The sequence below is a fragment of the Paenibacillus vandeheii genome (assembly GCF_030433635.1).
In the GTDB taxonomy this organism is placed as follows: Bacteria; Bacillota; Bacilli; order Paenibacillales; family Paenibacillaceae; genus Paenibacillus; species Paenibacillus vandeheii.
Window position 1 is genome coordinate 1 of record NZ_JAROCD010000019.1, and the last position, 115,343, is coordinate 115,343.

A 115,343-nucleotide genomic window follows, 5' to 3' on the forward strand; every position below is an offset into this window, starting at 1 on the left:
CCCTCGATCCCTCCACCCGCATAGCGGGTGGTTTTTTGTTTCGCGCGTTTCACGCACTCAACAGGCTAAAGCCATAAAAAAACCTCCTCCACGAAATGGAGAAGGCATTTTGCTCGTTATTTTAAAGAGCTTTATTCACTTTGCTGCTCTTTGGTTTACTGTGACTTGTACTATTGTGGTTTGGTTTACCGCTATTTGGATTACTACTGTTTGGTTTACTGTGATTGGCTTTGCCACTCTTTTTAAACCACTCGGACTTTGGCTTGCGAGCAGGATTCGCTTTTGCCTTCGCAGGTTTATCAGCTGCAGATTTATGGCCTGCAGACTTCGATGTTTGATTCGATTTTACAAAAGCAGGGACACTTGTCATCGGATAAGGATGATTTTTCACTTCAGGAATGGTTTTCTTAATTACCTTCTCGATATCCTTGAGGAACGGAAGTTCCTCCTTCTCACAAAAGGAAATCGCCATTCCGCTATGTCCAGCTCGGCCCGTACGACCAATTCGGTGGACATATGTTTCTGGAATATTAGGCAGGTTGAAGTTGATTACATGTGAAAGCTCTTCAACATCAATACCCCTTGCCGCTATATCTGTCGCTACCAGCACCCGCGTAACTCCACTCTTGAAATTATTCAGAGCTCTTTGACGCTCATTCTGCGATTTGTTGCCATGAATGGCCTGGGCCGTAATATTCACTTTGGACAAATCGCGAGTTACACGGTCTGCTCCGCGCTTCGTACGGGTGAACACCAGTGCCGAAACGATGGACTTATCCTGTAGGATATGATTCAACAGACTCTGTTTTTTGCCATTTTCCAATAGATATATGGACTGCTCAATTCGATCCACTGTGGAGGATACGGGTGTAATTTCTACTTTTACCGGATCCACCAACAGCGTTTTTACCATTTTTGTAATTTCCGGAGGCATGGTAGCTGAGAAGAACAGCGTCTGTTTCTTACTCGGCATCTTCGCGATAATTCGCTTCACATCGTGAATGAAGCCCATATCCAACATGCGGTCTGCTTCATCAAGAACCAGTATTTGCACATGTTTCAGATCAATACGCTTTTGATTGACCAAGTCAATCAATCTTCCGGGCGTTGCAATAATAATATCTGCACCTTGATTGAGTGCACGTTCCTGAACTTTTTGCGAAACACCACCTACGATAGCGGCACAACGAATATCCGTGTAACGGCTATAAGCCTTAATGTTATCCGAGATCTGAATCGCCAGTTCTCTTGTCGGTGTTAGAATCAATGAACGAATATGACGTGCGGCTTTGGGGCCGTTCGACTTTTCGCTTAGTAATTGAATGATGGGTACAGAAAATGCTGCCGTCTTTCCTGTCCCTGTTTGCGCACAGCCAAGCAAATCTCTGCCTGCTAATACGGCTGGAATTGCCTGTTCCTGTATAGGTGTCGGGGCAGTATAGTTTGCTTTGCTCAAGCCTTCCAAAATTGCGGGTATAATATTCAAGTCTTTAAATGTCATTAGGTCTCCTTAATTTACGCAACAAATATTCATTTGACGTATTTCTCATTTCAAAACGTAACACATAAGGATAACATTAAAAAACGCATCTGTATATTATCTTTTCAAGATATTCTAACAAATCTTTTTGACCATTAAGATTAACCCACTCCATTTTCAAATCATTAATGTTTTCTCTAGCTTCTAATATCTTATGTTTTCATCCGTTGGATCAAGCTTATTGCTATGAGATTTATCACTATTTTATAAATTATATATATACCATAATTCCAAATGACATAAATATTTCAAAGTTTTTCCATTACATAATATGGTATATTATACCTGTTCACTGGTACATATACAGAGAATAGTAAATAGAAAGGAGTTTTATATAAAGTTACAGTTATATTTAATAAAATCTCACTTTCACTTAAGTTAGAAGAAATTCCTTTTTGACCACAACTAGAGATTATTAATACTCAAAAAGCAAAGTATTCTAATCCTAATTAAAAAGGAGAATTTCAAATGTTGAAAAAATTCATTGCAGCTTCCCTATTGGCCACAACGTTACTTCCAGCTTCCGGAGCTTTTGCAGCTCAAGATGTAAGCAATACCGATATCATTCCATCATCTACACCAGCGGTTGTTCAGCAGTTACCTAATTCAGATGTTAGCATAATGGCTTTGTCATCCTACTATAAAGTAAATGATTATTCTAATTTCCGGAAAACTCCGTCACCTACTGGTGTGAATATTGGTTCACATGTTTATGGCGATATGGTCTACGGTGGGACTGAAAGCGTTCTTGTAGATGGGATGACTTATCTATATGTCTACAGTTATAAATATCAGGCATGGGGATGGATACAGAATTACTATCTTGATAAAATTGTACAACCTTAAACTAAAACTTTTAAATCTCAGAAAAGCGTTAAGTTCAGGAGTGAAATCTGAACTCAACGCTTTTCTTTTTTCGTTCATTCAATCCATTAACTCACCAATTTCAACCCAACTGCTGATCCGAGCACCATGGCAATAAACAGAAGCCTTAACGCATTTCGGGGTTCTCCATAAAATATCATGCCAAGAATGGCTCCCCCGGAAGCACCGATTCCGGTCCATACGGCGTATGCTGTTCCCATCGGAAGAGTCTTCATCGCCAAGGATAGGAACAGAAAGCTTAATCCAAATCCTGCAACCAAGAGCACGATAGAAATCAGGTTACGATCTTTGTGCAGTTTATTAATCATCAGAACCCCAATCATTTCAAAGACACCAGCTAAAACTAGAAATACCCAGTTCATGATTCATGGACCTCCTTTGTTTTTCCTTTGCTAAGCATTTTAAGACCGATTACACCCAGTAAAAGAACCCCGATGAGCACCATTTTCCCGGTTTGAACCGCTGCACCAAACAAAACAATCTCTGCCAGCACAGTCCCTGCCGTACCTAGGCCAACAAACACCGCATACACCGTTCCTACATCAAGTGAGCGGGAAGCCGCAATCATCAAGGTAAAGCTGACAATAATGGCGACCAGTGTAGCCCCCCATTCCAGAAAACCACTGGCATGTTTCAGTCCAATGACCCAACCGACTTCAAATAAAGCTGCAATAACGACGGACAACCAGGTTTTGTTCATCTCTGTCACACTCCTTTTCAAATATTGCTACGTGTATTATTAGTTACATGAAGCCAAAATAAAAAAGCCCGGGAAACAAACTGCATTAAGCAGTTCATCTCCCAGGCTTTTGTCCCTCCGTGACACAACCAACAGGCTGTGAGTTTTCTCTCGGACCAGACCGACACAATTGCCGCGGAACCCTAGAAAACATTCGAATATTCTGATGTGACTCCAATTATACACATTTCTATTCGATTGGCAACCCTTTATCGTTATTAGGGCTAGAAGGAACTTACATGCCGAATATTTTGTGTGGTACGTAGTATCCCTCCAGGCTTGCAATTTCCTGCGCATCCAGCTTCACGGACAACGCTGCTACAGCATCCTCCAAATGATGTTCCTTCGTTGCACCAACAATTGGTGAGGTGACTCCTTCTTTTTGCAATACCCATGCCAGCGCAACGGTTGCTCTGGAAACACCCCGTTTGTTTGCAATATCAGCGACAGTCTCCACTATTTTACGATCGGAATCAACCATTCCCGCAGCAAGTCGGTCTCCTGCTTCGTCGTTCGATGAACGGGCTGTTTGTTCATTCCAATCCCGTGTAAGTCTTCCTTTGGCAAGTGGACTCCAGGGAATGACGCCGATTCCTTCTTCTGCGCAAAAAGGTAACATCTCTCTTTCCTCTTCTCTATACAACAAATTAAGTAAATTTTGCATGGAGACAAATGGGGTCCAGCCATTGCGTTCGGCAGTATACTGAGCCTTCATAAACTGCCAGGCGTACATCGAAGAAGCACCAATGTATCGGACTTTACCCGCCTTAACCACATCATGAAGGGCCTCCATGGTTTCTTCAATTGGAGTACTACTGTCCCAACGATGGATCTGATACAGATCCACATAATCAGTCCCTAGTCGCTTTAAACTATTATCAATCTCATTCATAATAGCTTTTCTTGATAAACCTGCGCCGTTCGGCCCCGGCTTCATGCGGAAGTATACTTTTGTTGCAATAACAACCTCATCACGACGAGCAAAATCCCTCAACGCACGACCCACGATTTCTTCGCTTGTACCATCCGAATAGACGTTGGCAGTATCAAAGAAGTTAATACCCAAGTCCAGCGCTTTTTGGATAAAAGGACGACTTTCTTCCTCGTTCAACGACCATGGAGCAATTCCGCGTTCAGGGACTCCATAGCTCATGCAACCAAGACATAATCTTGAAACGTCCAGTCCGGTACGACCCAGTTTTACATATTCCATAATCAAACACTCCTTTAATTGGATTTAGATAAATCTAACGTTAATTTTATCCAATAACTGAGGTACATTTCTTTGAAAATCGGATTTTCTTCCCATTTGATCTGGGACTCCAATCTCTCGACTACGATTTGCTTCACTTGGTTCGATAACCGTTTACTCAATCTTTCCACCCAGCTTTCTGGCATACTAAAATGCATCAGAGACCTGTTCTTCTCTCCAGCTCCTCTGTATATCTCGAACCCATCAGGGTGATTTTTAAGGCTGCATCATTAATGCTCTGTACATCTTCGGGTGTAAGCTCAATGTCCGCTGCACCCATATTTTCTTTGAGACGACTCGACTTGCGCGTTCCCGGGATCGGCACGATCCATGGTTTTTGGGCCAGCAGCCAAGCAAGTGCGATTTGTGCAGGGGAAGCTTGAATCTTCTCCGCCTTCTCTTTCAACAGATCGACCAGCACCTGATTGGCCTCCAACGCCTCTGGTGTGAAGCGTGGCAGAATATTACGCAAATCACCCTGATCAAACGTTGTTTTCGCGTTAAAACTTCCCGTGAGATATCCTTTACCCAAAGGACTAAAAGGAACGAAACCAATACCAAGCTCCTCAAGCGCTGGAATAAGCTCTTCTTCTGGACGTCTCCACCATAAGGAATATTCACTCTGGACAGCTGCTACCGGCTGAACGGCATGCGCGCGCCGAATCGTGTTTACGCCGGCTTCCGACAGCCCCCAATGCTTCACTTTGCCTTCTCGAATCAGATCCTGCACGGCTCCGGCAACCTCTTCAATCGGCACATCCGGATCAACACGGTGCTGATAAAACAAATCAATCGCATCGATCTTTAGCCGCTTAAGAGACTCTTCGGCAACTTTCCGAATCTGCTCAGGACGGCTATTCATCCCGCTCTGTTTGCCATCCTGAATGTCAAATCCGAACTTCGTTGCTATGACAACCTGATCGTGTACAGGAGAAAGTGCTTCGCCGACGAGTTCTTCATTGATATATGGACCATAGACTTCGGCGGTATCAAAGAAAGTTACACCGCGTTCAACAGCTTCCCGCATGACCGCGATCATCTCCGTTTTGTCCGAAGCTGGACCATACCCGTAGCTCATTCCCATACAACCAAGCCCAATTGCCGAAACTTCCAAGCCACTATTTCCCAATGTTCGTTTTTGCATTATACAAACTTCCTTTCTCCGTTTGATTTCATAAGACCAAATTACTTGAATTGTTTTTCCCGATTAAGATCAAACTGGATTATTCAGCCTGCAAGCCTAATATTATTATGCCGAACTAACAGAACGAAACGGTATATCATTTGTCTTAATTGATTGCCTGATCCTATCACACCCACTTTTGTCTAAGGTCGTTAACGCTTATAATGAAGCAAGAACAACTCTCAAGGAGGATTTGTATGTCCGATAACGGAGGTCAGCAGCAACAGGAGCTCACCGAACTGATCAAGCGTCATTCCATTCATAATAGCTCCAAGGAAACGGCAATCCCTTCCCTGTATGTCTATCAGCATTCCAGCATTAGTGAACCGGCTTACCGGGTTTATAAGCCTTCATTTTGTGTAATCGTTCAAGGTTTGAAAGAAATCTTGCTGGCACAGGAAAGATTCGAATACGGATCCTCCAATTATCTGATTGCTTCCATGAACCTGCCGGTGATTGGTCAGATTATAAAAGCTTCCTCTGCTATGCCTTACCTGAGTCTCAAGCTTGAGTTTACACAGCATCAGATTCTTGAAGTGTTGAACGATTGTGATATTAAGGTCACGTCCAGAGAAAACGCCAGACGTGCCCTGTTCGTTGGACAGATGGAGCCCTCCATTCAAGATGCTGTACTGCGGCTGGTTCGGCTGTTGGATACACCGGGAGAAATCCCGTTCCTTGCCCCACTCTATACGCGAGAAATTCTGTACCGGCTTCTGCAGGGACCCTATGGAGCCGAACTTGCCCAGATTGCGGTGGAAGGCAGCAGCAGCTACCGGATTCGGGAAGCCATCGAGCATATTGTTCAGCATTGGGAGCAATCGTTTCGGATTGAAGATCTTGCGGAGACAGCCAACATGAGCGTGTCCTCGTTTCACCGGCATTTTAAAGAAATCACCGCCATGAGTCCTCTTCAGTTTCAGAAGCAACTTAGGCTCCAGGAGGCCCGTCGGATGCTTATGGCTGAATCGGCTGATGCTGCTGATGTAGCATTTCTGGTTGGTTACGAGAGTGCGTCGCAATTCAGTCGGGAATACTCCCGCATGTTCGGAGCACCGCCGCGAGCAGACATCAAACGTTTGAAGGAAAAATACGATCATGTCATGAGTGAATAAGCACATTGGCTCAAAAGTTGAGATGCCAGAGAAATGGATAGCCGCAAGGCTATCCATTTTTCAATTGACAGAGAATACCGAATTCTATCCCCCTTGTATTGACAGCTTGTGAGACATGGAACTATAATCCATACTAAACCAAGTTACATACCATGCTTTATAAAGGAGAGGTATCGGATGGCTAATGTTCAGACTTTCAAAGCTACCGCACATCTACAAGACGGGGTAAAAGTAATCACCAAAGTGAGACAATTCGAACTGATCATCGATGAGCCAACAAACCTCGGTGGTACTGACACGGGAATGAATCCTGTAGAAGCTTTACTTGCCTCCCTTGGCGCATGTCAATCCATTGTGGCCCGGGTTTATGCCTCCAAATTCGATATAGTGCTTGATGATTTCAGAGTGGAGGTTGAAGGTGATCTGGACCTTGACGGATTTTTCAACCGATCTGATGTACGCCCCGGTTATTCCGATATTCGATACACGTTCTATATTAAAACCAGTTCATCTGACGAAAAGGTTGAACCGTTTGTACAATTTCTGGAAAGCAAATGTCCTGTTGGTGATACGATCTCCAATTCGGTGAATACCAAGCTCAATCGCGTAATTATAGACAATGGTATATCGTTATAACCAAACGAATTAACTAGACTCCAAGATACACAAAGGCTGCTCCCCAACAAGTTAAACTTGCTAGAGGGCAGCCTTTCTGAAATCTTGATTTATTTTGTCAATTGAATAGCTCTTTGGATAAGTGTAGCAGCTTCGGCACGAGTCGTATTTCCTTGCGGTTTTAATGTACCGTCTGGATAACCGTTAACGAGACCATTTGCAATGGCTGCGGCAAGTGCTGAACGTGCCCAACCGGATATTTCAGCAACATCAGAGAAGCGGATATTGCTCTCTGTATCCGCAATTTGCGCTGCCCGAACGATCATCGTCGCAATTTGCTCGCGGGTCACCAATTCATCTGGACCAAAGGTATTATCACTATATCCATTAACAATACCTAGACCTGCAGCAGTGGAAATCGCGTCTTGCGCCCAATGGCTGGTGGTATCCGCAAACTCTTTATCAGAAGAGCCTTGTAAATTTAAAGCTTTAATAACAATAGTAACAAATTCGGCTCTGGTCATTTTTTTATCCGGTCTGAAGCTGTTGTCCGGATAACCTTGGATCACACCGAGTTCAACCAGATCCATAATACTGCCGGAAGCCCAATGTCCTTCGAGATCCGTGAAGTTTTTGGTTCCTTCCGGAATTGGTGTTACCGTCTTATCGGATACCAGAACAGCAAACTTGGTAAAATGATTAATGGTTCCAGATACCGTTCCATTCGTTTGATCCACTTGCAGATGTTCAAGTGCAATCCACTTTTGAGTTTGCTCGTTGAACCAATACAATCCCACAACCGAGTTCTCAAAGTTCACCTTGTTCTTGTCGAATGGCAAGGTAACGGTCACCGGCTTGGTGAAGTCCCCGCTCTTGCTCGCCGTAATCTCATAAACATCCCCAAGCAGTTTCAATGTGGAATCCGAGAACAGATTCGAGGTTTGGTTTACTTTATTAACAGAAATTACGACGCTGCTATCCATCGCTCCGGCTGGCACATTGATTTTAACCCCGCTCAGGCTCAACGATCCACCATTCACAGTAACAGTTCCACTATTGCCAGAAGTACCTGCTTGATTATCATTTGTTCCTCCAGTTGGCGTCGAAGGCGTTGAAGGCGTTGAAGGTGTCGATGGAACCGTGGTGGATTCTCCGGCTCTGACGACAGTTACACTGTAGGTCTTGCTTGAACCATTACGTGCTTTTACCGTAATTGGAATTACATTTTTCCCAATAGACAGCCCAAACGTTTGGCTTATTCCGTTCACATAAGGTTCACCTTTAGCAGTCAAAGTCGCCTGGCTATCGGTAGCCTTCGCCGTAATACGAATGGATTCTACGGCTTGTTCAACATTCATACTGTACGCCGTAATTGCAGGATCAAATGCTGGGCTCAAGGAACCTCGATCAAAGGATAATTCTTCCAATTCGGAAACGTCAATCAGCTTCCCGGTTCGCATATCCTCCTTCACAAGTGCAAAATCCACTGCGACCTGATGCGAGTAATCCTCAGCCGCATTAACAATAAAATTCTGCAAATCATCCCAGATCGGTACAATATTCGTTACAAAACGTTCCTCAAACTTGTAGTTCAACTCATCGGATACCTTGTCCAGGCGCGAGCTTGCATACGCGTAAGCTCTGGCCGCATCGACCAAATACTGCTCCAGCTCTTCCTTGTTCTTGAACGGCTTATCCGTATAATCACCTTTAAAAGGTGAGACTTCCCTAATCAGGTACGAGCGATTCATTGCTTCGAGCACACCCAGATAAGAATCGGGATCGACTGCCGTTTTAAGATATGCATCTTTCGAAAGATTGGCGTCCCGAGTCTGCTCTTTTACGTCGAGCAGAATATCGTCCGTATTGACCTCACTTGCTCCTTCGATTAGCACATTGTAGCGTTCAACCCCAATGCTGCCAATACCCTGATGAATACGGCGCACAATATCCTTTATCTTAAAATAGGCATTGAATTCATCGTCAGTCAGGTTTGGGAAATTGCTTCTGACTTGCAATTTGTATGCTTCCCAAGCGGCTTGCAGGGAAGCTTTCTCCGCCTCTGTCGCGGCCTCAAACTTGTCCGAATTGCCAGCGATGTTTAATTTCCCATCAAGCGTCCGCTTGCCCAGCAATTTTTGCAATGCTTCCTCGTAAGACACTTTGGAGACTTTGTCCATAACCTCTTTCGTATATGGCGTTACATTGCTTTTGGTCAGCTTGGTGTCTTTCGGGCTGATTTCGCTATTAATATCAACCAAAGTATCCTTATAGGTCTCTAGGAAAACACGAGATACTTCCCGGAAATCGGCATCCTGCAGATTGGCAATCGCGGCGCTGTCTTTTTCGTATTGGACTACATAAATACTTGTAACAAAACGAATCAGATCGTCATAAAAGCTGCCGATTCCGGAAGAATCCACATCGTTCAGACTGAACACCATTTGATGGGTACTGTCGTTAAAGGTCCCCACATTCTGAATATGGGCGTCGCCTTGCGTGTAAGTAAGGATGTCCTTCTGATTCCAGCCTGAAATTACTGAATCTGGAGAAGGAATAAGACCCGCAGCAAGATCAGCCTTGAATAAGGAATGTGTACCGCGCAGGAAGGTATATTCATTCGCTCCCATGGCCTCACTTCCATATTTATATTCTTTGGTCGCAGGGTCATTAAAACCTGTATTGTCCGCTATGATGCTTTCTTCAACTTTCATTTTTCGAGTCTCATTCGCAAGAACCGGTTGACTGTACCGAAGCAGAGGTACGTTAATCGCCTCCGAAGCCAGCCAGTCCCTATCTTGCACAGCGTCAGCCATTAACGTCACACGAACCACAGCCGTGTCCATGACAGCGGAAGCGGATGTACCCGAAATGGAAATCGTGATGGTATTGTCACTACTTCGACCCTCAGCCTGGATACTCCAGTCACCTTCGGGGAGCCCTATCAAACTGTAAGCTTCCGGGTCCAGAACCCCATCCACGGGAACGCCGGCGCTAAGATTGAGTTGGATCGTGGTGTTCAGGCCCTTTGCACTTTCCATACGAATGTTGGACGATGAGGCGTCCAGTGCTGCTACAATCTTATTGGATGGCGTGAATTGAGCCATTGTTACGGTATTGCTTCCTTGATACACCGTTAAGGATGAGGCTGGTTTGTGGACTTGATCCCACGCCCCAGGATGAATTTCAAATGTCAGAAGGCTATCTGAAACCACATTCCCGTTACCGTCTCCAGTGATGGTGACTTCGATCTGATCTCCACTCGCACTGGCTTCAGCAGAGAATCCTGCCGGGAGGCCAAGCACACTGAAATCATCGGATGTCCAGGGCCCCTGTTTAACCAAACCTCCAAATGCATTCAACGTAACCTTGTTATGTACAGGATCTACGCTCGAAGCTGATTGCATCTCTATCGTTTGATTAGTTTCCAGAATAACATAGGCGGAAGTTGTGCTTGAATTGCGAGCCTTTGCACCTTTGACCTTCTCAAAGTCAGTTCCGTTATTCCGTGTGTCCCAGTTGTTTCCGCGATTCGGGAACGCAGCTTCTGTAGTACTCTTCTCCGGGTTCAGCGGATCGAACACATATCGTTGCATCGTGTTTTGTTTGCCAGCTTGTGGAGCCGGACTTCCCCAATAAGCATCCGCATTATATCCAACAAAATCAACCACATGTTCCTGTAATGCGTCAGCCATCGGATCATTGACCGTCAACAGTTGTGTCGTATTCAATAAAACCAGCTTTCCGTTGTTGTTATCTAGTTTGAATGAAGCTTCAGTGGCATCTGGCTGTGGAAGCTGCTCCCCGACATTACCATTGCTGCCAAGCGCAATCAGATAATAACCATATGCCGGAATCTGGGCAGTCGTTGTACCTAGCTGGGCTAACTTCCAATTATTGTTTTTGGTATCCGCAAATTGTATGGACCAGCCGTTCAGAGAAACAGGTTCTGCTGTCGGATTATATAGTTCTACAAAGTCGTTGCCGTACACGTCGAGCACGTCGTCTTTCTTGCCTCCATAAAATTGGCTGATGACCACGTTTTTCGCCAAATTACTGGTGTTAAGGTTTTCTGATGCTGCGTATCCAACTCCTGCAAATGTCCAGAATGATTGGATAACCATTACTGCCACAAGGATCATCGCTACCCAGCGTTGATTGATGTCTTTCAAGTTGTCTAACCCCTCTCCCATATAAAAGCTCAGGCAAGTATATCAACCCAATGTAAGAGGACAGTTAAACTAAAAAATCATAATATCAAAATTGTAAAACCCTTGAATATGTAAAATTCACAACGAATGTATAGGATGGATGATCTTTAAAATAAAAGCAAATGAAAAGGGCCGCGAAATGCACGCGGCCCTAGTTTGCTGGATGTCGGAATCTGAATTCCTACTATCCCTTAATAAACATTTCCGTACCATTTATACGTCATAGCAGACTTGCCTGGAATAGTGACAACGAAGCTTTGGCTGCCCCATTGGATCTTCACATTTTTCGACGAACTGGAAGAGTTGTAGGCGACAACCACTTTGGAACCGTCCGGATTGCGGAAAGCTACATTTTTAACTTCAGATCCGGTGTTGCTATCAATGCGGTATGCATTTGGTACAACAAATTTACTAAAGTGACCCAGCAAATAATATTGTTTGTGATATGTGACATTATTTTCGGGAGCATCATTACGGTTGTCCGAGTTGCGGATCGTAATCATGCCTTTATTCGTATTGTTCGGTGAAAGCAAAGCTGGACCGTCTTTTTGATCCAGAGCAGCATTCCAGAGAATGATTGACTTGGACCAGTTTCTCGTAATATTAATGAACTCGTTCATCATATTATCGAAACCAGATGAGGTTCCATTCTGCGGATCATTCCAGTTACCAAAACCACCCTCTGTGAACCAAACGTCCTTGTCTGGATGATTGTTATGAATGGAGGTCATTGTCGAACCGTCACCGCTATCATAGTGGTGGAATGCGCTGCCTGACACGTAGCTGCCCTTGCCTGCGTTCTTCAGATTTGTAATGACCTGGTTCGGGAAGTTCCAATCCAGAAAGTTATGGTCGAATGCAATAATTTTGGTGTTGATTCCGGCGTTGCGGAGCGTTGGTCCAAGGTAATCACCGATAAAGCCAGTCTGATCCTGTACATCCATACCCATGGAAGGATAGTGGGATGGTTCGTACATTGGCTCGTTTTGCAACGTAACAGCATAGATGGGTACGCCTTCAGCCTGGTAGGCTTCGATGTATTTTTTAAAATAATTCGCATATGTGCCGTAGTGCTCGGCTTTCAGTTTGCCACCGTTCAGATTGTTGGAATATTTCATCCAGGCAGGCGCACTCCATGGGGAACCCATCACTTTAATACTGGGATTCTTAGCAATTGCCGCTTTGACCATGGGCAGGATGTATGCCTTGTCCCGGTCAATCGTAAATTGGTTGAGTGAAGTATCATTTGGCGTATCCGCATAGGTGTAGGCTGCCCAGGCAAAATCGGAGCTGCCTATCGGCTGTCTCAATAAACTGAGCCCGATTCCTGTGTTGCCAAACAGCTTCTCCATCACTTCCGCGCGCTTGCTGTTATCCAGCTTGTAGTTCATGAGCCATGCGGAAGCATCCGTTAATGATACGCCAAATCCATCCATTTGCTGATAAGTTTTGTTTTCGTTTACGGTTATGGTAACATCCGCATTACCTGAGCTGCTGCTGAAGTTTTTGGATGCAATCTTGGTGAGCCTGGCATCCGTTCTTAGCCCTACAGCCGGCTCGGAATTGGGGTCTGAAGTTGAAATCCATACCTCCACCTGTTCACCCGCTGCATGGGCGGTCTTAGGCACATACGAACCCGTAGTTACCAGAAAAGTGGACAGTAACACTAACACGCTCTTTTTCCATATCTTCATACACATATCTCCTTTGAATGATTTAATTTGAGCTCCCAAATATTGAATTCTGCAAAATGAAATCGATTTCATTTTTCAAAGCAAGTCGTCCATTTTTCAGCTGTTGCATGTTCGTAGTACTCACACCTCCTTTTTAAAGAGTCTCGGAGAAAGCAATAGATCAAATTCTTGTAAGCGTTAACAAAGATATTTATACACTTTATTGGAAGAAATTTCAACAGTAAAATTCATTTTTTTATTTTAAATTGTAAAAAACAAGAGTCGTCTGGATTTACGCTCATTTTCGTCGCCTCCTCATTTCCCCCTGTTTGTCATCATATAATATAAAAATGACGTACTTTGGAGGTATCCGTGAATGGGGCATGTACTGAGTAAAGTTGATGAGGAAATTAGGCGGATGACGACTTCCTTGCTTCAACAGCAGAAACAAGACGGTTCCTGGCATTTTTGTTTTGAGAACGGTACGGTAATTGATGCTTATGTCATCATTCTCTTTCGGATATTGGATGTTCAGAATGAAGCGCTGATCCGGCAGTTACATGATCGTATCCTTAACGAACAGCAACCGAATGGATGCTGGAGACTATACCCCGATGAAGAGGAAGGAAATTTATCTGCATCGGTTGAAGCCTACTACGCCCTGCTATACTCCGGATACAGCCGGAGTACGGACGAGCCAATCCAAAGGGCCAAACGTTATATTCAGTCCAAAGGAGGTATCGGGAAAGTGACGAGCATTTTGACCAAAGCAATACTCGCCGCTACCGGACAAATGAAATGGCCTTTATCCATCTCTATGATCCCCCTGGAGATATTAATGTTCCCTACCTATTTCCCCATCAACTATTTCGAATTTTCCGGTTATTCTAGAGTCCACCTCACCCCAATGCTCATTATGGCAGACCTGCGCTTCTCCCTCACCATACCAGATGCTCCCGATCTGTCTGATCTGACCGACTTGCGAATTGTTGCAGATGAATCAACTTCCCGAGAATATCAGGAAATGCAGGACGATATTCAAACCGCGAGAAGCAGACTCTTAGGCAATCCTCGTCACATTCACGACACTGCAAGAACCAAGGCGGAACAGTTTATGATAGAGCGGATTGAGTCTGATGGCACTTTATACAGTTATGCCAGCAGTACCATTCTGATGGTTTTTGCCTTTTTGGCCCTAAAATACGATAAGCAGCATCCCCTGATTACAAAAGCCGTAACCGGACTCACTGCCATGCAGTGCCGTTCTTCTGAAGGTAAAACGACGATTCAAAACTCCCCATCCACTGTATGGGATACGGCTCTGATCACCTATGCATTACAGGAGGCTTCCATTACCGAGGACCATAAGGCTATTCAACGCGCGGCTTCCTATTTGCTCTCCCGTCAGCAAGATAAAACAGCCGACTGGAGCATTCATAATCCGAATACAGTCCCTGGAGGATGGGGATTTTCGGAGTCGAATACGCTCAATCCAGATGTGGATGATACAACAGCAGCTTTACGGGCAATCCGAAGCTTGTCCACCACGCTTCCAACTTTTCAGGAATCCTGGAATCGCGGGCTGAATTGGGTTCTGTCCATGCAGAATAAAGACGGCGGCTGGCCGGCATTCGAAAAAAATACAAACAAGGAAGTGCTCACCTGGCTCGCCATCGACGGTGCCAAATCTGCGGCTACAGACCCATCGGAGGCTGATCTAACAGGACGTACTCTGGAGTATCTCGGAAACTTTGCCGGGCTTGATACCAGGCATGAATGGATCAACCGTGGAACGAAATGGCTCATTCGAAACCAGGAGAAGGATGGCTCATGGTACGGAAGATGGGGTGTATGTTATATCTACGGTACCTGGGCTGCAATAACCGGTCTTACGGCTGTTGGGCTACCTGCAAGACATGATACAGTACAAAAAGGAACCCAATGGCTCTTAAGCATCCAGAATTCCGACGGTGGATGGGGAGAATCCTGCCATAGTGACCGACTTCTACGCTATATACCCTTAGGGGAAAGCACTCCCTCCCAAACTGCTTGGGCGCTTGATGCCCTTATAGCTGTTCAACCCAAACCCACACCCGAGGTGAATCAAGGCATCTTAAGGCTTATTGCATCCATACGCGAAAACGATTGGAAAACCTCTTATCCAACTGGCGCCGGTCTCCCCGGCAACTTCTATTCCTACTATCACAGCTATACATATATTTGGCCTCTACTTACGCTAAGTCACTATAGAAAAAAATATGGGACATCTTAAATCTTCCTTTGGCAGTTACTGTCTTGCCGGATTTCAGAACCGAATCCATGTTCACCCTTTCCTCCTCTACTTAACCTAAACAAACAGGGAACTCTTAGAGCTCCCTGTTTTTGTTGAAAAAATTTATTGAATAATTAAATTAAACCCACTTTGAATCTGATTTACATTAGGATTGGCAATGTTGCTGGTTGTCAGATTATTGAATGTGGCAGAGCCATTTCCTGTATAGGTGTAAATGGCTGCACCTTTATGCGGAGTTGTGAACCTGGATGTCTCAATTCCGTCCAGACCGGTACCATTAATATTGATGTTGTTAAACACAATGTTCTGGAAACCGCCGCCGTATCCGAATTGAACGGCACTGCGCTGCGTATTGAGAATATCGATGTTGGTAAACGTAACGTTCTTGATGGAATCGTTGGAAGCTTCAAGATCAATGGCTCCGCGTTCCCCATTGTACAGATCTTTGCTTGTGCCGCTGTTAATGATTGTTGTATCAGAGAACACAATACCTGTGTTGTTTTGGAAATGGTATCCAGGGAACACAGTGTTCATCCGAATCGCCGAACCGCCAACCGTGTCAACAATCAGGTTGTTGGTTGCCTTATGTCCGCTTCCACCGAAAAATGCAATGCCTGCTGCGCGCCAGTTATTCTCAATCGTGTTGAACGAGAAGGTGTTGTTCACGCCTGCAGGCGCACCGTTCACGTTGCTGGTCCATACGGCCAGACCATCATCACCATTGTTGCGAACACTGCTGTTGCGAACAGTTGAATTGCTCGTGCCTTGGGCAAAGTTGACGCCGTCCGCCAGGTTATTCCGAATACGGCTGTTCTCGATCACCAGGCCATCGGCAATGATTGCAGGTGTATGGGCGTAATCCCCTACCCAGAAACCGCATTCAAAGTGTTCGACCCATACATTGCTGAACTTTGAATCTTTGCCGAAATTGTCCATAAAACCTTTGTAGACTGCATTTTCGTTATAGCGTGAACGCAGCATGGAATTCATATAAATATTGCTGAAATCCAGCTTGCCCTGCACACGGAACGAAATCCCACCAGAGGCTGCATTGGGGTTGGTAAACTGGATGTTGGTATGCCAGATCCCTGCACCTACAATGGTGAGGTTATTAATCATATTCGTCGGTGTGCCAATCTTCCACATATTGCTGAGATGGAAGGTGCCCTCCGGGATATATAACGTCTTGCCTGTGGAAACCGCGGATTGGACTGCCGCTTCGAATGCAGCAAGATCGTCTTTTCCATCGTTAGCAATCGCACCAAAATCACTTACAGAGACGGAGTTAGCCGGGCGCGGAATCACAGCCTGAACGGGTTCGATTTCGAGAAAATCCACACCGTACTCCAAGCTATCTCCATTGTTTTTCTGAATACGAATGGTGTCTCCAGCTTTTAAAGGCGTATCCATTTTCCAGTGCACTTCATCAAAACGGAACAATGGACGTCCCGCACTTGGCGTATCTCCCGGATGATCGCTGGAGAAGTACTGCCAGTTGTAATAAGAGGTCAGGGGAACCGTTTTGGCCTTGGAACCGTTAACATAGACGTCAAGGGCACCGTTAAGCCCCATGCCATCTGCGGAATCCGGCATCGTGAAGCGCATGGTTACACCTGCGCCTCCCTCCCCTTGTCTAACTGTCCATTGTGCATAAGAACCGTTGGAAGGAAGAGCGATATATTTCTGCCCAGATGCTTCCGAAGCCGTCAATGCCTGATCAAAAGTCGGTGCGGACTTCAGTGCGGCACTGCCACCACGCGTAGCATCTTCCGTATCATAACGGGTATAAGGCATGCTTGCACCACGGGCAGAATATACGTTCAAACTTGTTGTAACTACGTTATTCGTTTGTTTTACCGGAGCTTCATTAGTATCCACTGCTACGGTTGTTGTCACATTGTAATTACCGGTGGCAGCAGTCCACGTTCCAGCATTGACATTGACTGAAGCTCCTGGTGCCAATGTGCCGTTATAGGAACCGTTATACGTCTGAAGCGTGGCTCCGGCAGCATTCTTGAGAACAACCGTAACTCCGTGCACACCGCCTGCGGAGGCCATGTTGCCTTGATTTTTCAGATTAACCGTAAACGTTACTGCACTGTTTGCTGTAGGGTTGCTGGGACTCCAAGAGACCGTGCCTACAAGATCAGAACTTGTGATTGGCGCAACCACCAAAGCTGAGGAGTGTGTGTAATTGTTGTTTCCTTCATTCTCTTCGATGATCTGGTTATTCTCATCCACCTTGGCGCTGAGCGTATATGATGCAGCTCCTTTATTACCTGCATTAAGCGAGACCGTTGTTGAAGCCCCTGCTTGCAGAGTAGTTACCGGTGATGAACCAGCCAGTTCATTGTTTAAATAGAAGTTGACGCTAGAAGCTGGAGAAGCGGCAGAGCCAATGTTTTTGACGATGGCATTAAGCGTTATTGAGTTGTTCTCCACTGGAGAAGACGGAGACCAGGACATGCCTGTAATCGTCAGATCAGGATTGGGTGCAGGTGTGCCAAACACTTGAAATTCAGCAATTTGCCCAGCCGGAGCGCCTGAGTTCGCCGTAATGTTCAGTTGCAGACGTTTAACCGTTGCTGATACGGGAATGGTCACTGTGTTGCCGGAAGCTGGGTTGAATGTATACGATTGTGAGGATACCAGACTGCTGAACGTTGTTGTGTCCTGATTATGTCCGAGCACTTGAATGGTCTGTGTACGCGTGCTCCAGACGGAATCCGGGTTCAGCTTCAGCACGATGGATGAAATCTTATGATTCGAACCGAGATCCAGCGTCAATGCGCTTGGATTGCTGCCGCCTTCCCAGTACGTATTGATATTGTTATCGTTTGCATTCGCAGCTACGAAGTTTAAGGTGCTGGACGATGCAGTAATCGACTTACCAATGGCAATGTTGCTTCCCTCTGTAGGAAGTGGAGGATCCACAGGATCGGGGCCAGGTACAGTTGGTCCCTCACTGCTCGGGCCGTAGATTTCAAATGTGGACAGTTGAGCTGCAGGCCACTCGGAATTACCCGTTACGCTTAAGCGAACGTACCTTGTCTCGACAGCAGGAAAATCGACGGTAACCGAGTTATCCCCAACGGATGGATTAAATACATAATCCGCGGAACCCTTGATGTCCGTAAAGGTTGAACCGTTCGTGCTGCCTTGCACGGTTATGGTTTGGGTTCTCTTTTCCCATGCTGTCGGAATCTTCAATACGATTTGGTCAATGTTGGTGTTGCTTCCTAGATCCACTTGAATCCATTGGGGGAAAGCGCTGTTGGTACTTTCCCAATAGGTTGCTTGGTTGTTGTCAATCACATTGGTCGGGCTGTATGTTTGGTTGTATCCGCTCGCAGTAACATTTTTGCCCTGTGCCAAGTCTGGTCCTCCGGCTGCTGATACAGAAGCTGGGGATCCGACAGTCAGAAATAAATTCGAGACTAGTAGTGTCAATACGAGTGACCATGCAATATACTTGTTGCGCATTAAATTCCTCCTCAGGTTATTAGCAAAATTGTTATTCAATAAACGAACGGTAGAATTCCAGCCTATTTCTCTGCGCCGATCATCACCCCCTTATTAAAATACTCATCCTGCTATCTTACTTGGATCTTCCATCGCTGGATTAACTTCAGTATAAACCGCTTCCCATTCTCCTTATCGGACCCCTAGATACGGTATTCGGACTTCTAATGTTCCTTTTCGGATGTTTACGAACAACCTGAATACTTGCGAACATAAAGTACATCGTTATCCAGACTTTCCTGTGTGCATTTCGGACTTTTCAACCATAAAAGGAAAATATTTATATTTCCGGCATGATATTCGCATGATGTTCGTCACTTCATTGGTCGTGTTCTTCTGGATCTGATGATCATTATCTGTCGAACAACAAAAAGCACACCTTGATCCCCTAAGAGTCAATGCGTGCTTTTTGTTGTGTTTGGTTGAGTCATTTGGCTTGCAGAAGAGTGTTCGTGGTGGCTTGCCTGAGTTTAAACAAACGACCTAGTTCAGGCCAAAACCACAAACCAGCACGAAGCCGATTACCGACAAAACAATAGAGCCAAGCAGCCCTGCCAAGAAAGGCTTTTTGCCCAGACGGCGGAAGGTTGCAATATCCACACCTAACCCCAATCCAGCCATGGCCATCGCAAGCAGCATATAGGAAAGAACCAGAAGCCCCGCGATCACCTCTTGCGGAATAATATCCAGCGTATTTAATCCACTCATCGCCAGAAAACCGAAAATGAACCAGGGTACGGGCAATTCACGCCACCGGATTCCTTTAGCTGATTTTTGCTCTCCCCCACGCGCCTGTCGTCCACTCCACAAACCGATGATCAGCGCAATCGGCACCAGCATGGCGACCCGGGTTAGCTTCACGATAACTGCCATATCCAGTGCTGCTTGCCCTCCTGGTGCAGCCCCCGCGATGACATGGGCCACTTCATGCAGTGTAGCGCCTGTGAATACGCCATATCCATTCGCACTTAAACCCAATACCGGATACAGGAATGTATAAGCCAGAGTGAAAATGGTGCCCAATATAGCCACCGTGGCTGCACCTACTGCGGTTTCTTCATCCTTAGCCTTGATCTGTGGCGCAATCGCGACCACGGCTGCGGCACCGCAGATGGCTGTTCCACATGCGGTCAGCAGTCCTATTCGTTTATCGATCTTTAACCACTTGCTCAGTCCGTAGACGACAAAAATCGTAATCGTAACATTGATTGCCGCTAGCGCAACCACTTTGTAGCCTGCATGGACAATATCCAGCAGGTTCAGCTTCAGCCCCAGCAGAATGATGCCGAATCGCAGCAATCGTTTTCCCGAGAAGGAGATCCCGGATTGAGCGGTCTGCGGTACGCCTCGTATGGCCCGATACAGGATGCCAAGCAGAATGGCAATAACCAATTGACCCATGATATTCAGAAACGGCAGATAACCCAGCAGCTTGGCAATGAACGAAAGCAGTAAGGTCAGTCCAATCCCCTGCAAAAATCCCCGGTTTCTAACCACTTTTATATTTTTGACGAATCTCAACTGTGTCTGTAAGATCATAGCTCTGCACTTCCTTATTGGATAAAGTATATCCTCACTATAGAAGCAGAATGATAAGAAGTGAAATATGAATCTGCAATCCTAATCATTACAAAAACTTATGATTGATTGCCTATCTTATGCTAAAATGAGTTCAATGGGCTTATTTCCATGAAAATTCACTATTCAAATGAGGAATTATAATGATTACTGATGCATTAAAGGTCTTCGTAACCGTCGCGGAGCAAAGCCATTTCTCGAAGGCGGCAGAACTGTTGAACCTGTCCCAGCCGGGGGTGAGCCTCCATATCAAAAATCTGGAGAATGAGTTGGGAGCAAAGCTACTACATCGTTCGCCAAAGCAGGTGTCTCTCACTGAAGCGGGGGCGATCCTCTACAGACATGCCAAGGTCATTCAGGCTCGCTACGATGAAGCGAGGCAGGAGATTCAAATGCTGCGGGATGAGGTGACCGGAAGTATTCAGATCGGAGCCAGCTTCACCATTGGTGAATATATTTTGCCTAAGAAGCTGGCAGAATTCGCAGCTCAATATCCGCAGGTCAACCTTCAGGTTACTATTGGCAATACCCAGGAGATTCTGTCTGCGGTTAGGGGAAATCAGCTGGATATTGGATTTGTGGAGGGTGAAGTGCAAGCCTCGTCAGATCTTGACGTTATCCCTTACATGAAGGATGAAATGATTGTTGTAGCTCCTTCCGGCCATCCCCTCTCCGGTTCCATCGTGGTAGAGCAGAACATGCTTCAGGATCAGGTCTGGGTCCTTCGTGAGTTGGGTTCGGGAACACGTGCTTTCAGCGATCATTTTATGGAACAGACAGCGATCCGTCCTAAGCGGTCCTATGTCTTCACCAGCAGTCAAGGTGTGAAAGAATCTGTCGCTTCCGGGCTCGGAATTGCGATGGTATCCAGATGGATCGTTCATAAGGAGCTGGCAACCGGGGAAGTCGAAGAGCTGCGAATCAGACAGCCGCATCTGGAACGCAGCTTCTCCATCATTCGCAACAAAGAGCATTCCCAATCGATGGCACTGGATGTCTTCTTGCAGAAGCTTCTTTTCGTCAAAAGATAAGGGTTGAAGGCTATACGCCTTCAACCCTTATCTTTGCGCTACCCGAGCAGATACATCCTGGCTTCATACGGACGAAGTGCGTTTTCTGAAACAACGTCCGAATAGTTACTAATTAATAATGTTTTATCCCCTGCAAATTCGCTTGGAATCTGGAATGGAACAATTTTGCCATAGAAATTGCACAGTACTAGCAGTTGTGTTCCACCGAGTATTCGGGTGTAAGCGAAGAGGTTCGTGTCTTCAGGATACAGCAGTTCATAATCCCCATAGATGATTACTTCATGCTCTTTTCGCAGCTGAATCAGTGTTTTATAGTACTGGTAAATGGAATTCGGATAATTTATAGATTCTTCCGCATTAATCTCAGTATAATTCGGATTCACCAAAATCCATGGCTTGCCTTCCGTAAAGCCTGCATTTTCGGAAGCATCCCACTGCATCGGCGTGCGTGCGTTATCACGGCCTTTGGCATAAATGGATTCCATTACGTCTTCCTTCGAATATCCATTCCCAATCCGTTCCTTATACAGATTCAGCAGCTCAATATCACGGTATTCTTCAATGTTGTAACGTACATTCGTCATGCCTAATTCTTCACCCTGGTACACATATGGCGTACCCTGCATGCCATGAAGAAGAGTGGCCAGCATTTTGGCAGACTCCACACGATATTCCCCGTCATCTCCCCAACGGGACACGATTCGTGGAAGATCATGGTTGTTCCAGAACAAGCTGTTCCAGGCTTCGCCTTTCAACTCGGTTTGCCATTTGGACAACACCTTCTTTAATTGAAGCAGATCCAGCGGCTGGAGGTCCCACTTGCCTTTCCCCGCCTGCTCATCCAGACTAATATGTTCAAATTGGAAGACCATAGATAGTTCACTGCCGTCCGGGTTGCTATAAAGTTTGGCGCTCTCGGGCGTTGCTCCCCATGTTTCTCCGACAGTTAGCAGATCAGCCTTTTGGAAGGTTTCTTTACTGAGTTCACGCATGTATTTGCGCAGATTTGGCCCATTGCCTGTAATTTTGAGGTCAGGCTCCTTGCCTATCAGATCAATGACATCCAGACGGAAACCGCCTACACCTTTATCCATCCACCATTGAATCATATCGTATATCTCCTGCCGTACCTTGGGGTTCTCCCAGTTCAGATCCGGTTGCTTAACAGAGAAAAGATGCAAATAGTACTGCCCCAGCTCGGGCACCCATTCCCAGGCCGAACCACCGAAGGTTGAACCTAAATCGTTAGGTGGTGTTCCTTCCACACCATCTCTCCACACATAATAGTCGTGGTATGGATTGTCTTTACTTTTCCGCGCTTCCTTAAACCAGGGGTGTTCATCCGAGGAGTGGTTAAGCACCAGATCCATGATGATTCGGATATCCCGCTTGCCTGCTTCCTGAATCAGCAATTCCATATCCTCAAGTGAACCAAACATCGGATCAATATCCTGGTAATCCGAAATGTCATAGCCGTTGTCATCTTGCGGAGACTTGCACACCGGTGACAGCCAGATCGCACCGATGCCCAGATCCTTCAAATAATCGAGCCGGGATAATATACCTTTCAAATCCCCGATTCCATCACCATTACTGTCCTGAAAGCTGCGTGGATAAATTTGATATACGACAATTTCTTTCCACCATTTTTTAGTTCCCATTACGCACCACCTTTCTCTTGAACCAGATTCTGCTCATCCGAATTCCGTTCTATTCACTATTATTCTTTTACCGACCCCACAACAATTCCGGTCACAAAGTATTTTTGCAGCAGCGGATAAATTAGCAGCAGCGGAATGACAGCCACTACGATTTTGGCTGCATTCAGATTTTTGTTCGAAATCTCAGTCAGATTGCTGAGCTGAGCGGAGTTTGTGCCGGCTTGAAGAAGTTCGGCAATATTTACATTAAGCGACTGAATATAGGTCATCAGCGGATAATTGCTGACTTTGGTCATATAGATCAGTCCACTGAAGAAGTCATTCCACGTGCCCACGATACTGAACAGGGATACCGTCGCCAGTGCCGGAATAGACACGGGAACATACACTTTGAACAGAACCTGCAATGCGTTCGCCCCGTCAATGAAAGCCGCTTCTTCGAGCGCTTTCGGCACTGCGGCGAAAAAGTTCATCACAAGGATGACACTGAATATTGGAACAGCACCTGGCAGAACAAGCGACCAAATTGTATTGAGCATATCCAGGTTTTTGATCAGCAGATAGCTGGGAATCATCCCACCACTGAACAGCATGGCAAAAATCATGACATTCATATAAATATTTCTGCCCTTAAATTCCCTTTTCGACTTAGATAGCGGATAAGCCATCAAAACAATAAGAATCATGTTGAGCACAAGGGATAGAACCACACGTAGAACGGAAATGCCAAAGGAGCGCCAGAACTGCGCATCATCAATAATTCTCGAATAAGCTGCTGTTGTAAAATTGACGGGTAACAGACCTACGCTGTTGGCCGAGACAGCCTCGCTGCTGCTGAATGAAATCGCAACGATATTCCATAATGGAAGGAGGCAGATCAAAGCCAGCAATATGACGATGGCGTAGATGACAAACCGGCCCATTCGGTCTTTCAGGCTTGCGGAATAAGACACAAGTTTCGCCTCCTTAGAATATTTTTCTGTCGGTGTATTTTTTGGCCAATTGGTTGGCTGACAATAGTAGAACAATACCAATCACTGACTTGAACAGTCCAACAGCTGTACCAAAACTATACTGTCTGCCAACGAGACCAATCCGGTATACATAGGTATCCAGAATATCTCCCGACTCATAGACCACCGGGTTGTACAGATTGTAGATTTGGTCGAAGCCTGCACTCAAAATATTGGTCAGACTCATGACCCCCATGAGCAGGATAATTGGCAGCATACCCGGCAACGTAATATGCCATACTTTTCTCCACCAGCTTGCTCCATCAATCCCTGACGCTTCGTACAAACCGGGATCAATCGAGGTAATGGCAGCCAAATAAACGATGGAACTGTAACCAAATTCCTTCCATACGTCTGTTCCAATAATCAGCGGCTGGAACCAGGTGTTGCTTCCTAGAAAATTAATATTATCCAATCCGAAAAAGGCCAATATCTGATTCACACTTCCATCCAGGCTGAACATGTTTACAACCACGGAGGCCAGAACGACCCAAGACAAAAAGTGAGGCAGATATACAATCGTCTGCACGGATTTTTTAACAAATTTAAAGCGAATCTCGTTTAATAAAATGGAAAAAATGATGGCCATCAGTGTGCCGAGCAGAATCTTGGCGATGGCAATCACCAACGTATTGCTAATCACTTGGCCGATGTCCGGCAGTTTGAACATATAAATAAAATGCTTGAGCCCAACAAATTCGGAGCCAAACATGCCTTTGGCTGGTACATAATCCTGAAACGCTGTGATGACACCAACCATGGGAATGTAGCTGAATACCAGCAAAAATAAAATGCCCGGCAGCATCATCATATGATACATGGCACCTGTGCCCAATCGGTTTCTTGCTTTAACATTTTCCTGTTTCATGGATGAACCCCTTTCCTGAAGAAAGGCTGCTTATCGCAGCCTGTCAGCAGTGTTAGCCTTATTATTTTTGAGTTTTGGTTTCAGCTTCAATCTCCTGAATCACCTGATCGCCGCCTTGTTTCTTCCAGTTGCTGACGAACGTTTCGAAATAATCCAGCGGTTCCGCACCCGTTATGATTTTGATGAAAGATTCCTGTTCCATTTTGGTCAGGTTAGCCCACGTCTGTTTCATGCTTGGTGTAGTTCCGGAGAAGGCTGGCGTCATCCAGTTGAATTTGCCTTCCTGCGTCAGCTTGTCGATCAACCCCACTCCGTTCATACGGGAGTGATATTTCGACCAAGCCGTTATATCGTCTGTATCCTGGTCTTTCAAGTACGTTTGGATACTGCCAATATTGTTCTTCGATTCCGTTGTCCGGACCTGATCCAAACCGATTTCACCTTTAATTCCGCGAACAACGTCGGAATAATCATCCAGCAGTGATGTTGCCGAGTTGACTTCAATGTTAAAAGGTCTGGTGGAACCGTCTACGCCGCTTTCCAAATACTTGGCTGCTTCTGGCATGGAAGTTGCCACATCTTTATCATTTGCCAATTTATCGTAGAACAGATTAATAATTTTAATCGCGAGTTCCGGGTGTTCATATCCTTTTCTTACAACGATAAACTGACCGGATGGATTGGCGTGTGCTACGTTTACTTTTCCGTCTTCATCTTCCAGCGTGTAAGCCGTGAATTTCGCGTGTTTATCCATCTGTTTGACACTGCTCAGTCCCCAGTCTGGAATGTGCCACGGTCCAAAAGCAATCCCGCTCTGGCCGTTGGTGTAAAGTGCAGTGATATCGTCAAATGTACGGGTTCCAAATTGCGGGTCAATGATGCCTCTCTTGAACCAGTCGGCCATAACGCCCAGCATCTGTTTGGTTTCCGCTGTAGTCGAACCATAAACGATGCTGCCATCCTCGCCATTCATCCAATATTGAGGAAACGCGCCTTTGGTAGAAGCAACGCCCAGCATGGTATAGGCAGATCCGTTATAGTCTGTCGTATTCAGAGTGTTCACAAAAGGGATACCTACCGGTTTCCCGGTTTGCCCAGGATCTTTTTTCAGGAACTCTTCTGCTGTTTTCTCTACATCTTCCAGCTTGATGGCACCGTCTCCGTCAGCATCGAGTTTGATTCCCAGCACATCCAGCCAATCCTGCCGAACCCAGACCATGGTTGGCGCGGAATCCAGCGAAGTCGCCGGAAGACCCATCAGACGTCCATCAATCGTGGCATTGTCCAGTGCACGGCCATCATAGGAGTCGTAAATCTGCTTGATATTATCCGTAGCATATTGTTTGTACACTTCCGTCATATCTTCAATCAAGTCATTATCAACCAGTTCTTTGAGCTCATCCTTGGAATCCACACGCATCATGTCAGGCAGTTCCCCGGAAGCGATTGCAAGAGAAACTTGACGGCTGTAATCTTCACCATTGGCCTCAAATTGGTCCTTAATTTGTGCGTTGAACGATTCTTTGACCAGACGGGTATACGCATTATTCTCGTATGTATCTCCTGCGGGCAATTTCGGGTTCGCCGTCGTAACACGTCCCATCGTTACCGTTACTTCGTCTTTATAGGCACTGAACGGGTCTCCAGGTGTCACCTCATATTGGCCTGCATCCTCAGCAGTCGGCGGATTGGAGGCCCCCCCACATGCTGCAAGGATGGAAACCATTAAGGCGGACATGGACAGCACAGCCAGTCGTTTCGTCAACTGTTTGCTTTTTATTGACCACTTATTTCTCATCAAATTCAACTCCCCTTCGTTCTGTTTTTTTCTCTATCATGTTGTTTGCGCTTTCATTATAAAACTTGGAGAAGCCTAATCGAGATAGGGATTAAACGCTTGTTTGGATAGAGAAATGTGTACAATTTTTGCTGGGTTCAACGAGCCGCATTGAGGTTGTGAGCATTTATCTTACCTATCGACTTACATTCGTCTACCCTCTCTTCATCAGGCACGTGAAATAAAAAAACCAGCAAGCTCCTTGAACAGGAGAATGCCAGCTATGGATGGGAATTCAGAATCAGTCCTGTAGAAGTTATCGAATCGTCTAATGCTTAGCTACTTCAAGTGTGCACTGTGGGAAGCCAGCACTTCAGCAGTCACTTGGTCGCCGCCCTGTTCCTTCCACTCCTCTACAAATTGATCGAATGAATCCATCGGCGCAGCACCTAAAATAATTTTCAAAAATGTATCATGTTCCAGCTTGGACAGTTTGCCCCACAACCTCTCCACTGCTGGTGTACGCTTGTAAGTAAGACTTCGTACTTTATGGATGTTCGGATCAAAGAAGTTTCTTCCGCCGACGAGAAGAGAGTAACCTCGCATAAAGTTCTCATTGTGCTGGTCCCAATACGAAATGCCAAGTTGGTCATAAGGCTTTAGCTTGGTTTGTTTTATCGTAGAAACTGTATTTTCCAGCAGTTTATATTCGGACTTGTCCTTGAAATCGGCTGGTGTTTTGGTGCCTGCCAGAATATCCTGCACAGCTTTGGATTCATATCGGGCTTCATCTGCCGGAGCAAAGAAATTGCGACTTAGCATAAAACTCGTACCATACTTGAACTCATCACGAAGGTACAGATTGTTTATTTTAATGATCGCCTCCGGATGAGCGTATCCCTTTCGAACCACAAGGAAAGAGCTTGAAGGATTATCGACCTTCACATGATAGGCTCCGTTTGCATCCAGCGGGAGCGCGTAGGCCTGCCAGTTAGCCTTTGGATCATTCAGCCAAGCGCTTGGAAGCGGCCAGTATCCTGCAAAGAAACCTTGAAAGAACATGCCCGCCTGTCCGTTAATGACGGTTTCCTCTGGCTCTTTGCGGATGCCCAGATCTGGATCAAGGAGACCTTTGGCATACATATCACGAAGCCTGACCAAGGCGTTCCTTGTCTCTGGCAGCAGCGAGCCGTACACAGGTTTTCCATCTTTTTCGAGCCAATATCCGGGGAAAGCCCCATAAGCCGAGAAGATCGGCGTTAGATCAAAAGCAAATGTGCTGTTGTTAAAATCCTGAAATAGACCCGTGCTTGAAGCAAGCCCGATCGTATCCCGTTTCCCGTTTCCATCCGGGTCCTGCTCCACAAAAGCCTTTGCGATTGCTTCCAGTTCATCCACCGTTTTTGGTGGTTTCAATCCAAGACGATCCAGCCAGTCCTGCCTGATCCAGAGCATGCTGAAATCTTCCGCCGTGACAGACGGTACAGCCATCATTTTCCCTTCAAAGGTCACTTGTTCCCGAGCCAATCCATTCGTGCTGTCGATAATTTTCTTCATCTCGGGTGAAGCGCTGCTTGCATATGCCTCGGTCAGATCTTCAATTTCTCCTGCTTTGACCATCTCATTCAACTGAACCTGATTAACGATCATTGCATCTGGCAAATCATTGCTGGCGATAGCCAAATCAATTTTCTGACCGAAATTCTCCTTGGATACCTGCCACATGACTTCAACATCCATGTTAAGGTTTTGCTTAATCACCGTTTTCCACATATTCTTCTCTAATGTCTCTCCTTCAGAGAGATCCGTTCCTGTCGGATCGACCACATATCCCAACCGGATGGAGACCGGATGTTCATATTTGCTGAATGGCTCGGTGGCGGCAGTGTCAGATATGGTTGGCGCTTGTCCCATTGACGATTCCAGAGATTCCCGATAGTACGAAATGCTAAAAAATACTATACCTGCAATCAAGCTGACGACAACAAGACACGCAGCCATCTTCTTGATCATCTCTTTCCCTTCTTTCATCCGGATTCTCAGTTGGGTATGCGGAACCTACGCTATTTGTCCCCTCTGCCCAGCTGTCGAAATTCACTAGGCAGCAAGCCTGTCAGTTCGCGAAAAATTCGGCTGAAATATTTCTCATCCGTATAACCCACCCGCTCTGCAATCCAGAAAATCGTGTTGTTTGTGTTCAATAAATACTCTTTTGACTTCTCCATTCGTATATATCGGGAATAATCGTTAAAGGTTTTTCCCATGATGTCCTTGAAGCATTGGCTGAAATAGCTTCGGCTAATGTTGAGCTGCTGGGACAGCCCTGAAGCTGTAAAAGCCTGATCCAAATCATTCTGCATAATCATCACGGCTTTTTTCACCCCATCTATCATTTCCTGAGAATACGAACTCTGTTCATCCGCCTTTCGAATACTCTCAGAGGTCTGCTTGATCCACTGTTCTACTTCGTACCAGGATTGAAAAGAATGGATCATGGAGATTCTGCCCAGCGTAGTCTGGGCAAAAAGATGGTTCCACTCCATGACCAGAGAGTACAGTAATCCCATCAGCTGACCTTTTTGCAGTCTTAATGATTTAAATTCTTCAACAAGCTGGTTGTAATAATGGTCATTATGAGTCCATGGAGACAGAAACCAACTTCGTTTAATCCGATCCATGTCCTCATCCTGTGGTTCTATTGGAAAGGAGTCTTCTTCATCTAGCGAAACGGCAACCACCGGATTTTGAGGGTCATACGCATAAAATAAGGACGTTTCTGTATAGTTCATAATCCAGTTTTGGATTTGCGACCATGTCCGTTCTTGCACATCAGACAATACCAGCAGGGCTGCTTGCGGAATTTGGTCCAAGTATCCCTTCAATCTGTCGAATAGTTGATCCTCGCCATCCAGGGGTGTCGCCCACATCCAGCTGTTCCGTTCCACTTCAAATCGAATCTCGTCTACATTGGATTCAAGTTCAATCGGCCAGCTCTGTCCGGACTTCCGGTCCAGTGAAACAAGTGCATACACTTTACGGTAATGAACGTTGGTTTCACTGAGTAACGGCAGCTTTCGTCTTGTATTAGCCATCTCACCAATTCGGGTATGTATCCGATTCAGGACGTGTTCAAATTGCTCCTTCTCAAGCTGAACCTTGGCTATATAGTCGATCGCTCCCAGCCTGAGTGCTTCCTGGATGTAATCAAAATCCTGATGTAGGGTAAGCACGACAATATGAAGTTCCGGGTAGTGCTGCCTTGCGGCTCGCATTAGCTCAATGCCTGACATTACCGGCATCGCAAGATCCGTTAACATCAGATCTACCGTGTTGGATTCCAGAAACTCCAGCGCCTTGGCCCCATTACTTGCTTCTCCAACAACCTCCATGCCGAACTCGTTCCATGGCATCGCGGAGCTTATTCCTTTTCGTACCAATTTATCGTCATCCACAATCAATACCTTAATCATGCCGAGATATCTTCTCCTTTGATAGGAAGTATAAGCAATATACTTGTCCCAGTTCCCAACTCACTCTCGATCACCAGTTGAGCTTGATCCCCGTACTGTGCTTTTAACATGCGGTGAACATAATTGAGCCCGATGCCCATGCCTACTTTTTTATGCTCAGGTGTACGATTATTCAGAAGCCTTTCAATCGCTTCCTCCGTCATACCTGCTCCATTATCCTGAATCATAATGTTCAACGTTTCTTTGCGAGTCACTTCAATCTGAATAAAACCTTCGTCACTCAGTCCATGGTAAAGTGAATTTTCAACCAACGGCTGTAGAATAAAACGAGGTACTGGTATTTGAAGCACTTGCTCATCAGCCGAAATACGCACATCAAATTCAAAGTCATATCGGATTTGCTGCAAGATCAAGTACTGTCTAAGCGCGTCAATTTCCTCTTCCATCGTGGAAACCTGACCTAATTTGCCTAAATTATAATACAACAGCTTATTCAGCGACTGCACCAGCTTGTCAATCTCCCCTTGTCCATTCATAACGGCCAGCCAGTGTACCGTATCCAGTGTATTCATCAAAAAATGAGGATTAATCTGATACAGCAGCTTTTCCACTTCAAGATCTGCACGAATTTTCTCCTTCAGCTGTACCTCTTTGAAAAGGTCACCGATTTGATGCTGCATATTGGAGAATTCGCCCAACAGAAAATCGAATTCGGGAATTTGCGTTCGGGTCTGACTACCTGCCGTTTGTGGATTTTGAGACATTCCGTTGATTTCCGAATGGAACAGACCGAGGGGTTTATAGACCATCTTCCACAGCAGCCAAGCCAGAAATACGGTAAAGCCCAGGAAAAATAAAGCGACCAGGAATATTTGAAGCAACCACTGGTTTTTCTCCTGTTGATACTTGGCCTGTGAGATCACCGACACAACACTCCAGTTCTGAGTGGAATCCTGCCTGAACCAATGGTGACCGCGAGCTATTCCGTCCGATGCCGCATCTTTGGATAAGCTGGAGAAATTCTCCCCGACTTTCATCGCTTCCGGAATCTCACTATACACAATGTTTCCCTCTCCATCGAGAATCAGATGGGATAAATCCCCTTTGTACTGATTGTAACCCAATATATCCTGCGCAAGGTGAAATCCGGATTCAACGTAAATATAAACATCGTCCCTCTGGGGCAATTTCACCTTCCGCATAGCGGATAGAACGAGCTGATCATCAAATCGGTTCATACTGACATGAGGACCATAGTAGGTAATCCCGTATGCTTTGGATAGCACAGGCAAAGATTCCGGTGAAAAGCGATCCTTTATGGGAAAGTTGCCGAACTGTGTCGTGCCATCCTCCTGAAAATAATACAACGTCAAACCGATATTCGGATTGGTAAACGTCACGACATTTAATTCGCTCTTTAATTCATCCCGCGTTTCAATCAATTCAAATATATTGGAGGACGGTTTCAACACCTCATCCAGCTTCTTGCCTAATGTACCACTGTAGGACAATTGCTGAGTAACATGATTCAGGTTGGTGATCGAATTCTCCAGTGAGGAAGTTACCTGCTGTAAATTGCTCCGAATGCCATCATCGATTTTGTTCGCAAAAATGGAATCAATGGTGTAGTAGGAAATTGCAAATATACTAATGAAGGGGATAAACGCACTGAGAAAAAACAGCAAAAAGATTCTTTTTTTGAGTGTCATTCCAACCTATTCTCCTTAACTTCATCCATTCTATGTTGAATGCATAACTCCATAATTATAGATTGATAATTCAATAAGTCAAACGCTTTCAAATTGTATTTTGTATGAACACAAGTCCTGATTAAGCCTTCGAAGGTCATACAATCATGACAAAAAGACCCTGCCGGCGTGATGCCAGCAGGGTTGTTCAGAAGATGAAAGAATTAAACCAGGAACGCTTTAGAGATGATGACCAACAAGATGAACAGAACAAGGATTGCGCCGGTGGATGTGAAGCCACCGTATCCACCCAGACCTCCAACATTTCCATATCCTACTTCGCTCATGTAATCTCCTCCTCTTTTGTGTTATGTCATAAGGTATTCAACTCTTTGTGTATTGACAAGGCTATTTACGTCATCTTCAAAAAAAGGGCTAGATCCGCCCCTTGTCACATGCTTGAGCATGAAGACTACGAAATGATGCGACCGTTTGAGATTTTATAGTGCTCCAGCACTGCAACAAAAAGTCAACATATCCAAAAAAACACGCTGTTTGGCGAAAAAATGACAATAGTCTCCTTAACGAATTACTTTGTACACTTAACTGAATTTCAAATATCCTCGATACTTAGGTTACACAAAAAACAGACGAGGTGTTTCCTATGAATCCATTATCTTTAACCATCTCTTTATTAATTGTCGTACTTATTTTGTGGGGCGTTATCCAAGGCAGCAAGAAGCCATTGCACGAATCAGGTCGGAAACTATTGATTCCGATTCTTTATATCTCTACATCTTTGTTTGAGTTGTTCGATCCTACGTTGGTGCTTACATCTGGCAGAATGATCAGTGCCATGGCTATTGGTGCGATTCTGTCAAGAGGTTGGGACAAAACTGCTTAACCGTATCACTAGCCTGAGCTGGTTGACTAGCCCTATCAAGCATGTTAACCTAGGCCGAGTATTAACCATGATTGTCAAACCCTCCTACACTTATAACGATGAAAGGTAATTCAACCCATGATGATATATAGTCGCCTCGCCATCATGATGCCCCCCTTTCCCTAGCTAGGCTCATATTCTTGTTGTCATAAAACAGAGTATAGGCTTGTAGGAGGGCTAATATATAATGAAGAAATATGCAGTACCATCTTTGCTTTTAATGATTGTTCTTGTAGCATTTCCACAAATCAGTGAGACCATCTACACTCCATCGCTGCCAGATATCGCAGCAGCACTTGGTGTAACAAATAGTTCCGTACAATTCACGTTAAGCATCTATTTTATAGGATTTGCCTTGGGTGTTTTTTGCTGGGGCTGGCTGTCCGACTTGATCGGTCGCAGACCTGCAATGCTGGCGGGTCTCATCATATATGGGATTGGAAGCTTGATGTGCTTTTATTCGGAATCGATTCAATGGCTCCTCGTCAGCCGTTTCGTTCAGGCTTTCGGTGCCGCAACTGGATCGATTATCACACAAACCATGCTTCGAGAAAGTGTATCTGGAGATCGAAGACATGTTATGTTTGCCCAAATATCTGCTGTCATCGCCTTTACGCCGGCAGTTGGACCGCTTATTGGCGGTTGGATTGATCAGGCCCTTGGCTTCAGATGGGTATTCTTTGCGTTAGTATTGATGAGCGTTTTGTTGTTTATATATGCTTTTCTTAAACTGCCAGAGACAACGAACGTCTCTTTACGATCCAAGGTGGCTATACTTCCGGTTGTAAAAAAGATGCTCGCTATGCCGCGTGTACTGGTGTTTGGGGTATTGATTGGTGGTATTAACGGAGTTTTATTCAGTTATTATGCCGAAGCTCCCTTCATCTTTATTGAACACTTTGATCTGTCGCCAGGCGTTTATGGTTTTCTGGGCATTATTGTGGCCTTGGCATCGGTTGTCGGGGCAATGATCTCCAAAAGATTATTAACCGTTTACGCACCGGAAAAGATTATTCGTTTGGGTTGTCTGATCATGACCAGCGGGGCTCTGCTCCTAACCCTTGGAAGCAGTATGTCTATGCTGCCCACCCTTTTGCAGATCATCTGCATGTTAACGGCTATGTTTGTTCTGTTGATTGGTGCAGGTATTGCTTTGCCTAATTGTCTAAGTCTTGCCCTTGTTCATTTTCATGATGTAATTGGCACAGCGGGTGCCATATTCAGTTTGGGCTACTACTTGCTGGTAAGCCTTACGACCTGGGGAATGGGTGCTCTCCACAACGGTTCATTGCTGATAATGCCTTTATATTTCCTGGTCATTAGCGGCGTAATGTGGTGGCTTGGCAAAAGATTTATTGTAGAAGATAATCCATTAGAATAATTCATTAGGATCATAAATAATACGAAGAAATGTCATGGGGCACATTTCAAAACATAGAAGCAGTCCAGTACTTTTATCGTATCTGGGCTGCTTTTTTGTCAAACAAAAGAAGTCGCCATCAGCATGGCGACTTCTTCATTGGCGGTTTACTCCGCCAAGGTACTTTCCTTTAGATATTAATGATTACACACAAGCTTTTAATTTGTTTAGGCTCTGGGAAATATCACGAATCAATGAATCCACATTTTCCCGCTGAGTTGCCCAACTGGTGCAAAAACGAACGACGCTGTGTGTATCGTCCACCTTTTCCCAGAATGTGAACGAGTAACGGTTCCGTAAGTCCTGAAGCAGGTAATCTGGCAGAATCGGAAATTGCTGATTGGTTGGTGAATCATATAGAAAAGCGATACCTTGCTCCACGAGCGAATCATGAATGAGCATAGCCATGTCCACAGCATGCTGGGATATTTCAAGATAAAGACCATCTTCAAACAGCGTTTCAAACTGAATACCCAGCAATCTGCCTTTGGCGAGCAGGCCACCTTTTTGTTTGATCATATAACGAAAATCTGGCTTCAGCTTGTCATTGAGAATGACTACAGCTTCCCCCATCAATGCTCCGATCTTGGTTCCACCAATATAGAATACATCACATAAGCGGGCGAGATCAGCGAGAGTCATATCACAATTTCGGGAAGCAAGAGCATACCCTAGGCGCGCCCCATCAATAAAGAACGGGAGACCACACTGGCGGCTTACGTCAAATAATGCTTGCAGCTCTGCCTTGCTGTACATCGTACCATTCTCGGTAGGCTGAGATATGTAAACCATTCCGGGCTGGACACAATGTTCCGGAGATCCATCATTGACATGGGCATCATAGACCGCTTTGACCTGATCCGGGGTAATTTTCCCGTCATCGCTTGGCACCGTGATCACTTTGTGACCTGTGGCTTCAATCGCTCCCGTCTCATGGACCGCAATGTGGCCCGAAGTCGCTGCAATCACACCTTGGTATGGACGTAAAGTAGAGGCAATCACCGTTGTATTCGTCTGTGTACCACCAACCAAAAAATGCACATCCGCCTGTTCATTTTCACAAGCCTGTCGAATAAGACTTCTCGCCCGATCGCAATGGGGATCTGTACCGTAACCGCTCGTTTGTTCCATGTTCGTTGAAATCAGTCTTTGCAAAATACGCTCATGCGCGCCTTCGTTATAATCACATTCAAATCGTATCATCGTCTTGTCTCTCCTGCTCTCTTGTTCAACTTATCCTGAATATTCATCATTGAAGCGTACACTTCTCTGATCTCTTCCTCATCCAAACCATGCATTAACTTTACAATCTGCTGATCCGAACGCACATTCAATTCACTGTAAAGCTCCTGGCCTTTCTCAGTCAGACGAATCAAACTCACCCGGCTGTCAACGGCTGAATCCACTTTCATCAGCAGCCCTTCTTTGGTCAGTTTGCTCACAATTCGGCTCATGTAGCTGCGATCAATCGTCAGCGTATCCACCAGATTGTTCGCAATGCTCTCCCCTTGAATGCCAATCTCAATAATGACCCTTGCTTCGGCAAAAGAGTATCCCGTTCCCAGGATATGCTTATCAAGTACACCGAGTATATTGGTATAAAAACGGTTAAAACGCCGCATTTCCGTCAACATATCTGCATTTATTTGCTGAGAGTCGATGTGAAACCCTCCTTTTTAGTGGACATTGTCAACATTATAATAATCAGTTTAGTGGACGTTGTCAACAATATAAATCGTAATGAGCGAGTTAATGCACTTGAATGAGAAGCTTAGCAAAATACGTCTTTGCAACACACGGATCAACTAGCTAAATGCTCATAATAAAAAACCGCGCAATATGCGCGGTTTTGGCGTTACAACATTATGAATGGCTGTATTGCACCTGATGAAGCCGGCTGTATATGCCTCCGGCAGCAACCAGTTCCTCATGGTTACCCTGCTCTGCAATGCCATCGGCGTTCACAACGATTATCCGATCTGCATTCTTGATCGTAGTCAGTCGGTGTGCAATAACAAGCGTTGTTCTACCCACAGATAGTTCTGCCAAGGACTTCTGGATCAGCGCTTCGGTCTCGGTATCCAGAGCGGACGTCGCTTCGTCCAAGATGAGAATCGGTGGATTTTTCAGGAACATCCGAGCAATAGACAAGCGCTGTTTCTGACCTCCGGAAAGTTTGACACCACGTTCACCAATGATCGTATCGATTCCTTCTGGCAAACTAAGAAGCAGCTCTTCCAAGGAAGCACGACGGGCCGCATCCCAGATCTGCTCGTCCGTTGCCGTTAAATCGCCATAAGCGATATTTTCTTTAATTGTGCCTGAGAAGAGAAAAACATCCTGTTGAACAATACCGATATGTCTGCGCAATGATTCCAGCTGCACCTCGCGAATATCTATCCCGTCAACGGTGATCCGGCCTTCTTCTACTTCATAGAATCGTGGAAGCAGACTGCAGATCGTCGTTTTGCCTGCACCGGAAGGACCAACAAAAGCAACGGTTTCCCCTGGATTGATGGACAGACTGATATTATTCAGAATACGTCGATTCTCCTCATAACCGAACGAGACATTTTCGAAGCGAATATCCCCACGCACGCTTTTTAGTTCAACGGCATTTTTCGCATCCGCGATTTCCGGCTCGGTATCAATGATTTCCAGATAACGCTTGAATCCGGCGATGCCCTTCGGGTAACTCTCGATTACAGCATTTATTTTCTCAATCGGACGGAAGAAGATGTTGGATAACAGCAGGAACGCCATGAAATCACCCATATCAATTCTGCCATCGATAAAAAACCAGGCACCGCTGATCATAACGAACACGGTAACAAGACGCATCATCATGTAGCTGACCGATATACTCTTCGCCATCGTTTTATAAGCAAGCAGCTTTGTTTTACGGAAGTTCTCATTGTCTACGGAAAAAAGTTTCTTCTCATGCTCTTCGTTAGCAAACGATTGAACGACACGAATTCCGCCTACGTTGTCTTCAATACGGGAATTAAAATTCCCCACATCACCGAAGAGACGCCGATAGGTCTTCGTCATGCGCCCACCAAACACGATAATTACCCAAGCCATGATCGGGATAATGATAAAGGTGATTAGTGCAAGCTCCAAGTTAATGTTCGCCATGAGCCAGAAAGATCCGATTAATGTCATCACTGCGATGAACACATCCTCCGGCCCATGGTGAGCCACCTCGCCAATATCGTTAAGGTCATTGGTCAGATGACCGATCAGATGACCTGTCTTGCGATTATCGAAGAATCGGAAGGAAAGCTTCTGCAAATGAGCGAACATCTTCGAACGCATGTTGGTCTCGATATTGATGCCAAGCATATGTCCCCAGTAGGTCACGACATAATTCAGGACGGTATTCAGCGCGTAGATCGATAACAGTACAACACAAGCGAGAATAATGAGCGGCCAATCTTGGCCTGGCAGCAGATCATTAATGAACTTGCTTACAGCAAGTGGAAATGCCAGTTCCAGTAAACCTGCGATGACTGCACAACCAAAATCAATTAGAAACAGTTTTTTGTAAGGACGATAATACGAGAAAAAACGACGAACCATTCTTATTCACTCTCCAGATCCTGATTAGGGCTATCTTCTTCATTTTGCAATTCAAATAGTTGGATGTACTCATCAATAACCTGATCTATGGCTTTCAGCTCACCACTAATCATTTGGTGAATATTCCGGAACTCCTCCTGACCAAGCTGTCTGGCCAACGTAGCTCTGCGATTCTGCATTTGTTCCAAAAAGACTAGAATTCTCCCACGACGAAACGTTTGTGCCCCATTCCCCCGTTTTCCGTGATGCTCTCCATGCCCTCTTCCACGTCTGGAACGTTCACCCTGTTGCTCATCTTCCCCGCGACCACGTCTGGAACGCTCTCCATGACGCTCCGTTTTCTCATTTTCATTGGTATGTCTTTCTCTCATTTGTGAAGCACCTCCATTTTTTCAATTGTATACATATGTATACAATCTCCTCATGTATACGATTGTATACGTGCAAAATCATTCTGTCAACCCGTATTTTTCCAGTTCATTCCGGGTCAATTCATATTCAGTTCACCATCCTAGAGTACACTAACTAACGTACCACCACAGAGATTCCCAATTCACAGATAAGACAGGAGAAGATGAGATTGACACTGAAAAAACGAACTTCATTCGCCGCCGTAAGCCTGGTATTAACGATGTTGGTGCCAATGTCTGCTTTCGCCGCACCGGCAACCATGAGCAGCAGTAATCTTACGTATGAGACAACGAAAAAAGCAGTGATGGAGAAAGCCAAGATTCTTACCGAAACTTACGGTACAACAAGTGTGCAGTACGCACTCATGGACGAGGGAAAGATCGTGATCTCCGGACAAGCAGGCAAAAACGACCCGGAGGACCATATCCCCCTTTCTTCTAATACGATGTATGGCATCGGTTCAACCAGTAAAGTAATACTTACAGCCGCAGTGATGAAGCTGGTTGACGAAGGCAAGATTAATCTGGATCTGCCGGTTGTACACTATATCCCGGAGTTCAAAATGAAGGACAAACGTTACACCCAAATCACACCACGCATGCTGCTGAACCATTCATCCGGGATTCTTGGAACCTCAAGCAGTAGTGCAATACTGTATGGAGACAATGACACCTATGCACATGATACGTTATTGGAGCAATTGGCAGAGCAAAATCTGAAGGCTGATCCAGGAGCCTATTCGGTATATAGTAATGATGGCTTTACCTTAGCTGAAATTTTGGTCGAGAAGGTCAGCGGCATGAGCTTTAGCCATTTCATCCAACAGAATTTCACCGAACCCTTGGGCATGAGCCACACCAAAACGCCGCAGGATCTGGTTGACCCTGACCAAATGGCAGTAACTTATTCGCAGCTGCATAAGGAACAACTTCCATTAGAGAATACAAACATGATTGGCTCTGGAGGTATTTACTCTACCGCTGAAGACTTGGTCACATTTTCACAAATCTTTACGGGAGAGGTCAAAGGCATTCTTTCTAGCGAGTCGGCAAAAGCCATGACGCAAGAAGAATACAAAAGTGGCATGTGGCCAGAGGACAGCGACTCCTCTATTTCGTACGGGTTAGGGTGGGATAGTGTGAACTTGTTCCCATTTAGCGAATACGGCATCAAGGCAGTTACCAAAGGCGGGAATACAATTGCGTATCATTCCTCATTAATTGTTCTTCCGGAATACAACATGGCAGCCGCTGTTACCTCCTCAGGAGGTTCAAGCACAACTAATCAATTGATTGCGAGCGAATTGTTGCTCAGCGCACTTAAGGAAAAAGATATTATTAAAGAACGGAAAGCGGAAAAATCGTTTGGCGTACCTGTAAAAGCATCCATGCCGAAGAAACTAACGCAGTATGCAGGCATTTATGGCGGCGGCAGCTCGTTGCTGAAAGTGGAAGTGAATGATGAAGGGCAATTAACAACGTCCCTGCTATTGTCGCCGAACAGTACGGAACAAAAGTATACGTATACTGCAGATGGTTCTTTTGTTAACGAACAAGGAACAGAAAAGTTGAAATTTGCCCAAGAGAATAACGGGAATACATACCTGTGGTCTCGCTCGTATCAGTCTGTGCCTGGGCTTGGACAGATCGCCTCCTCGGAGTATAAGGCAGAAAAGCTTGAACCCAATACATTACCCGAAGAAGTAACATCCGCTTGGAAGCAGCGCGAAGGCAACATTTATTATCTGGTGAATGAGAAATACACCTCAACGGTATATGACAGTGCAACGCCGATCATCCCCATTCATCTGTTTAATGAGGTACCTGGTTATGTGTATACCAATAAAATTATTGATGCAAACCTGGCCGTGAACCAACTGCAAATTCCAGGCTTGGCTGGACGGGATACGATGGAGTATGAGTTCTTCAAGAAAAACGGCGTGGAATACGTGGCAGCAGGAGGAAAGGTCTACGTCAGTCAAGAACTTGTGAGACCACTCTATTCGGGAAAACAATCGAAGACAACGATTCAAACGAATGGTTATGCGACATGGTATTCGGTACCCGCGACAGCCGCAGGTAAAGTGATGACGGTGAAGATGCCTTCGAAAGGTGCTTTCACTGTATATGACCAGGCGGGTATCAGTACGAATCATACCGTGGTCAGTGGTGAGAATGAAGTTGCATTACCTGTGAATGGTACGATTGTATTTGCCGGTGAAGCTGGTTCAAGGTTCGAAATTTCGTTAACAGATAAATAATAATGAATATGTAAAATACGCCCGTTCCCCGGTGTGCTTCTGGGGGACGGGCGTTTCGTTCTTTCTGAATTAATTCTGAAAGGTACCAAGTTTATTTTACTTCATTCATAAACTTCCTGAAGTTTTCGGCTATTTCTTTGGATCGGGTATGGTGTAAGTAATGCCCTCCTTCAAATGTCATCACTTTACCATGTACAGAATTTTTGACTTGCTCTTCATGCAAAGGTATCCATCCTTCCGTTTCGGTATCATTCGCTTGTAAAAAGAAAATGACAGGCAGATCTTTGGGGAAGGTCAAGTTTTCAGCAGCTTTGAAATTGGGACCGAAATTTTCGCCTTCACTTAAGTTGTTTGGATTAAACGTATTTTTGAGTGAAAGCATTCTAATTTGTTCTCTGGTTTCATCATCAACGGCTGATGCAACCAATTGGTCTGGGGCCAGTTTCATTAACAATCGGTAGAACCCTGATTTCTTGAGAAATTTGTACACATCTGTTGGGAATGGATCATCTGTTCCGCCCTGTGTTGGAACACTGCTATCAATCCCAACAAAAGCATTTACTTCGTTTGGATATTTGTTCACATAATCCAGTCCGTAAATCCCCGAAATGGAATGACCCATCAGCGTGTAATGAGTGACATTAAGCTGCTGTAAAGCTTCATGAATTTCACTGACCATGTTGTCAATCGTTCGTTCTTTTTCGCTTACATCACTTAATCCATAACCAAAAGGCTCAATCACGACGACTTTGTAAAATGGCGACAGCTCATTGATTAGCGGTTTAAAATCAAGGGCAGGTGCTGCTGTTCCGTATCCGGGAAGTAATACGACCGTTTCTTCGCCTTTTCCTTGAATCAACACGTTCATGTTTTTCCCGTCAACCGCTACGAACTGACCATAGGAATTAATTTTCCCTTGCTCCGACTTATTACTAATTGAATTGACGATAAAAACAGTAGCAATAAATAATGCAAAAGCGATAACTATGGCTCCGAATATTTTGAGCAAAATGATTAATATTTTTTTCATCATGATGGTTCTCTCCTGTTGAGTTTGTTTGTCATACAGACGTTTGGAAATCCATTCATTTTACTTTTTTAATGAAATTTCAAATTGGGAGCCAGCCTCACCTGCAAACACAATACGGCCGTTTTCTGGTAACACAACTTCATTCTTACCGCTGACCACGGTGTGATTAATACAAATACCCGTCTGGTCATATACGGCAAAGCCGGCATTTGCAGTCATCTTCACTGTCATGACTTTTCCTTTCACATTCGCTGGTATCGAAAACCATTTGGCATATCCATCGGCTTGAATGGTTGTTGCGGATTGTTTACCCGAATAGATGGGTTTCAACATTTCCTCACTGGCGTATACATAACCTGAAAATGTAAGATACTCTCCTCCGTTCTTTTTAGAGAAATGAACGTCCATCGTATCACGTCCGGCAGTACCAGGAATCTGCAATCGATTGGCTGCTTCGTTTGCTCCAATAATCTTATTATTGGACATATACCCTGGATTCTCTTTATTCAACTGAATAGGCAGGATCGATGTAGCATTAAGATAGAGCATTGATGTGTATTTCTCATTCACCAGATAATATTTTTTACCATCGCGCTTTGCCCATGCAGCGTTAATCTCCTTGGGTAATGTATTGGCTTTAAGCTTCTCCGCATTATATTCTGAGAAAGCCAGCTGTCCGAGTCCTGGAACGGATATATAAGAACGAGACCACAGGTAAGTATTCCCGTTTTTCTCCGTAACAAATTTCAATTTTTCTGAACCATCTTCGTTAACAAAAGTACCATCTGCTGTATAGGTGTATTCTTGAGCCGGATTATTCGGAGCTGTTAGTGTGGATACACTCATTTGTCCTGCCTTATTTATGTTGATCCTCATAACCGAATTATTGCCGCCATACATTCCTGCATACTTGGATATTCCTTTAGGCATACTTGCCTTCAAAGGTACACCAAAGGATTTTTCTGGTTTCCGTTCTTTAATAATGCCCTTTTCTTCAAGTGCGCTTAGCAATAAATCACTCGCAATGAATTGATTGGTTATGCTTGCTCCACCTGAAGAGATAACGGCTGCAGCCATGTTGTATTCCGGAAGTACCACTAATGAGGACTGATAAGATAACGTATCTCCACCTTTCATAACAGCCTTAATGCCGTATTCGTTGAATGGGAACAAGTTCACACTATCCCACCCCAACCCGTAAGACATAAGCGTATCGCTATCCTCTGGCCACATGCCTCTTTTGTACTCTTCTTGCGCCATGGCTTCTACAGACTTACTGGATAGAATGCCTTCGACCTGTCCTGTGAGGATTTGTGAAAATTTCACAAGATCTGCAGCAGTGGAATAAAGACCTCCAGTAGCGATGATATTATAATTCTCTTTTGGAAGTTGTCCCTTGTAAAAAGGAGAATAGATTCCCGCCATTTCTGCCGGATTAACCACATCCTGTGGTGTTTTGGTGTGTTTCATATCCAAAGGTTCCGTAAAATTTTGGTGTATAAAAGCGGTATAACCGATGCCGCTAACTCTTTCGACCAGAATCTCGGCTAACGTAAAGCCGTCGTTGCTGTAGACGGAGTATGCGCCGGGATCTGCCTTCAGGTTTTGACTCGCCAATTGGTCGAGAAACGTATCATGTGAATACGTGTCATTATCTCCGTATAATGTGGCATTGCTGGTTGAGGTGCCCAGAAGAGCGGAGGAATGATTCAGCAACATACGGGGTGTAATCTGTTTGTGTCGGTTATCTTTCATTGTAAAATCAGGCATATAGTTCACTACAGGCACATCCAAATCGATCTTGCCTTCGTCAACCAGCTTCATTACAGCGGCTGTAAGCATCATTTTACTGGTTGAACCAATGCCATAGATCGTGTTCGTAGTAAGAGGTACCTTGTCGTTTAGATCGTTCTTCCCCGTTTGACCGGACACGACAATCTCTCCACCATCGATGAGCGCATATTGCAGACTAGTCGTACCGTAAGTCTCGGTCAGTAATTTAGCTTTCTCTATCACAGCTTTCTTTGTTGCCTCGTACGTAAGATTGCTGTTCTTCATCGCAGCTGGTGTGGCCATTGCCGATAATGGAGCTAACATGGTTAACACTAGAGTTAAAGCTGCAATTGAAGTTCGTTTTTTGACTGTTCTCTTAACCACTTTCATGTTCTCTTGTTGTATCATTTGCATCTTCTCCTGTCAGTATCTCTTTATTAAACTGTCTTAGCCTTGGTACTAAAATAAGCTTAACCAATATACATGTACTGTTCGTGACGTCTATATGAACCGAGTATGAACAGGCAAAATAATTCGAGTACATATAATGATTTACGATCCTTGATCTTTTTTCTCCATAAAAATATCCCCTTCAAGTATCACTCGAACCCTCCTGATTTTATGAGGGTTTTTCAGTGTCTACTTAAAGGGGACAATGACTTAGTCTATTTCAATGAAATTTCAAATGTGGAACCGACTTCACCTGCAAATACAATACGGCCGTTTTCTGGTAAGATGACCTCATTTTCACCGCTGACGACGGTGTAATTGATGCATGCTCCCTTTTGATCATATACTGCAAAAGCACCGTTCAAAGGCATCTTCACTTCCATCACTTTACCTGCAGCTGCTGCCGGGACCGAATACCATGTCGCATAACCATCGGCTTGAATGGTTGTTGCAGATTGTTTACCCAAATAAAGTGGTTTTACAGTTTCCTCGCTTGCATATATTTTACCTACTGCTGTAAGATACTCCACTCCGTTCTTCTTAGAAAAATTGAATTCCAATGAATCACGACCGGCCATCCCAGGAATCTGCAGTTCATTCACCACTTCATTTTCTCCCACAACCTTGTTATTCAGCACATACCCCGGAGCTTCTTTAAAGGTCTGCATCGAAATGGCTGGTGTAGCATTGAAGTAAGACGTTGATGTATATTTCTCATTCACCAAGTAATATGTTTTGCCTTCCCGGTTTTCCCATGTGGCGGCAATATCCTGGGATAACTCATTGGCTTCAAGCTTCTCTGCCTTATATTCTGAGAAAGCTAACTGTCCGAGCCCTGGCACGGATATATAGGATCGGGACCACATGTATGTGTTCCCATTCTTCTCTACCACGAATTTCAACTTTTCTGTTCCTTCATCGTTTACAAAAGAACCATCCGCCGTATAGGTGTACTCATCAGCAGGGCTATTGGGAGCTGTCAGGGTGGATATAGACAATTGTCCAGCCTTATTTATATCTACGTTCATCACTGAATTATTTCCACCATAAACACCAGCATACTGGGATATCTCCTTTGGCATGTCTGCCTTTACTGGAACACCAAACGATTTTTCCGGTTTCCGTTCTTTAATAACATCTTTTTCCTCAAGTGCGCTGAGTAATAGCTCACTCGCAATGAATTGATCGGTTGCACTTCCACCACCAGAAGAAATAACAGCCGCAGCCATATTGTATTCCGGAAGAACAATTAATGAAGAATGATACGACATGGTATCTCCACCTTTGGTAACCGCCTTAATGCCGTATTCGCTAAAGGGGAACAAGTTCACACTGTCCCACCCTAACCCGTACGAAATAGACGTATCGCTATCCTCTGACCACATGCCTCTTTTATACTCTTCTTGTTCCATGGCTTCTACCGATTTACTGGAAAGAATGCCGTCGCCCTCTCCCGTGAAGATTTGCGAAAATTTGGCGAGATCTTCAGCCGTGGAGTAAATGCCTCCAGTGGCAATGACATTATAATTTTCCTGTGGTAATTGTCCCTCATATTGAGGGGAATAGATTGCAGCCATTTTCGTTGGATCCATCTGGTCCTGTGGTGTTTTGGTATGGTTCATGTCCAGAGGCTCTGTAAAATATTTGTGTATGAATGCAGTAAAGCCCATACCACTGACCTTCTCAACTAAAATCTCCGCTAAAGTAAAACCATCGTTACAGTATACGGAGTATTCTCCTGGATCGGCCTTAAGAGTCTGTAACGCCAACTGATCCAAAAAAGTGTCATGAGAGTAAGTATCATTATCCCCATACAATGTTGCATTGTGGTTTGACATCCCTCGAAGACCGGAGGAATGATTCAACAACATACGGGGGGTAATCTGTTTGTATCGGTTATCTTTCATTTTAAAATCAGAGATATAGTTCACAACGGGCACATCCAAATCGATTTTCCCATCATCAACCAGCTTCATTACAGCCGCTGTAAGTACCATTTTGCTGGTTGATCCGATGCCATAGATCGTATTTGAAGTAAGAGGGACCTTGTCGTTTACATCGTTCTTGCCTGTTTGACCGGACACCACAATCTCTCCACCATCGATGAGCGCATATTGCAGACTCGTTGTACCGTACGTCTCGGTGAGTAATTTGGCTTTTTCAAATACGGCTTTCTTCGTTGTCTCATACGTAAGATTGCTGCTGCTCATGGCAGACGGTGCAGCCATGACTGACATTGGAGCTAACATCGTTAACACCAGAGTTAAGGCGGCGATTGACGTTCGTTTCCCCTTTTGTCGTCCCAATCACATCATCTCCTGAATTTTAATGTTTTGGTTGATTAAAGTTCTTTTGGATCTATAAATTTCACCTCTGGATACAAGTCGCTCGGCCCCTGAATCAGAGTTCCGCCCGTTCCTTTCAATTGCTTATTAAAGAAATCAAGTACATATTGATTTACAATGTTTGATCCTCTTTTACCATTGATGTCTCCTGTGATCCCGGACAGTTTAACCAGCTCCGAATAGAATTGAAGATCCGTGAAATTGAAGTGCTGGGTTCCTTCTATATAAATCACATTTCCCCCATGATTGATAACATTTTTCATAATGTGCAGCTCATCTGAGAGAAATTTATTGACTTCATTATCCGAATTTCTATCATTTTCAAAATTGACTAACCAGTCTTTAAAACCTCCCGATCTGATGAACATAAACGGCTTGTTTATATCATCTCTGTTTTCCACTTCATTTAGTGACCCGTCCATATTGACCCCGGCCTTGATTCTATGATCTAAATACGTTGCATTAAATGCGGTTGCACCCCCAAAAGAATGCCCCATCACGCCTATGTTTTTTAAATCGATCTTCCCTTTAAATTGACTTTCAATTGCACCTGAATTCAGCTTTTCAATTTGATCGATTACAAACTCCACATCTTTTGTCCATATTTTCCCAATTTTTGTACGATCATCTATGGTTGTCATCTTTGTTTTATAGCCCGTTACACGGCCATCCGGAAAAAGGGTAGCAAAGGTGCTATACGTATGGTCGATGGTGACTACGATAAACCCATGACTGGCCAGACTCTCCGCCTGTGATGCTTGTAGAATTCTACTGGTTCCCATACCATGAGATAGCAGTACCACGGGATAAGGACTTGTGGAAGGTAATATTTCTACATTTTCATAAGAGTTGGTTTGACTATACTTCAAGTAGTCGAGCAAAAATTCGGGCAGTTTTAAAGAAGCAGAGAAGCTCTGAATATACTTTTTGAACATTTCTTTATTATTTGGAAACAGCGTGTCACGCTTGTTGTTATTCATGTTCTCAGTAGGATACCAGACTTGAACCATTAGTTCCCTCTTGTCGCTTTGATCTTCAGTTAAGACTTCATCTCTGTTCTGGTCCGTAAAATGAAAGGTTTGAGTACCCACTTTCTCTGGACCATCCGGCTTCGGCAAATTAAAGACAGGTAAGTATACAGACAAGGCAGTAGAAGCAACAAGCAGAATGACGATTAGGGAAGATAAACTATATTTCAACAGCTTCCCAATTTTAAGATTCACCATCTTACCTGAATGTCTGAACAAAACTATGAGTATGAACAGAGCCGTCATGATATATACTAAAAGCAACTGCCATCTATATCCCTCAACCAACAATTGAACTACGAGTATAACGCTACTTCCGATCCCCAAACCCAATCCTGTTTTCTTTGCACTTCTTTTAATAAACAATAGATCTACGAGTAAAGCGAAACAGGATAAAACTAAAAGTATTTCAAATAATCTCATTTGTATCACTCTCTTTCATTAAGGACATCGGCCGAATTGGACTTACTATGGAAAAACCGTCCCACAGGACGGCTTTTCACATTCATGTGAAATCACGAGTAGACTTTTACAGGATATTTACTTCGCTTCGTTCAGGAATGCTTTAACATCTTCAGCTATTTCTTTAAATAACGTATGGTGCAAGTAATGCTCGCCATCCATTGTTATTACTTTTCCATGTACCGAGTCTTTGATCTGTCCTTCGTGCAAAGGTATCCATCCTTCTACACCTTCATTATTCTCTTGAATAAGGAGCAGAAGTGGAAGATCTTTAGGGAAGGTTAATCCTTGAGCCCCTTTGAAATTGGAAGAAATATGGTCCATCTCGTTTAACATCGTGGAACTGTTCGAGTTTTTATTCGACAGCATTTCCATCTGCTCTACGGTGTGTTCATCAAATGGGAGTCCAGCATAAGGGCCTTCACCAAATTTGACCACTAATCTTTGGAGACCTGATTTTTTAAGGAATCCGAACATTTTTGTAGGCATTTTGGCATCCATACCCGGTTGTGTTGAAACACTGCTATCGATTCCGACAAATGCCGTCACCTCGTTTGGATATTTGTTCACATAATCAATGCCGTAAATGCCTGCAATGGAGTGGCCCATGAGGATATACTGGTTAATGTTAAGCTGTTGTAAAGCTTCATGAACTTCACTTACGATATTCTCTGTGGTTCTTTCTTTTTCTGTTCCATCACTTAATCCATAACCGAAAGGCTCAACTGCAACCACTTTGTAAAATGGAGATAATTCATCAATAAGTAACTTGAAATCAAGCGCTGGTGTTGCTGTTCCATAACCGGGCAGAAGCACGATCGTTTCCTTGCCTTCACCTTGAATGAGCACATTCATATTTTTCCCATCTACCGATACGTGCTGGCCGTAAGTCTCTATCTTTTTCGCCTCTGAATTGGTACTGATCACATTCGTGATATAAACAATACCTAGAAACAGAACAATGACGATTACGATTGCTCCTAGTACTTTAAGTATATTGTTTCTTACCTTTTTGGCCCTCGAGCCATTCTTCGCTTTCTTTTCCTCTGGTTGTGTCATTCTCATCTTCTCCTGTCTTGAACTGTTGGTTAGGCTTGCTTCATTGCCATTAACGAAATCTTAACCAATGAAAATGTACTCCTCGTGACGTCAATATGAACTGAATATGAACAAGCAAATAAATTAATAATTACGGTGACGTCATTGGCGGATAAATTTCCGTGAACACATTATTGGATTTCCTTCATGATTTTCACTTACGATATTTGCCGTACTGCTTTCCTTTTCGGTCTGATCGCTCAATCCGTAACCAAAAGGCTTAACCACGACCACTTTATAATATGGAGTCAGCTCTGAGATAAGCGGCTTAAAATCTAGTGCTGGTGCGGCTGTTTCATAACCGGGTAGAATCACGACGGGTTAATATTATCTTCCATTTTATCCCATCACATTTTTTCTTCTCTCTTTCTTGTGTCACATACATCTGCTCCTGTCCTCATCTGGTTAATGGCCGTAACAAGCGTTAATTCAAGCCTAACCAACCAAGATGTCCTCACCATGACGACAATATGAACGGAGTATGAACTAACAAAAAAAGGCCACGTTTCACATACAAGGAAGCTTGTGTGTGAAACGTGGCCTGAAAATTCGGTTTAAACCATAATCCAGTGTATATTCTGTTCTATACATTCATCTCTCCTGTATGTCTAAATATCGGTGGGTGGCGTGATTGGCAATGAAACGATAAAGGTCGTTCCCTGACCCACTTCGCTTTCCACCTCGATATCACCTTGATGAAGGGATACGATTTGTTTAACAATGGCAAGCCCCATACCACTACCGCCATACTTGCGACTATGAGAACGATCCGACTTGAAAAATCGTTCAAAAATACGCTTCTGGTCTTCGAGAGGAATTCCGATGCCCGTATCGGAGATTCGTACGGATACATTTTTGGCATCCTGCTTGATATCGACGTCAATTACGCCGCCATCCTTGGAAAATTTGATACCGTTGCTGAGAATGTTCGTCCATACCTGGTTTAACTGGTCGTGATCAGCCGTAACTTTAACGGTCTGTAAATCCAGTTCAAAATGAATATTGCGTGCAGACCATTGTGGCTGGAGAGTTACAATGACCCGCCTGATCTGTTCATCCAGGCTCAGTGTGCTAAGTCGCGGTTGCTGTGACTGCGATTCAAGCACACTCAGCTTGAGCAGATTATCACTCATTTTAGACATCCGTTTCGCCTCGGCGATGATAATATCAAGATATCGGCTTCGTTCTTGCTCTGAGAGATTTACTTGTTTCAGCGCTTGAGCATAACCAGATATCGAAGTCAACGGAGATTGTACCTCGTGTGACACATTCGTTACGAATTCCCTGCGCATCTGCTCCAACTGCTGCAAATCATGCATCATTTCTTCGAAACTGCGCGCCAATGTGCCCAGTTCTCCGGTTTGCTTGATATTCAGCTTAACGTTGAAATCTCCAGCAGCGATCCGCTTCGTTGCTTTTGTCAGTTTTTTGATCGGTCTAACCAAAAATATGGAAGCAATCAGAATGATAATACTTCCTGCAATCAATGAACAGGTTGCAAAGATCGAAGCCCATTGGACGACAAACAAGGAAGAAGGTGGAGCGAGCGTCTCAAAAAACATTGCTTTCGCTCCCATTTCCGTTTTCACCGGTAAACCTAAAAGAACTGTTGCAATACCGTTCGGATTGTCCTGGACTACGCCTCCATCTAACACTTTCTTTAGTTGCTCTTTCGTCACCGTGGCCGATTTATGTCCGTTAAGCTTTCCATACGACTGGAACTGACCCGATGCATCGTAAATTCGAATATGATATGAATTTAGTAGCTTCATTCCACTCACGAACGATTCTGCTTCACTTAATGGAAGGGTCTTGTAAATCTGCACGACATCTTGGCCGAAGTTACGTATGTTAATTTGAGCATTTTCATTCAATTGATCTTCGAATATCATCGTGGACATAAAAAAAGAAATGACTGTGCCGGCGATGACGGAGACCAGAAATGTCAGGACCACACGGATATATAACGATCTAATCATTCGTAAACCTCAAGCCGGTACCCCAGACCTCGCACCGTTTCGATCCGAAAATCGGGTGTTGTTGCGAACCGTTCACGCAGGCGTTTAATATGTACGTCTATCGTTCGATCATCCCCGGCGTAATCAATGCCCCAGATTTGATCGATCAATTGCTCACGTGTATAGACTTGTCCGGGTGTTCCAGCGAGTTTATAGAGCAATTCGAACTCCTTCAGCGGCAACGTAAGCGACTCTGTTCCGCTTGTCACCTTGTAGGTTTGTCGATCCAGGATAACGTTACCGAAATGAATCGTCTGCGTGGAGCCGATTTTGTATCGTTTCAGTAATGCTCGAACACGAGCCGTGAGCTCCAACGGATCAAACGGTTTCGTCAGATAATCATCGGTTCCCAGTTCGAATCCCTTCACTTTCTCCCAGGTCTCCCCTCTTGCCGTCAGCATGAGCAACGGAAGATCAGGATTGGCTCTTCGCAGCTCCTTGCATAATGTCCATCCATCCATAATCGGCATCATAATATCAAGCACGACAAGATCGACATGCGTTGAGCCGTAAACGGTCAGTGCCTCCTTGCCATCCGCGGCTTCAGCCGTTTCAAATCCGTCATTTCTCAAAAATAAACAGACGAGTTCACGAATGTTCGGATCATCGTCAGCAACTAGTATTGTAGGCATTTGTTTCCTCTTTTCCTGTTTCCATGTCATGTAGTCGTAATCATTATACTATTATTGAATTTGTAAAAAGCAAGAAGCACGTAAGAAATTTAATCACGCCATCCCCTCAGAATGTTCTGCATCCCCGCTTTGTTATGAAGAAACTGTTTCACACGAGAGCCGTTGGCACCAGATGGATGAGGGAATCCCCATACAATTTTTCCATTGTCTATCCGATGTTCATCTAGCAATTGATGAAGTACAGCCTCCACCGACTTTCCTAATGGAATAATAAGAGGATGCTTCAGCTGTTCCAATTCTGGCAGAAAAGACTCAAGTATGGCTTCATACAGAAATTCATTTTTAGTAATGAAAGGCTGGTGTCCATTGTAATTTTGCTTATTCACGAAGACCGGATATCGAATCAAGGAAGTTGTATGTAACAATGTACAGTCTGCTCCAAAAAGCCTTTGCACATGGGGCACTGTTAAGTAGTCATGCAGCCCTATCTCCTGAAGCATTTGAATCAAGTTGGTACGCATGGAGCCGGCCATTCTTGCCGCTATTTTGGCTTCTTTACAGGCTTGTTCGTATGAATGATGTTCCTTCAGAGCTTGGATGGCCGTTCTATAAGCAATCTCCATCTGTTGCCAACCTGGTGTGATGCCCACAAGCATGACTTTTGCGGAAGGATTGATATATTCATTATGCGGAGAATAGAATATCTCAATCTCTCCCGAAGAGCTTAATTTCAGATCATTAATCAACAGTTGTGCTTTTATATACTTTGGCTGTATCGGGAATGAATTCATTATGTCAGTCAGACGTTTTTGGTGAGTAGAAGATATCAGCACATTGCTCACTCCTTACGACCTTATGTGTTTGGCTTCCCTGTAAATTATCACTTGTATCTCTTATTTTGTACAAAAAAAGCCGAATTCATTGAAATTAAAAGGGTAATTGACAGACAACGTCCATCGATTACCCTTTATGGCATTCTTTTTAGGCTGAATGGGCCGGAAGTTGTACCGTGAATGTCGCACCTTCTCCCGGTTCACTAAACACAGAGACGGTGCCATCATGCATCTCCACAATCTTATGCACGATGGACAGACCCAGCCCACTGCCTCCCATGGAACGTGTACGGGATTGATCCACCTTGTAGAACCGTTCGAATATGCGAAGCTGATCCTGTTTGGTGATACCGGGACCACTGTCCGTAATGCGAACACTGACCTTGTCTTCACTCTGCGTTAGGAAAATACCAATCGTTCCACCTTCTGGTGTGAACTTGATTGCATTATGAATCAGGTTGATCCATAACTGAATCATCAAGTCCTCGTCCGCAAAAATTTCAACTTCTTCCAGCTCTACGTTCATATCAATTTTTTTGTCATCCCATTGGGGTTCGCAAGCCAGAACAAGAGTCACCAGCTGCCGATCCAATCGGTAAGAAGTTTTATGAGAGGCATGCTCGGATGAATCCAGAACGGCGAGTTTCATCAAATTATCACTGAGTCTGGACAAACGGACACATTCCGTCTCAATGATGGTCAGATACTTTTCCCGTTTCTCCTGATCCATATCTTTATTTTTCAACGCTCTGGCAAACCCGCTGATTGACGTGAGTGGTGATCCGATCTCATGTGATACGTTCGAGATGAACTCCTGACGCAGATCTTCCATCACTTTGAGGTTCGCTGCCATATCGTTAATACTATCTACCAGCTCGGCAAACGGATGATTATGTCCTGGCCTTCCGTTTCTTTTCACATAAGCCGAATCCAGATTTACACGAAAATCGCCACGGGAAATACTTCTTAACGCCTGAATCATCTCGTGTAGGAAGTCATATTCCCTACCTTTGACCAGCGGGCCGATAATGACAATGAATAATCCAAAAAAAATAAATCCGAGCATGGCATTGATGAGTAAACTAATCAAATCATGCGGATTCCACGAAATATAGGCATACGCACTCTTGGTAATGTAGAATGCCGCTGTCCAGCAGGCAAACAGGGCCAGAGATACCAGAATGAAATTTCTGGCAACATGAAAAAATCCGGGCCCCTGCTTCATTGCCTTACCTCCAGACGATAGCCCAAACCTCGCATGGTACGAATGACGAAAGCATGCTCTTCCTCCGGAAACCGTTCACGAAGACGCTTGATATGCACATCAATCGTTCTCTCGTCCCCTTCGTAATCATAACCCCAGATCTTTTCGATTAACTGATCCCGGGTAAAGGTCTTGCCAGGATAACTCGCAAGAGTAAACAGCAGTTCAAATTCCTTGCGTGGCAACACAATATCCTGATCCCCCTGCTTGCACTCATACGTATCACGCCGCAGAACAAGTTCTCCAAGGGGTATCACTTGTGAAGTCATAATACGATATCGTTTCAACAAAGCCTTCACCCGTGCGACCAGTACCAGCGGGTCAAAAGGCTTTACTAAATAATCATCCGTCCCAAGTGTAAATCCTTTAATGATCTGCGAAGTTTCCCCTTTTGCCGTTAACATCAGGAGCGGCAGATCCGTCTGCTCTCTCAACTGACGGCACAGCTCCCATCCATCCATACCCGGCATCATAATATCGAGAACGACCAGGTCGACCTTATGGTCAGCGAGTAATCGCAGTGCATCCAGTCCGTCAACAGCCTCGATTACATGCAAACCTTCCTGCTGCAAAAAATGTCCTACCAGCTCTCGGATATGCGGATCGTCATCAACGACCAATATGCTTGTCAATGGGACCACCTCCATTTTTTCAACCTTGCCTTATACTTCACATTCTGTCAAGAAGGAGACATTATACCAAGCGGGCATAACGTCTCTTTCCTGACATCCATTACTTTTCAGCAAAATTTCATGATTTTCAATTACGTTCTGCGCATATATGCCCGTACGGTCAATGGTGCAAAAATGGCGACAATGACCGCAGCTCCGGCAAGGCTTGTCACCAGATCGGTTCCCATTGTCCCTTGATTCGCCAACTCCCGTACAGCTGAGACCAGATGGGATATCGGATTGACATTGACAACCCACTGAAGCCAATTCGGCATCGTATCTACCGGAACGAAAGCGTTCGAAGCAAAGGTGAGCGGAAACAGCACGAGCATAGAAATCCCCTGTACACTGGAAGCTGTACGAGCAATAACACCGAGAAAAGCAAATATCCAACTGATTGCCCAAGCGCATATAATAACCAGCAATCCTGCCAAAGCGACACGACCTAGTCCACCTGCAGGGCTATATCCCAATAAATAGCCAATCGTAAATGTAAGGAACGTTGCAATGGTATATCGAATCGTGTCTGCCAGCAATGCTCCAGCCAGTGGCGCAATACGTGCTATAGGCAGCGATTTGAACCGGTCGAATACCCCTTTATCCATATCCTCACGCAATTGCACCCCCGTAACAACGGAGCTTGTAATCACCGTCTGCACCAGTATACCCGGAATAATAACCAACAAATAAGCTTGAATATTCCCCGAGATCGCACCGCCAAAAATGTACGTAAACATCAAGGTGAAAATGATCGGCTGTAGTGTAACATCAAATAACTGCTCTGGTGTACGCCGAACCTTCAAAATCCCACGATAAGCCATCGTCAAGGAATTCCGGACAGTTTGCCCAAAGCTTGTGTATTTTCTCAGCTTCCGACTTGGGTTTTGTTTCGCTATTGTACTGTTCATGCTCGCAACTCCTTCACTGCATTTGATTGTTGAGATTCTTCAGATGTTTGAGACACATGACCACTCGCATCTTGGCCTGTAATGGTCAGAAACACTTCATCAAGTGTAGGTTTCTGGACACTCATCTCTGCCAGATCAATGCCTGCGGAACGGAAGGCGATCAGCAGATCTGCTGCAATATTTGCATTCGCCATAGGTGCAGTAATCTTCCCTGCTTCCGCCGATACACTGGATTCTGTCCGAAGGATCTGCTCCACAATCTGCCGAGCGTGTTCAATCCGTGTCGGTTCCTGGATGCGCAGCTGAAGTGATGCAGTACCAACTGAAGCTTTCAAATCATCCACCGTGCCCTCTGCCACAACATGACCCTGATCGATTACGGCAACACGATCGGCCAGTTGATCTGCTTCATCAAGGTATTGTGTCGTCAGAAGCACTGTTGAACCTGTTTTGACCAACTGCCGGATCGTATTCCACATCTGTGCACGTGTCCGTGGATCGAGTCCCGTCGTCGGTTCATCCAGAAAAATCAGTGGCGGCTGAGCAATAAGGCTTGCTGCCAGATCCAGACGGCGGCGCATCCCTCCCGAGAACCCTTTGATTGGACGTTTCGCTGCTTCCGTCAAGCCGAATTCTTCGAGAAGCTCAGCTGTCTTGCGTTTGGATTCTGCGCGGCCAAGGCCCAGCAGCCGTGAAAATATCATCAAGTTTTCATTGGCACTAAGTGACTCGTCAACGGATGCATATTGTCCTGTGAGCCCAATCAGCTGGCGTACGATATGTGATTCCTTCACCACATCATGCCCAAATATTTTGGCCGATCCACCATCTGGCCGAAGCAGCGTGCCCAGCATACGAATCGTTGTTGTTTTCCCTGCTCCATTTGGACCCAGTACGCCGTAGATTGTACCCGCCTTTACATTCAGATTCACACCATCCACTGCATGTTTATCTCCAAACGTTTTCACGAGTCCTTGTGCTTCAATCGCCCATTCTCCAAGGTCATTGCCTGTTGCTCTTTGCTCTGTATTGTTCAATTGTGGTTCCTCCCATATCGTTTATAGGGGAAGAATAACGTACTTTTATGAACTGAATATGAATGGAATGAAGTTTCAATTTTAAAACATTAAAACCCCGCCAAGGTCCACATGGGACACTGGCAGGGTTGGGATCGTATCATAATTTTCTAATTTGCAGGTTTGATATCAAAAAAGTCTAGTTCTCCATATCCTTCACCTTTGGAGAAGCGAATTTTGTTCACACCGGCCTTCAGCTGAATTCTCGCTGTTGACAGTCCCCAGTTCTCCCATCCCTTGTTCGTGATGTAGAACGAGCTGGCCGTGCCTCCATTTACACTCAGCAGCAGGTTGGACCAGTTGCCACCTGCGGTGCCATTCGCCGTCCTCGCCAGGAGAATATACTGGCCGGCTGTCGCTGCATTGACGTTAAATTCCACATAGCTGTCCGCAGTATCGATATGTCCAGCTTTCATGCCTCCTGAACCGGAAGGACTTTGGGAAGCGTAAGCGATCCCGCCATAAGTTCCCTCTTCTCCTTCATATCGAACAATCGGCTTTTCTCCCGAAGGCAAGGCAATAGGAACGTTGGGATTCACAGGTGCACCCAAATTCGGGGTATTGTCGGCATTCCAGGTGAACTTCTGTATGCGGATTTCTCGATTCCATCCGGAATTATTGAATTTTGCTGTGTGGTACATGATCCAGTCCTCGGTCCCGTCAGGAGACTTGGTAAAGGAATGATGACCCGGACCGTAAAGGCCGTTACCCGATTGAAAGATAGGCTGACTGCGCTTGCTCCAGGATGCCGGATTCAGCAAATTGCTTGAGGTGCTGGCAGTAATAAGCCCCAGACAATAATCATTGGTCCAGCTGCCACTTGCCGAGTACACAAGACTGATGACACCATTTCGAACGATTACCTGCGGTCCTTCATTTACATTCGGAGAATGATTGGTTTCCCAGGCGTAGGTTGGTCGAGCAATCTCCACACGATTCGAATCGATGGTCCAGGGATTGCTCATATGGGCAATATACAGATTCTGCCGTACATTCGTATCTCCTTCCCATCCCGACCAGATGAAGTAGAGCTGTCCGTTCACCTGTAATACCGTCCCGTCGATGGCCCATTTGTTGGTTGGGTCCGTAATCTGTCCTTTGTATTGCCAGGTTCCCTGTGTGGGATCAGCTGACGTATTCTCCATAACATACATGCGGTGATTGACGTTATCTCCATCATCCTTGGCATAATAGATATACCATGCACCGTTGATGTAATGAAGCTCAGGGGCCCAGATGCCGCAGCAGCCGGTATTTACAACCGTGGTTGGAGCCGCATCAACGGTTGTTAATTGTGCTGACTTCCAGATGGTAACGTCTCCGCCTGTCGTTTTGGTGAAATAGTAGAATCCGTCTGTGTGCTTGTAAACCCATGGATCAGCTCCATCCTGCATCACCACATTATAGAAGTTGTTCTGAACGGTAGCTGCATGTGTCGTCTGTCCCATTGGAAAAATAAGAAATGCACATAAGGCCAGCAACAATTTGCTCCTGTAATTCATGATTTTCATCTACAGTCACGCTCCCTCTCCTATCGGATTATGAATCAAGCACGTAACTAACCCTTCAACGTTCAATCCTCGATAGCAGCCTTGCGGGAATTGATTCGACGAATGATTTCCGGGTCGAATTTGGGACGTCGGTCATAGGTGTACAGTCCATTCACTTCCTGTTCCACATCATACAGCTGGGTATAGCAAAACCCGAACATCTTTGGATGGTCCAGCAGGACATTGGTTAATCCCTCGTAGCGCGCAATGAAAGCCTCTTCGGATTGGGGTCTATCTCCATATCCCCAAGCATTCTCATCTTGCTGATCCGGGTTCCACCAGATACCACCGTACTCACTGATAAAATAAGGCTGCCCTTCATACGTCTGCCGCTCCGGAAACGTATTGAACACTTCCCCCCCGCTTTTCATCGGTTCATATCGGGCCCGGAACGTTTCCGGATTCTGATCATAGTCATGCAAATCGAAGATATCTGTCACCACATGAAAGTTACCGCTGGTATCAATGACAGGACGTGTCGGGTCCATTCGTTTAGTCATCTCATAGACAATACGGAGCACGTCGTTATCCTGACGCGTCCCACCACGATCCCACGTTTCGTTGAACGGACACCAACCGATAAGCGATGGATGATTGAAGTCACGTTCCATACCTTCCATCCATTCCGGCAGGAACCGGGCCAGACTTTCGGTCGTTGTAATATCCAGTCCCCAGTTGGCATGTTCTCCCCATACCAGATAGCCTAGCTGGTCAGCCCAATACAGGAAACGCGGCTCAAACATCTTTTCGTGCAATCTCGCCCCATTAAAGCCAAGCTCCATAGAGATTTCGATATCCTTGCGCAGGTCCTCGTCGCTGGGTGCCGTATAGATGCCTTCCGGGTAAAATCCCTGATCCAGCACGAGCCGCTGAAAAATGGATTTCTCATTGATGCGAAACGCCATACCATCCAGCCTTACCGTCCGTAGTCCAAAATACGAAGCAACCGTATCGCTGGTCTGATCCTGTTTATTCAGCTTCAGTTCCAGATCATACAGTTTGGCATGCCCCGGCTCCCATAAATGGATCTCGGATAATGGAACGGTAAGCTTCACCGAAGGACCATGAACAACCGCCGTTGTCGACCCAACATCCTTTCCTTCAAAGCGGGCATTTGCAGTCAGTTCACCTCCAGCAGCGTTACCGCATATATTCGCTTCCAGGTGCACGCATGAATTATCCGGATCAGCGACGACTTTCATGTCGGATAGATACACCTCTGGCACCTGCTCCAGCCACACGGTCTGCCAGATCCCCGTAGTCCGGGTGTAATCACAGCCATGTGAATGGAATTGTTCGCTCTGTTTGCCTCGCGGCTGGCGCCCAGAACGCACATCATCTTCCGCATACACCGTCACTACATTTGTACCCGATGAGACATGGGATGTGATGTCAAAATGGAAGGGTGAGTAGCCTCCCCGATGCTTGCCAACGGCTTTTCCGTTGACCCAGATCTCCGCTTCATAATCAACAGCGCCAAAATGAAGCAAAATGCGTCCGTTCATCCAGTTATCTGGAATAGAGAATTCCCGTTTATACCATACCGCCGCCATAAAATCGGTATATGCCACACCGGACAGCTTGCTTTCTGGGCAGAATGGGACGGTGATCGTTCCAGCGAGATGATGCCCGGACTGCTCATAGCCGCGTTCTTTTCCGCTTTTTCCATGATCCATTTCAAACTGCCAGGTTCCGTTAAGATTGGTCCAATTGCTCCGCACCCACTGAGGGCGAGGGTATTCCGGGCGTGGTGTCTGTAACATCTTCTCTTTATTCATATAAAATCACTCCTATTAGTCTTTGATTGAACCGAAGTATACTTCTTTTACAAAAAAATCAGTGAGCTCCATATAAGCGCCGTCATTCAATCCGGCCTCAAGCTCCCCAAAGCAACGTTCGGGATTGATAATGATATCGGGAAGCTCGCCGGATGAGATCATCAGAGTAAAGGCATCCGCCTTCTGTCCAACGGACGGTGTAATAAAGTTCACTTTAATACCGGTCAATTGCTCCACTTGCTTTTGCACGGCTTGATTGTTCATGTCCGGAATGCTGGGATTGGCTGACATGCAAAAGTTCAGCGTGGCATCTGTTTTATAGGGATAGGCTGAATAATCGTTGGGAATGATCCGAACATATCCATCCCCCCGCTACGAATTTGAAATCCTTCCCAGAACGATGTTGATCCTGAATTATAATTTTCTGTATTCGACTCAAAGTATAGTTACACAATAATTAGATGTCAACGCTTTCAATCTAATTTATTGTAACAAAATACATTTTCCATTCCTGATTGTTTTCTTCAAGATACATAAAAAAACTAAATGAGTAACTGTAAAATAGCTGAAATACCGCTGATTTAATACACTTCACATGAATTCAATGGCAATAGAAGTATTGCTTTATTCCATGAATGACCGCACGCGTTTCCATCAAATTATTCACTTGTTTTGTTTTTAATTACAGAATACTTGTAACTATAGGCACACTTATACACAATTCTCGAGCCTTATGTTTCACTCTCCCGATGGAAGTTGAAGCGCATGATCATCGCTGAAAGGCACACCAAAATCAGGTGAACCATCGCCGTTCCATTCAAATTTTTGAATGCGTGTTGCCCGTAAACCGGTATCTGCACCCGGTGCAGGAAAAGCATGATATACAATCCAGTCCTCCAGACCATCCGGTGACGTTGTAAAACTGTTGTGCCGTGTGGCATATACATTATTTTCAATACTTTTTCGAAAAACAGGCTGCAAGGATTTGGTCCATCCCGTTATAGAGTAAGGGTCAGACATCCTCATAATATAGATCGCTGACCCATAGTCCGGAAAATGACCATAACCTGCGTACAAAAAATAGAGCTCGCTCCCCCTCTTCAACACGGTGCCATCCAGACCGGGGACAGGAGTTTCCAGTGCCCCCTTCCATACCCAGTCACCTTCCATGGGATTTAAACTTTCATTCTCCAGTACGCAAATTCGCCGTGAATCGTCCCCTCCACTATCATTAGCCGTATAGTATATGTACCATTTTTCATTCAAAAAAAGGATTTCCGGTGCCCTCACACAACCGTGATGAAGCCCTGGCGGAATCATAATGAGGTCACCCGCACCCACTTTGACATTCTGCTCAGGCGAACTGTAATACCCTTCTCCATCCAGTATAAGTGTGAGTTCATCATAAGCATGTGAATGGGACTTGAATAAGCCCTCGCCCTGCTCCAGATGAAACAAGTGAGGTTTGAAACGCTCGATACTCACGATAAATGAGGTACCGTTATTTGGCATATCTCGCATCCTTATCGCCCGCATTCATCGTATACTTTACCTGCATCATAATGTTCTGTTCATGATCTCCGAATTCATTACCGAACAGATTCATACCGCCCTGATGTCTGGCATCCGGATGGATTCCAATTCGTAATCTTAACTTGTGTTTATCCTCGAGATGAAGATCGGACAGGGACACATCCGAAATTTTCTCCTTGTCCAGCATGGTCTTGCTGTCGTCCACTCGCCATTTTTTGAGCATGCCGTACTGTGTGGAACCATCAGACCACCATGCCGGATTCAGTTTGCCACGGCGGTCACCCAAATCTCCGGGACTTGTCCACATCCCGATCTCAGTGCCATTGACCCAAACGGAAATATCCGAAGGCCACTCATTATTATAGGTTGCTACTTCAGAACAGATTTCCATGGACAATTCCAAAGCTTCAATCGTTGCACCTTGCGGAATATCCATCGGAAGCAAATATTCCAGATACCCTTTTGCCAGCCAGATGATCTGAGCATCAATATGCTTGGGATGATAAAAGCTTGCCGGGTCGTCTTCCTTCAGAATCATTTCCTCCGTGCTCGCCATACCACATGTTGGCGCAACCTCACAATCGCTGTAATGCCCTATCGGCATATGAACTTCATAGACATTCGTATCCCGTTGGGGAAAGGAACTCACCCTGTCCAGGGCAATATGAATATCATCATAATTGCGGCTGCAAACCTTCATGGCCCCGCGCGAAGCTGGAAGCATTTCTGTATGTATTAAATGGGCGGCCTCCAGCACTTTAATATGGTTGGCTACCGTCGACACTGGCAGGTTCAACGCCTCGGCGATTTCGATAATGTTTAGCTTGTTTGCATTCAAAAGCTGGAGAATGTCAATCCGGGAACGCGTCGACAAGGCATGAGTGACACTTACTAGTTTTTCCGGGTCGTTAAAGCTAAGTTCCAGCACGATTCTGCTCTCCTTTGGAAAAGTTAAATTAAAAATAATTTTACTGAATAACAGGAATAAACACAATGATACCATGTGTAATCCTGGTACCTCAGCTCTCATTTGAGAACATTTTCCACGTAATTTTTCCTGTAACTAAGGCAATGAATAGAGTAATCTGTATTTCTGCATTTCTAGTGAAAGGAAGGTTATACGTGATAAATGAAATCAATAGCTGGATCAGGCATATTGCTTCTAACTATATCTTGATTATTGCGGCAGCTGTTATTTTTTTTGCGATCAAGGCTGTAATTGGATTCTATACCTACAAGCATTACAATAAAAAGTTAGACCATCTGCACCACAAAGTCGATTTGCTCATGAAGGAGCAGCAGCATTTTGCCCGGTCGTTTTCCCCTCCTGACGAAAATAAGCACATGACGCAGAAAGAAGACCACGCCGAGTCATCGGCACCTCCCCTAATGTAATTTTCTCATATCTATTTGTATGGTAACCCGTGAAATCCTTCCCCTACTCTGTCACATAAATAGCTGTTTTGTCATATGTACTATCATATCTAGCTTAAGCATATATTCAGCCAACATTGCTGCAGCTCCTACTTGCGCGAATTTATCCCCTTGACTCTCTGCCACGGTTGAATCAAAGCCAATGGCTTAAACGATATAAAAAGCCGCAGATCGGATGCTGTTAGGCATCCAATCTCGGCTTTTTGTATGAGAAGTATGATATTCGCCTTTCTCCTAGTGCCCAATCTTCACGGGCAAGTAGGTCAGGGACTGACCTGGAGCCGAGACGGTAAGATGGTTTTCCAATTCAAATGATTCAACCGATTCGATAAAGGGCACCCTTTCTACAAATGCGGTCAAAGCAATACTCAATTCCATTCTCGCCAGTGGAGCACCCAGACAGAAATGTGGACCATTTCCAAAGGTAAGATGTTTTTTGTTATTAGGACGATGAATATTCAATTCGAACGGATTCTCAAATACGTTCTCATCCATATTCGCCGCACTCATCCATGAGATGACAACATCCCCTTTTTTCAGTTGCACACCCAACAGATCATTATCCTTCTTAACCGTCCGATGCCGCTTGGCATTATGAAATCGATAACGAAGCATCTCTTCCACTGCAAGTGGGACAAGCTCAGGGTTCTCTCTTAATTGAACATACAAGTTGGGGTCATCATAGAGAAAAGAATAAAATGTACTGGATACCATGTGACTGGTTGTTTCAATACCGGCTCCGAGCAAAAGCATTGTGGTCCGAACAACCTCATCATCGGAAAATTTCTCGCCGTCCACATCCACCTTCAGCAGATCCGTAATGATATCGTCACCAGGCTGAGTCCGTTTCTGAACGACAATAGGGTACAGGAACTGGTAATACTCCTGCGCTGCGACCTGTTTTTTCAGTTCCATTTCCTCTGCATTTTCGTTATTTGCAGGTTGAAACAGAATGTCTACCCAGCTTTTGAAGCGATGGCTGTCTGTTAGCGGGATACCCAACAAATCAGCCATAACCATTGACGGCAAAGGTGTTGCCAGAGCTTGTACGATGTCGATCGTTGTATCGAGCTCGATGTCCTCGACCAGTTGAGTTGCAATGTTCCGAATCCGTGGCTCCCAGTTTTTCAGGCTGCGCGGTGTAAATGCAGCAGAGAGCAGCGAACGGCTTTTTTGATGTCGCGGGGGATCGATGCTCGAAATATTCATTTTGTCCGGGGGTGTACCTTCCTTGTTTTTGGCACCAACGGATATGGTTGTTCTTGAGCCTTCGGATGAGAAAAATTCATGATTGCTTAGTACCTGCTTAACATCGTCATACCTGAACACATTCCAGGTGTCCGTATCCTCATGATAGTAGACAGGTTTCTCCGACAACATTTTCCGAAACCAGTGAATTGGGAAAAACTCCTCCGATCTTGACTGGAAATTGCTTATGTCGTGAACACGAATCACTTCTTTGTACATCCAAACACCGCCTCTCGAACTATTTTTCTTTGTCGGCACATGAATTGACAGTTCAGCGCACAACCCATTTTATACCAACCGTATATTATTTGAAATGAAACTTTTGAACTAAATTCAAAATATGTATAATTTAAGGTGTATTTTTATACTATTCGTACATTTAATGATGAAAATTAAGAATAAATTCGGTTCCCTTCCATGTAGTTCCATATCACTAGGAATGAACATGTCTAAACCGAATACGTGGACCATATGGTTTACTATGGTATGCTTGAACACGAGGTTCATTTTTTTTGCACATGGGTTCGTTCGGGAGGGATACAGTGAATTGGATACGTCCATTGAATAGAGGAGAATCTGTCTTTAAAGTTAAAAATAATCGCATTGTCTACTTTGCAAAATTATCTATTCCACTTAATGCCCTTATCGCAGTTGGAAAAATATTTTTGGGGATCTACTCCCTCTCTTTCTTTTTATGCATTAACGCCTTCTATAATATCGGCATTGCTGTTGCCAAGTATTTCGCAGCAAAAGCACATGAGGACTCGAATCTTGATGATTCCAGCCCGGAGGAAATCCTAAAAAAACAATACGCTGCATACCGATTTATAGGCAATATTGTACTCGCTTCAAGTGTGGTGTACATCATTTATTGCAGTAAATTATTATTTGTTGCAAGCAGCAGAACACATTATCCTCACTATGTTGCCTTCATCATAGCTGCCGTTACTTTTACCGAAATTGCGGTATCTCTTGGGGGCGCCATTATGGCGAGACGGAATAATGAGCCAGTCATTGAAGCTATCAAGCTGACAAATTTCTCCTCATCCTTGATCTCCCTTTCCTTGACACAAACTGCGATTATGTCATTCACATACAAAGGAGATCCCACCTTTTACAATGGACTGTCAGGCATCATTTTTGGTGCACTTGCAGCACTCATTGGGCTGTATATGATATTACGAACTCCGGCAGGTGAATAGCCATCTTATAATCCGTTGAAAAGACATCCGCGTATAGTTGATCCTGACTATCGTTGATGTTTTTTTGGTTATATCAAATCATTGTAAGAATAAGCCCGAATTAAAGAAAACTGTTTGGCAAGAAAATGTGGTGCATAGGGCATGTCATTGCGAAGCCAGGATACAATGGTTCCTATCAGGGCTGAGGAACTGTACCAGATGGCGATCTCCTTATGAATACCCGCTTGTGCAAGAGAACTTCCTATCTCCAAACTTTCAATCTTGGCCGATACGAGTCTTGTTAACAATTTCAAGAGCCTTTCCGTAAAAATGGGTGTGCGTCTGGAGGCAAGAACAACACGATAGAATTTGGAATGGTCGGCAAAGTGTTCAAGCAATTTAACAAGTACAGGCCAACCATCGTCTTTGGCAGCATCCTCTAAGGGAGGAGCATACTCGTCCACGATCCGTTCAATGTGCTCGATCATCTCGTCCGCCATTTTCTCCATCATGTCTGTGATGTCCCGATAATGCAGATAGAAGGTCACACGGTTGATCGTCGCTCGTTCTGCAATCCGATTGACCGACAATTTTTCGATGTCCATTTCCTGCAAAAGATCTACAAAAGCATCACGAATCAACTGCCTCGTACGAAGTATACGAGGATCTGTAGCAGACTTCTTTTCGTTTTTCATCGCAAAATCCCCTCCTCAAATTTTAAAAATTACAATTTTAAATGATCAGTCGTTTATTTGCGAATTAGACTACATATTTTATTTTTCCGTAAAATAAGCAACGAAAACACCTAAAATCGTAAATTGTATTCTTCGGGAATATGTATATAATTCAATAGATACAATGTAAACTATACAACACGTTGTAAATTTAGTCACGTGTGGATTGAAAGGATGGAATGGATTGAGCCAGGCTAGATTAAAAGAAAGAGATGACGTAAAAAAGGGCCCCATACTGTTTGTTATGATTTTGGGTGCATTTCTTGCCACATTGAACCAAACCGTAATGAGTGTGGCAACTCCGGAGCTGATGGGCGATTTTAATATCTCAGCAGCAACAGCCCAATGGTTTACAACAGGTTACATGCTAGTGAATGGTGTACTTATTCCCATCACGGCCTATTTCATGCAACGCTTCTCGACACGGCAATTATTTCAAGCTTCGATGTTTATTTTCCTCATCGGTACGATTATATCTGCCCTTGCGAGTAATTTCGGTACACTGTTGACTGGGCGTATGGTTCAAGCAGCCGGTGCTGGTATTATCATGCCATTGTTAATGCATGTCATTCTAACCTTGTTCACTCCTGAGAAAAGGGGCGCCGCAATGGGCATGGTCGGTTTTGCCATCATTTTCGCTCCGGCGATTGGGCCGACCCTTGCTGGTTATATTCTTGAAAATTACACATGGCAAACGATGTTTTACGGAATGATTCCACTAACCGTTATCGTTATTGGTTTTGCGTTTGTATACCTCAAAAATGTATCGGAACGAGTCAATACCAAATTCGACACACTCAGTGTATTGCTGTCCACGATTGGATTTGGTGCATTACTGTATGGCTTCAGCCGGGCGGGAAGTCTGGGATGGTCAAGTGCAGAAGTCATCATATGCCTTGCAGCAGGAGTTGTTTCTCTTGGACTATTCACATGGAGACAACTTGCATCTGCAAATCCCCTGCTCGATCTGCGGGCCTTCAAGTATAATATGTTCTCTCTGACCACGATCATTAATATCGCGATCACGATGATCATGTATGCCGATATGATGCTGCTTCCGTTATACCTCCAAAATGCACGGGGTTACACTGCATTGGAGTCCGGATTATTGCTTCTTCCAGGAGCGCTTGTCATGGGCTTCCTGATGCCGATTACGGGTAGATTGTTTGACCGTTTTGGCGCAAAATGGCTGGCGATTATCGGGATGGTTATCACAATCGTAACCACTATCGGGTTCATTGATTTGACCGATTCTACCAGCTACACCTACCTGGTATTAATGTCAACAGGTCGCCGAATTGGTATGGCCTTGCTCATGATGCCAATTCAAACGGCAGGTTTGAATCAGCTGCCACCACGACTTGGACCACACGGTACAGCGATATCCAATACTGTTAGACAAGTGGCTGGCGCAGTTGGTACTTCATTACTCGTGAGTGTAATGACCAGTCGTACAATGACACATGCGCAAGATATGGTTGCAACGGGTGCAGCCAACGGATTAACGAAGCAGCAGTTGGGAATGGAGTCCATGATTCAGGGAATTAATGATGCTTACGTTGTCATTATCGGCATTGCTGTTCTCGGATTGTTACTTTCCTTCTTCATTAAACGTACCAAACAGGCAACAGAGGACGATTCCAAACAGCCTGTAAGACAAAAAGTCTCCATGAATACAAATTAAAAATAGCATTTACATGAATTGCATCGTGTAGAGTGCTTTGTATCTTATACAAAAAAGCGGCAGTTCCGGACCCTATGCTTTACGTCCAATCTGCCGCTTTTTGTGTATTGAATTATGAATAATAGCCTTCTCACATAAGTAAGATCAGCTGCGTTATCGTTTCATTTCATGCTCCCCATCGGGACACTCCTGATTTGTTCGAGATATGATCTGCAATTCTTGACAATCCTGCCTGCCTCGCCTTGAAGAGAACCCGATTCAAATTCCGTCTGAAATGCCTGTAGAGTTACTTCCAACATGGAAATATTGATCTCTTTCTGTTCGACTAAGCAAAGCAGCCCTTTTGTCAGTTCTTTCGCTTTAATAGACACTTCCGATTGGAGAATGGAATAACTGAATTTCTGAAGACCTGCAATCAGGCTGTTTTTATCCAGCGCAATGTCTTTGGAATCAGGAGCAATCATCGAAAGACTAGGAAAATCAATAATATGCTCCTGTCTTTCCAGCATGGAACGCAGCAAAATTTCAATATAATTCAGCACTTTTGGCACAAGATGACTCCAATCCGGTTGGTCGAGATGGAAATTTCTCCACGTATTTGAGATTTGATGTACCATGCCAAAACAAAAAATGGCTCCTTCAAAAGCAAAGGGTTTTAATTCTTCGCCAAATACCTGTACCAGTCTTTCCGATAACCAATTTAACTGCATGCGAGTCAGATTTGCCACATCACATTTTCCAGAATAAAAGCCTGTCCAGAATATCTCCACAACACGCTGTTTTTCAGGCAAAATCATCGGCATCATAATCTGATCCACCAGTAAATCAAAATCGGAAGCATAGCTTTGACTCTCCAAACTTTTGCGAATCATCATGTCTTCCTGAACACGTTGCTCCAGAATAGCAAGAATACAATCATCTTTCGAACTAAAGAATTTATAAAATGTTCCTTTGGACACACCCGACTCATCTAGGATCATTTGTATGGAGGTGCTGGTCACTCCATGTTTCTCAAAGAGCACAAGAGCAGAGTCCAATAACATTTGTTTCCGTTTATTCATAAGTTCCCCCTGGATGATTTCGGTGGTTCACGTCACGATATCTTGATCATCTAGCGTAAATCCACTGCAAACATCAGATGTTCCTTCCATATCCCCCTGATTTTAATATTCTGGCGATCCATCTCCTGGAAGCCCGCCTTACGCAGCACTCGGATCGATCCGGCATTGTCGGGCAGCGCACCTGCCTCCACTCGTTTGATTCCCGCATCATTCATGGCAAAATTCAGTGCTAGCCCAAGGGCTTCACTCATGTAGCCCTTGCCATTGTGCGCCTGGTCGAGCACATAACCTACGATCCATTTTTGGGTGGAATCCAGTTCAAGCTCGAACAGAGAGATCTCCCCAATGAGCTCATTTGTCGTGTTCAGGAAGATTCCGAAAGAATAACGCTTCCCTTCTTCCCTGGCCTTGTTCCAACTTTCAAGCAGGGTGACCTGACCCTCCAGCGTATAGAATGTCTCCGATCGTTCACTTGCCGAGATCTCTTCAAAAACAGCCCGATTGCGGAGCTGTACATCCAGCAGTGATGCCGCGTCCTCCATGTTCAAAAACCGTAAATAGATGCGTTCTCCACGATTGTTCATCTGTATGTTCATCCTTGTCTCTGGTTGTAGTCTACTTCATCATTAGAAGTACGAGAGTTTCCGTTTATACGCCATATCCCAGAACAGATATTCAAATTCAACACTTCTTCTGAATATGTCCTCAATGGCCTCCAGTTCCTGCTCGGTTTTATGTTCACATAATGCATCCAGTGTATCATAGAACCATTCGAATGAGTTCCGGAATTCATCACTTGCATAATTTTCGATCCAAGTCTGATAGAAATTACCCTCTAATGAATCGCGATATTGTTCTTTTAATCTTGTTGCATAGTCGTAATACGTCCACGCACAAGGGAAAATGACGGCAATGATTTCGGCAACCCCGCCTGTTTGAGCAACACTCATCATATTTGACGTATATGCCTTGTTGAAAAGAGATGGTTTGACAGTATGATGTTCATCCAGTGTTATCCCAAATTCATTCATGTAATTCCGATGCAAATCCATTTCTTCGTACAGAATAGCGTGTTGAATAACCGTAAAGTTCGTCATCAGTTTTTCATCCGCAGCCTTCACTGCACCCATCGCAAAAATCTTCGCATATTCAATCAGATATGTATAGTCCTGGAGTAGATAAAACTTAAACGCTTCCTGATCCAGTGTGCCTTTCCCCATCTCGTGTAAAAAAGGATGATTGTATCCATCTTCCCATACGGTTATGGTCTTGTCTTTTAACGTTCTTGAAAATGACATGATCAGTTCTCCTTTGTCCAAATCATATTGTCCCATCTGCAATCCCGCTATTGCTTCCTGTTATGAAATATACACACCAAAAAGCCCTTGTCCAAATTTCGGCAAGGGCAAAAAATAACATGAGTACATGTCATTTGCTCCCTACGTCAGTATTAACTAACAGGTTCAAAGGGTCAGGTTTTAACCTTCTCAACTGCGAACAGTCCCCCTGCAAATAGCTCAGGCTTATTACAACATGTGTATTTCCAAATGTCCTATTAATCTTCGAGTTTACCTAATTCCTCTTGCAAGCTCTTCAGACGGGTGCGAATGGTTTCAATCCTATTCTGCACTTCACTTAACTGGTTCAAATCCCTTTCGTATGCCTGTTCCTCTTCCTTGGCTTTTGCCAATTCATCCTCTGCAACGCCAATCTGGTGCTCCAGATATATGATATCTGAAGAGCTGCCGTGAGTTAAACGCTGTGAATATGTCATGGTTCACCTCATTTCTGGTCTTCCATTGCTTTTCCTATATTATATGGCTGAATATCGATATCCAAATCCATACCCAGAGCCAATTTGGCCAGTTGACTTCCTATAAAGGGCCCCATCGTCAGACCTGATGCTCCAAGCCCGTTGGCTGTGATCAAGCCATCCCAACCAGGAACAGCACCCATTACCGGAAGAAAACCCGGTGTGAACGGACGGAAGCCTACTCTCACTTCCTGAAACGTGCTATCAGCTAAACCAGGAGCCAGTTCCAATCCTTTATTCAATATTTCCTGCATTCCGCCTGCGGTTACTCTTGTATCATAGCCTTCAATATCATTTTCGTGAGTTGCCCCAATCACAATCTTCTGTTGATCAAAGGCTAACAAATATTGATCCGAAGGAGGCATGGCCACAGGCCAATTCCCAGTATCTTCTCGATCGTGGGCCTGCAAATGCATAATTTGCGCCTTCTGATAATGAACCTTAAAATCAATGCCCAAGGGCTTGAACAGTTCATTGGCCCAAGCGCCGGCACACACAATAACCTCGTCAGCCGATATGACTTTCCCGTCCACAACTACTCCAGTTACCCGATTCGACTCATGTTGAAGTGTCGCGTCCCCATCAATCAGGACCGCTCCATTTCGCTGTGCCGATCGGATCAAGGCATCGCGCAGCGCACGCCCATCGATACGCGCAGCACCGCTGATGTATACAGATTGAAAAGTTTCCTCCAGTAGAGGAAAACGCTGATGGGTTTCTTTTGCATCCAACAGGGTAATATCACCAATCTCCGGTGCATCTTCTTTACGAAGATGTGCCCGTTCCTGCATCTTGTTGAGTTTCTCCACATCGGTATGAATACTAAGCGCACCCACTTGAGCGTAACCCGTTTCCGTTTCCCCTTCACTCTTAAGTTCTTCAATCAACCCGGGATAGAAACGTGCACCTGCCTTGGCAAGCTGATACCAATCCTGATTGCGGCGTTGGGATAACCAGGGACAGATAATCCCAGCAGCGGCATCCGTAGCCTGCCCTCGATCTTTCCGATCTATAATAAGGACCTCTGCACCCCATTTTGCTAATTGATAGGCTGTTGATGCCCCAAGAATTCCTGATCCTATGACGATGACTTTCTTCATGATTGCATTCCTTTCCTAAATCACTGTATCCATTATAGCCTATACTGTTCGACATGATAATGGCAAGGCATTGGCATGGTGATACATACTCCTAAAAGGTTTTCGGTAAAAGCTCATCGGATTGAAAACATTATTTAAATTACTGTTATTTATGTAATATAATTCAAATCAGGTTTCTTTTAACGCAGTATCCGCGCCATTTACGCACACGACCTTTAACGAAATGAGGAATAACACAACGATGCCGAAACGTAGTATGGGGATTTCGCTGGATACCGATATGCCACTTATGATTACAGGCCAAAACCAGCTGACCGTAGATGAATTGATCCATTGGAGCGACCATTCACGGGATTACGGTCCGAAGCAGCGAATCGGTGAACAGGTTCAGAATGTTATAGTCCTGGTTGACTGGCACAATAATGGTGTAAAGCGTGGAATCCCTCCTGTTGGATATGATGGAATGCGTGCAAAAGCGGCTTGAAACGGTATCGGGCTCAGTGCAGATTATCGACCTCCTTGTCACAAATCCACTGTCTTAATTTGGTAATGATTTGAATCTACTAGAAATTTATATCATTTTTTTGTAAGTTTAAAATCTTAAATTATGAACACTGTTAATTTTTGAATATGTACCCTTAAGATCCATTTAATGCTTTGGAGCATTTTCGTTAGCTATCCACGCAAAAAAACACGCCTAGAGCCACTCCGTATCCATTGACACGGTTGACTACCAGACGTGCTTCAAATATAACAATACATCGTTCCATATCATTAGCGGCTACGATCTGGCTTTGAAGCCATGATAGAACGTATCCACAACCAGAGAAGCTGCCGATTTGCGAGCAATATCACCACTTACTACCTGCTGCCAAGTCAGAAATAAGATAGAATATAGCACATCTACAATCCAGTTTTTATTGACATCCTGACGAAAATAATTCTTTTGCTGCAACAAGCTGACCGCATGCAGTATCGGCTCTCTCAGCTTCGAATCTGCTCCTTCGATCTCAGGGTTGTAGTGAATAGCTGCATCATGAGTAAGGAAAAATATTTTATCACCTAACGGAATGAGCACTTCAATCAGTTCCGGAATATACGTTTCACAGTTTTCCTCATCCAGATGAATGTTTTGCATGGCCTCACTTACAACCTCAATCGCACGCAAGCCCAGATAAACCATTAATTGTTCTCGACTCTCCACATAACGATGCAGGGTCGCAATGCCGATTTTTGCAGCTTCTGCAATGTCATTCATGGATGCATTGGGCTTTTCAATCAGCAGTTTGGTTGCTTCGTCCAGGATGGAGTTAAGTCTCGTTTGCTTCATCGATGTCAGTTCTTTTTTCAACGGGTTTACACCTCTTGGGGACTTTATTCTATAGATTGATTCAATAATCCATCATTTGATTGGGATATGACTATAAAATTATAGCATAGTTCCTCACCATACCAATATCTGAACATGACAAACATCCTCAAATATTGGGATGTAGCTGGAAAGCTTAAAAGCCGCCTTTCGGCGGCTTTTAGTATCTATGACATTCCCTGTTGCTTATAACTCGATAATTCTCGTTGCAATATTTGCGCAAAATTCACTGTCATGCTCTACAAACAGAAGGGTCGGGGAATACTCCAACAGCAACTCTTCAATTTGCATACGTGAGATGACATCTACAAAATTGAGAGGTTCATCCCAAACGTGCAAATGAGCCTTCTCACTGAGACTTTTGGCAATTAGCACTTTCTTTTTTTGGCCTGCGCTATACGTTGAGATATCCTTCTCCAACTGCAATCTGGAAAAATCCAGCTTTCTTAATATGGATTTAAACAGGCTTTCATCAATACTCTGAGCGGCTGCAAAGTCAGATAAATGGCCTCCGAGATCAGACGTGTCCTGTGACACATACGAGATTTTAAGCTGGTGATCCTTCCGAAAAAGGCCTGTATAAGGGATATTCTCACCACAAATCAGTTTAAGGATGCTTGATTTTCCAGATCCGTTTTGACCATAAAGGGCGATACGATCCCCTTTTTCAACCGTGAAACTCACGTCCTTACAAACGACATTGGAATCATAGGCAATGGATACATGTTCCATTTCGACGAGTTCCTTCTTGTGATAATCCAGTTGATGAATCTGCAGGCGTTCTGCATTTTCAATATTTTTGAGCAATTTGGACTTTTCCTGAATGGCGGATTGCTGCCTCTGCTCGATATTTTTGGAACGTTTCATCATTTTGGCAGCCTTATGTCCGATATATCCTTTATCCACCTTGGAACCGGAATTTCTCGTACCATTTTTGGTTCTTTCGACTTCATGCGACCATCCACCCGTCCGTTTGGCGGAGTCGGATAAACGCTTGATGTCCTTTATTAATTTCTCATTACTGGCAAGCTCAAACTGATCTTGTCTCTGTTTATTTTCCCACCACGCGGAAAAATTCCCTTTCTGAATCTCGATGTTATTTTTATTGATGGACAGGATATGATCTACGCTGTTATCCAGAAAGGATCGATCATGGGATACCAAGATAAATCCACTTTTGCTGCGCAGATAATTACTTACAAGTTTTCTCGCATGAATGTCGAGATGATTGGTAGGCTCATCGATGAGCAAAAAACGATTATCCTTTAGGAACAAGGCAGCCAGCATCACCTTCGTTTGCTCTCCGTTGGATAAGGAATCGAAAGGTCGATACAGAATATCTTCCGACACTTTTAACAGGTTAAGCTCACGCACAAGCTGCCAGTGCAGATACTCAGGATAGATCTCTTCAATGACATCGAGGGTCATCGCTCCTTTGTTCTCAACCTGAAACGGAAAGTACTCAAAGCTGACATTTGCAGAAATAGTTCCACTGTATTCATACTTACCGAGCAACAGATTGAGGAATGTCGTTTTGCCTCTTCCATTCCTTCCGGTAAAGCCTAATTTCCAATCGGAGTCCAGCTGAAAACTCACATTTTCAAATATATTATCGTAACTGCCATCATAGGCAAAGGTTAGGTTGGTAACGTTGATTAAAGACATTAAGGATCATCCTTTTTATGTGAAATATAAAAGTTAAGCGGGCGGGTATTTACCACGACATGGTCCCTCACTTTATATTTGAACATAATCAGAATTTCAATCCACTCTTGAAATAAAAGACACACTTTCCCTGTCAGAGTTATGAGAATATATCCTCAAATGAAAAAAAACGCAAAAAAGCCCAATTCACCGGTGCTTTTTTGCGTTACATCAACCTGACTATACGATGACGAAACCTGGCGTCCTGGAGCTTAACGCCAAGATGATCTATGCATAGGAGGATAAAGTGCCGGATTCTGATTAGTTATGTTGTGAACCATGTCAATGTCCATGTTCGCTGACAGGTTCACAACAACATCTACAACCTCTAACTCAGTCATCGCTCTATCCCCCCTTTAAAGGCTCAACAATTTAATATCAGAAACTTAACACGGAATGCGTGCTTAGGTCAAGGCGACCTGCTCTGCATTCATTGAGTTATCAAACGCTGCATACAGCGGTTTGTATACCGGATGCCACATGCCTGCTTTTACAGCCTCTTCCACGTCCTTGAGCTCGACACGCGCGACGCCATCTTCGACTGCCGCCTTGGCGACTGCCACTGCAACTTTGAACGAAACAGCTTGCAGCTCTTTCACTCGTGGCAGAAGTGGAGCACCCGGTGCAGAGGAATCTACCGAATTAGCTACGGCCACCGCTGCTGCGGTGAACATGTTTTTGGTGAATTTCGATGCTTTTGCAACGATAGCGCCAAGTCCCAATCCTGGAAAAACAAAAGCATTATTGGATTGACCGATTTCATATAAAGTGTCATTAAACATGACAGGTTCAAATGGACTACCTGTTGCAATTAACGCTTTACCATCCGTCCATTCAATCAGACTTCTTGGTGCTGCTTCGGCAAGGGATGTCGGGTTGGACATCGGCATAATGATTGGACGTTCCACATGTTTCGCCATTTCTTTGATAACTTGTTCATTAAAGGCACCAGTCACACCGGAAGTCCCAATTAGGATCGTTGGTTTAATCTGTTTCACAGCTTCCAGTAAACTGACCTGTCCCTGCTCATTCAATACCCAATCTTTCACTTCCGCAGCTTCACGTACATATGGTTTCTGGAATTCGAACAGACCTTCCGTCTCATCTGTAAGAATTCCACGGTAATCGAAGGCCCAGAACCGACTTTCTGCCTCCTTCTGCCCAAGACCTTCTTCCATCATGGCATCACGAATCTGATCCGCATTGCCAATACCAGCAGCCCCTGGTCCAAATACAAGAACACGATGCTCTCGAAGAGGTACACCCGTCACCTGAACTCCAGACATGATAGCTGCAAGCGTGACAGCGCCCGTTCCCTGAATGTCATCATTAAACGTAAGGAGTTCTTCCCCGTATTTCTTAATAATATTTCTGGCATTCACGCTGCCCAGATCTTCCCAGTGAAGCAGGATATCCGGGAACCACTTTGTTGTTTCTTTCACAAACGCCTCAATAAATTGATCATATTTTTCCCCGCGAATACGTTCATGACGATTGCCCACATACAATGGATCATTCAGCAATTTGGGATTATTGGTTCCGACGTCCAGTACAACTGGCAGTACACGGCTTGGATCAATGCCCACGGCTGCAGTGTATACAGCCAGTTTGCCAATAGCAATATTGATGCCTCCAACACCCCAGTCTCCAATCCCGAGGATGCTCTCCGAGTCGGTCACCACGATCAGATCCACATCTCCCGCATGCAGGCCACTATTGCGGAAGGCTTCTTCCAGCCCATCCATATCATTAATGGACAGATATATACCGCCTGGTCTGTGATACTGATTGCTATACTCCTGAATGGCTTGCCCAACCGTAGGTGTATACACAATCGGCAGCATTTCACTAAGATGTTCCTTCATTAAACGGTAGAATAGTACAATATTTCGGTTAAACAGATCACTAAGCATAATGCTTTTGCGCAAATTATCCGATTCATTTTGCAATTGCTGATATACGCGGCTCACTTGCTCTTCAATATTTAAAACCATCGGCGGCAAAATGCCGTTCAGGTTAAGCTCTCTTCTCTCTTCTTCGGTAAAAGCAGTACCCTTGTTCAACATCGGATTGGACAGAACGTCCTTGCCTTTCAAAGAGGTTTTCAAGTTTCCATTGGAATCCACAAAAAATGAGTTCATTTACTAATTGCCTTCTTTCATGACGTCTCTTCGTGTCTTTTTAATATATTTTTATCACTTGATAACTTTTAGTTAGTTAGAGATCTTCCGATGACAATTATAAGGTATTTTTTATGGCATGTAAACGAACTCATGAAACTTTCATGAATGAAATTCAATTTCTACTTGATAAATAAAATTTATCACTTTGCATTTTTTCAACAAATTCATTTTATGAAAAAGTTCATTTCGAACACAAAAAAAGCCACGTTCTCCATGGCTTCTTACCTACTCACGGAACATAGGCATCCTCTACCTCAACCTTTCGTTCATTTCCGTCAACTATGTATCTTACGTTTATGATATTTCCTTTCTGGAATTGAGAAATATGTGTAACCGGAATAAATGTCTCTACAGTGGCGGGAAAGGTACTGCCATCCACTTGGGTTACGGTCAGATCCATTCGCACTCCCGGTCTTCCATCCATACTGGATGAAGTCTGTATGATGTCATGAATAATCGCTTCTGCCGGAGTCCCATCCATTAAAATGTTTTTTCGAAGTTGTTGTTTCTTTTTAGCTGTATGAACAAGTTTAAATACGGTAATCAAAATGATTGCTCCCGTTAGAACTCCAAAACCAATGACTGCAATCACTGTAATCAATGTAGTTGACATGATAGCCTCCTTTTAATTGAAAGTTAAGTTTACTACTTCTTTTCTTTATCTGTCTATTCCTGCACATCTGCTTCCACAGCGCTCCTTAAAGCCAAAAAAGCCACCATGTTTGGCGGCCTCCTGCAGGTTATGAAGTTTATCGACTTCAACCATACTGGCATAATCTATTGGCAAACAGGTTAATCTTAATCTACTTTTGCCCCATATGACCGTACAAACAAAACCGCTTGTTCGCGATCCAAACGTGCACCCTTGATATCCAATGATTTCAAATCGATTCCTTCCAGGTTGGCTCCTCTAAGATCCGCCCCTTGCAGTTTCGCTCTGCTCAAAACCACTCTTGTCAGGTCACAGTCTCTCAGATCCGCTTTGGTAAAATCCGTATCCGTAAAATCGGCTTCAAAGAAACGAATTCCTCGCAAGTCCTGTTTACCTAATCGGGTATGTCTCAGATTCGTATAAGACCAATCGCCCCGACTCAGGGTAATGCCATCCATTTGCGCACCAGAGAAGTCCGACCCCGTCATCTTGCATGAGCTGAATTTGGAAGCAAACAGATTAGCACCACCGAAGGAACAGTTTTCAAAAGCCGATTCTGTATGAATGGAACCATTCATGGAAGCGCCCTTAAAGTCACATTCGATAAAACGGCAGTTGCTTGTTTCGATTTCTTCCATTGAAGCATTCATAAAGGTACACTGTTTGAAAACACAGCCGATCAGTTCTCCATACCGTAAGTCCCGTCCTTCAAAATGCACCCCTTCGTATTCCTGATCCTTATATTGAAACATCACGTACACCCCATCTTGTATGATTATCATATGTTCTCACCATTAAAAAGACCTTTAAATAATATACCATACGGCTGTCAAGTACCGTTTAAACACCTGCAAAAGTCAAGTCACTTTTTTTTCAAAAAGATTCCTTCTATAAATAATTTTTCCCCTTCAATGATATTGCTCTTCTTCTCTAGAATTCCTTGTCTGCATATGGTTTGAAATGTTTCGTAATCGCTAACCTTTTGCTTCCTTCCAAATAAAATTGATCATCTGCTCTCCAGGTATGACTTTGTTTGTTTTGTCTCCGGTGATATACATAGTTAAATGGCGACGTCGCATACGTTTTGAAACCCTTTTTTCTGCATTGTCTCAGAAAGGTTACATCTTCTCCAATAGAACGGTCCGTGAACCGGACCTTCTTTAAAATCTCCCTTTTGAACAGAAGTGTACCGCCTTGTATAAATTCCACATGTTTGTTCTTTTCTTTGGGAGATCTGACCAGCAGTGTTTTTGAAGCGCCCAAGTAAACCAGGCACGAATGTTTGCCCACGATGTCGCTTTTCGTTCGTTTTAGTCCATTCACTTGTTCTTTCAAATAATAAGGCGAGTAGTAGTCATCATCATCAAATTTGGCAATCAACGGAAATCGGGCTCGGGTAATCCCAGCATTCAGACTTTGTCCGAGCGAGATTCTTTCTGGAACTTGATATACGGTAACATCTGCATGTTTTCGAACCCGGTTTCGATATAATTGCAGATTCATGCTGTCATGATTCAGAATAATGATAAGCTCTTTTACTTTATAACGCTGCCGATTGAAATTTTGCAGAATATTATCAAAAAATTGTGCCCGATTGGTACATACAATGATGGAGACACCGTTCTCCGTTCTGTTTTTAGCCATGACCTATGCTCTCCTCCACATATATGTTTCTTCATCATACGTACAGAAGTAAGGCATGGTCTGGACAAAGTGATAGCGTATAAAAGACCAAAAAACCTTTATCCTCCAATGAGGACAAAGGTTTCTGAAATTCATACTATGCTTGATTGGATTCGTTCATATATACGGCTTTACCTGTACGAGCGGACTCATAGAGTGCCTCCAGGATTTGCGAAACCACCAAAGCCTGTTTAGGTGTTACTACCGGCTCCAGATCTTTATCGATCGCTTCAATCCATTTTCTCATCTCTATATCCGGAGCACTTTCACTCTTTCCATCATAGAAAGCAACCCCGCCTGCACTCAACTCAATTTCGTTAGTGTACAAACGGCTGAATTTCTCGCCATTGATGCGCAGGCCATTCTTCATATCCGCGCCAGCTTCGCTTCCGCTCAAGCTGCATTTTGCTTCATCCACATCCAGTGAATTGAGCGCCCAGCTGGATTCCAGCATGATTGTGGCCCCATTCTCCATTACGATCATACCGAAAGCGGAATCTTCAACTGAGAATTTTTCCGGGTCCCATGGGCCCCAGGCATTTGCTGCATTTTCTCTTTGTGAAAGCTCGTGATACGTTGTACCCAGAACCACCTTCGGTTGATAGTTATCCATCATCCACAGCGTCAGATCGAGTGCGTGTGTACCGATGTCGATCAATGGTCCGCCGCCTTGTTTCTCCTCATCAAGGAAAACACCCCAAGTTGGTACCGCTCTTCTTCTGATCGCATGTGCTTTGGCAAAGTAAATCGAACCCAGTTCGCCAGCTTCACACAGCTGCTTCAGATACAAGCTGTCTTCTCTGAAACGGTTATTGTATCCGATGGTCAGTTTTTTACCCGTACGCTCGGCTGCTTCAAGCATTTTTTGCGCTTCAGCAGATGTCTTGGCCATCGGCTTTTCGCACATTACATGTTTTCCGGATTCCAGCGCGGCAATTGAAATCTCAGCATGGGAGATATTCGGCGTAAGAACATGTACAATATCAATCGTTTTATCCTGAAGTAGCTCCTGATAATCTGTGTATACCTGTGCTTCGGAACTGCCATACTTTTCTTTGGCTTCATCTGCACGTTCCTGAACGATATCGCAAAAAGCAACCAGTTCTACATGTTCAAGCTTGCTCAGACTTGGCAGATGCTTGCCGTTTGCAATCCCGCCACAGCCAATAATTCCTACACGATACGTTTTACTCATATCCAATCACCCTCACTTTTGGTTTGGTTGTTTCATTTTGCGGAAAGCCGATGGGGTCATCCCCAGACGCTTGCGAAAAACAGCATGCAAATAATTGGCATTGGTAAACCCTGAAGCCAGGGCAATTTGTTCAATGGAAACATGACTTTCTTCCAGATTGCGGCACACCGCGCGAAGGCGAATATCCTCCAGCACACGGCTGAAAGGCATTTCCGGCTGTACCTGATAAAAGATTCGCTGCAATTGTCTGCTGCTGATATGCAGCTTCTCCGCTACATTCTCCAGTGTTACCGCGGAGGGATGATTCGCCTCCATATACTGAATAGCATAATCGTACCTGTACACAGACATGTCTCGAACTGGAGCCTCCGCCCGATTCCCCCCGATATCGTAGGCTCGGACGGTCTTCAGCAGAATACTAATTACCTGCTGCTTAATAGACGTGTAATAACCAATCAGTTTACGGTCACAGGCCTCATATGCTTCTAGGAAACAGTTCATGGCGCGATGATAGTCATGTACCGGAGCAAGAGGAAGCGTCCTAAGCTTTTCGATCGTTTCCTCTGATTCGGCTGCCTCCCATGGATCTACACCCTCTCTCGGATGTTCGATGATATCCACGTGAAGACATAATTCATCCATAGCCTCCTGGGAATCCGCCTCCTGATAATGAACAAGACCCGGACCCGTTAGATACAGCATGCCTTCAGAGAGCGGATGCATCTCATCCCCCAGAATGACTTTTCCTTTCCCTCTCGGGATAAAATGGAGTTCGAATTCCGCATGATTATGAAAATCAACGATTCTGCCTGCCGGAAAAGAAGTCAGATGAAATCGCAGAACCCGTATCTCGTAGTGTCCCCACAGGATCGAGACATCCAGTCTTTCCAGGATATCCTGTCGCTCAAGCATTTTCTCAAAAGGATATCGGCTCAATGCAGCACCTCCCAATATCCTATCCCTGTAAATCCTTTAATGAGATTTTACGCCCTTCCTTCGCAGAAAGGTTGGCCGCCTCCATCAGGCGAGTTAACTGAGTAGCCGTCTGCAAATTCTCGCTAGCAATCGAATCGTTTTGAATATGGGATACCCACTGGCTGAATGCGCTTTCTCTTCTGTCCAGCAAAGGAATCTCCGTCCATTCTTTCTGTTGCTCCGAACCGACATTCGTGCGAATCAGCAGCTTCTCCTCCGGTGTTCCGTATAACAGCGTGCCCTCCGTACCATGAACCTCTATCGCAAATGGCGAATGACTGTTCACAAACCCAGCCTCAACCACACCGATCGCTCCGGAATCCGTAAATAAGGTGGCAACTGCGTTATCTTCCACTTCTTTTCCGGTGACATATCCGAAATTAGCATTAACCCCTGTCACTTCTTGACCCAGGAACAGATTCGTCAGATACATCGGATGACAACCGAGGTCAATCAACGCCCCGCCCTGACAATCTTCCAGATGATAAAAGTGCTCAGGCAGCCAGTTGGCAATAGCTCCGTTATGCGATAAACGCACACGAACATAAGTCACTTTACCAAGCAATCCTTGGTTCAGTACATCTTGAATCGTTAATGTATATCCATCGTTCAAACGAGGTAATGAAACCGTCATTTTCACTCCGTTATCCTGTACATCAGAAATGATTGTATTAACTTCCTTCAAGGTTGAAGCGATAACTTTCTCTGTAAAAATGTGTTTGCCCGCTTTCGCTGCAGCAGTGATCACATCTTCATGAAGTCGTGTCGGTGCATCCACAATGACGGCATCGATGTTGTCCTGTGCCAGCATCTCTTCAAGTGAAGCATAGAATGGCACGTTCAGACGTTCGGCTGCTTCCTGTCCGCGCTCGGCATCTTCATCCCACACAGCAGCCATCACTGTATCTTCATGCTCCTGAGCCTGTTTAATATAATCCCAGGCATGTACGTGCCATAAGCTTACTTTACCTATTCGAATGGTCACTATGATTAACCTCCATACTATATGATATTCTGACATCTAACTATAAATTAACACAGACCTGATCTAATTTTAATAGGAACTTACGACAATAACTATATAAAATTACGACATCATTCAGATAAGTACTCACTTATAAATAAGCAAAAAGCTTTCTGCCACGGGATTGTGGCTGAGAAAGCTTTTTGCAAATAATAAATGGTTAATTGCCCGTTTCCGCAAACGTTTTAATTCGAAGTCCGATTTGGTCACGAACCTGTTGGAAGACAGCCCATTTCTCCTCATCCGTACCTGTTGCTTTGGCAGGATCATCGAACCCCCAGTGCTCCCGTTTAACTTGTGGAGGTGTTATTGGACATTTATCTGCTGCATCACCACACAATGTAACTACCAGATCTGCATTGTTTAGCCGTTCGAAATCAATGATATCGGATGTCTGACTGGAGATATCCATGCCTAATTCCTTCATAGCTTCAACCGCTTTGGGATTCAAACCGTGAGCTTCGATTCCTGCGCTATAAATGTTCCAATCCTCACTCAGGTATTTCTTGGCCCAGCCTTCGGCCATTTGGCTTCGGCAGGAATTGCCTGTACATAGAAAATAAAGTGTTTTTTTGCTCATGCCATCGTCTCCTCGCTATTTTGAATTACAGAATGCTTAACCACAAATACAAGCCTATTAATGTAATTAGCAACGTTGGAACCGTAATAATAATACCTATTCTGAAATAAGTGCCCCAAGAAATCCTGACGCCTTTGGTGCTGAGAACGTGAAGCCAAAGTAATGTTGCCAAGGAACCGATCGGTGTGATTTTGGGACCCAGATCCGAGCCAATGATATTGGCATAAATGAGCGCTTCCCGTATGCTTCCTGTAGCTGTCGTTGCTTCAATGGCAAGCGAATTGATCAAGACGGTAGGCATATTGTTCATCAGTGATGAAATGAACGCAGCAATAAAGCCCATGCCAATGGTTGCAACCAACAACCCTTGATCGGCCAAAGCCTGAATGGCGGCAGCCAGCAGATCCGTCAATCCCGCGTTTCGCAGACCATACACCACCACATACATGCCGATGGAGAAAAATACGATGGCCCAAGGAGCCTCCTTAAGAATCGATTTCGTCGGCACAGCAGAGCTGCGGGAAGCCATAACCAAGAAGAAAATAGCGGCCACACCTGCTACAAGGGAGACGGGAACGCCTATAAATTCACTACAGAAGTAACCGGTGAGCAGGATTCCGAGAACAATCCATGACAACCCAAACATCTTCTTATCCTTAATGGCTGTAGCTGGAGGTTTCAATTGACGGCTATCAAACCGTTTGGGAATGCTCTTTCTGAAAAAGAGATATAGAACTCCTATGCTTGCAGCTAATGAGAACAGATTTGGTATGAACATTCTTCCTGCATACTGCATAAACGTAATACCGAAGAAATCGGCTGACACGATGTTGACCAGGTTGCTTACAACGAGTGGCAATGACGTCGTATCGGCGATAAATCCGCTAGCTATAATGAAGGGAAATACTTTTTTCTCATCAAAGTTTAGTGCACGTACCATAGCCAGTACTATCGGTGTCAGTATTAGGGCGCCTCCGTCATTGGCAAAGAAAGCGGAAACTATTGCTCCTAGGATCGAGACGTAGACAAACATCCGAACCCCTCTGCCATAAGCCGCCTTGGCCATATGTAAGGCAGCCCATTCAAAAAAGCCAATGCGGTCCAAAATAAGTGAAATTAGGATGATAGCCACAAAGGCAAGCGTTGCATTCCATACAATCTGGGTAACATCCCATACATCCTGAAGATGAACAACGCCTAAAAGTAATGCCAGAATGGCTCCCCCGCATGCGGACCATCCAATAGACAGGTTTTTGGGCTGCCAGATAACGAGGATCAGTGTGATCAAAAAAATGATGCTTGCCAACACTGCCGTGAACAAACATTTCACCCCCTTTCCGTTAATACTCTGTCTTTAACATAGTTATATAATGATATACTTATATGTAAATCAAAAAAAGTTAATTACACTTGGACGATACCCCTTCCTTGTTTAATGACTTCAGGATAGCCGCTGTATCCGGCATGCATTCCAATACAAGTTTAATATACGGCGTATCTTCGACATTCAAAGAATAATACACCCACTGTCCGCGTTTGCTCTCTTTAACCAAACCCTGATCCTTTAATTTTCGCAGATGTTGGCTGATGCCAGGTTGCGACATGTCCAGAATATCTACAAATTCACAAACGCACCATTCTCTATCCTTCAGGAGTGAGAGCATGGTCAGGCGTGTTTTGTCACCCAGTAATTTCAACTTATCCGCAGCGTCTTGAATGAAATCCATAACCCTTCCTCCCTCCTGTATGTAACTTATATAAGAACATGCTTATATTATAATGCGATAACAATAAAGTCAATACAAAAGACATCCGCCATGACAAGGCGGATGTCCATTGTTTTGAAAAATGAAGTCTACTCGATCTGAGTTCCTGGTAACAGATTGTCATCATCGGAAGGTACATTTGTAACAGGCGCTTCGGCAGCAGATACGAACAACCGTCCTGGCGCCTCCACCTCTACTTTGTTACCAGCCGTATCCTGGGCGCGGATCACAATAACCCCACCCTCAAGTACAAGTGATGCAGGTGTGGTATACGTACCCGTATAATGACCAGGTTCCGTTTCCACCAATGGAATCTCTCCCCCAGCCTGTGGAGTCAGATTGGATGGCAGTTCAATTCGGAAAGAAGCCTGAAGTTTGGGCTTGCTGTCGAACGAAACCGTTACGGTTTCTCCTGCCACAATCCGTACATCCTCAGCCGGAGAGATATTGGTCAATTCAGGCAAAGACGTTTCCACATTAACCGTTCGTGTCACGGTTGTTTTATTGCCTGCAATATCTGTCGCTATTATTGTAATGGTGTTCTTACCCTCATTCACTAGTACGCGGTGATTAAAGCTTCTGTCCTGCTCCAATTTCACCTTTTGTCCGTTAATCGTCACCTTGTCAAGGAATTGATCCTGCACATTGCCGGTCACATGAACCACTTCTGTGTTGGTTCGACTTCCTTCCTCAGGTGTAAGAACCGTTAATATCGGTGCGGTCTGATCTAAGATGATCACAACTGGAAGAGAACGATCTGTCGTTTTTCCATTAACTACCGCCTCGGCAGTAAAGGCATTAACGCCTGATTGAAGCTGTGCATTATAAGTGAATTTACCGTTCTGAACCGTTGTTGAACTCACCAATTTTTTTCCGTTATAAACTTTAACCTCTGCCCCATTCGCAGGAGAAGTTCCCGCAACGGTGAAGGCTGACTTATTGGTATACGTGTTAGCTGGTGTAGTGAGTATAGGTGCATTCACCGGATATTTTACCACTGCACGAATCATATAGTTCCCCTCTTCTGCTGGTGCAGTACTCCATACTCCGCCTACACGCTGCCAGCTCCGGCCTGCATTCACACCATTTTCATCGGTTGCAAGTCCCGGCGCGCTCGTTCCGACTGCAGTCTGCACATACACGATATAGAAATCGCCTTGTACCACTACAGGCTCAGGAAATTCTACGGTCGTCCACTGATCATTACGCAATGCCGTACCGTCGAATGGCCCCGCCAGTAATCGGCCTGGCGCTCCACCTGATCCGGAGGCGTCATAGACGGCATATTTGAATGCTGTTCCGCCGGGTACTGGCCACTCTGTATTCCAGAATCGAAGTGATGCACCTGTGAGCTGTGCTGTCTCCAATTCTGGCGTCATGCGTACAGCCCATGCGTTATCTGCGGCCACAAAAGCTCTTGCATTTTCAGCAGTTCCATCGTCATAAGCGATTTCACCAGGAAATCCGATAAATGGTTTTAAGGCAACTTTCGCTTCGACTGTACCATTTCCTGGTACCGTTACACTTACAGTTTTACTATAGTAGTCCGTCGCGATGATCGACAGCGTGTAGGTTCCTTCCAGAACATCCAGAATGAACTTGCCGTCTGTGCCTGTACGAACTGCCCCTACTTGAGCATCTTCCAACACAAGAACGGATGCGCCAGCTAGAGGTTTTCCTGTCCGTTCATCACTTACAGTACCTTCAATCTTTCCTTGGGGAATGGTTTCCAGATTGAAGTTGGCTGTCGCTCCACTGCCGTCCGTGATGGTTACCGTTTTCGTCTGAGGATAATATCCATAAGCCTCAGCCTTCAACGTGTAATCACCCGCCACGTGAGTAAAACTGTATTTGCCTGTTGTCGGGTCTGTCTTCACTGAACGCCCTGTTTCCAGAACGGTGACCGTTGCACTTGCAGGCAAGCTTTGCGGTGTTACAGAGCCTGTTCCAGGTTTCTGTGCTTCCGGCTGCTCCTGTTTCGTTTTATTGAATTCAGCCTTGTCTGTACTTGAAACTTTATACCAAGGATTATCATATTCAGGTTTAGGCTTGTCACTGCTCAGAACAACCGCGGTATCTTTCGTAACCGTCTCAGCGGCGATACCCAGAATGCGGAAGTCATCGATATACCAGCCTTGCTTGACGACACTGCTGTCCGACGTCAATCTGAACCGGAATTGAACTTCATTTCCCTTCAATGCGGCCAGATCGTAGAATACCGGAGTCCATTGTTTCCCATTCGAAGAATGAGAGAATTTACCGAGCTCCGACCATGTGTTGCCACCGTCCTTTGTAGCTTCGACATAACCATAGTCATATCCACTTTCAATTTCATACCAATGATTGAACGTCAGTGTAGCTTGATCCACTTGAGTCAAATCCACGACTGGCGATACCAGAGAATAGTTTGAACCGTTCTCATAGGTGCTGTCCAGATCGGTCGCCCAAACATTCGGCGGAGAAACCGCACTGGCAGGACCAACGACAGGTACTCCACGTTCCCACTCGTCCTTGGTGCCCGAATGAGACCATCCATTGTCGCTATTGCCATCAAAGTGATCAATGAAGATATCTTCAGGGACCTCCACGGTCACGGATACCTCATTCGACTTGTCACTTTCATTGCCACTATAATCAAGCGCAGCTACCGTGTAATAATAAGTTGAATCGGTTACGGTCGCTGTATCCGAAAATGTCGTTGCAGATGTATTTCCAATAACCTCATAACCTGAGCCGGGATTCGTCGAACGATACACGTTGTAGGATTCCAGATCCTCATCGTCCGATCCCGTCCAGGACAGGTTTACGTTCCCCAGAATGTCAGCTGTAGCGGACAATCCGCTTGGCGCTCCCGGAGCAATATCATCTGGAGCTTGTACTGAAAAGTCATCGATATACCAACCAGCCTTTTGAACGGAATTGTCGCTGGTCAGATTAAACTTGATAAATACCTGTTGACCGGCGTAGTCACGCAAGTCAATATATTGCGTTTTCCAGCCTCCACCGGCACCTGTAAAGCTCAATGCCTCTTCAAATGCATAGTCACTATCCTCTGTTGCAATGTACACCTTGCCAAAATCGATGTTGCTCTCCAAATCATACCAGTGCTTGAAGGATAACAATGCTCCTTCAGGGCTCTGGGTAAGATCAATTGGTGGTGCGAGCAAATAGGCATTGCTGTTGGCTGCATAAGTCCCAGTCAGATTGGTTGCAATCAGCTTATCACCGGAATAGGCGCTTCCCGGTCCACTTGTCGGTGCTCCCCATGTCCAGGCGTTGCCAACTCCGCCCGAGCTGAAGCCCAGATTATCTTCCTCAAAATCCTGCAAATACCCAGGCTGCACTCCATTGGATACCGCAACCTTGTAAACTTCACTTTCGAATCCGTTATTACCATAATCATTGACCCGGATATAGTATTCCAAGCCCTGTGACTCGATGAGGAATGCCGGAATCGTCGCTGTGTAGGTTCCATCTTTGGCATCTCCAGCTATTCGATTCATCGGCAGATATACGTACTGGCTCGTACCCGTTGTTTTGGCGAAAGCCTCCACTGTAGTTACACCAACATTATCGGTAACACGCGCAGTCAGTGGAATATCAAGCCCCGTAAACGCAGAGTTTACAGGTGTATGTTCCAGGACTGGTGCTTCCAGATCATCACCTGCTGTGACAACCCTCCCGGATACCGTGCCTATGCCCTCAAGTACGGAACCTACTGCATCCAGCGCATTAATGATACCGTGACCGTAGCCGTTATTTGGCGAGGTTGGATACCGGCTGTCTGTTCTCGGTGTCGCTGTATCCATAATAATCTGCTCCAACTGATCAACCGTAAGGGAATGATTGGCTTGAAGCAGGAGTGCAGCCAATGCAGTGGTATGCGGGCCTGCCATGGACGTACCGTTCCAGCCACCCTCATATACGCCGCCCGGAACGGAGGAACGAATGTTAACACCGGGAGCCGAAACTTCCGGCTTAATTTCCTCATAAGGGGAAGGACCAAGTAGGGAAAAAGAAGCCAGATTCCCGTTGATATCCGTTGCTCCCGTCGCGAAGCTCTCTGGATAGTTCGCAGGGTTCGCAACCGAACCTGGGCCTCCCGGATTCGTCAATGTCACATTGCCGGCTGAGAATTCCGGAAAGATCTGTGCATCTCGCCAGGCCTGAACCATCGGACGGAACCACTCGTCCAATCCAGGACCACCACCCCAGGAATTGTTAACCACATCCGGGGCAAGCTCGGGGTGCAGATTTCCTTCGGCATCCACTGGAGCAATCAGCCATTGCCCGCCATCCAGTATAATGGCATCCGTCGTACTCGGATTGAAAATCCGGACGGCAATCCATTTTGCTCCGGGAGCAACCCCGATCTTATTGGTGCCATTGGCTTCGGAGCCTACCATGGTACCCATCGTATGTGTACCATGACCGTCTCCATCCGCAGGAAGAGAGGCATTACTATGGGGATCATACCAGCTTAGCTCGGGATCGACGATATTTCCCGAAGCATCGAGTCCTCTCCATTTACTGCGGAGCGCCGGATGGGTGTAATCGACCCCGCTGTCCAGGTTGGCAACAACGATTCCTGTACCGTCGATTCCTTTGTCCCAGACTGCAGGCGCGTTAATCGAATCGATGTTCCATTCAACGTTCTCTGTCTGCAGGCTCTTCTCATTAGCTGCTGCGCTTTCCTTCGTATCCGCTTCTTTGGCTGGTGTCTTGGCAGGCTCCGTTGCTGGGGCTGCTGTTGCCTTTTCGCTACCAACCTCAGTTTTTTGCATATAACGCTGCTCGTTAGGCAGTAATTTTTCCACCTCGGGAAGAAGTGCAATCTGTTCCATCACTTCTTTCGTACTTGTTACTGCGAGTGCATTAACGATGAAATAACTTTTATATTCTTTGACCTTGCCAAGGTCAAGTTCCTTCTCAAGAAAACTTTCCAGGGTGTATTGGGAGCGCGAGGCCGTTTCTCGCAGAGAACTGACAACCGTGCTGCGCACAGACAGTTTCGTTGCCGAAGCCGTTTGCTTTTCGATCGTTGCCTTTTGCATAGCTTGTTTGGAGACAGAGGCTGTATCTACCTGTTCTTTCATTTTCACCAGATAAGTTACATAATCATTGCTCTCAAATTCCTTGCTCAGCTTGGCGTTCACTTTGGAGGTGGTGATTTTGTCCGAACTGGATTTCATGTCGATCTTCTGCGATGCGGCGTTATCAGCTGAAACCGGATGAATGATAGATAATGCAAGGAGAAGTGACAGGCCCATGGAGAGCGGCTTGCGTAAACGATTCATCTTTATCAAACTTTTCCACTCCTTTTACCCGGTTTTTGTAATACAGCGATTTACTGTATCCATTCCTTTAAACGAAACGATGAAACGGCCTCAATATGGACAGACGTATTGCGTTCATTTACATCAAGCCTCACCTCCTTTACAGGACAGGTTATTAAATTACATCGGATGTGAAAGATTATAGATAGCCATTTTCAGCATATATGGAAGAGGTAGATTTGCATTCCAGCTCAATTCATCTTGTGAGCGGAAATGATTCGCATTCATTAAGGAGGGTAATCACCAGCGTTAGCAAGAACGCATACTTTTCAAGGGAGTATTATGGATATGGGTAGCTCGGGAGATTTCTTTAAATATGTACCAACACTCTTAAAATTACATATAATATAAAATTTAGAATCAATAGTATTTTTATGGTATATTATAGAGTCAAAAAATGAGATATACAAGCACTTTTATTGAAAATTATAGAAAATAATCCTTTTTAATGCTTTTATAAACCTAATGTCTCTCCTTCCCTCACACATTTTACGCAAATGCGAATATCAGGGCTGCTCGGTTGATTCGAACGGTTCTTTATAACTATGACCTAGTCATTCTGACATCAAAAGAACGACGCGAAATCCTCTCGCGCCGTTCTTTTTTTGATGTTCCGGGATATCGATTAAGGGCAGGAGTGGATCGTCCCCTAATGAATCTGCTCATGTACGCTGATTTAGACGATTCAACACCAGATAGACAACGATGGCATCATCCAGATAACCAATCGGAAAGAGATAGTCGGGAATCAGATCGGCAGATGAAATAAAGTATAACAATGCACTGCCGATCAGGGACCGATCATTCTCAGGTGTAATCTCATCACAGTATTGAAGATGCATTTCCTTCAAATGTTCAATGAACGGTCCTGCACCGTTTGTCTGGTTGATTTTCACCTCAAACTCTTTACAGATGATTCGATGCCCTTCATCCGTACGGGCATATTGTTCATACTTGATCATTTCCTGCTCAATTCGCTCTGTTGTCACTGCAGGGTCAAATAACTGGGTATGTTGCAGGACTGACTTTATCGATTCAAGCGAATCCAGGATACCCTGCTCGGCCTCTTTTTTTCCGTGATGGATTGGATAGCCGGCAGCTTCAAGCAGAATATCCAGAGAAACATCCAGATGTTCGGAAAAGACCTGCAGATGCGTGAGCTTCGGTTGCTGCTTCCCATTCAAGATCCGGGAAATGGTAGCGGTGTCCATTCCGCAAAGTATGCTGAATTTGCGCATCGAGAGCGCACGTCTGGCTAGCAGAGGCTTGATCAAATCTCCGATATGACCATCCTTTATTTGATCATTTGCTCTCACCGGCATCCCTCCAGAGATATGATCGATAGTCTAGTATATGGGACAATGTCTGAAAGTTTACCTTATTCTTTCCTCAACGGAAGCGTTTTGTTACTTTTTTCTCAAGGACGGGCACAGGATTCTCAACACCACATACATTAGGAGCAGACTACAGATCATGAGGTGATTTTATGGCATGGATGCTTATCTTAGCTTTGGCTGTCTCTTCGAGTCTTGACAACCTGGGTGTCGGACTATCGTATGGGATCAGAAAAATCAAAATTAGCCTATTTTCGAATTTGTTGATTGCCGTTGTTTGTTTACTGTTCAGTTATTCTGGCATTTTGTTCGGGAAATGGATTTCTGTCGTGCTTCCTGGCGTCTTCCCCATACTACTGGGCACATTTATCCTGCTTGTCATCGGTTTTCGTATCATCCTGTTATCGGTTCCCCGCAAGAAGCAAGAGCATGAAGAGACCGATTCCCAAGCTCTCGGGATCGGGACCATTTTGAAAAATCCTGAACGGGTAGACCTGGATAAATCAAGCCATATCGGTGTGCTGGAAGCATTGATCCTGGGCGTTGCTCTATCGACAAATGCACTGACGAATGGCCTAAGCGCCGGCTTGATGGGCTTGTCCCCCTTGTACATTTCTCTGACAGCAGCTATCGGCAGTTTTGTTACTGTATGGTTTGGCGTGTGGATGGGAACCAAAGCGGCAAATGTCCGTATTGGTTCGTTCACACTGGGTCAGTTCGGAACGCTGGTCAGCGGAATTCTCTTACTGTTGATTGCAGCCAACAATTTGTTCTGATCCATTATAGAAAACTCCAAAAAGGAGACATCGGATCAGATGTCTCCTTTTTGAGCATTTTAGTACTTTAGTTAATAGATCCTTGTCATAATCGTGGACCATTCACCCGTCTATCCTATTTCAGTGCCGTAACCACTTCTTTACTGGACCAAATCCGACCGATTCTGGGAAAAATGGTTTTACAAACGTAGTCATGCTCTTCCTTGGTAGCAGCAGTCATAGCATCTTCTGCAAAAATCTGATGATAACCATGCTGATAAGCTTCTCTTGCTGTAGTATCCACTCCAATGGAGGTAGAAACGCCACACAATACGATTGTATCAATGCCCCGACGACGCAACTGGAGGTCAAGATCAGTACCGAAGAAAGCCCCCCATTGACGCTTGGTAATCGTATGATAAGGGGTATGGGCTGCAATTTCAGGCACGAATTGATCCCAATCAGCGGTAAATTGAGCCGCCCCACGTTCCATATCCGTCTTGGGCTTCAACATATCTTTTCCATCAACGGTCGAGACTTTTACAAGCACTACAAAAGCTCCCTTTTCGGCAAAAGCCTGCGCTAATTTGGCTGCATTTTGCACTACTGACTCACCTGTATGGGGGGCCTGTTGCCGGCTATTTACAATCCCCTTCTGCAAATCAATAACCACCAACGCTGTTTTTTCTGCTGCAAGCTGTTCAGCTTCGGCTTTTTTCAAGTTTTCCATGCTCTTCTCTCCCGTTCATTTCAAGTTTTTGGTATACCTTAAAATACACCCAGCCAGCGTTGATCAATATCAAAGCACTGGTAATCAGAAACACATATCGTATTCCCATCCAGGCAGCTACCTGTCCGCCTAAAACGGCACCGCCGAATACACCCAGATATCCGGCTGACATGTTAAAACCGAAGACTCTGCCTGTCAGAGAAGCCGGTGTAATTTTTTTGATTAACGTATTTACGGACGGAATCAGTCCGGCTGCCGCCAATCCCAATAAAAAACGCAGACCCATCAGCTGCCATGGACTCGTTACAAAAGCCTGGGCAATGAAGAGAATTCCCGCAGCGATAAGTGCAACCAATATTACTTTCTGTGCGCCTACTTGATCGGAAAGCCTACCCAGTCTTGGTGCGGCAATCAGATTGGCCAGTCCTGATGCGGAGAATACGATTCCGGCCATCAAAGCAACATGGGAAGTGTTACCGGAAAGCTGTGTAATATATACAGTGAGGATCGGCTCCACCGAATATAAGGCCACAGTTAGTACAAAAAAAGTAACAAACAAGTGAATCGTCAGACTTTTCTCAGGTACCTTTCGCCATACTTCCCTGAGGCCAAGCACCGCTTTATCCTCTCGCGTGAACGACTCCTTCACGAATAAAGCAGTCGTAATAAACGCAATCATCATCAGACCACCTGTGATAAAAAAGGAATTCTGGAGCCCCCAGTGCCCCCCAATGAAACCTCCAATCGTCGGACCAATCAGGGACCCTGCAATGTTGGCCGTTGAAAGTGTGCCCAACGCATAGCCCGCATGCTTGGAATCGGTCTGGGTAGCAATCAGTGTCGTACAGGCGGTGCTGTATCCGGTGATAACACCTTGTAACAGTCGAAGTCCGATGAGCATGTACACGTTGGATGCGAACCCCATACAACCTATGACTACAGCCATTCCCAAACTGGCTCGAAGGAGCATCGGTTTTCGTCCCCATCGGTCGGCAGCCGCCCCCCAAATCGGCGAAAAAAGGGCGGAAAGTACAAATGTTATGCCAAAGGCAATTCCGGAAAATTGGGCAATCGCCGCCGAATCATTCACACCAAGCTGCTTGATATAAAGCGGCAAAATCGGTGCAATCTGACTCATGCCAACCCCTGTCACAAACATCCCAAACCAGCATACAATTAGATTTCTTTTCCACAGCGGCATGTCAACAGCCTTCCTCCCACTTCACAATCATATCCTCATCTTAGCGGCCAGAAAGGCTATACACCATGCACTATGTTAAACTCCATGGACATTTTTGCTGTAAAATTCCGAAGGACTCATACCTTCCGTTTGTTTAAATAACCTGCTGAAATAGAACTCGTCTGTGTAACCAAGGAACTGAGCCACTTCTTTGACCTTACTGTCGCCTTCCAAAAGAAGCTCTTTCGCTTTGTCCATTTTCAGCTTATTGAAGAATTCAATGATGGAATATCCTGTAATTTCTTTGAATGTTCTCGATAAATAGGGAGGCGACAACTGCACCAATTCCGATAGTTCAGTCAAAGTGACTTTACCATGCAGATGGTGATGCATATAATTGATGATCTTTTCCACTTTCACGGATGTTGCGTAATTACGATGCCGCTTTTTAATATTTTGCGCAATTGCAATAATTAATTGCTGTAGTAACGTCTTGGCGATAAACTCATAACCGGGCAGTTTCGTGTTCCAGATGTCCGCCATTTGTTTAAATACCTCGTCCACTTGATAATAGTCCTTTAACTGCTGGACAGCGGGCAAAGGGAACATCTTCACATCCTTACGTACATTCCACGCACTGTCATTCTGCTCGATTTGCACATAGCTGAAGTGTACGGACACAAAACTTATGGGATCATCAGAATCAATCACGATGAAATGTGGAACATCAGGCTGAAGGTAGATGAGTATCCCTTCCTGAACGGTATGTTTTTTATTATTAACGGAAATCTCCGCTTTCCCGCCTGTAATAAGAATAAGCTCATGATGCTGAAGTGTCCGCACCCCTTTATTTGAAAATTTTCGCGGTTCATTCCTTTTCCTTGAATTGCAATACAAAATATGAAAATAAAGTTGCTCAATATTCATGATTCCCTCCACGCACCTATCTTTTTGACCCTCTGCCCATCACCTCTTCGGGTTCCCCGTTTAGGATTTCCAAAGAGTGGCACATTTAGTTGCAGGCAACTGTGTTTGACGTTTTCTCAAGTGTTTGATTTAATCGTGTTTCTGACGAAGATAGACCTAAAAGAACAAAAAAACAAGCTGTCTCCAAAAAAATCATGGAGCGCAGCTTGTTTCCTGTCCTCTTTATAATTAGTACCCATCTCCCTATAAAGTATCGATATAGAATTAGTTCAATTTGGTGAATAACCACTTTTGGGCATCTGTTCCGTTATCATTCCATTGCTGGACCGCGGCCCCATCCGCTGTTGAGGAGCTCGCAACATCTACCGCCAACCCATTCACCTTGGAAATAATTTTATAGTAACCGTTACCCGCATCCTGGATGCTCCACCTTTGGGCGTTAGAGCCATTATCATCCCATTGCTGGAGTTGTACGCCAGCTGATGCTGTTGAGTTGGGCACATCCAGAACTTTTCCACTATGAACAGCTGTGAGTTTATAGAAACCATCTCCTGTGCTATCGACTCTAAACGTCTGGTTGCTCGCACTGTAGTTGGTCCATTGTTGTACTTTTGCCCCGCTTGCTGTGGATACATCCACAATATCCAACACTTTACCGCTTGCCTTGGCACCGATTGTATAGAGGCCCCCGCTGACAATATTCGGTGTACTTGCTGCTGCTTGATATACACGCACATAATCCACAAGCATTTGTGATGGGAACGGTGTCGCATTATTAGGGCTGCCAGGCCAATTTCCACCTACAGCCATATTCAACAGGAGGAAAAACGGACGCTGGAACTCTTCCGTGTTTCCTGTTCCATTTTCGATGTAAAACTCATTAAATTGTTTACCATCCACAAACCATCTAATATATTTGGAGTCCCATTCGATGCTGTACACATGAAATTGGGAAAAATCAAGATTTTCCGATATCTTTCCATAATCGGCATGCCCGTTGGCATCCCAATGCACGGTACCGTTTACAAAAGCATTGTTGTTGACCCGTTCCATAATGTCGATCTCTCCGCTCTTGGGCCAACCGACGGAATTAATGTTGCTTCCCAGCATCCAAAAAGCAGGCCAGAGACCTTGACCCGAAGGCAGCTTGATACGCGCTTCAACTTTACCGTAAGTAAAATCTTTCAACCCCTGCGTTTTGATTCGTGCCGATGTATAATTGCTGCCATTGTAATTTTCTTTGCGCGCGGTAATGACGAGATTTCCACCAGTAACTTGCAGGTTCTCGGTACGATTCGTATAATACTGCAATTCATTATTTCCCCATCCGCCGCTGCCCGTACCAATCTCTGCAGACCAATTCGACGTATTCAGAGAGCTTCCATTGAATTCATCACTCCACACCAGATTCCAATTGGTCGCTGCATTTGTCGTCGTGCCAGGCAGTAAAGCGATCAGGAAACTGAACAGCACCAGCAGACTTACGATTTTTCTTTTCTTTAACAAACTTTTCCCTCCCCATATTAACGGACTGATACTGAACAGAGATACCCCTGTTTTTTTCTCAATCCGTAACAACATTTACATTAAATGTATTCTGTCTGCGACTCAATTATTTCTATCCATGAACAGGATATACACTGGACAAGACATTATTTTGAAGTATTCTAACAGGTCTGTGCGAATGAACGGTCCGTACCTTATGGGCTTTAATATATTAGGGACATGGCAACTGATTCGCTCTCAATGTGAGGAAGGAGATAAGTGGCATGAGCAGGCAAGTGATTATTAATGCGGATGATTTTGGGCTGTCGCCCGGCGTTAATCAGGGAATTATTCAAGCATATCAGGCTGGTGGAATTACGAGTACTTCGATGATGGTAAATATGCCGGGCCTCGAGGATGCATTGAGCTTAGCCCGCTCGTTGCCAGAACTCGGAGTCGGTTTACATTTCAACCTGACTTACGGGAGACCCGTGTCCGACCCAGCCATCGTGCCTTCTTTGGTGAAGCCTGACGGTTCTTTTCATCAAAGCCCAATTGGATTGAAGCGAGACATCGCTGATATCGCAAAAGAACTCGATGCTCAATGGAACGTTTTTGTTCAAGCATCTCGTTCTCCTACACATCTCGATTCACATCAGCTGCTGCATCAGAACGATCCGATAATGTTCCAAATCATGGCGGAGAAAGCTGTCCGGGAAAACATCCCCCTTCGGAGATCACAAATCCAGCATTCACCCCCTGCTATGCCAGACCCCCGGATGACAGATACGATTCTGCTGGATACTTACGGAGATCAGGAGGGTTTGCAGCGATTGCTTTTACATTTATCTAGGCTCCCAGATGGCATCACCGAGATTGTATGTCATCCTGGATATGTCGACGATGCTCTTCGAGAGATTTCCAGCTGGCTGGACATCCGGGAGCATGAACTTGCAGTATTTGTCGATCAGGAAATCCCCCAAACGCTACAGGCGCTGGGCATTGTACCGATAAACTATAAAGCGCTGAAGGACATACCTGATGAACGCTGCATACTACCACCAATACAAATTGAATCACCTCCCAAACCTGTAGAAAAAAAAGGGTCTAGCCCTTTGCGGCAGCGGATATTGAAGCGGAAGCGTATGGCTAAGATACATCGCTTGTCCCAAAAACGAAGAAAGCTCCGTCGCAGTTCTTCAACCCGAAAACGAGTATAATCCATTGCAGAATCGCACAAAAAAACAGGGAAATAACCAATACATATACCTATTGGTTATTTCCCTTAAATATTTCCTATTCCAGTTCTAATTTAAATACAACGGGTGAGCCGCTATGCACGTTCCTTGTCGTTATCGTCAAAGACTCTTCCGTCCTGCTCCATTCTGGTTCTTCGTCGAAGCCCAACACCTGAATATTCCTGATCAGTCCATGAAAATGATGGGAATTCTCCTTTAGCGACCGGATATGAACAATCCCGTTCTCCGGGTAGACCATAACCGTAGTATAGAGAAAGCTTTCTTTTACGGTAAAGCGAATATCCTCACTTGTGAAAATCTTGGTCTCACCATCAGTAAACTGTCCTTCTTTCACCTCGGTCGGCCCTTCCCCATACGTCCGCCAGAACGTCGTGTCATAGATCGCCTCACCATTCACTTCCAGCCATTGACCTATGGCAAGCAGAATGTTCTTATCTTCATCGGGAATGGTGCCATCCGCTTTGGGTCCAATGTTTAACAGAAGACTGCCGTTTTTGCTTACAATATCGACGAGATCCCGGATAATCTCGACCGCAGACTTATAATCATTATTTTCTGTATAACACCATGAGTTTTTGGCGACTGCTGTATCCGTTTGCCAGAAATACGGCTTGAGGTCAGCGAATTGTCCTCGTTCCACATCCGGTACGGCACAACCGAGCATAAAAGCATCATGTTTATAGTTAATCGCTACCGGGATACCCCACTCTTCACCTTTGTTATAGTAGTAGGCGCTGAACTTTTTCAAGTAAGGTTTGAACGCGGCCGTCTGGATCCACCAGTCAAAATAAAATACGCTCGGCTGGTATTCATCCACCAGTTCACAGCAACGAATCAACCAATCTTCCAGATACTCATCCGTTGGAGGTGAGCCATATAAGTCATGATGATCCGGCTCGGGCATAGCAGGCCAGTAGAAATCACCGCGCCGGAGCGGTTCCTTGATATCCGAGTCAAACGCTTTGCCATGAGACATGAAGAACCAGTGCTCCGCCCGATGAGATGACACGCAAAGAACCAACCCCTGCTTCTCATATGCGGCCTTCATCTCCCCCAAAAGATCTCGTTTGGGTCCCATTTCAACTGTGTTATAGTGAGATATGGCGCTTTTATACATTTGGAATCCGTCATGGTGCTCTGCGACTGGCATAACGTATCTGGCTCCTGCCTTTTTAAAAAGCGCAGCCCATTCGTCTGCATCAAAATTCTCTGCCCGAAACATCGGAATAAAATCTTTATATCCAAAATCCTTCGGAGGCCCGTAAACAGCAAGGTGATGTTCATGGGCTTTGGAGCCTTCCATATACATATTTCGCGAATACCATTCATTATCAAATGCAGGAACGGAGTATAGTCCCCAGTGAATAAAAATACCAAATTTCGCATTACGATACCACTCGGGAACCTGGATTGCACTCAGTGAATTCCAGTTGTCTTTAAATTTGCCTTCGTCAATGGTCGCTTCAATACGTTGCAAATATTCATTTTTGTCCATATGCAATGTCACCCTTCCGTTATCCTATTCACATGTATTGTAGTGACTTGAGCCATAGATAGACATGAAGAGCATTAACTTTTAGATGGACAATATTAACCTTTGTAAGGAGATGAAGATTGTGAATGACAGGACATTGCTCACGAACCACTTATCCAATCTGCAGGTTGAATTGTTCATGGTCAACTATAATCGGTGCGAAACGGACTGGAAAGATCTCGATTACACACCTGATTACAGTAAGTTCTATTTTATCTGCGAAGGGGAAGGCTGGCTCAAGATTGGAGATCAGGAATATTACCCAGCACCTGGCCAACTTTTTTTGATGCCCGAAGGAATAAGACAGTCTTACTCTGCCATTAGTGATCGTCCTTTTCTCAAATACTGGTGTCATTTCAGCGCCAAGGTCGGAGGCATCAACCTGTTTCAAATTTTACGGCTCCCGCACTTTTGTGCGCCAGCTGATCCGAGGCTGGTTCGGGAAACCTTTAATAGCATCCTTACTTATGCCAGATCGGGCGAGGTCTATGCTCATATGATGGCCAAAAGCAAGCTAATGGAGTTACTTTCCTATTATGTAATGAATCTGGATCTCAATCAGATTTCTTATGTAAATGCGCCTGTCATGGAGAAAATGTCTGCGATCCTGACTTATATCGAATCCAACGTCGAACAAAATATTACGGTTCAGGATCTGGCTCAGATCGCTTATATGCATCCCAATTATTTTATTCGTTTCTTCAAGCAGCAGATCGGGGTTCCACCCATCCACTATATAACTAGCAGAAAAATTGATAAAGCTAAGGAGCTCCTGACCTCTACATCAAACACGGTGACTGCCATAGCTGAATACCTCGGGTTTAGTGACTTGTATTATTTCTCGCGACAATTCAAAAAGCATACAGGGCTTAACCCGACAGAGTATCGCAGACAAACAACGATTATAACCTCATGAGGAATTATGTAAGTTTTCACCTGTAAAGGTTCCGCTAAGGGAACTCCATTGTCATAACTCGCTACGGTTCCCACCTCCTTGTAGTAGCAATATTTTATATCAAACCATTTCAGCGGGAAGTATGTGCTGTTTATTGATGAGAGCAGCGGAACACCAAATTTAGCGATCCAAAGAGTATAGGCTCACTAAACGCCAATATAAAAAGGCGATACAGAGAGATTTCTTCTCCGTATCTCCTTTTATTTCCATACAATCCAATATTTAAGCAGCCTGTTAGAACTACTCCCCCGAGCTGGGGGAACACTGCATTACTCTACTCTTGGTTAATCAAAATGGACAAAGCACTCTTGGACTCCAGTTGGAAACTTAACAGCTCCTCTTCTTTTAGCAGAACCTGTACATTTCCTGTCTCTTCTCCGTCATTGAAAAGCACAACGGCAATCGAACCATCTGTATTTTTGAAGGCTACAGAACGAATGCATGCCTCATTGGAGGAAGAGTCAATACGTACCGCTTTGGGACGAATCAAGGCACTGAAATGAGCCAGAGCATAATAATCGAGAGTATAAGTAAGCTCTTTAGTTTGCTGGTTGACCTTCACAATGCCACGACATGTACTTTTCCCAAAGCCAGGAACGGTGGGGCCGTTGTTCTCATCAAGTGCCATATTCCAGAGTACAAAAGATTTGCTGTAATTGCGAAGAATCTCAATACCTGTTCTGATTACATTGGAGAAGGCCTGTTCGAATGGAGGAATCCATTCCCCTCCTGATCCTTCGGTGAAGTGTACCTCTTTACCGGCAAAGGCTTCATACACCTTCGTTTGAGCCGAGGCTTCGCCCCCATACCAGTGCCAAGCCACTCCATCCACCTCTTCTGCCGCCTCTTCTAGCACGGTCAGCGGATAATCCGGACGATCCCAGTTGTGATCATAACAGAGGATTTTGGACTGAATATCATTTCTGACCAACGCAGGCTTTAGATGATTCTTGATAAAGTCTGCTTGTGCTTCGGCTGGCATCAACATGCCGGGATAATGACCCGGTTCATAAAGTGCCTCGTTCTGTGGTGTCACGGCATGGATAGGTAATCCATGCGAAGCGTAGGCTTGGATATACTTCACAAAATACTCCGCATATGCCGGATACCACTCATTCTTTAATTGACCTGTAATCATGGAGCCGCTTGTTTTCATCCAGCCCGGGGCGCTCCATGGTGAAGCGAACAGCTTCAGATCCGGATTCAACTCCAACGCCTTTTGGGTCAAAGGAATAACATCCGCTTCATCGTGTGCAATGCTGAACCCGGAACATTCCGGGTCCGTTTGGTTTTCTGGCAAATCATTATAGCTGTACACCGTTCTCGCATAGTCTGAAGCTCCCATCGGATTACGAATGACCGACAATCCAATGCCTTCCTCGGGATGGAACAACCGGGTCATGACTTCAGCTCTCTGCTCTTCGTTTAATATCTGGTTGATCAGATAGGCAGATGAATCGGTAAAAGAAGCCCCGAAACCATCCATCTCCTGATATGTTTGCTGATCATCCAGAAGGATTGTCGTTGTCTCCGAATCGGAGTCTTGCGGTTGTAATTGATCTGGGGATACGGATACAAACAATGCATCTTCTCCCGTAGATTTGTACATTTTGAATTTCGTCATATGCTTTCCCTCCACAATCCTCTTATTGGATACCCAATTTCTCTTTATTCAGTTTCATCTTCTCACTACGTACCTTCACGATGTCATCCCAACGGTTATCACCCAAGAATGACTTGTAAGCGGCAAGTGCATTGTCAAACGAGGCATCGTCCTTGGCACGTACCATGCTTACCAGTGTGGAGTTCCACTTGGCGTTGATCGCCGACAACGCACGTGCTTCAGGTGTTCCTTGATTCGGACTAATATTCTCGAGAATGAAGTGTGGTTTCAGCTTTCCTTTGCCCCACTCTTGCATTTGTTTAATAGCTTCCGGGAAAGCATCCGCACTCAGCGCTTTGTGACGGTCATGTCCAAAGAACATAAATTCGCCCATCCGGTAATCCTTTTTAAATTTATCCGCATTGTGCAGCTGCAGGTCTTTCACCGCTGGCAGCAGCTCAACCGTACCGTCTGCATTCTTTTTATACGTCTCGCCTTCAATGCCGTAGTTCATCAGAAGCTGACCTTCTTCACTGAGCAGGTACGTAAAGATTTGAATCGCTTTGGCCGGATCTTTGGCATCCTTGGAGATGAAGTTGATCATCCAGCCTGTAATCCCGGATTGATTTAGTGTCGGTGCATTTCCCTTGGTGCTTTGCGGTCCATCAATGGCAACATATTCTTTGCCTTCGTTGGCACTCAGATAAATCTGCAGATTGCCTCCCTGTTGAGGGGTGCCATCCAGCAGCATCGTTGCATATTTTCCAGATTTCACTTTTTCCTCAAAGGCCGTACCATCATCAGCGAAGCTGTCATCACTAATATTTCCGTCTCTGTATACCTTATTTAACGTCTTCAGCCATGTAAGATAATCCTCATCCTGATTGCGATCGTAGAATTCTCCATTTGAAGTTTCAAGCGGCACGCCAATGAAGTCTTGCAGCGTATCTCCGAGTGAACCTGTGCCTTCACCAATCGAGTTAAAACCAAATGGAATCAGCGTTGGGAACTTTTCCTTGATCTGCTTCATCACACTTTCGAATTCCTCTGGCGTTCCCATGACAGGACTTCCGAGAGCTTCGTATACATCCTTACGGATGATAAATGCTGTTTTGGCGGGGATGTTACCGCTATCATAATCGGCTTGCGTATTGGAATAGTTTGGATATCCATATGTCTTGCCATCAGCTAACTGGAACCAGTTCAGCGTGTCGGCAGCCGCTACCTTGTTAAAGTATGGATCATATTTCTCCGCAAGGTCATTCAGTGGCATAGCCCAGGTTGCAGCTTTTTGCACCACCGGGGAGTTGGAGTCAAATACGGTCAGCAGGTCAGGCATGTCACCACCGGCAAAGAATGTGTTTAATTTCGTATCATCACCTGTAATGAATTTGATGTTGATGTTTAAGTCTTCTTTGATCTTCTTGGTCACAATGTCTTTGCCAAAATCCGTGTTCCACCAGTCCGCATTAACGTACCAGGTCAGGTCTGTAACCTCTTCCTTTTTATCGAGCTGCCAGGCTGGTTTTTCCGGATCGACGGTATAGCGATCTTCAATGGAAACCCAGTTCCCTTCGCTCGAACCCCCTGAACCACCACTGCACCCTGTAATCATTAACACGGCTGTCAGCAATGCCGCGCACAGTTTAACTCCTTTTTTGCCTGCTGCCTTATTCATCTTGAACATATTGTTTCCTCCTTAAAGTTAGGTGAGAAATATGGAATAGAGCGAACTTTTTAATGTACCTTGATGCCCCTTACTCCTTGACCGCTCCCAGCATCATACCCGAGATAAAGTATCTTTGAAGGACGGGATAGATCAGTATGATCGGCAGTGTGGTAATAACAATTGTGGCTAGTTGTACCCCTTTAGTCGTTGTTTCAATGACTGCCGAGCCGCCGATATTTTGCATCGATTGCGTCTGGGACTGAACGATAATTTCGTACAGCATCATTTGCAGCGGATACAGAGACTGATCGGTAATGTACAACTTGGTTGTCATAAAGTCATTCCACTGTCCCACCCCATTGAACAGTGCGATGGTCGCCATGGCTGGCATGGACAGCGGGATAAAGATTTTCAGGAAAATATGCCAATCCCCTGCACCATCAATTTTGGCTGACTCCTCCAGAGAATCCGGGACATTCCGAAAGAAATTCATCAGAATGACGACATCATAAAAGCTGAACAATGCCGGAATAATGTACACCCAGAAGCTGTTGAGCAGGCCGAGTGATTTGATCAATAAATACGTTGGAATCATTCCGCCAGAGAAGAACATGGTGATAACACCCATGGCAACGTACAGTTTACGACCACGTATGTACTTTTTGCTCAGACCGTAGCCGACCATAGCACAGAAGAACACGTGTGTAACAACGCCGATGGTTGTTTTGGAAACCGAGATGAAGAACGCTTGCCAGATGTTCGAATCGTTGAACACGGCTCTGTAATTCTCCAGCGAGAACTCCGGTGACCAGAAGATGAACCCGCCTTCCGCCAAAGCTTTGCCTGAGCTAAAAGAAGAGATGATGACATTCCAGAGCGGGACTATAATAACAACAGTACAAATAACGAGCAAAATAATATTTAAGGTATCAAAGATCCGACTATCGAGATCTTCTTTAGCCGCCTTTCCATTCACACGGGATGCCTCCTTCTACAGCACAGATTGATTATCGTTTAATTTGCTTGTAATTTTGTTCGCGGTGACCAGCAGAATAACGGACACAATCGAGACGCCCAGACCAACCGCGGTAGCATACGAAAAGTCACCCTGTGACATCCCCATACGATATACATACGAATTGATAACTTCGGCCTTGTCACGGTTTTGCGAGTTCATCAGAACCAGCGTCTGGTCCAGATTGGAACCGAGTAAACCGCTTACAGTAAGAATCAGATTAAGGCTAATAATTGACTTCATGTTGGGCAACGTAATATTCCAGATTTGTCTGAGACGGCTTGCACCATCAATTTTGGCTGCCTCATAATACGTAGGATCAATCTTCGACATAATCGCCAAATACAGAATCGTTCCCCAGCCGGCCTCTTTCCAAATATCCGATAAGACTGCAATCCACCAATACTTCCCTGCGTCCAGCAAAATATTTTGCGGTTGCGAGATTACTCCCAAGCTGAGCAGCAGCTGATTAAATAATCCCGTTGTTGAGAACCAGGTGATTAACATACCGCCCAATACGATCCAGGACAGAAAGTGAGGCAGATATGAAATCGTTTGCACAAACTTTTTGAAGCGTCCGCTGTTTAATTCATAGATCATGATCGCCAGGATAATAGGAATGATGAACCCGATACCCAATTTCAAAAAGCTGATCCCCAGCGTATTAACTACAGCATCCCAAAAGTATTTGTCTGACATGATGATTCTGAAATTTTCCAACCCGACCCAAGGTGCGCTCGACAGCGTATCAATGACGGTGTAATTTTTGAAGGCAATTGTCAATCCATATATCGGAATGTAACAAAAAATAATCATAAAAATGATGCCGGGTATAATCATCGATTGAATTTCCCATTGTCTTCGGTAATCGATAACGAATTCTTTCATTCTTTGTCCGATCGGTTTCCTTCCTCCCGGCCTTACAGGCTTTTTAACGGTTGACGTCTCTACGGCTAATTTACTCACGCTCTTTTGCTCCCCTCCAACTTAAGCATCACTTCATAAAAACGTTTTTATTTTTCGGCAAAAAAACCCCCTGATCTCAATTCAATCATTTAAAAAAGACCGGAAATGATTGAATACGTTAGGTTAAATAATCACTCCGGTCGATCTTCACATGACTTGAACCCCGTATAATAAGTTCACCCGCCAATTTTTGTGAAACTCCATGTTCCTTCTTCTTGATCATGCGAACCAGGTGGTTGATCGCCAGGATACCCTGCCTCGCAATCTGATTTCTTACGGTACTTAATGGCGGGGAAAAATATTGGGCAATATCAATATCATCGAAGCCTACTACACTTACATCCTGAGGAACCTCAAAGCCGTGCGACTTCAACGCATGGATACAGCCAATTGCACTCACATCATTTCCTGCGAGAAAAGCATCAGGCACCTTGGCAGGATGCAGATGAAGAAAAGATTTTACAGCACTGTAAGTGCCCTCTTCCTCAAAATACCCTTGTAGGATGTAATCATCATCCAGCGGAAGCTGGTACTCACGCAAAGCGGCCAGATATCCATCTCTACGCTGATTACTATCAAACATGGTGTCCACGCCTGAAATGTAGGCGATTTTCTTGTGCCCCAGTCCAATTAAATACTTGGTCGCTTCGTAACCCGCCACATAGGAGTCAAAAATGACGCTTCCCATCGTATCGCTCTGATAGACCCGATCCAAAAATACGGCCTTGATCTTGTCTTTCTCCATAGCGACAATATCCTGCTCATCAATCCGCAGCTCTTCGTAGATGATAACACCATCCACTCGCCGTCCCAGAATATTACTCATAATGACCTGCTTATCCTTGGTCACAAATACATTCAGCCCGTAACCCAGACGATCGCATTCACGAGACATGGATTCAACCAGCTTATAAAAATACGGACCCGACACACTTGTGGTGAAAAAGCCCAGCATTTTGGTTTGTCCGGACTTCAGCAGCTTGCCGTTCAGGTTGGGAACGTAGTTTAAACGCTCTGCTACCTTCAGGACATGTGATTTCGTCTCCGGGTTCAAGACATCTACACCGTTCAAGGCGTTGGAAACCGTAGAAATGGATACACCGGCTTCCCTTGCAACATCTTTAATTGTAATCTTTCCCATAATTTTTGTTCCTTTGCTATAAAAACGTTTTTATATATTTTAAATTAGCATAAAACCGTTTTCAACACAACACTTTTATGAATACATCCGATGAATCTGTTGTAACTGCTCTTCCAATCGATCGAAGCGAACAAAACGATCCGCTCGAATATATTCTTTTTGCTCTACAAACATAATCATTGTCGGCACTGTAAAAATTAAAAACCTCGACGCCACTTCTTCCACCAGGTTAGCATCGACGTGTCCCAGGGATACCATGGGGTATGGCTCAAGCAACTCCCTGATTTTAGGAAGCAGGGCGTGACATACACTGCACTCTGGTCGAGATACGTACAAAAAAACCAATTCATTTTGTTGAAGAAAATCGTCTACCATTTCTATGGATGTTAACTCATTACGTTTTTTCATAGAGGGACTCCCTTTCGCTGCTGGCGGTTTTAGCTGAAATACAGTTTATCATGGATGTTTGTCCAGACAAAATGTGTACGTATCTAATCTAAACATTTTCCTTTCAAATACAGCCTTCCTGGATTACAATAAAAATGGAAGAACACCCCAAATGAAACGAGGTTATTCAATGAAAAAATCAGTTCTTTTTCTGTTCACTGCCCTGATTGTCGTGTCCTCCTTTTCAGCTTATACACCCGTGTCTGACGCCTCTGGTGATATTGGAGTCAGCCTGCAATCGGACCGTCAGCAAGGCACGGTAAAATAAGCAACACGCACCTTTTAAAAAGAGATTTTCACAGCAAGCAGGAGGCGACCAGTTCGGATAACATCCGAAGTTGGTCGCCTCTTGTGATTGTGCTTTTCAACGATTTTTACGTCCAGTCTCTCTTGCGAAGATAGGATTCGAATACAAATGTTCCAAAAGGCAACAAGCCGGCTGCCAATCCCATGATCCAGCGTGAAGCTTTCCATTTCTTCACAACTGCCAAATGCACAAGTGTAATCAGATATAGTGGAAAAAGAATGCCGTGAATCATACCCATAATGGTTACCGGAGAAGATATATCGGCAAAATATTTTAGCGGCATGGCTATAAAAATCAACAGCAGCAACGATACCCCTTCCCATATGCCTGCAATTCTGAATCGACCTGTCACTGTCTTCACCTGTTCTATCTCACCTTTCCTGCGGTTAGTTTGTGAAATATGTAACTTGTTACAAGATGCTTCAAGTTGAAGCTGCATCGTTTGTAATGATGCAGCTTCTTGAAACTTCTTGTTCAGTATACCGCATGGTTCCGGTTCAAAAATGCTTCAATTTTGAACAATTGATGACTGAACTAGCCGTGAGTGAGATATTGACTTTTAAATTCAAAAATCGCATCAACAGCGCAATGATAACCACCTGATTTTCGAAAGGATTCCCTAATATTTGCAGCAGCTGTCTTGAAATCAGAGACGTTTAACACATGATCTACCGCTTCACGCAGCTGAAGGGCAGTCAACGTTTGCATATGTAAACGGATGCCGGCTCCCCTACTGGCCACCTGGTCAGCAATGAGCGGCTGGTCCGCGCCTTGAGGAAGTATAATTAGGGGAACCCCGAAATATAGTGCTTCATTCGTACTGTTCATCCCACCATGTGTGATAAATAATTTAGCAGACTGCAATACATCCATTTGTGGGACATAACGTTTAACGATGAAATTTTCCGGAATTTCTCCCAGATCAGCAATTGATGTGTTCTCCCCTACAGACATGACAATGGTATGATTGGTATTCCCCAATGCCTCCAAGCAAAGCTTATAGAAATCAAGAGCTTGGTTAAAAACCGTACCCAGTGAGATGTAAATCGGTCTTTTCCCTTTAATTGCTGCCAGGTCGAACTCTTCATGCGTTAGTCGCGAAAAGATGGATGGTCCTACAAATTGATACGTGTGGTCAAATGCTTCTCCATCAGGTTGGAATTCCCTTGTTGTATATACGATGGTAAGCGGTGCGGGATTGCAAAACACTTCGTAGGGAGAAGGAATCTCCACCTCATATTTTTCCTGTAACCTGATCGTCAAGCTATGGAATCTATCATTTATAGGTTGGACGATTTCCGCAGGAACATTGAAGTGAAATTGTTGTATCAAATGATTGAATGATTCTTCGGTCTGTGCAAATGAAGTACATGAATTAATAGCAGGAAGCTTCAAAATTTGCGCAAGCAAGCGTCCGCAGCCAAACATGGAATCATGGATAATGTAGTCAAAATGTTCACCCTTGATCTGTTCAAGCACGCTCGGAATGACGACATCTGCCGTAAGCAAAAGACCGTTAACCCGTTCAAGCAAATAATCTCTGCCACCTGAAATAAAGGCATTAATGAATTTTTGATCGTCAAAGGTTCGGACTATAGCACCCGTCTTCTCCATACGTTCCCGATACGCTTCTATCGTAAAGTACACAACCTCTTCTCCGCGTGAAACCAGCTCTTGCACTACCCCGATCGTTGGATTGACATGTCCCTCTGATCCACCATTAATGAATAATACCCGCGCCATTTCGACCACTCCTTCGGTATACTGCTGTTCTCCTGAACATTGTAAAAATTTGCAAACGAGTACGTCCTTTCCCCCGCATTTAGGTAGTTGAACGCTCAATCAGCTGAAATTCCAGTTGCTGAGCCTGTAACTCCTGCTTGCCAAGGACGGCCCATAATCGATGAAATGCCTGCGTAGCCTGTTCTGCAATCGGATTATGTATAGTTGTTATCCCAAGAACCCGGGACAGCTCAATGTCATCGAAACCAACAATGGCAAGTTGTTCGGGAACCCGTATATTCTGTTTGCGTGCCTCAGACCAAATTCCAATCGCTGCATAATCATTCGAACATAACACGGCTTGAGGCAGTTCTGGCCGACTCGCCATTCTTCGCATCGCTTCTTCTCCATCAGATGAGCTAAACACCGAATATTGATAGGCTTCACGCCATACAGGCAGACCCTTATCTGCCATAAATGATTCATAGGCTAACCGCCGGCTCTGGGTATTCAGGCTTTCTGCTCTGCCAAAGGCATTCGCAATACGTGTATACCCTTTGGAAACCAAATGCTCAAGTGCCAGCCTGTAGCCATGCGCCTGATCCATGGCCACTGACGGAATTTCGTCATTTCCCATCCGCTGCCAGGATACAATCGGACCATACTCGCAATAGGCTTTCAGCTTGTCGGGATGATTGACACAGGTCATAATTACGAGTCCATCCACCCGTTTACTCCGCAGATCCTCGAACGCCTGCAATTCAATTTCCTTATCTCCACGCGAAGTATAAATCAAGGTCTGAAATCCATAATCCATCGCGGTATCAATGAATTGATTCATGAACGTAAGAATAATCTCGTTGGTTGCGGATGTGACAATACCAATTTGTTTCGTCTGTCCGGTGGATAACGAAACGGCATTTCGATTCGGTATATAGTTGAGCTGTTTCATGATTTCCGTTATTTTCTGCCGGGCCTCGTCACTCACATGCGGTGAATGATTAATCACTCTGGACACCGTAGCCTTCGAGTAACCAGACTGCTTCATAATTTCATCGAACTTGGACACATGAAGTCTCCTTTCTTGCTGACTTTCTATGATGAATTACAGTTTGCCTCAAAATATATAAAAAGTAAAACTTGACGTGTAACCCGTTCCAACGTTTAAGCTTTTTTTATGCAGTGCTGCTGTATGTAACATCCACAATGAATTCATAACGATAGGAGCGATATGTATGAGTCATTCTCTACATCCATCATTCAATTTCCCCGAGAACTTCCTGTGGGGTGGTGCCATTGCGGCCAACCAGGCAGAAGGCGCATATAATCAAGGTGGCAAAGGATTGTCCACTCAGGATGTCGCACCTAAAGGTATCATGGGTCCGATTACTGAAGAACCTACTGAAGATAACATGAAACTGATCGGAATTGACTTATATCATCGTTACAAAGAAGATGTGAAGCTGTTCGCGGAGATGGGATTCAAGGTATTCCGTACTTCCATCGCCTGGTCCCGCATCTTCCCTAAGGGCGATGAATTGGAACCTAATGAAGAAGGTCTTCAATTCTATGATGATCTCTTTGACGAGTGTCTTCAATACGGAATTGAACCACTGGTCACACTTTCTCATTATGAGACACCCCTGCATCTTTCCAAGGAATATGACGGTTGGGTCAATCGGAAGATGATTGGTTTCTATGAGCGCTATGTGACTACCGTATTCAAACGTTATCAAAATAAAGTAAAATACTGGCTCACATTCAACGAAATCAATTCCATTCTGGAAGCACCATTCATGAGTGGTGGCATCTATACACCGAAAGAGAAGCTCAGCAAGCAGGATCTTTATCAGGCAATACACCATGAGTTTGTAGCCAGTGCTTCTGCTGTGAAGCTCTGTCATGAGATCATTCCAGGTGCGCAGATTGGTTGTATGATGCTCAGTATGCCAACTTATCCGCTCACACCGAATCCGGATGACATGATCAAAGTAATGGAATTCGAACATAGCAATTATTTCTTCGGAGATGTGCATGTAAGAGGCCGTTATCCAGGATACATGAAACGTTATTTCCGGGAAAATGGAATCCAGATTCAAATGGAAGATGGCGACGAAGACATGCTGCTGCATACCGTTGACTTTATTTCCTTCAGCTATTACATGAGTATCTGTCAAACGGCTGATCCGGACAAACAAGTTGCGGGTGAAGGTAATCTGCTTGGCGGTATACCTAACCCTTACTTGCCTGCAAGTGAGTGGGGATGGCAGATCGATCCGCAAGGACTTCGCTATGTTCTGAACATGTTCTATGACCGTTATCAGAAACCACTCTTTATTGTGGAAAATGGTTTGGGAGCTGTGGACGAACTTATTACCGGATCTAATGGTGAGAAGACAGTGGAAGATGACTACCGTATTCAGTATCTGAATGATCATCTTGTTCAGGTCGGGGAAGCCATTGAAGACGGCGTTGAAGTTATGGGATATACATCCTGGGGATGTATTGATGTGGTCAGTGCTTCGTCAGCACAATTGAAAAAACGCTATGGTTACATCTATGTTGATCGCCATGACGATGGTTCAGGAACACTCGAACGGTATCGCAAAAAATCATTCCACTGGTACAAAGATATCATCAGCAGTAATGGTAAGAGCCTAAAACGTTAAAAAATTGCATCATTGCAAGCAGGTGCATTCCTGCTCGCCCCCAGCAGAACATACGGACAAGCATTGGGCACACCATGTTTTGTATTGTTTTCTGCTGGGGGATTTTTATTCATTCATACCATAGATTCAATTGAATTGGACCAGGGTCGGTTCCAGTGATTTCAACGTTAACCACCGCATTCCTGCTTCAAAATCTGCCTGGAAAGAATCGATCAGAATAATGTCAGGATAAGATGGCATTGACAGTTCAGCTTGATACATTTCCCATGCTTGAACAACCGCTTCTTCTTCAACCATTTTCTGGTATATCACAACTTTATCGGGTGCAAGAATCGCATTGACCGTTTGAATCATTTTGCACACCGTTTCAATAAACGTTTCCTTTGCCACTGAGGAATACCAATCCATTCCCATTGGGAGGTACTTCACTTCCCCCGCCATGCCAAGTTTTCCTTTGATCACTTTGCCGTCCAGATAAATGCCCATGCCCGGAGGATATTTGGTTGGAAAATAGATCCCAATGACACAGTGATCTTCGTCAAGCTCCTGTTTGGCGCAATATCCGCTGATTGCAGCATTCACATCATTTTCCACCATCACTGGTAATCCGAACTGCGCTTCAAGATCTTCAATCATGCGTATACCTTCTAGCTGTTGGTGACTGCTCACCATAATTTTCCCATTCACGGTTTGCCCCGGAATACCGATACCGATCACTTTAATGGAAGCATGCTGAGCCAGCACGTTTTCAATAATTTCATAGAAGTGTTTCTGATCAAAGGTTGGCATCGTATATTCTTCTCTGAACACCATACGATCCTCTAGGTTAATGACGGTGGCCGTGATCAGATCCTGCCCCTGCTTATCGTTGATGTAAATGACCAAAGCCAAGCTGAAATCATAATTATATCGGTAGGTTAGTGCCGGTCTTCCCCCATTGGATGGAACTGTCTCATCCTCAAACAGCTCACCCAGATCACATAACTCTTTTACCAGTGAATTGACGGTTACTACACTGAGCTTGGTCAAGGAGGCCAGTTGAGGTTTGGTGGCTGTTTCCACCCGTTTCATGACCTGGCGTACATGGTTTATATTAATTTCTTTCATCAAATACGCATTCGCTATTTTCACAAGCACCCTCCTCCAAAGTTTCTTATTCGATGTATTAACTATACAATATCTCCAAAGGGTTTAAAAACACCCGATGAAAAACATCGGGCATCCTGAAGGTTGATATACACTTGGTGATTAACCTCTGCTGTACTTCATTTTGTCTGCTTCCGTTATTTTGCGAATAACTCTGCACGGATTACCCGCAGCGATTACATCAGAAGGAATGTCTTTCGTGACTACACTGCCTGCCCCAATAATTGTGTTATCTCCAATAGTCACACCCGCAAGAACAGTCACGCCGCCACCGATCCATACATTGTTGCCCACCGTGATGGGACCTACAATCTCAAGACCTTCGTTACGCTGTTCCACATCATAAGGGTGACCGGCAGTATAGAATCCACAATTCGGAGCAACAAAAACGTTGTTACCAAAACTGATTTTGGCTCCATCCAGCATAACTATATTATGATTGCTATAGAAGTTCTCACCAATTTCAATGTTGTATCCGTAATCACATACAAACGGCTGCTCGATCAGGAAACGATCCGTCGTTTTTCCGAGCAGCTTTTTGAGCAACGCTTCTCTCTCGATGATCTTGCCTGGATGAAGCTGATTATACTCGTAACAAAGTCCTTTCGCGTACAAACGCTCATCAATTAATTCTTTGTCGTAATTCGCATTATACAGTAGTCCCAGTTGTGATTTCTCTTTTTCTGTCATGAATTCCTGTGCCTCCAACTCTTCTGTCCAAAATGAATGGTTTAAAGCTCTATCTCTCTAATAATTCTAGCAGGATTCCCACCAACAATCATGTTATCCGGGACATCTTTTGTGACTACAGCACCGGAAGCAATAACGACATTGTTCCCAATGTTGACTCCTGGATTAATTACTGCCCTGCCTCCGATCCATACATTATTTCCAATGGTTACTGGCTTTCCATACTCTGCACCTGTTATTCGTTCGAATGGATTCAAGGGATGAGTAGCCGTATATATGTGAACATCAGGTCCCATTAAACAGTGATCTCCAATGCGCACTTCACATACGTCGAGTATTGTACAGTTAAAATTGGTATAGAAATGTTCTCCAACATGAATGTTGTATCCATAGTCAAAATGAATATTCTGTTCCATGCTCAAGTGTTCACCCGTGGAACCCAACAGATCTTTCAATACCTTTGTACGGAGCTCACCATCAGTTTCTGTAGTCTGATTGTACATGCGTGTCATTCTTCTTGCATATTCCCTGTCTTGAGACAATTGGGGATCGGAAGCCAAATACAGCTCACCATCGATCATTTTTTGTTTTTCCGATTTTGCTGTCATATTGCTCATGATTGTTTCCCCTTTGTGTCCAATATTGTTTGCCTGTCATTAAGTACGAATTAATAAATTAAGATACTTTATAAAGCTATAATAATTATATGGGATAACCTAAATAAATCAAGTTCTTTTACAAATTGAATACAGAGATATTATGCGTAATATTATTTAAAAACCCACTGCAAATCCAATAAATTATTGGATTTGCAGTGGGTTGCTGAAGCAATACACTATAGAGCAGTTTGCACAGACAACATTTAAATTAACGCTTTATCCAGCCGCCTGAACCGTTTGCTCCTTGCGACTAATTGCATACACGGCTGACGCCAGACCCATCAGAATCAGAACCGATCCGATCCATCCTGTATTCAGAATGGACGAATGATCGATAACTACCCCGCCAATATAGGTTCCCAGAGCAATACCCGCATGTGCAATCCCTGAATTGGTGCTAATTAACGTTTCAGCCGTTGCCGGTGAGGTTTTGATAATCAGACTATTCTGTACCGGGGTAACCGTCCAGCTTAACGCACTCCAGATACTTAGCAAGATCAAGAAAGCAATCAAAGGCAGTCCGCTACTAAATGGAATCACCGCCATACTCACAATAAAGGGTATCAGTACGATGACAATGGCTTTGGCCGGGTGTAGACGATCTGATAATATGCCGCCGATGCCGCCCCCTGCCACCGCAGCGATACCAAACATCATATAAATAAAGGTGACCATCGTTGAGCTGGCTCCCAGCGTTTCCTGGAGAAATGGTGTGAAATACGCATATAACGTCAAGTGCCCTGCGAGCACAAGCAATGTTGTAACATGGATCGCCAGCATTTTTGGATTCCATAGAGCAGCAAGCTGCTTCTTCAATGATACGGCCGGAATCGGCTGCACACGTTCCATGGCAATGCCAATGGCAACCATAACCACTGCAGTCAGAACTGCGATCAAAATAAACACTTCACGCCATCCGGCGAGGTTACCCACAAAGATTCCGATAGGTACACCCAAAATCAGTGAAGCACTTCCTCCCATCGTAATTATTCCCACGGCACGCCCTTTATACTGAGGCTCCACAATGCGAGCTGCGAGCGTCAGAGACAGGACAAAAATTAGTGAGCCCGTTGCGGCTCCCAGTGCTCTTCCAGCCATGAGGATATAGAAGTTCGCACTGAATGCAGAGAGCAGATTGCTAATCAAAAAAACGAATAAAGTACACATGTATACTTTTTTACGCTCAAATCTGGCCGTCATATTTAACAAAATAGGCGCAGATATCGCATAGACAAGTGAAAAGATGGAG

The 115,343-nt window shown here is 44.7% G+C and carries 94 protein-coding genes, 1 pseudogene and 2 riboswitches (1 of these 97 running past the window's edge); of the genes and pseudogenes, 17 read left to right on the top strand and 78 right to left on the bottom strand.

The genetic code is table 11. The features are described from left to right. Window positions 1-121: 121 nt before the first annotated feature. The gene (locus P5G61_RS28195) at window positions 122-1,501 is read right to left on the bottom strand and encodes a DEAD/DEAH box helicase (protein WP_301249571.1); all 1,380 of its coding nucleotides are present in this window, start codon (window positions 1,499-1,501) and stop codon (window positions 122-124) included. A 507-nt stretch (window positions 1,502-2,008) separates the two neighbouring features. Between P5G61_RS28195 and P5G61_RS28200 the strand changes: the two genes are divergently transcribed. Then, window positions 2,009-2,386 (top strand): hypothetical protein, encoded by a 378-nt coding sequence (locus P5G61_RS28200; RefSeq protein WP_301249572.1) that lies wholly within the window; start codon window positions 2,009-2,011, stop codon window positions 2,384-2,386. An 86-nt stretch (window positions 2,387-2,472) separates the two neighbouring features. Here P5G61_RS28200 and P5G61_RS28205 read toward each other — a convergent pair whose 3' ends face one another. The 4 genes from P5G61_RS28205 to P5G61_RS28220 form a co-directional block, all read right to left on the bottom strand. Next, the gene (locus P5G61_RS28205) at window positions 2,473-2,787 is read right to left on the bottom strand and encodes a DMT family transporter (protein ID WP_301249573.1); all 315 of its coding nucleotides are present in this window, start codon (window positions 2,785-2,787) and stop codon (window positions 2,473-2,475) included. Next, a complete protein-coding gene (locus P5G61_RS28210) occupies window positions 2,784-3,125 on the bottom strand; it encodes a DMT family transporter (protein ID WP_301249574.1) in 342 nt (113 codons plus the stop codon). The genes P5G61_RS28205 and P5G61_RS28210 overlap by 4 nt, the downstream gene beginning before the upstream one ends. A 96-nt stretch (window positions 3,126-3,221) precedes the next feature. Beyond that, a riboswitch (guanidine-I (ykkC/yxkD leader) is annotated at window positions 3,222-3,322 on the bottom strand. A gap of 77 nt (window positions 3,323-3,399) precedes the next feature. Then, window positions 3,400-4,377: an aldo/keto reductase gene (locus P5G61_RS28215; protein WP_301249575.1), complete on the bottom strand. Its 978-nt coding sequence runs from the start codon at window positions 4,375-4,377 to the stop codon at window positions 3,400-3,402. Window positions 4,378-4,573: 196 nt separating this feature from the next. Next, a complete protein-coding gene (locus tag P5G61_RS28220) occupies window positions 4,574-5,560 on the bottom strand; it encodes an aldo/keto reductase (RefSeq protein ID WP_301249576.1) in 987 nt (328 codons plus the stop codon). Window positions 5,561-5,796: 236 nt separating this feature from the next. Between P5G61_RS28220 and P5G61_RS28225 the strand changes: the two genes are divergently transcribed. Continuing rightward, window positions 5,797-6,714 carry an AraC family transcriptional regulator gene (locus P5G61_RS28225; RefSeq protein WP_301249577.1) on the top strand — a complete coding sequence of 306 codons (918 nt, stop codon included), beginning with the start codon at window positions 5,797-5,799 and terminating at the stop codon, window positions 6,712-6,714. A gap of 177 nt (window positions 6,715-6,891) precedes the next feature. Continuing rightward, a complete protein-coding gene (locus tag P5G61_RS28230; protein ID WP_301249578.1) occupies window positions 6,892-7,350 on the top strand; it encodes an OsmC family protein in 459 nt (152 codons plus the stop codon). An 89-nt stretch (window positions 7,351-7,439) separates the two neighbouring features. Here P5G61_RS28230 and P5G61_RS28235 read toward each other — a convergent pair whose 3' ends face one another. Both P5G61_RS28235 and P5G61_RS28240 read right to left on the bottom strand, forming a co-directional pair. Further along, the gene (locus tag P5G61_RS28235; RefSeq protein ID WP_301249579.1) at window positions 7,440-11,501 is read right to left on the bottom strand and encodes an S-layer homology domain-containing protein; all 4,062 of its coding nucleotides are present in this window, start codon (window positions 11,499-11,501) and stop codon (window positions 7,440-7,442) included. A 230-nt stretch (window positions 11,502-11,731) separates the two neighbouring features. Then, window positions 11,732-13,234: a glycoside hydrolase family 30 protein gene (locus tag P5G61_RS28240; RefSeq protein ID WP_301249580.1), complete on the bottom strand. Its 1,503-nt coding sequence runs from the start codon at window positions 13,232-13,234 to the stop codon at window positions 11,732-11,734. A gap of 355 nt (window positions 13,235-13,589) precedes the next feature. On the opposite strand from P5G61_RS28240, the gene shc reads away from it, so the two are divergent. Then, on the top strand, window positions 13,590-15,485 hold the full coding sequence (gene shc, locus P5G61_RS28245) for a squalene--hopene cyclase (protein ID WP_301249581.1): 1,896 nt from the start codon (window positions 13,590-13,592) through the stop codon (window positions 15,483-15,485). A 123-nt stretch (window positions 15,486-15,608) separates the two neighbouring features. Here the strand turns inward: shc and P5G61_RS28250 are convergent, their stop codons facing one another. Together P5G61_RS28250 and P5G61_RS28255 are read right to left on the bottom strand one after the other, a co-directional pair. After that, entirely contained in the window at window positions 15,609-18,989 is a 3,381-nt protein-coding gene (locus P5G61_RS28250) for a discoidin domain-containing protein (RefSeq protein ID WP_301249582.1), read from the bottom strand. Window positions 18,990-19,511: 522 nt separating this feature from the next. Then, window positions 19,512-20,567: a YeiH family protein gene (locus P5G61_RS28255; RefSeq protein ID WP_301249583.1), complete on the bottom strand. Its 1,056-nt coding sequence runs from the start codon at window positions 20,565-20,567 to the stop codon at window positions 19,512-19,514. A 182-nt stretch (window positions 20,568-20,749) separates the two neighbouring features. Between P5G61_RS28255 and P5G61_RS28260 the strand changes: the two genes are divergently transcribed. After that, the gene (locus P5G61_RS28260; RefSeq protein WP_301249584.1) at window positions 20,750-21,637 is read left to right on the top strand and encodes a LysR family transcriptional regulator; all 888 of its coding nucleotides are present in this window, start codon (window positions 20,750-20,752) and stop codon (window positions 21,635-21,637) included. A gap of 38 nt (window positions 21,638-21,675) precedes the next feature. Here P5G61_RS28260 and P5G61_RS28265 read toward each other — a convergent pair whose 3' ends face one another. The 8 genes from P5G61_RS28265 to P5G61_RS28300 all read right to left on the bottom strand — a co-directional run bounded on the left by P5G61_RS28265 (window position 21,676) and on the right by P5G61_RS28300 (window position 32,461). Further along, window positions 21,676-23,298 carry a glycoside hydrolase family 13 protein gene (locus P5G61_RS28265; protein WP_301249586.1) on the bottom strand — a complete coding sequence of 541 codons (1,623 nt, stop codon included), beginning with the start codon at window positions 23,296-23,298 and terminating at the stop codon, window positions 21,676-21,678. Between the two features lie 59 nt (window positions 23,299-23,357). Continuing rightward, on the bottom strand, window positions 23,358-24,251 hold the full coding sequence (locus tag P5G61_RS28270; protein ID WP_301249587.1) for a carbohydrate ABC transporter permease: 894 nt from the start codon (window positions 24,249-24,251) through the stop codon (window positions 23,358-23,360). A gap of 13 nt (window positions 24,252-24,264) precedes the next feature. Further along, on the bottom strand, window positions 24,265-25,179 hold the full coding sequence (locus P5G61_RS28275) for an ABC transporter permease (protein WP_079344427.1): 915 nt from the start codon (window positions 25,177-25,179) through the stop codon (window positions 24,265-24,267). Window positions 25,180-25,240: 61 nt separating this feature from the next. Then, window positions 25,241-26,977, bottom strand: coding sequence for a type 2 periplasmic-binding domain-containing protein (locus P5G61_RS28280; RefSeq protein WP_024634328.1), 1,737 nt, complete (start codon window positions 26,975-26,977; stop codon window positions 25,241-25,243). A gap of 318 nt (window positions 26,978-27,295) precedes the next feature. Then, a complete protein-coding gene (locus P5G61_RS28285) occupies window positions 27,296-28,969 on the bottom strand; it encodes an extracellular solute-binding protein (RefSeq protein WP_301249588.1) in 1,674 nt (557 codons plus the stop codon). 50 nt (window positions 28,970-29,019) lie between these two features. Next, entirely contained in the window at window positions 29,020-30,426 is a 1,407-nt protein-coding gene (locus P5G61_RS28290; RefSeq protein WP_301249589.1) for a response regulator transcription factor, read from the bottom strand. Beyond that, window positions 30,423-32,135 (bottom strand): sensor histidine kinase, encoded by a 1,713-nt coding sequence (locus P5G61_RS28295; protein ID WP_301249590.1) that lies wholly within the window; start codon window positions 32,133-32,135, stop codon window positions 30,423-30,425. Before P5G61_RS28295 ends, P5G61_RS28290 begins: the two co-directional genes overlap by 4 nt. 203 nt (window positions 32,136-32,338) lie before the next feature. Beyond that, the gene (locus P5G61_RS28300; RefSeq protein ID WP_143805268.1) at window positions 32,339-32,461 is read right to left on the bottom strand and encodes a sporulation protein YjcZ; all 123 of its coding nucleotides are present in this window, start codon (window positions 32,459-32,461) and stop codon (window positions 32,339-32,341) included. A gap of 317 nt (window positions 32,462-32,778) precedes the next feature. On the opposite strand from P5G61_RS28300, the gene P5G61_RS28305 reads away from it, so the two are divergent. After that, the gene (locus tag P5G61_RS28305; RefSeq protein WP_301249591.1) at window positions 32,779-33,018 is read left to right on the top strand and encodes a CcdC protein domain-containing protein; all 240 of its coding nucleotides are present in this window, start codon (window positions 32,779-32,781) and stop codon (window positions 33,016-33,018) included. A gap of 226 nt (window positions 33,019-33,244) precedes the next feature. Then, complete coding sequence (locus P5G61_RS28310) at window positions 33,245-34,438, top strand: multidrug effflux MFS transporter (protein WP_301249592.1); 1,194 nt, start codon at window positions 33,245-33,247, stop codon at window positions 34,436-34,438. 183 nt (window positions 34,439-34,621) lie between these two features. On the opposite strand, the gene P5G61_RS28315 is transcribed toward P5G61_RS28310, so the two are convergent. The 4 genes from P5G61_RS28315 to P5G61_RS28330 all read right to left on the bottom strand — a co-directional run bounded on the left by P5G61_RS28315 (window position 34,622) and on the right by P5G61_RS28330 (window position 38,430). Next, on the bottom strand, window positions 34,622-35,680 hold the full coding sequence (locus tag P5G61_RS28315) for a threonine aldolase family protein (protein ID WP_301249593.1): 1,059 nt from the start codon (window positions 35,678-35,680) through the stop codon (window positions 34,622-34,624). After that, window positions 35,677-36,111 (bottom strand): MarR family winged helix-turn-helix transcriptional regulator, encoded by a 435-nt coding sequence (locus P5G61_RS28320; RefSeq protein WP_301249594.1) that lies wholly within the window; start codon window positions 36,109-36,111, stop codon window positions 35,677-35,679. Before P5G61_RS28320 ends, P5G61_RS28315 begins: the two co-directional genes overlap by 4 nt. 229 nt (window positions 36,112-36,340) lie before the next feature. Next, window positions 36,341-38,059: an ABC transporter ATP-binding protein gene (locus tag P5G61_RS28325; RefSeq protein WP_079344420.1), complete on the bottom strand. Its 1,719-nt coding sequence runs from the start codon at window positions 38,057-38,059 to the stop codon at window positions 36,341-36,343. A 2-nt stretch (window positions 38,060-38,061) separates the two neighbouring features. Continuing rightward, a complete protein-coding gene (locus tag P5G61_RS28330; protein WP_301249596.1) occupies window positions 38,062-38,430 on the bottom strand; it encodes a hypothetical protein in 369 nt (122 codons plus the stop codon). A gap of 203 nt (window positions 38,431-38,633) precedes the next feature. Here P5G61_RS28330 and P5G61_RS28335 point away from each other — a divergent pair, with 203 nt between their 5' ends. After that, window positions 38,634-40,730, top strand: coding sequence for a serine hydrolase domain-containing protein (locus tag P5G61_RS28335; RefSeq protein WP_301249598.1), 2,097 nt, complete (start codon window positions 38,634-38,636; stop codon window positions 40,728-40,730). A 91-nt stretch (window positions 40,731-40,821) separates the two neighbouring features. Here the strand turns inward: P5G61_RS28335 and P5G61_RS28340 are convergent, their stop codons facing one another. From P5G61_RS28340 to P5G61_RS28425, 18 genes and pseudogenes are all read right to left on the bottom strand, one after another. Further along, window positions 40,822-41,763 carry an alpha/beta hydrolase gene (locus tag P5G61_RS28340; RefSeq protein ID WP_301249600.1) on the bottom strand — a complete coding sequence of 314 codons (942 nt, stop codon included), beginning with the start codon at window positions 41,761-41,763 and terminating at the stop codon, window positions 40,822-40,824. Window positions 41,764-41,820: 57 nt separating this feature from the next. Then, window positions 41,821-43,941 (bottom strand): serine hydrolase domain-containing protein, encoded by a 2,121-nt coding sequence (locus P5G61_RS28345; RefSeq protein WP_301249601.1) that lies wholly within the window; start codon window positions 43,939-43,941, stop codon window positions 41,821-41,823. A 257-nt stretch (window positions 43,942-44,198) separates the two neighbouring features. After that, a complete protein-coding gene (locus P5G61_RS28350) occupies window positions 44,199-46,232 on the bottom strand; it encodes a serine hydrolase domain-containing protein (RefSeq protein WP_301249656.1) in 2,034 nt (677 codons plus the stop codon). Window positions 46,233-46,324: 92 nt separating this feature from the next. Further along, on the bottom strand, window positions 46,325-47,779 hold the full coding sequence (locus P5G61_RS28355; RefSeq protein ID WP_301249602.1) for an alpha/beta hydrolase family protein: 1,455 nt from the start codon (window positions 47,777-47,779) through the stop codon (window positions 46,325-46,327). 117 nt (window positions 47,780-47,896) lie between these two features. After that, a complete protein-coding gene (locus P5G61_RS28360) occupies window positions 47,897-48,877 on the bottom strand; it encodes an alpha/beta hydrolase (protein ID WP_301249603.1) in 981 nt (326 codons plus the stop codon). 183 nt (window positions 48,878-49,060) lie between these two features. After that, window positions 49,061-49,234, bottom strand: a pseudogene (locus tag P5G61_RS28365) (alpha/beta hydrolase); the annotation flags it as partial. Window positions 49,235-49,524: 290 nt separating this feature from the next. Further along, entirely contained in the window at window positions 49,525-50,895 is a 1,371-nt protein-coding gene (locus tag P5G61_RS28370; protein WP_301249604.1) for a HAMP domain-containing sensor histidine kinase, read from the bottom strand. Next, complete coding sequence (locus P5G61_RS28375; protein ID WP_094938571.1) at window positions 50,892-51,566, bottom strand: response regulator transcription factor; 675 nt, start codon at window positions 51,564-51,566, stop codon at window positions 50,892-50,894. Before P5G61_RS28375 ends, P5G61_RS28370 begins: the two co-directional genes overlap by 4 nt. 89 nt (window positions 51,567-51,655) lie before the next feature. Next, the gene (locus tag P5G61_RS28380; protein WP_301249606.1) at window positions 51,656-52,399 is read right to left on the bottom strand and encodes a hypothetical protein; all 744 of its coding nucleotides are present in this window, start codon (window positions 52,397-52,399) and stop codon (window positions 51,656-51,658) included. Between the two features lie 148 nt (window positions 52,400-52,547). After that, window positions 52,548-53,624, bottom strand: coding sequence for a sensor histidine kinase (locus P5G61_RS28385; protein ID WP_301249608.1), 1,077 nt, complete (start codon window positions 53,622-53,624; stop codon window positions 52,548-52,550). Then, window positions 53,621-54,295: a response regulator transcription factor gene (locus tag P5G61_RS28390; protein ID WP_285077072.1), complete on the bottom strand. Its 675-nt coding sequence runs from the start codon at window positions 54,293-54,295 to the stop codon at window positions 53,621-53,623. Before P5G61_RS28390 ends, P5G61_RS28385 begins: the two co-directional genes overlap by 4 nt. 131 nt (window positions 54,296-54,426) lie before the next feature. Next, a complete protein-coding gene (locus P5G61_RS28395) occupies window positions 54,427-55,242 on the bottom strand; it encodes an ABC transporter permease (protein WP_301249610.1) in 816 nt (271 codons plus the stop codon). After that, window positions 55,239-56,279, bottom strand: a complete 1,041-nt coding sequence (locus P5G61_RS28400; RefSeq protein ID WP_301249611.1) for an ATP-binding cassette domain-containing protein — start codon at window positions 56,277-56,279, stop codon at window positions 55,239-55,241. Before P5G61_RS28400 ends, P5G61_RS28395 begins: the two co-directional genes overlap by 4 nt. Before the next feature lie 149 nt (window positions 56,280-56,428). Beyond that, window positions 56,429-57,829 (bottom strand): family 43 glycosylhydrolase, encoded by a 1,401-nt coding sequence (locus P5G61_RS28405; protein WP_301249612.1) that lies wholly within the window; start codon window positions 57,827-57,829, stop codon window positions 56,429-56,431. 62 nt (window positions 57,830-57,891) lie between these two features. Then, window positions 57,892-59,646 (bottom strand): glycoside hydrolase family 2 protein, encoded by a 1,755-nt coding sequence (locus tag P5G61_RS28410; RefSeq protein ID WP_301249613.1) that lies wholly within the window; start codon window positions 59,644-59,646, stop codon window positions 57,892-57,894. A 15-nt stretch (window positions 59,647-59,661) separates the two neighbouring features. Beyond that, window positions 59,662-59,937 (bottom strand): extracellular solute-binding protein, encoded by a 276-nt coding sequence (locus tag P5G61_RS28415; RefSeq protein ID WP_301249614.1) that lies wholly within the window; start codon window positions 59,935-59,937, stop codon window positions 59,662-59,664. A 447-nt stretch (window positions 59,938-60,384) separates the two neighbouring features. Continuing rightward, entirely contained in the window at window positions 60,385-61,158 is a 774-nt protein-coding gene (locus P5G61_RS28420) for a family 43 glycosylhydrolase (RefSeq protein ID WP_301249615.1), read from the bottom strand. After that, window positions 61,148-62,107: an ArsR/SmtB family transcription factor gene (locus P5G61_RS28425; RefSeq protein ID WP_301249616.1), complete on the bottom strand. Its 960-nt coding sequence runs from the start codon at window positions 62,105-62,107 to the stop codon at window positions 61,148-61,150. Before P5G61_RS28425 ends, P5G61_RS28420 begins: the two co-directional genes overlap by 11 nt. A 194-nt stretch (window positions 62,108-62,301) precedes the next feature. Here P5G61_RS28425 and P5G61_RS28430 point away from each other — a divergent pair, with 194 nt between their 5' ends. Next, window positions 62,302-62,574, top strand: coding sequence for a hypothetical protein (locus P5G61_RS28430; RefSeq protein ID WP_301249617.1), 273 nt, complete (start codon window positions 62,302-62,304; stop codon window positions 62,572-62,574). 273 nt (window positions 62,575-62,847) lie between these two features. On the opposite strand, the gene P5G61_RS28435 is transcribed toward P5G61_RS28430, so the two are convergent. Beyond that, window positions 62,848-64,080 (bottom strand): cytochrome P450, encoded by a 1,233-nt coding sequence (locus P5G61_RS28435; RefSeq protein WP_301249618.1) that lies wholly within the window; start codon window positions 64,078-64,080, stop codon window positions 62,848-62,850. 323 nt (window positions 64,081-64,403) lie between these two features. Here P5G61_RS28435 and P5G61_RS28440 point away from each other — a divergent pair, with 323 nt between their 5' ends. Beyond that, a complete protein-coding gene (locus tag P5G61_RS28440; protein WP_301249619.1) occupies window positions 64,404-65,063 on the top strand; it encodes a hypothetical protein in 660 nt (219 codons plus the stop codon). Between the two features lie 68 nt (window positions 65,064-65,131). On the opposite strand, the gene P5G61_RS28445 is transcribed toward P5G61_RS28440, so the two are convergent. Beyond that, a complete protein-coding gene (locus P5G61_RS28445) occupies window positions 65,132-65,737 on the bottom strand; it encodes a TetR/AcrR family transcriptional regulator (RefSeq protein ID WP_024634363.1) in 606 nt (201 codons plus the stop codon). Between the two features lie 283 nt (window positions 65,738-66,020). Here P5G61_RS28445 and P5G61_RS28450 point away from each other — a divergent pair, with 283 nt between their 5' ends. Continuing rightward, window positions 66,021-67,460: a DHA2 family efflux MFS transporter permease subunit gene (locus P5G61_RS28450; protein ID WP_094938594.1), complete on the top strand. Its 1,440-nt coding sequence runs from the start codon at window positions 66,021-66,023 to the stop codon at window positions 67,458-67,460. A 161-nt stretch (window positions 67,461-67,621) separates the two neighbouring features. Here P5G61_RS28450 and P5G61_RS28455 read toward each other — a convergent pair whose 3' ends face one another. From P5G61_RS28455 to P5G61_RS28475, 5 genes are all read right to left on the bottom strand, one after another. Further along, window positions 67,622-68,521 (bottom strand): TetR/AcrR family transcriptional regulator, encoded by a 900-nt coding sequence (locus tag P5G61_RS28455; RefSeq protein WP_301249620.1) that lies wholly within the window; start codon window positions 68,519-68,521, stop codon window positions 67,622-67,624. Window positions 68,522-68,571: 50 nt separating this feature from the next. After that, window positions 68,572-69,105, bottom strand: a complete 534-nt coding sequence (locus P5G61_RS28460) for a GNAT family N-acetyltransferase (protein ID WP_301249621.1) — start codon at window positions 69,103-69,105, stop codon at window positions 68,572-68,574. A 42-nt stretch (window positions 69,106-69,147) separates the two neighbouring features. Then, the gene (tenA, locus tag P5G61_RS28465) at window positions 69,148-69,819 is read right to left on the bottom strand and encodes a thiaminase II (RefSeq protein ID WP_301249622.1); all 672 of its coding nucleotides are present in this window, start codon (window positions 69,817-69,819) and stop codon (window positions 69,148-69,150) included. Between the two features lie 121 nt (window positions 69,820-69,940). Next, a riboswitch (TPP riboswitch) is annotated at window positions 69,941-70,039 on the bottom strand. Window positions 70,040-70,076: 37 nt separating this feature from the next. Beyond that, complete coding sequence (locus P5G61_RS28470; protein WP_024634358.1) at window positions 70,077-70,295, bottom strand: hypothetical protein; 219 nt, start codon at window positions 70,293-70,295, stop codon at window positions 70,077-70,079. An 8-nt stretch (window positions 70,296-70,303) separates the two neighbouring features. Further along, window positions 70,304-71,434 carry an NAD(P)/FAD-dependent oxidoreductase gene (locus tag P5G61_RS28475; protein WP_301249623.1) on the bottom strand — a complete coding sequence of 377 codons (1,131 nt, stop codon included), beginning with the start codon at window positions 71,432-71,434 and terminating at the stop codon, window positions 70,304-70,306. 241 nt (window positions 71,435-71,675) lie between these two features. Here P5G61_RS28475 and P5G61_RS28480 point away from each other — a divergent pair, with 241 nt between their 5' ends. Then, window positions 71,676-71,918 carry a hypothetical protein gene (locus tag P5G61_RS28480; RefSeq protein WP_301249624.1) on the top strand — a complete coding sequence of 81 codons (243 nt, stop codon included), beginning with the start codon at window positions 71,676-71,678 and terminating at the stop codon, window positions 71,916-71,918. Between the two features lie 297 nt (window positions 71,919-72,215). On the opposite strand, the gene P5G61_RS28485 is transcribed toward P5G61_RS28480, so the two are convergent. The 14 genes from P5G61_RS28485 to P5G61_RS28550 all read right to left on the bottom strand — a co-directional run bounded on the left by P5G61_RS28485 (window position 72,216) and on the right by P5G61_RS28550 (window position 91,223). After that, window positions 72,216-72,785 carry a TetR/AcrR family transcriptional regulator gene (locus P5G61_RS28485; protein ID WP_024634349.1) on the bottom strand — a complete coding sequence of 190 codons (570 nt, stop codon included), beginning with the start codon at window positions 72,783-72,785 and terminating at the stop codon, window positions 72,216-72,218. A gap of 204 nt (window positions 72,786-72,989) precedes the next feature. Beyond that, window positions 72,990-74,468 carry an Lsa family ABC-F type ribosomal protection protein gene (locus tag P5G61_RS28490; RefSeq protein WP_301249625.1) on the bottom strand — a complete coding sequence of 493 codons (1,479 nt, stop codon included), beginning with the start codon at window positions 74,466-74,468 and terminating at the stop codon, window positions 72,990-72,992. 443 nt (window positions 74,469-74,911) lie between these two features. Further along, a complete protein-coding gene (locus tag P5G61_RS28495) occupies window positions 74,912-76,648 on the bottom strand; it encodes an NAD-dependent malic enzyme (RefSeq protein ID WP_301249626.1) in 1,737 nt (578 codons plus the stop codon). A 271-nt stretch (window positions 76,649-76,919) separates the two neighbouring features. Further along, window positions 76,920-77,303, bottom strand: coding sequence for a hypothetical protein (locus P5G61_RS28500; protein WP_301249627.1), 384 nt, complete (start codon window positions 77,301-77,303; stop codon window positions 76,920-76,922). Between the two features lie 185 nt (window positions 77,304-77,488). After that, on the bottom strand, window positions 77,489-78,094 hold the full coding sequence (locus P5G61_RS28505; protein WP_301249657.1) for a pentapeptide repeat-containing protein: 606 nt from the start codon (window positions 78,092-78,094) through the stop codon (window positions 77,489-77,491). A 178-nt stretch (window positions 78,095-78,272) separates the two neighbouring features. After that, the gene (locus P5G61_RS28510) at window positions 78,273-78,986 is read right to left on the bottom strand and encodes a glycosyltransferase family 2 protein (protein ID WP_301249628.1); all 714 of its coding nucleotides are present in this window, start codon (window positions 78,984-78,986) and stop codon (window positions 78,273-78,275) included. A 136-nt stretch (window positions 78,987-79,122) separates the two neighbouring features. Next, entirely contained in the window at window positions 79,123-80,220 is a 1,098-nt protein-coding gene (locus tag P5G61_RS28515; RefSeq protein WP_024634224.1) for a Gfo/Idh/MocA family protein, read from the bottom strand. Between the two features lie 12 nt (window positions 80,221-80,232). Then, window positions 80,233-81,156: an AraC family transcriptional regulator gene (locus tag P5G61_RS28520; RefSeq protein WP_024634223.1), complete on the bottom strand. Its 924-nt coding sequence runs from the start codon at window positions 81,154-81,156 to the stop codon at window positions 80,233-80,235. Between the two features lie 19 nt (window positions 81,157-81,175). Next, the gene (locus tag P5G61_RS28525) at window positions 81,176-82,180 is read right to left on the bottom strand and encodes a Gfo/Idh/MocA family protein (RefSeq protein WP_301249629.1); all 1,005 of its coding nucleotides are present in this window, start codon (window positions 82,178-82,180) and stop codon (window positions 81,176-81,178) included. 199 nt (window positions 82,181-82,379) lie between these two features. Next, the gene (gene arsC / locus P5G61_RS28530) at window positions 82,380-82,799 is read right to left on the bottom strand and encodes an arsenate reductase (thioredoxin) (RefSeq protein ID WP_301249630.1); all 420 of its coding nucleotides are present in this window, start codon (window positions 82,797-82,799) and stop codon (window positions 82,380-82,382) included. A 25-nt stretch (window positions 82,800-82,824) separates the two neighbouring features. Beyond that, the gene (locus tag P5G61_RS28535; protein WP_301249632.1) at window positions 82,825-84,120 is read right to left on the bottom strand and encodes an arsenic transporter; all 1,296 of its coding nucleotides are present in this window, start codon (window positions 84,118-84,120) and stop codon (window positions 82,825-82,827) included. Between the two features lie 79 nt (window positions 84,121-84,199). Beyond that, window positions 84,200-84,526, bottom strand: a complete 327-nt coding sequence (locus P5G61_RS28540; protein WP_285077010.1) for an ArsR/SmtB family transcription factor — start codon at window positions 84,524-84,526, stop codon at window positions 84,200-84,202. A gap of 128 nt (window positions 84,527-84,654) precedes the next feature. Then, window positions 84,655-89,871 (bottom strand): S8 family serine peptidase, encoded by a 5,217-nt coding sequence (locus P5G61_RS28545; protein WP_301249633.1) that lies wholly within the window; start codon window positions 89,869-89,871, stop codon window positions 84,655-84,657. A 692-nt stretch (window positions 89,872-90,563) separates the two neighbouring features. Next, the gene (locus tag P5G61_RS28550; protein WP_435874299.1) at window positions 90,564-91,223 is read right to left on the bottom strand and encodes a DUF1232 domain-containing protein; all 660 of its coding nucleotides are present in this window, start codon (window positions 91,221-91,223) and stop codon (window positions 90,564-90,566) included. 164 nt (window positions 91,224-91,387) lie between these two features. Between P5G61_RS28550 and ytaF the strand changes: the two genes are divergently transcribed. Then, window positions 91,388-92,011 carry a sporulation membrane protein YtaF gene (gene ytaF / locus P5G61_RS28555; RefSeq protein WP_301249635.1) on the top strand — a complete coding sequence of 208 codons (624 nt, stop codon included), beginning with the start codon at window positions 91,388-91,390 and terminating at the stop codon, window positions 92,009-92,011. A gap of 115 nt (window positions 92,012-92,126) precedes the next feature. Here ytaF and P5G61_RS28560 read toward each other — a convergent pair whose 3' ends face one another. The 4 genes from P5G61_RS28560 to P5G61_RS28575 form a co-directional block, all read right to left on the bottom strand. Next, window positions 92,127-92,720 (bottom strand): hydrolase, encoded by a 594-nt coding sequence (locus P5G61_RS28560; protein ID WP_301249636.1) that lies wholly within the window; start codon window positions 92,718-92,720, stop codon window positions 92,127-92,129. Further along, window positions 92,692-93,921 carry a multidrug efflux MFS transporter gene (locus P5G61_RS28565; protein ID WP_301249637.1) on the bottom strand — a complete coding sequence of 410 codons (1,230 nt, stop codon included), beginning with the start codon at window positions 93,919-93,921 and terminating at the stop codon, window positions 92,692-92,694. The genes P5G61_RS28560 and P5G61_RS28565 overlap by 29 nt, the downstream gene beginning before the upstream one ends. A 75-nt stretch (window positions 93,922-93,996) precedes the next feature. Next, window positions 93,997-94,743, bottom strand: a complete 747-nt coding sequence (locus P5G61_RS28570) for an AraC family transcriptional regulator (protein WP_301249638.1) — start codon at window positions 94,741-94,743, stop codon at window positions 93,997-93,999. Between the two features lie 348 nt (window positions 94,744-95,091). Continuing rightward, window positions 95,092-96,333 (bottom strand): RICIN domain-containing protein, encoded by a 1,242-nt coding sequence (locus tag P5G61_RS28575; RefSeq protein WP_079344363.1) that lies wholly within the window; start codon window positions 96,331-96,333, stop codon window positions 95,092-95,094. Between the two features lie 263 nt (window positions 96,334-96,596). On the opposite strand from P5G61_RS28575, the gene P5G61_RS28580 reads away from it, so the two are divergent. Next, the gene (locus tag P5G61_RS28580) at window positions 96,597-97,532 is read left to right on the top strand and encodes a carbohydrate deacetylase (RefSeq protein ID WP_301249639.1); all 936 of its coding nucleotides are present in this window, start codon (window positions 96,597-96,599) and stop codon (window positions 97,530-97,532) included. 76 nt (window positions 97,533-97,608) lie between these two features. Here P5G61_RS28580 and P5G61_RS28585 read toward each other — a convergent pair whose 3' ends face one another. Next, on the bottom strand, window positions 97,609-99,066 hold the full coding sequence (locus tag P5G61_RS28585) for an alpha-L-fucosidase (protein WP_301249640.1): 1,458 nt from the start codon (window positions 99,064-99,066) through the stop codon (window positions 97,609-97,611). A gap of 112 nt (window positions 99,067-99,178) precedes the next feature. On the opposite strand from P5G61_RS28585, the gene P5G61_RS28590 reads away from it, so the two are divergent. Then, a complete protein-coding gene (locus tag P5G61_RS28590; protein WP_301249658.1) occupies window positions 99,179-100,021 on the top strand; it encodes a helix-turn-helix domain-containing protein in 843 nt (280 codons plus the stop codon). A 313-nt stretch (window positions 100,022-100,334) separates the two neighbouring features. On the opposite strand, the gene P5G61_RS28595 is transcribed toward P5G61_RS28590, so the two are convergent. The 6 genes from P5G61_RS28595 to P5G61_RS28620 form a co-directional block, all read right to left on the bottom strand. Then, window positions 100,335-101,684, bottom strand: coding sequence for a glycoside hydrolase family 30 protein (locus tag P5G61_RS28595; protein WP_301249641.1), 1,350 nt, complete (start codon window positions 101,682-101,684; stop codon window positions 100,335-100,337). Window positions 101,685-101,706: 22 nt separating this feature from the next. After that, window positions 101,707-103,350 (bottom strand): type 2 periplasmic-binding domain-containing protein, encoded by a 1,644-nt coding sequence (locus tag P5G61_RS28600; RefSeq protein WP_301249642.1) that lies wholly within the window; start codon window positions 103,348-103,350, stop codon window positions 101,707-101,709. Between the two features lie 70 nt (window positions 103,351-103,420). Beyond that, window positions 103,421-104,308, bottom strand: coding sequence for a carbohydrate ABC transporter permease (locus tag P5G61_RS28605; protein WP_079344354.1), 888 nt, complete (start codon window positions 104,306-104,308; stop codon window positions 103,421-103,423). Between the two features lie 15 nt (window positions 104,309-104,323). After that, entirely contained in the window at window positions 104,324-105,313 is a 990-nt protein-coding gene (locus P5G61_RS28610) for an ABC transporter permease (protein ID WP_435874300.1), read from the bottom strand. A gap of 118 nt (window positions 105,314-105,431) precedes the next feature. Then, complete coding sequence (locus P5G61_RS28615) at window positions 105,432-106,454, bottom strand: LacI family DNA-binding transcriptional regulator (protein WP_301249643.1); 1,023 nt, start codon at window positions 106,452-106,454, stop codon at window positions 105,432-105,434. 75 nt (window positions 106,455-106,529) lie between these two features. Continuing rightward, window positions 106,530-106,862: a thioredoxin family protein gene (locus P5G61_RS28620; RefSeq protein WP_301249644.1), complete on the bottom strand. Its 333-nt coding sequence runs from the start codon at window positions 106,860-106,862 to the stop codon at window positions 106,530-106,532. 169 nt (window positions 106,863-107,031) lie between these two features. On the opposite strand from P5G61_RS28620, the gene P5G61_RS28625 reads away from it, so the two are divergent. Further along, window positions 107,032-107,169, top strand: a complete 138-nt coding sequence (locus tag P5G61_RS28625) for a hypothetical protein (protein WP_301249645.1) — start codon at window positions 107,032-107,034, stop codon at window positions 107,167-107,169. Between the two features lie 106 nt (window positions 107,170-107,275). Here P5G61_RS28625 and P5G61_RS28630 read toward each other — a convergent pair whose 3' ends face one another. From P5G61_RS28630 to P5G61_RS28640, 3 genes are all read right to left on the bottom strand, one after another. Next, window positions 107,276-107,569, bottom strand: coding sequence for a DUF3817 domain-containing protein (locus tag P5G61_RS28630; protein WP_301249647.1), 294 nt, complete (start codon window positions 107,567-107,569; stop codon window positions 107,276-107,278). 173 nt (window positions 107,570-107,742) lie between these two features. Continuing rightward, on the bottom strand, window positions 107,743-108,951 hold the full coding sequence (locus P5G61_RS28635; protein ID WP_301249648.1) for a macrolide family glycosyltransferase: 1,209 nt from the start codon (window positions 108,949-108,951) through the stop codon (window positions 107,743-107,745). 79 nt (window positions 108,952-109,030) lie between these two features. Continuing rightward, on the bottom strand, window positions 109,031-109,999 hold the full coding sequence (locus P5G61_RS28640; protein WP_301249649.1) for a LacI family DNA-binding transcriptional regulator: 969 nt from the start codon (window positions 109,997-109,999) through the stop codon (window positions 109,031-109,033). A 166-nt stretch (window positions 110,000-110,165) separates the two neighbouring features. Here P5G61_RS28640 and P5G61_RS28645 point away from each other — a divergent pair, with 166 nt between their 5' ends. Further along, window positions 110,166-111,599, top strand: a complete 1,434-nt coding sequence (locus tag P5G61_RS28645) for a glycoside hydrolase family 1 protein (RefSeq protein WP_301249650.1) — start codon at window positions 110,166-110,168, stop codon at window positions 111,597-111,599. 126 nt (window positions 111,600-111,725) lie between these two features. Here P5G61_RS28645 and P5G61_RS28650 read toward each other — a convergent pair whose 3' ends face one another. The 4 genes from P5G61_RS28650 to P5G61_RS28665 all read right to left on the bottom strand — a co-directional run. Further along, on the bottom strand, window positions 111,726-112,730 hold the full coding sequence (locus P5G61_RS28650; protein WP_301249651.1) for an ROK family protein: 1,005 nt from the start codon (window positions 112,728-112,730) through the stop codon (window positions 111,726-111,728). A gap of 117 nt (window positions 112,731-112,847) precedes the next feature. Beyond that, the gene (locus tag P5G61_RS28655) at window positions 112,848-113,435 is read right to left on the bottom strand and encodes a sugar O-acetyltransferase (protein WP_301249652.1); all 588 of its coding nucleotides are present in this window, start codon (window positions 113,433-113,435) and stop codon (window positions 112,848-112,850) included. Between the two features lie 41 nt (window positions 113,436-113,476). Continuing rightward, on the bottom strand, window positions 113,477-114,043 hold the full coding sequence (locus P5G61_RS28660) for a sugar O-acetyltransferase (RefSeq protein ID WP_301249659.1): 567 nt from the start codon (window positions 114,041-114,043) through the stop codon (window positions 113,477-113,479). Between the two features lie 267 nt (window positions 114,044-114,310). Continuing rightward, window positions 114,311-115,343 carry the 3' portion of an MFS transporter gene (locus P5G61_RS28665; RefSeq protein WP_301249653.1) on the bottom strand. Its footprint extends 131 nt past the window's final position, so only the last 1,033 of its 1,164 coding nucleotides appear in the window; its start codon lies off the right edge, out of view; its stop codon occupies window positions 114,311-114,313.

Bases quoted from the DNA above. Each gene is read 5' to 3' on its own strand.
- P5G61_RS28590 (WP_301249658.1), top strand. From the start codon at position 99,179: ATGAAGATTGTGAATGACAGGACATTGCTCACGAACCACTTATCCAAT.
- P5G61_RS28360 (WP_301249603.1), bottom strand. From the start codon at position 48,877: ATGACACAACCAGAGGAAAAGAAAGCGAAGAATGGCTCGAGGGCCAAA.
- P5G61_RS28515 (WP_024634224.1), bottom strand. From the start codon at position 80,220: ATGAGTAAAACGTATCGTGTAGGAATTATTGGCTGTGGCGGGATTGCA.
- P5G61_RS28600 (WP_301249642.1), bottom strand. From the start codon at position 103,350: ATGTTCAAGATGAATAAGGCAGCAGGCAAAAAAGGAGTTAAACTGTGC.
- P5G61_RS28335 (WP_301249598.1), top strand. From the start codon at position 38,634: ATGAGATTGACACTGAAAAAACGAACTTCATTCGCCGCCGTAAGCCTG.
- P5G61_RS28420 (WP_301249615.1), bottom strand. From the start codon at position 61,158: ATGCCAAATAACGGTACCTCATTTATCGTGAGTATCGAGCGTTTCAAA.
- P5G61_RS28195 (WP_301249571.1), bottom strand. From the start codon at position 1,501: ATGACATTTAAAGACTTGAATATTATACCCGCAATTTTGGAAGGCTTG.
- P5G61_RS28435 (WP_301249618.1), bottom strand. From the start codon at position 64,080: ATGTACAAAGAAGTGATTCGTGTTCACGACATAAGCAATTTCCAGTCA.
- P5G61_RS28350 (WP_301249656.1), bottom strand. From the start codon at position 46,232: ATGTTAGCTCCAATGTCAGTCATGGCTGCACCGTCTGCCATGAGCAGC.
- P5G61_RS28475 (WP_301249623.1), bottom strand. From the start codon at position 71,434: ATGAAGAAAGTCATCGTCATAGGATCAGGAATTCTTGGGGCATCAACA.
- P5G61_RS28345 (WP_301249601.1), bottom strand. From the start codon at position 43,941: ATGATACAACAAGAGAACATGAAAGTGGTTAAGAGAACAGTCAAAAAA.
- P5G61_RS28645 (WP_301249650.1), top strand. From the start codon at position 110,166: ATGAGTCATTCTCTACATCCATCATTCAATTTCCCCGAGAACTTCCTG.
- P5G61_RS28615 (WP_301249643.1), bottom strand. From the start codon at position 106,454: ATGGGAAAGATTACAATTAAAGATGTTGCAAGGGAAGCCGGTGTATCC.
- P5G61_RS28340 (WP_301249600.1), bottom strand. From the start codon at position 41,763: ATGATGAAAAAAATATTAATCATTTTGCTCAAAATATTCGGAGCCATA.
- P5G61_RS28460 (WP_301249621.1), bottom strand. From the start codon at position 69,105: ATGAACAATCGTGGAGAACGCATCTATTTACGGTTTTTGAACATGGAG.
- P5G61_RS28375 (WP_094938571.1), bottom strand. From the start codon at position 51,566: ATGCCTACAATACTAGTTGCTGACGATGATCCGAACATTCGTGAACTC.
- P5G61_RS28620 (WP_301249644.1), bottom strand. From the start codon at position 106,862: ATGAAAAAACGTAATGAGTTAACATCCATAGAAATGGTAGACGATTTT.
- P5G61_RS28550 (WP_435874299.1), bottom strand. From the start codon at position 91,223: ATGCCGGTGAGAGCAAATGATCAAATAAAGGATGGTCATATCGGAGAT.
- P5G61_RS28510 (WP_301249628.1), bottom strand. From the start codon at position 78,986: ATGGCTAAAAACAGAACGGAGAACGGTGTCTCCATCATTGTATGTACC.
- P5G61_RS28315 (WP_301249593.1), bottom strand. From the start codon at position 35,680: ATGATACGATTTGAATGTGATTATAACGAAGGCGCGCATGAGCGTATT.
- P5G61_RS28580 (WP_301249639.1), top strand. From the start codon at position 96,597: ATGAGCAGGCAAGTGATTATTAATGCGGATGATTTTGGGCTGTCGCCC.
- P5G61_RS28405 (WP_301249612.1), bottom strand. From the start codon at position 57,829: ATGAAAATCATGAATTACAGGAGCAAATTGTTGCTGGCCTTATGTGCA.
- P5G61_RS28370 (WP_301249604.1), bottom strand. From the start codon at position 50,895: ATGATTAGATCGTTATATATCCGTGTGGTCCTGACATTTCTGGTCTCC.
- P5G61_RS28255 (WP_301249583.1), bottom strand. From the start codon at position 20,567: ATGATCTTACAGACACAGTTGAGATTCGTCAAAAATATAAAAGTGGTT.
- P5G61_RS28265 (WP_301249586.1), bottom strand. From the start codon at position 23,298: ATGGGAACTAAAAAATGGTGGAAAGAAATTGTCGTATATCAAATTTAT.
- P5G61_RS28330 (WP_301249596.1), bottom strand. From the start codon at position 38,430: ATGAGAGAAAGACATACCAATGAAAATGAGAAAACGGAGCGTCATGGA.
- P5G61_RS28225 (WP_301249577.1), top strand. From the start codon at position 5,797: ATGTCCGATAACGGAGGTCAGCAGCAACAGGAGCTCACCGAACTGATC.
- P5G61_RS28295 (WP_301249590.1), bottom strand. From the start codon at position 32,135: ATGACACTCAAAAAAAGAATCTTTTTGCTGTTTTTTCTCAGTGCGTTT.
- P5G61_RS28415 (WP_301249614.1), bottom strand. From the start codon at position 59,937: ATGTCAGCCAATCCCAGCATTCCGGACATGAACAATCAAGCCGTGCAA.
- P5G61_RS28320 (WP_301249594.1), bottom strand. From the start codon at position 36,111: ATGTTGACGGAAATGCGGCGTTTTAACCGTTTTTATACCAATATACTC.
- P5G61_RS28200 (WP_301249572.1), top strand. From the start codon at position 2,009: ATGTTGAAAAAATTCATTGCAGCTTCCCTATTGGCCACAACGTTACTT.
- P5G61_RS28480 (WP_301249624.1), top strand. From the start codon at position 71,676: ATGCCGAAACGTAGTATGGGGATTTCGCTGGATACCGATATGCCACTT.
- P5G61_RS28500 (WP_301249627.1), bottom strand. From the start codon at position 77,303: ATGTCAACTACATTGATTACAGTGATTGCAGTCATTGGTTTTGGAGTT.
- P5G61_RS28215 (WP_301249575.1), bottom strand. From the start codon at position 4,377: ATGGAATATGTAAAACTGGGTCGTACCGGACTGGACGTTTCAAGATTA.
- P5G61_RS28445 (WP_024634363.1), bottom strand. From the start codon at position 65,737: ATGAAAAACGAAAAGAAGTCTGCTACAGATCCTCGTATACTTCGTACG.
- P5G61_RS28585 (WP_301249640.1), bottom strand. From the start codon at position 99,066: ATGGACAAAAATGAATATTTGCAACGTATTGAAGCGACCATTGACGAA.
- tenA (WP_301249622.1), bottom strand. From the start codon at position 69,819: ATGTCATTTTCAAGAACGTTAAAAGACAAGACCATAACCGTATGGGAA.
- P5G61_RS28450 (WP_094938594.1), top strand. From the start codon at position 66,021: ATGATTTTGGGTGCATTTCTTGCCACATTGAACCAAACCGTAATGAGT.
- P5G61_RS28205 (WP_301249573.1), bottom strand. From the start codon at position 2,787: ATGAACTGGGTATTTCTAGTTTTAGCTGGTGTCTTTGAAATGATTGGG.
- arsC (WP_301249630.1), bottom strand. From the start codon at position 82,799: ATGAGCAAAAAAACACTTTATTTTCTATGTACAGGCAATTCCTGCCGA.
- P5G61_RS28595 (WP_301249641.1), bottom strand. From the start codon at position 101,684: ATGACGAAATTCAAAATGTACAAATCTACGGGAGAAGATGCATTGTTT.
- P5G61_RS28505 (WP_301249657.1), bottom strand. From the start codon at position 78,094: ATGTTTCAATATAAGGATCAGGAATACGAAGGGGTGCATTTTGAAGGA.
- P5G61_RS28385 (WP_301249608.1), bottom strand. From the start codon at position 53,624: ATGAAGCAGGGGCCCGGATTTTTTCATGTTGCCAGAAATTTCATTCTG.
- P5G61_RS28275 (WP_079344427.1), bottom strand. From the start codon at position 25,179: ATGAAACAGGAAAATGTTAAAGCAAGAAACCGATTGGGCACAGGTGCC.
- ytaF (WP_301249635.1), top strand. From the start codon at position 91,388: ATGGCATGGATGCTTATCTTAGCTTTGGCTGTCTCTTCGAGTCTTGAC.
- P5G61_RS28655 (WP_301249652.1), bottom strand. From the start codon at position 113,435: ATGACAGAAAAAGAGAAATCACAACTGGGACTACTGTATAATGCGAAT.
- P5G61_RS28490 (WP_301249625.1), bottom strand. From the start codon at position 74,468: ATGTCTTTAATCAACGTTACCAACCTAACCTTTGCCTATGATGGCAGT.
- P5G61_RS28540 (WP_285077010.1), bottom strand. From the start codon at position 84,526: ATGGATTTCATTCAAGACGCTGCGGATAAGTTGAAATTACTGGGTGAC.
- P5G61_RS28455 (WP_301249620.1), bottom strand. From the start codon at position 68,521: ATGAATAAACGGAAACAAATGTTATTGGACTCTGCTCTTGTGCTCTTT.
- P5G61_RS28230 (WP_301249578.1), top strand. From the start codon at position 6,892: ATGGCTAATGTTCAGACTTTCAAAGCTACCGCACATCTACAAGACGGG.
- P5G61_RS28285 (WP_301249588.1), bottom strand. From the start codon at position 28,969: ATGATCAAGAAGATGGCTGCGTGTCTTGTTGTCGTCAGCTTGATTGCA.
- P5G61_RS28240 (WP_301249580.1), bottom strand. From the start codon at position 13,234: ATGAAGATATGGAAAAAGAGCGTGTTAGTGTTACTGTCCACTTTTCTG.
- P5G61_RS28565 (WP_301249637.1), bottom strand. From the start codon at position 93,921: ATGCCGCTGTGGAAAAGAAATCTAATTGTATGCTGGTTTGGGATGTTT.
- P5G61_RS28300 (WP_143805268.1), bottom strand. From the start codon at position 32,461: ATGAGCGAAGTAGGATATGGAAATGTTGGAGGTCTGGGTGGATACGGT.
- shc (WP_301249581.1), top strand. From the start codon at position 13,590: ATGGGGCATGTACTGAGTAAAGTTGATGAGGAAATTAGGCGGATGACG.
- P5G61_RS28290 (WP_301249589.1), bottom strand. From the start codon at position 30,426: ATGATTAAGGTATTGATTGTGGATGACGATAAATTGGTACGAAAAGGA.
- P5G61_RS28325 (WP_079344420.1), bottom strand. From the start codon at position 38,059: ATGGTTCGTCGTTTTTTCTCGTATTATCGTCCTTACAAAAAACTGTTT.
- P5G61_RS28250 (WP_301249582.1), bottom strand. From the start codon at position 18,989: ATGCGCAACAAGTATATTGCATGGTCACTCGTATTGACACTACTAGTC.
- P5G61_RS28395 (WP_301249610.1), bottom strand. From the start codon at position 55,242: ATGAACAGTACAATAGCGAAACAAAACCCAAGTCGGAAGCTGAGAAAA.
- P5G61_RS28470 (WP_024634358.1), bottom strand. From the start codon at position 70,295: ATGACATATTCACAGCGTTTAACTCACGGCAGCTCTTCAGATATCATA.
- P5G61_RS28260 (WP_301249584.1), top strand. From the start codon at position 20,750: ATGATTACTGATGCATTAAAGGTCTTCGTAACCGTCGCGGAGCAAAGC.
- P5G61_RS28210 (WP_301249574.1), bottom strand. From the start codon at position 3,125: ATGAACAAAACCTGGTTGTCCGTCGTTATTGCAGCTTTATTTGAAGTC.
- P5G61_RS28410 (WP_301249613.1), bottom strand. From the start codon at position 59,646: ATGAATAAAGAGAAGATGTTACAGACACCACGCCCGGAATACCCTCGC.
- P5G61_RS28220 (WP_301249576.1), bottom strand. From the start codon at position 5,560: ATGCAAAAACGAACATTGGGAAATAGTGGCTTGGAAGTTTCGGCAATT.
- P5G61_RS28495 (WP_301249626.1), bottom strand. From the start codon at position 76,648: ATGAACTCATTTTTTGTGGATTCCAATGGAAACTTGAAAACCTCTTTG.
- P5G61_RS28280 (WP_024634328.1), bottom strand. From the start codon at position 26,977: ATGAGAAATAAGTGGTCAATAAAAAGCAAACAGTTGACGAAACGACTG.
- P5G61_RS28635 (WP_301249648.1), bottom strand. From the start codon at position 108,951: ATGGCGCGGGTATTATTCATTAATGGTGGATCAGAGGGACATGTCAAT.
- P5G61_RS28310 (WP_301249592.1), top strand. From the start codon at position 33,245: ATGAAGAAATATGCAGTACCATCTTTGCTTTTAATGATTGTTCTTGTA.
- P5G61_RS28305 (WP_301249591.1), top strand. From the start codon at position 32,779: ATGAATCCATTATCTTTAACCATCTCTTTATTAATTGTCGTACTTATT.
- P5G61_RS28560 (WP_301249636.1), bottom strand. From the start codon at position 92,720: ATGGAAAACTTGAAAAAAGCCGAAGCTGAACAGCTTGCAGCAGAAAAA.
- P5G61_RS28355 (WP_301249602.1), bottom strand. From the start codon at position 47,779: ATGAGATTATTTGAAATACTTTTAGTTTTATCCTGTTTCGCTTTACTC.
- P5G61_RS28625 (WP_301249645.1), top strand. From the start codon at position 107,032: ATGAAAAAATCAGTTCTTTTTCTGTTCACTGCCCTGATTGTCGTGTCC.
- P5G61_RS28660 (WP_301249659.1), bottom strand. From the start codon at position 114,043: ATGACAGCAAAATCGGAAAAACAAAAAATGATCGATGGTGAGCTGTAT.